Origin of the sequence: Nocardia sp. NPDC051833 (genome assembly GCF_040681225.1) — a bacterium.
GTDB lineage: Bacteria > Actinomycetota > Actinomycetes > Mycobacteriales > Mycobacteriaceae > Nocardia.
The window spans coordinates 113,739-226,051 of the sequence record NZ_JBFAYK010000002.1; the positions used below are offsets into that span (position 1 = coordinate 113,739).

The following is a 112,313-nucleotide window of genomic DNA, read 5'->3' on the forward strand; positions in this document are numbered from 1 at the left end:
AATCGAATCGGGATGTTCCTTTTCCAGCTGCCCGGCCTGTTCCAGCACCCGCAGACAGGTCGCCAACTCGTCCGGATCGATCATGTTCGCGGTCATCGGGGAGTGCGGCATTCCTTCGTGCGGGAGCGGGGGACGACACTCATTGTCGCATTGGCCGCTCGACGGACCCGCTGGGTATCGTGGTGCACCGTCACCGCAACAGCGCGGCGACCCTCGAACCCGACGGAGCAGCCCGATTTCCCCGCTCGACACCGATACCGCAGACGCGCCGCGCAGGCGCAGGCTCGAACCCGACGAGCGACGCGCGCAGATCCTGGCCTGTGCCATCGACATGTTCGGCGAGCGGCCCTACGCGGCGGTGTCCACCGCGGAACTCGCGCAACGCGCCGGTGTCGCCCGCGGGTTGATCAACCACTACTTCGGCAACAAGCGTGACCTGTACCTGGCCGTCGTGCGCCGCATGGTGACCTTGCCACGGCTGGAGAAGGTGTCCATTCCCGACGGCACCCAGGTCGAGCGGGTCGCCGCGATCGTCAGCTGGCTGCTCGACACCATCGCCGAGCACGGCACGACCTGGGTGAAGGTCACCAGTCACGAGGGCGTCGGCGACGACCCCGAGGTGCAGCAGATCCTCGACCAGGCCGACGACGCGGCCGCCGAGCGGATGCTGGTGATGATGGGCCGTTCCGATCTGGCAGGCAGTGCGACATCGCGCGCACTGGTGCTCGCCTACGCCGGACTGGTGAAGGTGGCGGGCCGGGAGTGGATCACCCGCGGCACGCTCACCCGCGACCAGGTGCACCGGCTGCTCGTCGACACCCTGCTCACGGTGATCACCCAGACCATCCCGAGCGTGGAACCGCGACCGGGCGTGCCCGGCTAGGACGTCAGCCTGCGCTGGCCGGGGTTCGGCAGCGGGATGTCGCGGGCGCTGTAGCGCTGCGGGCCCACATGACCCGGCGCGTGCCCGCTGCGGCCGTAGGCGAGTTCGATCTGCTGTTCTCTGCGGTGTTCGAACAGCAGGGCGCCCAAGCCGCCGACGAGGAATACCGCCGTCGCCACCCCGGCGACCACCGCCCAGCCGTAGTGCTCCGTCCCCGCCGCCACCAGTGTGCAGGCGAGGCCGACGACGCCGATCGCGCACGCGATGATGCCGGGAACGTTGTAGTCGTCGGCGAGCAGATCGCCGGCCTGGGCATGCCAGGGCTGCTTGTCTGCCGGAGTGGTGCTGCCGGGCATAGGGTCCTCCTCGCGGGCCGATGCTGCGCGCTGTGGTTCACCTCATGACCAGCATGGACCCGTCGATGGTGGGGAGGCAAAGGTGTTTGCCGGTTCGTTACCCGTGTCCATGCCCCTGGATTCGGGGGCGAACCGCAGGTACACGCATTTGTCGTTTGCGCTGACCGACCGCCCCGGAGTCCCTATTCTCGTCGCGTAACCCGGCGCCGCAAGTGGTTCGATTCCGCGCCGGGGGGATCGAGAGGGACCCGGGGTTGATGGCACGGTACGACGAATGGGACGACGACCCCGAGGAGGAAGCCGACGATCGGCGCTGGAACGGCCAGCGCTGGCCGCACGCGACCCAGGAAGAGGGCATGGCGGGTGGCGCACGCGCCGACCAACCGCGGGTGAACCCGTACGCGATGGTCGCGCTCGCCGCCGCGCTGGTGCTGCTGTTCCCGATCGCGATCGTGTTCGGCCTGCTCGCGTTCGGGCATCCGCGGGGGCGGGGGATCGCGGTGTTCGCGCTGCTGCTCGGCATCGCCGAGGTGGCCGCCCTGGCCACGGTGGGACTGGTGATGTTCGGCGGGCTGGACGTCGAGGTGCCGACGCTGGCCAAGGAGACGACGGTGACCTCGGTGTCGACCACGGTGCCGTCGCAGGGCGCGCCGACGGCCACCGCGACCGGGACGGTCCCGGTGCTGGGCACCGTCGTCGAGAAGGGCACGCCGTGCTCGGCGGACCGGGCCGGGCTGCTCGGCGTCGCGGCCGACGGCGCGACCCTGCTGTGCCTGCGCGCCGACGGCGCCTACACCTGGTCGGGCCCGTTCCGGGTGTCCGGGTCGTACTACACCGAGGGCACGCGCTGCGATCCCACGGTCGACAAGTCGGGGCGCACCTCCGACAACCACGCCCTGGTGTGCGAGGGCAAGGCGGGGGCGGGCACCTGGGTGCCCTGGACCGAATAGGTCCTCAGTCGGCCTTCTTGGCCCGGCTCGGCTGCACCCGCGGTGGCTCGTTCGGCATCTTCGGGTACTGCGGTGGCCACGGCGCGTCCATCAGGCCGGCCGCCATATCGCGCTCCGACATGGCCAGAAGCGGTTCGATCGACTGGGGCGCGCGGTCGGCCCACGGGTCGCCGAACTCGGCCAGCCGGGCGGGAACGGTGGCGAGGGTGAGCTCGTCGGGGACGACGGCGTCGAGATCGGCCCAGGCGATCGGTGTCGACACCTGACCGCCCACCTTCGGCCGCACGGACCACGCGCCGAACACGGTCTTGTGCGGTGCGTTCTGGTTGAAGTCGACGAACACCCGGGACCCGCGCTCCTCCTTCCACCAGTGCGCGGTGATCTCCTCGGGATGGCGGCGCTCCAGCTCCCTGGCCAGCGCGACGGCGGCCGCGCGCACCTCGTAGCCGTCCCACCGGGGTTCGAGCACGGCGTAGATGTGCAGTCCGCGGGAGCCGGAGGTCTTGATCCAGCTCTCGATGCCCAGTTCGGTCAGCAGGTCCCTGGTGCGCACCGCGGCCCGGCGCAGATCGTCGAAACCGATCCCGGGCGAGGGATCGAGATCGATCCGCAGTTCGTCGGTGATCCGCAGATCGGGCACGTGATTGGGCCAGACGTGGAACCCGAGGCAGCCCTGGTTCACCGCCCACAGGACGTGGGCGAGGTCATGGGCCACGAGGGCGTCGCTGGTGGTGCCGTTCGGGGTCGACACCTCGACGGTCCGCAACCAGTCCGGCGCCGACTTCGGCACCCGCTTCTGGAACCACGACTTGCCGGACGCGCCGTCGGGATAGCGCTCGAGCAGCAGCGGCCTGCCGCCGATGACGCCGAGCAGCGGCTCGGCCACGGCCTGGTAGTAGCGCACCAGGTCGAGTTTGGTGTCGCCGCGCTTGCTGAAGTAGACCTTGTCCGGATTGCTGATCGACAGCGCGCGCCCGTCGACCTCGAGCTCCACGGCGGCGCTCATCGCGCACCGCCGAAGATCGCGTCGAGCTCGGCCGGGGCGACCTCGTCGAGCTGGGCGTAGGTGCACGAGTCCGGGGTCCGGTCGGCGCGGAAGCGGACCAGCCGTCCGCCGTGCCGGAACCGTCCCGATTGCACGTGCTCGTAGCGGACCTCGGCGACCAGTTCCGGCCGCAGCGGTTCCCAGGACAGATCCTTGCCGCCGGTCCATCGGCTCACCCCGCCGGGCATCTTGCCGTCGGCGGTGGCCTGGGCGGCCGCGTCGGCCCAGGTGCGCCACGGGTGGTCGTCGAGCGCGTTCTCCCGCAGCGGTGCCAGCTCGCCGAGCAGTTCGCGGCGCCGGGCCGCGGTGAAACTGGACGCGACTCCGACATGATGCAGGTTCCGGTCGTCGTCGAAGAGGCCGAGCAGCAGCGAGCCGACCCCCTCGCCGTCCTTGTGCATCCGGTAGCCCGCGACCACACAGTCGGCGGTGCGCTCGTGCTTGATCTTGAGCATCACGCGTTTGTCCTGCAGATAGGCCAGATCGTCGGCCTTGGCCATCACGCCGTCGAAACCCGCGCCCTCGAACCTGGTGAACCAGTCCTGGGCGACATCGGGGTCCTGGGTGATCGGGGTCAGGTGGATGCGGCCCGGCGCGGCCTCGAGCAGCGATTCCAGCGCACGCCTGCGCTCGGTGAACGGTTCGGCGGTCAGATCGCGATCATCGAGGGCGAGCAGATCGAAGGCGACGAAGCTGGCCGGTGTCTCGGCGGCCAGCTTGTTCACCCGCGACGCCGCCGGGTGCAGCCGCTGCTGCAGCGTGTCGAAATCCAGGCCCTGATCGGTGACGACGACGATCTCCCCGTCCACCACACAGCGCTGCGGCAGCGCGGCTTTCAGCAGTTCGGCCAGTTCGGGGAAGTACCGGGTCAGCGGGCGGTCGTTGCGGGAACCGAGCTCGATCTCGTCACCGTCGCGGAACACGATGCAGCGGAACCCGTCCCATTTGGGTTCGTAGCTGAGCCCGGGCTCACGGGGTAACGACGGGGTCGATTTGGCCAGCATGGGGCGCACTGGCGGCATCACCGGTAGATCCATCCGATCCTCCTCGCGGGTGGGTTCACCCGTGTCGACGGCGCGAGCGTGCCCGATTCATCGGTGCGGGTTCGATCGTAGGTCGGCCCACCGACACCGGCGCGGACATCGCGCGCGGTGGTGTCACGCTCAGCTGTCGACGTGCACGTGCGGCCGCCGCGCCGGGTCCGGCTCGGCCCGCCGGATGATCTCCCTGGTCACCGGCGCGACCTCGCCTTCGCCGACGAACAGGAACTTCAGCAGGTTGACCAGCGGATTGCCTTCGGTCCATTCGAAGTACACGTGCGGTTCGAGCCCGGTGCGATCGCGGATCGCGAACAGGATCGCCGCGATCGAGTTGGGCACCGCGGTGGCCTGCACGCTCAGGACGTGGTGGCGCCCGACCTCGATCGCGGTCACCCGCAGATCGGTGCTGAACTCCGAGGCGTCGCCGACGATCACCTCGAGGAACAGGATCGAGTCGGCGTCCGGGATGTGGCTCTCGCGCCGCTGGTCGGCTTCCTTCTCGTCGTACTCGGCGGGCACACGCTGATCGATGGCGTGGGTGACGATCCGGATGACGCCCGTCGCGGCGGCCCCGTCGATCAACGCGGCCGCCGCGTCGTCGAAGCTCACCTCGATGGCCCGCAGCTCGAACGCGCGGTGCGCCCGCGAGGCCAGCGACACCACGATGATCGCGAGGATGAACAGCGAGGCCAGGTGCACGCCCTCGGGCCGTTCGAAGACATTGGCGATGGTGGTGTAGACGAACACCGCGCTGACGACCCCGAAGCCGATCACCTTGCGCCGCTCGCCCTTTCGATGCGCCGAGAGCGTCACCGCGATCGCGGCCGAGGTGATGAGCACCAGCACGCCGGTGGCGTAGGCCGCGCCTTGGGCGTCGACATCGGCGTCGAAGTACCAGGTGATCCCGAAGGCCACCGCCGCGAACACCAGCACCAGCGGCCGCACCGCCCGCGCCCACTCCGGCGCCATGCCGTAGCGGGGCAGATACCGGGGCACCAGATTGAGCAGCCCGGCCAGCGCGGACGCGCCGGCAAACCAGAGGATCGCGATGGTGGCGATGTCGTAGACGGTGCCGAAGCCGTTGCCCAGGTACTCGTGGGCCAGGTACGCCAGCGCGCGCCCGTTCGCCTGGCCGCCGGGCTCGAACTCCTGCTCCGGGATCAGCACGACCGTGATGAAGCTCGACACCAGCAGGAACGCGCTCATGATCAGCGCGGCGGTGGTGAGCAGTTTGCGCGCGCCGATGATCCGTCCGCGCGGGTACTCGGGGGTGTCGCCGGGTTCGCCCTTGATCAGCGGCATCACCGCCACGCCGGTCTCGAATCCGGACAGGCCGAGCGCGAGTTTGGGGAAGACCAGCAGCGAGACCGCGATCATCATCCAGACGCTGCCGTGCTCGGTGGTCATCGCGTGGGTCCAGTCGATCACCCGGTGCTCGCTGGTGAACACGTGCCACAGCCCGACCGCGCCGACGATCGCGTTGAGCGACAGATACACCCCGACCAGGCCGACGGCGATCCCGATGGCCTCACCGAAACCCCTGAGGAACACCGCGGCCAGCAGCCCGAGCAGGATCAGCGTGATGATCAGGCGCGAGTCCTGCCAGGCGGCGGGGGCGAACGGGTTCTCGATGATGTGCGCGGCGCCGTCGGCGGCCGAGAGCGTCATGGTGATGACGAAGTCGGTGCACGCGAACCCGAGCAGCACCAGGATGAACAGCTTGCCCGACCAGCGCGGCAGGATGTCGGTGAACATCGCCAACGACCCACCGCCGTCCGGGCTTTCGCGCGCGACCCGGCGATACACCGGCAGCGCGCCGAACAGGGTGAGCGAGACCAGCACCAGCGTGGCCAGCGGGGAGAGCGCGCCCGCGGCGATGGCCGCGATGCCCGGTTGATAGCCGAGGGTGGAGAAGTAGTCGACGCCGGTCAGGCACATCACCCGCCACCACGACCGCTGATGTGGTTCGGCGTGCGCGACCGCGCGCATCGGTCCGGAATGCTGGGCGTGCTTCGGGTCCGCCACGCCGTCGAGCAACCAGGCGGTGAAGCGTGACTGATCGGTGGTCGTCGTCACCGTGACTCCCTGGGCGGTCGGTCCGGCAGCACCGCAGCTACCGGATCAGTCGGGAGTCTAGGTGGCCCGGCGGCGGTGACCGCGCAGGCGCGAGGTCAGCTGTCGAGCCAGCCGTGCTCGTCGGCGAAGGCGGTGAACCGCTCGCGAATGGTGATGATCTCGGCCGCGGTGAGCGCGGGGGAGGCTTCCAGCAGCAGTTCGGTGATCTGTCGGCGCAGATCCTCGGCGCCGAGGCGGTCGCCGCCCGCGCGCTCCTTGCGCGACTTCGGCGCGGGCGCGGTGTGCCCCGCGGCGGTCAGGTTGATCGCCTTGGGTCCGCGATCGCCTTCGGTCACATCGAATTCGAAGAGCCGGCCCTGGCGCAATTCGTCCTCGTCGAGGCCGATGTCGTTGACGTGGACGAAGACATCGGGCCCGCCGTCGTCGGGCCGGATGAACCCGAATCCCCGTGACCCGTCGAACGACACCAATTTCCCGATGGACACCGACCAGCTCCTCGCTCCGCTTCCCGACGCCACTGTAACGCGGCTTTTGGGCGTTTTTCCGGGAAAGCGGACAGACAGCGACATCGCGGGGTCGCGGTCCGGTCGGCCCGACCGGACGTGGTCACAATCCGGTAACTGTTAGTTCACATCCGCTCGTTAGCGTTCCGAATCTGTTGGTTCGTGCGTGGAGGTTGTCGCGAGTGTTCGACCCCGGTCGGGGAATCAGGTCGGGGGGCCACGAGGACGGTCGCGGCGTGCTGACGGCGCCGCGGGACGGGTCGGCGGCGGTGTGTTTCCGGCCGCCGGTACCGCCGGTCGTCCTGCTCGGGCCGCAGCCGCGTCCGGCGTATGTGCCGCTGGCGCCCGCCCAGGAGCGCATGTGGCACGCCGCCCGGCTCGGCCGCTCCGCGGACTGGAATGTCGCGCGGGCGCTGCGGCTGCGCGGTGCCGACGTGGACCGGGCCGCGCTGCGGTCGGCGCTGGAATGCCTTGTCGCCCGGCACGAACCGCTGCGCACGATCTATCCGGTGACCGAGTACGGCCCGGCCCAGCACGTCGTCGACCCGGCGGACCTGCACCTCGACATCGCCGAATGCGCCGTCCCCGAGGCGGAACTCCCGGCGGCCGTCGCCGCGCTGTCGGCGCGGGCCTTCGATCTCACCCGCGAGCCGCCGGTGCGGGCGCGGGTGTTCGTCGTCGGTCCCGACGACGTCGTGCTGGCCCTGGTCGTGCACCACATCTCGGTCGACGGCCGCTCGCTGGGCCCGCTGATCCGGGACCTGGTCACCGCGTATCTCGCGTGCCGCGGCGGTACCGCGCCCGAGTGGTCGCCGCTGCCGGTCAGCTATACCGACTACACCCTGTGGAAGCACGCCCAGCTCGGTGAGTTCACCGACGAGTGGAGCCGCGCGACCCATCAGCTGCGCTACTGGGCCAACGCACTGGCCGGGCGGCCGGCCCTGCTGGATCTGCCCGCGCGCGAACCCCAGTCGCCACCGGTCGACCCGGTCGCCGGTGCGCTGCTGCCGATCTCGTTCGACGCGCGCACCCATGCCGGTCTGCTGCGCGTGGCCCAGGACCGGCGGGCGAGCCTGTTCATGGTCCTGCAGGCCGCGTTCGCGGTGTCGGTCGGCGCGTTCGCACGCAGCGCCGACGTCACCGTGGCCACCGCGGTCTCCGGGCGTGATCACCGTCTGCTCGACGACCTGGTCGGCAACTTCTCCGACGACGTGCTCATGCGGGTGCGCCTGGACCGGGCCGGCGACGTCGACGAGCTCGTCGATCAGGTGCGCCGGGTCGCGCTCGCCGCCTACGCCCACCCGGACACACCCAATCCCCGGCTCAAGCGCTGCCTGCTCCAGGACGCGGCGCTGCCGCTGTTCCAGGCGACGTTGATCCTGCAGCGGGCCGAGGCGCCGCGCACCGCCACCGAACCCGCTCCAGCCCAAGGGTTCTCGATCACCGAGATGCCGACCGGTGTGATCAGGGCCAAGCACGATCTCGAGTTCGGGCTGACCGATCACTACGATCCGGTCGGCGCCCCGGCCGGTATCGACGGCTCGTTCCTGTACCCGGTCGCCCGGTTCGACGAGGAGACCGCCGACCGGTTCGTCGCCCGGTTCCGGGCCGTCGTCGGGCTCCTCGCCGACGGCTATCGCGGCCCGCTCGGCGCGCTGCTCGCGGCCACGGGCACCCGCCGGTCCCTCGCCGGCGTCCGCCGGGCGGCGCGGGTGCTGGTCTGATCAGCCGCCGCGTTCGAGCGGATGACCCGCGTCGCGCCAGGCGACGATGCCACCGGCCAGGCTGTAGGCGTCGTAGCCCGCGCGGTGGGCCAGGGCGGCGAAGCGCAGCGAGGTCTCGCCGACCGGGCACACGAACACGACCGGCCGGGAGCGCGGGAACGGCATGCCCTGGGCGAGCATCTCGTCGAGCTGATCGTCGCGGATATTGAGCGCGCCGGGTACGTGCCCCACCCGATAGGCCATCGCGCCGCGGGTGTCGACGACGGTCGGCCTGCCGGTGCGGTCCAGCTCGGCCAGCGCCGCCGGGGTGAGCGTGGGCGCGGCGGCGGTGTCGTCGGGGCCGGGCGCGGCCGGGCCCGGCGTCTTCCCGAACAGATCCGGCCTGCGCTTGGCGATATAGGACAGGTACGGCTCGAGCCGGTCGCACACGATGAGGACCGCGACCAGCGGCCGGTCGTCCGGGCGCGGCGCCGCGGCCAGCGCGCGCAGGGCCGCGGCGTAGCCCGCGCCACTGGTCGGCCCGGCGAGCACCCCGTAGCCGTGAATCAGCGCGAGGGTGGCATCGATGGCGGCGGCCGAATCGACGGTGACGATCTCGTCGTAGAAGTCGGGCCGGAACAACCCGACATCCCACATCTCGCGTTCGGAGCGGATGCCGGGAATGAAGTCGAACCGGTCCGAGACCACCCCGATGGTGCGCAGCCCAGGATGATGGGCGAGCAGCGCGGTCGCGGTGCCGCGGGTGGAGCCGGTGGTGCCGAGCCCGCCGATGAGGTAGTCGAGATGCGCGATGCCCGCCGCGGCGAGGTCGGCGGCGATCTCGGTGCCGGTGCCGTCGTGGTGGGCGTCGATATTGCGCTCGTTGGTGTACTGCGACGGATGGAACCACCGCTCGGGGGCCTGGCCGGTGGTCTGCGCGATCACCGCCGAGACATCGTCGGCCGCGTGCGGATCCGGGCATTCGGACAGGCCAGGCAGCTCCACGATCTCGGTGCCGAGCAGTTGCAGCAGCTGTCTGACCTCGCCCACCCTGATCCGATTGGTGACCGCCCGCAGCGGGATGCCGTGCAGCGCGCCGAGGACCCGCAGTGCCTTGGCGGTGTTGCCGCTGGAGGCCTCGATGAACGACTGCCCGTCGGCGGCGATGCGGTCCACGTCGGCGCGGATCATCGCCCAGGCGACCCGGTCCTTGACCGAGCCGAACGGATTGTGCGACTCCAGTTTCGCGTACAGCTCGACCCCGGCCAGCCCGTGCACCGCCGGGTCAAGGCGCAGCAGGGGAGTGTTGCCGATGAGCTCGGTGATGTGGGTGTAGACCATCACGGCACCCGGAAGTCCGCGTCGGCGCACAGCGTGAAGCCGCTGTCATCGTGCAGCACAGCGACTTTCGCCACCTCCGGATGCATACTGGCCTGCGCGGCGGACAGATCCATGTGATAGGCGCCGGTATTGGCGAACAGCACGGGATCACCCGGCGCGGGCACCCCGGCCACCCGCACCTTCCGCTGGGTGACCAGATCCCGCTCCAGACACAGCTGCCCGGCGAAGAACACCCCGCAGGGGTCGGCGAGCGCGGGTTCGGCGAGCACCACGGGGTCGATGAGTACCTCCTGATCGGCGGCGGTGACCGTGTCGCGGCTCAGGTCCAGATGCACCAGGGTCGCGCCGTTGCCCGCCTGCTTCACGAATTCGACACTGGCCAGGGTGATTCCGGCCTGATCGACCAGTGCCTTGCCGGGTTCGAGCCACAGCTCGAGCAGATTGTCGGCGAGGACCTGTCCGAGCCCGCGACCGCCGTGCCCGGGCAGCGGCGTCGCGAGCAGGTCGGCGAGGATATCGGCGGCCGACTCGGTATTGGCGTACTTGTGGAACACCGGTCCGCCGTGGATCGCACCGCCGGACACGTGATAACCGAAGGAGGCACTGCCCCAGTGCAGCGCCTCGCCCCGGCCGAGCAGGCCCGCGCGCAGGGCGTGATCGTAGGCGTCGTAGCCCGCGGCGTCGGCGGTGAACACCTGACGCAACCCGCCGCCGATATCGAGCACGGTCGGCGTCAGATCGTGCCCGTAGGCGCGCTCGACCAGATCCAGGCAGGCGGCGACCGCCCGCACGCGTTCCGCGGTGGCGGCGGTGTCGAGGTGAAACGCGAAACCCCGCAGCCGCAACCGATCGCGGTGCCGGGTCAGCACGTCGAACGCGGCGTCCACGGCCGTCAGATCGATACCGAAGCGGCTCGGCGCGCTCCCGGGAAAGCCCGAGATGCGCAGCAGGACAGGGACTGTCGTCCGCGCCAGGTCGGCCAGCGTCGACAGCTCCCACAGATTGTCGACATTGACCGTCACGCCCGCCGCGAGCGCCGCGCGCACCATGGCCACGCCCTTGGGACCGGTCGCCTCGATCCGCTCGGCCGGGAACCCGGCGGCCAGGGCGGCCGACAGCTCCCGCGCCGACGCGACATCGACGGAGATCCCCGCGGCCGCCGCGGTCCGCGCGAAGGCGGCCGAACGGTTCACCTTGTGCGCGTAGCAGATCCGGTACCGGCTGGCCCCCGCGTCGAGCACCCCGCGCAGTCCGGCCAGGTTCGCCACGAAGACCTGGGGGAACAGCAGGTGCAGCGGCGAACCGTAGCGGTCCAGCGCGGCCCGCACGGCGGTCCGATCGGCCAGGAACTCGGCGACCAGCGGGGGGAGCGCGGCGGGAACGGCGGGCGGCGTCATCCCACCGCCGCGCCCGGCGCCTGCGCCGGCACGTCGTCGACCGGGTTGTAGCCGCCGTCGCGCAGCGCCTCGAACACCCGGAACCGATGGCGTGGACTGCGGATCCGCGCGCTCACCCGCTTGGACTCCAGATCGACCTCGGCCACCGGGATGTCCATCGATTCGAGCAGCGCGGTGATCGTGCGGACGCAGTGTTTGCAGCTCATGTCGGGCACGTAGAACACGCCGTCGTCGGCCAGCGCACCGTCGGGGACGTGCTCGGCGGTGTCCTCTTCGACCACCACCGCGGCCGCCAGCGCGGCGAAGGTCTCGACGAACCGGTCGACCACGGTGGCCAGCACATGCACCGCCGCCCCACCGACCGCCTGCGGCGCCGCCGCCAGGCAGGCGGGCCGCGCGCCCGCGGGCAGCAGGGCGTACTGCCGGGAGACGAGATCCAGCTCGTCGTGGTACTTGGCCACCGCCGCCTCGGTGTCGAGACCCTCCTCGGTGACCGCCCGGCGCATCACCGTGTGCGCGTCGGCGATGGTGGCGTCCTTCATGGCACGCAGCACCGCGATCGAGTCGGCCGTGTAGCGCACGCTCCCGTCCGGCTGGGCGACCAGTCGCACCGGGATCATCCCGCGCCGGAAGGTGGAGGCCTGCAGCTCCCAGAACCAGCGCGTCGCGACGGCGGCGAAGATGCCGGAATCGCGCAGCCCCCTGGCGAAGTCGACGATCTCGCGGTACGGGGTGTCCGCCGCCACGAGGCCGTGCTGGGTCAGCGCGCGTCCGGTGGCCTCCACCCCGACGCGGAAGATCTCGTGCGGATCGTGATCGGTGGTCGTGCCCGCCAGCACCGCGAGATCGGGTGCGGGCAGTGTCGCCGCGCGCGCCACCAGACCCGAGGCGGCCAGCTCCCGCCACAGCGTCAGCACCGTCTCCCTGGCCACCACGGCCAGCTCGGGACCGGCGCCCCCGGTGTGGAAATACCCGGTGTTGGGCACGCCCGTGCTGTCGGTCCAGGTGATGCGATGGGTCGCGCTGGTGACCTGGTCGGGGCGGCACGGCCGCATGAACCGTTCCAGATACATCCGCTGCGACTGGGTCAGCGCGCTGCCGGGCTCGGGGCGTAACGCGGTGGCGCGGACAGTGATCCGAATCGGCGACGGCGGCTCGGCGGCCACGAACAGTCCCGGTGCGGCCAGCTCGGCCAGTACCCGGGACGCGGCCCGCCGATCGTAGTGCTGCGTGGGGTGCGTGCCCATGGGTTCCTCCTCGGCTCGGGACAGGAAATGGTCAGCGCCCGTGCCCGGCGAGGCCGGCCACGCAGGCGACGAAACGATCGATCTCGTCCAGGGTGTTGTAGAGGTGGGTGCTCACCCGCACCGAATCCGCGCCGGGTTCGGTGCCCGGCACGCAGTGCGCTCCGGTGCGGACCAGGAAACCGGCGTCGGCCAGCACGAAACCGAGATCGGTGGCGCTGATCCCGTCGAGGGTGAACGAGACGATCCCGTACCCCACCGCGCACCCCGCATAGGCGGGCCCCGGCAGGAACTCCAGACCGGGCAGCGGCCGCAATCCGTCGATCAGCCGCAGCGTGAGCTCCCGGTTGTGCGCGGCGATCGCGATCGGATCCAGCTCGTCGAGCAGGTCGAAAGCCGGTGCGAGAGAGAGTATTCCGGGAATGTTGTAGGTGCCGCCCTCGAGCATTTCCGGCATCCCGGTGGTGATCAGCCCGGCGTCGCCGACCCGCACCCCGGAATGGCCACCGGGCAGGAACGGCCGCAGCCGATCGTGCACCCGCCGCCGGCAGTACAGCAGGCCGATCCCGGGCGCGCCGAACATCTTGTGCCCGGCGAACACCGCGAAGTCGGCGCCGAGGTCGAGCACGTCGACCGGCAGGTGCCCGCCGCTCTGCGAGCAGTCGAAGCACAGCAGGATCTCCGGATCGATCCGGCCGCGCAGTTCCTCGAGCGTGGTCAGCCCGCCGTAGACATGGTGCAGATGACTGGTGGTGATCAGCCGGGTGCGCGGACCCACCTGGGCCGCGATGTCGTCGATGTCGGCCTCGCCCGCCGCGGTGCTGCGATAGGGGCGCAGCACGATCCGGCGCCCGAACCGGGCCAGGGTGTCGCGCAGGTGATGCCAGGGCAGCACGTTGGACGCGTGATCGGCGGGGTTGTAGAGGATCTCGTCACCGTCGTCGAGGACGGCCAACCCCCAGCTGTAGGCGACGGCGCCGAGCGCCGCGGTCGCGCCGGCGGTGAACACGATCTCGTCGGGATGCGCCGCCCCGACGAACGCGGCGGCCCTGGACCGGACGGCGGCGATCCGCGCGGACAGCGCCGTCGCCCAGCTGTAGGTGCCGCGCCCGGCGTTGGCCGTGTGCTCGGCGTGATAGCCGGTGACGGCGGCGATCACGGTGTCCGGCTTCTGGGTGGTCGCGGCGCTGTCGAGATACACCACGGCCGGATCGGCCAGTGCGGGGAAGCGGTCACGGATCGTGGCGGGCACCGGGGTCGGCGCGTGCCGCAGCGCCGGAACGGCGGTCAGCTCGGGCCGGAGGGGGTGCACCAGATCAACGATACGCACGTTTCTGGTACGGCCGACGAAGAATTCTCGCGGGCAACGCTTTTCGGGCCCCGGCTCAGTACCTGCCCTGCAGGTAGTCGACCAGGTGCCCGCGTTCGGCGGCCAGTTCGGTGATCTCGCTCTTCACCACGTCGCCGATGCTGACGATGCCGACCAGCCGGCCCGCCTCGACCACGGGCATGTGCCGGACGCGATGCTCGGTCATGATCTCGCGCAACGAGGAGACGTGATCCTCGGGCCCGCAGGTGCGGACCCGGTCGGTCATGATCTCGGCGACCGGCCGGTCGAGCACGGCGGCGTCGAGCCGGGCGAGGTGGCGGACCACGTCGCGCTCGGAGACGATCCCGCTGATGGCCGCGCCGTCGGGGGAGACCACCACCGCGCCGATATTGTGCTCGGCCAGCACGGTGAGCAGGACACGCACCGTGGTCTGCGGCGGCACCGTGGTCACCGTCGTGCCTTTGTTGCGCAGGATCTCCGCTATACGCATATGCCGCTCACCCGTGTCGAGCCCGATTCTTCATCTCCAGGATGCCCCGGGTGACACGGCCGTGACCAGCACGAAGACGTTACAACCGGCTATTCGTCGTCCAGGCCCGCGGACAGATAAGCCGCGGCGGCCAGCCACTGCCTGCACTGTGGTCCGTGCACGTCGTGCTGACGCAGCATCTCGCGTGCCTGCCGGTAGGTGAGCCCGAGCGGCTCGTCGCTACACGATCCGGTGGCCGCGCCTGCCGTGCCGAGGTATCGCGGGACCTCCAGGCCGGCGGTTCCGGCCGAGACCCTGCGGGGTGTTCGAAACGGCGTACTCATCCGAGTCCCCTCGCATCCGGCAGCGGAGGGCCCGTCCGGCTGGTGCTGCCGACGTCCCTTCCGGTGATCTTGTGGGCTGAGTCTACGGGGGTGTTGTTTGCAGATGCAAGAACATCTGCACTGTCAATTCGGACGTGTCGGGCATCTGATCGGGTTGTGGCGCTTGCGAATTCAGGGGACTGGACGTCACCGATCGAGCGGCCGCCCAGGTCGTGTCGTCGGGTAAGTACCGACCGGTGCGACCGCATGTGAACCGTGTTAATGTCCCGATCGCGACGTGCAGATGCAAGAACGTTTGTACGTGCATCTGCAACTTTCGTACTGATGGCATCAATCGAGAACGAGGAGTGTGACGTGTCCGGTATGCACCATGATCAGCGGGAACGCCCCGGCGTCGGCGACTGGCGCAAGAGCACCTTCAGCAACCCCAGCGGCAACTGTGTCGAGGTGGCCGAAGCGACGGACGGTTCGGTCGCCGTACGCAACTCGCGCGACCCGCACGGCTCGGTGATCTTCTACACCCGGCCCGAGATCGACGCTTTCATCCGCGGCGCGAAGGCCGGAGAGTTCGACTACTTGACCCGGTGATCGGTAATATCGGCAGCCATGACGGCTGAACCCGACGAGATCGGTCGCGTGCAACCCGTTGTCGATCGCGGCCCCACCGTGCTGCGCATCGCCCTCGGTGGTCAGTTGCGCAAACTGCGCGAGAGCAAAGGCATCACCCGCGAAGCGGCTGGTGACGCGATCCGTGGCTCACACGCCAAGATCAGCCGGCTCGAACTGGGACGCACCGGATTCAAGGAACGCGATATCAGGGACCTGCTCACGCTCTACGGTGTCCACGACACCCGCGAGCGTGAGTCCTTCTTCGAACTGGCCCGGCAGGCAAGTGAACCCGGCTGGTGGCATCGCTACAGCGATCTGCTGCCCTCGTGGTTCAGTACCTATCTCGGGCTCGAGCAGGCGGCCAGCCAGATCCGCACCTACGAAGCCCAGCTGGTGCCCGGCCTGCTGCAGACCCCGGAGTACACGCGGGCGATCGTGACCCTCGGGTTCGACGACGCCGATACCGAGCGCCGGGTGCAGGTCCGCCAGCTCCGCCAGGACGTGCTGCGCCGGGTGGACCCGCCGGTGGTGTGGGCGGTGATCGACGAGGCCGTGCTGCACCGCCCGATCGGTGGGCGCGAGGTGCATCGCGCGCAGCTGCGCTACCTGGCCCAGCTGTCGACGTTGCCGAACGTGACCGTGCAGGTGCTGCCGTACTCGGCCGGCGGGCACGCCGCCGCGGGCAGTTCCTTCAGTATTCTGCGCTTCGCCGAGCCCGAACTGCCCGACATCGTCTACCTCGAGCAGCTCACCAGCGCGCTGTACCTCGAGCGCAGGCAGGACCTGGCGCTGTACCTGTCGGTGATGGACCAGCTCAGTGTCCAGGCCGCGCGACCGGATCGCTCGCGCGAGATCCTGCTCGACTACGCCGAGCGGGCCTGAGGCGAGACACCGCTACCGGGCGCCGAGGACGGCGCCCGGTCCGGGTCGGTGATTCAGTAGCGGATGCAGCCCGCGGCGATCCGCCAGAAGGTGTCGGGGGTCAGCGTCTGCAGATCCCAGTCGTCGGCCAATTCGTGCGCGGTGGTCACGATCCGGTCGATATCGAAATCGTTGCGCGTCGCCGCGCCGGTGGATTCCACCGCGTCGATGACATAGGCGACCGCTGTTTCCCTGGAGCACCCTGCGGTGACGGGGTGGGTCGTCGCTGCGCGATCAGCGAGGCCGAAACGGCCGTTGGTGTTGTTCATGGTGAACGCCCCTGTGTTTAGGCAGTGGCAAACCCAAGGCAAACCTAGCCCCAGGTGTGCCGCTCGCGGCCTCCCCTGACTATCCCCTGAATTGTGTTGCGGCCCTGAGTTTAGGACGGGGCAAGTTTCAAATGCAAGCACATCTGCACGATCGATTCCGTCTCGATGCAGCGCTTTTCCCGGCTTCTGAGCGGCGAATCCGGGGTGACGCCACCGTGTTCACGGCGGGCGGTGGACAGATAACGCCGTGACCGGCGGCTGGCCTGTTCCGCGGGGTGGTGAAAAGGGTGCCGCCGGTCACCGGGAATCGGCGCCCTGGCCGAATGCTGTTGGGATAGTTAATTTTCGGCTATCGAATTGCCGACACGGCCGCCGCAATCGGCTCCGGACCGGAAACCACTTCCAGCGTGTGCCGAAAAGTGTTGTCCGCGACCAAGATCGACGCGAGCGTCGCGGCGACGTCGGCGCGGGGAATCGGACCGCGCCCGATCGGCGGCGGTCCGAGCGTGACCAGACCGTTGCCTGCGTCGTCGGTGAGAATGCCCGGCCGCAGGATCGTCCAGTCCAGCGCGCGGGAGCGCAGGTCGTCCTCCGCGCGGGTCTTGGCATCGATATAGGCGGCCCAGACCTCGTCGGTCCCCGGGGCCGGTGGCGCGCCCGCGCCCATGGTGGAGATCTGCACGAAACGCCGGACGCCGGTCCGCTCGGCGGCGTCGGCGAGCTGCACCGAGCCGCCGAGGTCGACGGTGTACTTGCGCTCGACGCCGCTGCCGGGGCCCGCGCCCGCGGCGAAGACCACCGCGTCCGAGCCGGCGACCGCGGCGGCGAGGTCGGCGGGAGTGTCGCGCTCCATGTCGAAGATGACCGGGACGCCGCCGGTCGCGGCGATGTCGGCGGCCTGATCGGGGCGGCGGATGAGCGCGTGGACCTGATCACCGCGGCGAGTGAGCGACGATGCCAGCAGCAGGGCGATCTTGCCGTGTCCACCGGCGACGACGATGCGCATGCGAGTGCTCCTTTCGAACGGATCGACGGCCCTCAGCGCTCCGGGCCACCGGGATTGCAGTTCGCCGACACCGTGGCCGAATAGCCGACGGCGGGCCGCCACGGTTCGAGATTCCAGCTCGGCTTGTCCGGCGCCACCATCCTCGCCCACACCCAGTGGCACACGAACTGGTCCCGCATCCCCGGCGCGTCGGCGTCGGCGTCCAAGGCCAGGACCTCCTGCCAGGCGAGTTCATCGGTGCCCGGCGCGTCGGTGCGTCGGCCCGCGACGGTCGGCACGACGAGCAGGCGGGCGCCGTCGACGGTGTCGGTCCAGGTGACATGGTCGATCAACGGCAGTCCGGCGTACGGGTCGACCGTCGGGGTGGGCGGTGCGAGGGTGACCGGCGGCTTGCTGGTCGAGCGGGGCGGCGTCGTTGTTGTCGATGGTGTGGCCGTGGTCGACTCGTCGGCGGCGGTCGTGGCACAGGCGGTGAGGCCGAGTGCCGCGACAACGGCGAGCGTGGCCGGGAACTGCCACCGAATCACGCGACGCCCCTCCTTGTCGTCCTGGCGCGCGGCCGGGACGCGGCCGCCTGGTCCAGCCTAGTGCGGCAGGTGCGGCGGCGCCGACGGGCTCAGTGCCACAGCGATCGGCAGGGGAGCCGGCGCAGTTCGGGCCCGACCTGCCCGTCGACGGTCACCAGCAGGCCGGCGTGCACCGCCGCGGTGGTGAACTCCCACGCCTCGGCGGGGGTCGCCGCGTACTCCAGCACCAGCGCGTCCTGCGGGGTCGCGCCGTCGAAGTAGACCGTGATCCGCCGGGTCGGTATCTCGGTGCGGTCGGCGCGATGGGCGGTGGCGGCGATGTTCTCGTCGATGGGAATCATGGCGTGCTCCTTCTACCCCGGCGCTGGTGGGCGCCTTCCTACTCGACGGTAGGGCCCGGGCCGTCGAGTGGAACATGTTCTGGAATTCACTGGAGATCTCACAGCCCTCCGGTGCCGTGGCGGGGCGGTGGCCGACAAGAATCGCCGTCGACTTGAATCCGGTCACAACCCGCATTCGCGCCGGTTGTGAGCTCCGCCGATCTAGGTCCGAAGGGGTACCGACGAGCCACGCTACCGGCAAGTATCGGTCTCGACGGCAGCGACACGGGAGGAGCGCCGGATGATCTGGGTTGCTGCGGCACGACGAGCTCGGCCACGCCGCACGATGTCGGCGGTGGGGGTGGCGCTGGTGCTGGCCGTGGTCGGTGTGGCCCCCGCGCACAGCGCACCGCTCTACCCGAGCGCCGATCCCGACCCCTTCTACGCCCAGCCAGCGGACCTGTCGGCGGCGCAGCCGGGCGACGTGCTGGCTGTGCGGCCGATGCCGCCACTGGCGATGTTCCCCGACACCAGGGTCACCCTGGTGAAATTCCGCTCGACCAACTCCGCCGGCGAACCGATCGCGGCGACCACGACCGTGCTGCAGCCGGCGGGCCACCGCAGGGACGAGCCGGTGCTGTCCTACCAGCACATCATCAACGGCCTCGGCGTGCGCTGCTCGGTCTCCAAGGTGCTCTACACCAACGACCCGAATCTCATGGTGCGCGAAGCGGTCTTTTGGAACCTCGCCCTGCGGCGCGGCTGGACGATGGCGCTACCCGACCACCTCGGTCCCGATTTCGCCTACGGCGCGGCCAGATTGGGCGGTCAGGTGACCCTCGACGGGATCAGGGCGATCCGCAAGGTCGACGAACTCCAGGTCGCGGGGAGCCGGGTCGCGATGGCGGGCTACTCCGGTGGCGGGATGGCGACGGCCTGGGCGGCGGCATTGCAGCCCAGCTACGCGCCCGACGTCGAGATCGCGGGCGCCGCGATGGGTGGGGTTCCGATGAACCTGGTGTCGATGCTCGAGGGCCTCGGCTTCGGCTCGCACCCGGTGTTCGGTCTGGCGCTGGCGGCCGGCATCGGCCTGGAACGGGAGTATCCGCAACGGTTTCCGATCAGCGAGCAGATGAACGCGCGCGGTCTGGCCGCCCGGGCCGCGATCGCCGACGCGTGCACCAACGACATCCTCGGCGCGGGCGCGGGCCGGGGCATCCTCGATTTCGCCGCGACGACCTCGATGGTCGACGACCCGGACGCGCGCGCCGTGGTGGAGGAGAACAGCCTCGAGCTCTACCCCGGCACGCCGACGATGCCTGTCTTCGAATGGCATTCGCCCATCGACGGCCTGATCCCGGTCGACGCGATCACCACCACCACGCACCGCTGGTGCGCGGCGGGCACCCCGGTGGTGACCGAATCGACGCCCACCCCGGACCACCTGACCGCAGCTGTGCTCGGACTGCCTTCCGCGCTGAGATGGCTCGACGCGCGGCTGCAGGGGGAACCGGCGCCCAGCACCTGCTGAGCCCGGTGGCGATCGGCCCGGATCCGCACACCCCGACACGGGTCCGGGCCGATTGTTGTTGCGATCGAGCCGCATTGCGTCACGACTCGGGCACGACGCCGATCCGGCCGGGGGGTTCCGGCGTACCGTCAGTGGACTGACGATGGCGCGCTTGGGGAGGTTCGGCGGGAGACGAAGCACCGCATCGCCGCACGTCAGCGACGATTCCGATGTTGCCACCCGAAGGCGTGTGTGCCATGCGATCTGTCCGTGTGCTGTTCTGCTCGATCCTGCTGCTCTGTTCGTTCGCCGTCGGCACCGCCGCCGCCGAACCCACCCCGGAATTCCCGGTGCCGCACCCGGGTACGCCGGGCTTCCTGCCCGATCTGCAACGCTGGATCGATCAGGTGCTGCCGTCACCGATCCAGCCCTCGGGCGGGGCGGCCACCGACCCGGAGGCCGAACTCGCTGCGCTGCGAGCGGCGGTCCTGCCCGCGGCGGTCGGTGACGCCATGTTCGACCACTGGCCCGACGGGCTGGCCGATCTCGCGCCGGGCGAGATCATCGCGACCCGCGACATCCTCGCCACCGCGGGCCCGTTGACGCTGGTGCCGCTGCGGTCGGCCACCCTGCTCAAGTACCGGACCGACGATTCACAAGGCCGTCCGTCCTTCGCCACCGCGACGCTGCTCGTGCCCGCCACCGACTGGACCGGTCCCGGCGACCGGCCGGTCCTGGTCAACAATCTGCCGATCGATGCGCTCGGCCGCGACTGCACCCCGGGCTACACCCTCTCGCACGGCCTCAACCTGCACTCCAGCATGACCGAGTTCTTCCCGCCGACCACCCAATTGGCGGCACTGCGCGGGTACGCGGTCCTGGTCCCGGACCACGAGGGTCCGTGGATGGCCTACGCGGAACCGTATGTCGCCGGGCACGCGGTGCTCGACGGGATCCGGGCGGTGCGCGGCGTCGACCCGGCGGTGTTCGGCGCGAGCCGATTCGCGATGACCGGCTACTCGGGCGGCGCCATCGCCACCCACGGCGCGGCCAAGCTGATCGGTTCCTACGCACCGGAACTCGCGGACGTGATCGTCGGCGCGGCACTGGGCGGCGTGCCCGCCGATTTCGAGATCCTCTCGCGCAGCATGAACGCCAACCTCGCCTCCGGGATCTTCATGGCGGCAACCTTCGCGATCGGCCGGGAGCGCCCCGAGATCCTGGCCGCGATGAACAACCTCGCGCGCTGGGTGGCCACCTCGGTGATGAAGGACCAGTGCGTCAGCGTGTTCGCCGTTCCGGGCATCCTGCACCTGCCGATCGATGTCGGCGCGAACATCCCCGACCCGCTGCGGTCGGACCTGGCCGAGCGGATCTACGAGATCACCCGGATGGCCGGGATGCGCTCGGCCACACCGCTCTACATCTACAACGGGGAACAGGAGTTCTGGATCCCCGCCGCGGGCGCCCGCAATCTGTACAACGAACAGTGCGCACTCGGCGCGAACGCGGTGTACCGGAGCGTCTTCGGTGAGCACGTGATCGGCGCGGTCACCGGATATCCGGAGGCGATGCTCTGGCTCGACGAGCGATTGCAGGGAGTAGCCGCTCGCACGGAATGCTGACTCGGCGGAACTGGGAACCCTCTGCGTTTTTCGCGGGAAGTGCTGTGAACGTTCAGCAGGCCCGGGGAATACCCGGGTTGGGTGCGATGACAGCCGGTCGGTGCTGGTGAAACGCGCCAGAGGGTGACCCGGGCCGCCTCGCGGTCCGGGTAGCCGAAGAATTCCTGTGCCCCCTCATGGGGGTTTTCGACAACCGGTGGTGACCTGTCCAGAAACCCGTAAACGGCGGAAAGGCCGGGATTTTCGGGCCTTATGTTCGTGGCGGTTTCGACAAAAGCCATTCGTATTTCTCGAATCGCACAGGAAGATACGCCAACGATGAAATCTCCCAGTCGCAGACGGACGCTACAGACGGCGGTGCTCACCGGCGTCGGCGCGCTCGCCGTCGCGCTCACGGGTCCGGGGGCGGCGGCGTCCCCCGACCCGGCGCCCTCCGAGCAGGCCCTCGCCGACATCATCACCGCAGGCCGCGAAGTGGCCGGGCCCGGTAGCGGTTCGGCCTGCACCTCCGGCAGCGGCGCCGGGTCCGGGAACGGTTCGGGCAACTGCTACGGCGGTTCCGGGTCCAGTTCGGGCTCCTCCGGTGGAAAGTCCACCGACACCATCGGTTACGGCCCGGCACAGACGTCCTGGCTGGCCGCGTTCGCCTACGGACTCGGCAACGGCGACGCCGCGCCGCCCGGGGCCAATGATTGGAACTGCAAGCCCACCGCCGAACATCCGCGTCCGGTGGTGCTGCTGCACGGCACCTGGATGAACGCCTACAACGGCTACGCCTACATGGGGCAGCCGATCAAGGACGCCGGCTACTGCACCTTCACCTTCAACTACGGCCGTTCCGGCCTGGTCGAAGGCGGCGGTCTCGGATCGCTGCTGCCCGGCGTCATGGGCACCGGCTACATCCAGGACTCGTCCAAGCAGGTCGCCACCTTCGTCGATCGCGTGCTCGCGGCCACCGGTGCCGGCGAGGTCGACATCATCGCCCACTCCCAGGGCGGTGCCCTGGCCAACTGGTACACCAAGTTCGACGGCGGCGCGGCCAAGGTGAAGAACCTGGTCACCTACGGTGCCACCCACCACGGCACCAGCCTGGACGGCATCGGCGCCCTGGGCCGCATGATCAACAACGCCGGCATCGACATCCTGGGCCTGATCGAGATCTTCGTCGGGCACGCCGGTATCCAGCAGACGATCGGCTCGGACTTCGTCAACCAGCTCAACGCCAACGGTGACACCGTCGCCGGGGTCGACTACACCGTCGTCGGCACCCGCTACGACGAGATCACCAACCCCTACGACCTGACGTTCCTGAAGCCGGGGCCGGGCGCCACCGTCACCAACATCACCCTGCAGGAGGGCTGTGAGCAGGACGTCTCCGATCATCTGACGATGATGTACTCCCCGCGGGCGCTGTCGATCGCGCTGCGGGCCCTCGATCCCGCGAGCAGCCCGAACCTGGTCTGCGAGTTCAACCCCTGGCTGGTCGGGGGTGGTGGCTCCCTGTGAGACGACACGAAGGCGCTGTCCGCGATCGCGGACAGCGCCTTCGGCGTTTCCGGGGTCGGTCAGACTGCCGAGCGGTAGCTGCGAGCCACCAGTGCCGAGCGCAGGTACCACAGGCCCGACGGCTGGGTCGGGTCGAAACCGGTGAGCTGGCCGATCCGCTTGAGGCGGTAGTCGACGGTGTTGGTGTGCACGTGCAGCACCCGGGCGGTGCGCTGGCGATTGAGATTGTTGGCGATGTGGCGCTGCAGGGTCTCCAGCAGCTCGGGGTACTGGTCCAGCGGGTCGAGCAGCGAACCGAGGAACTCCCGGCCGGGGCCGGGGCGGGTCAGCTGGTATTCGAGGGCCAGCTCGTCGAAGCGGTACAGCCCCGAGGTGACCTCGAGCCGCTGGACCATGTCGAGCAACTCGTGGGCCTGGTCGGCGGCATCGGGGACGCCGGTCGTGCTGGTCTCGACCAACGCCGCGGTGATGCCGACCTGCGCCGCCTGGGAGAGCTGGGCGACGAGGGCGGCCAGACCGTCGCGATCGAAGGTGCCCGCGGGGATGAGCACCGTGCCACCGTCGACGCTGAGCAGCGACAGCGCCGAATCGCCGCACCGCTTGGCCAGTTCGGCCTGCACCCGGCGCAGTTTGCGCCGCGCGACGACCTGCGCGTCGAGGGCCGGGTTGGCCTCTTCCCGATGCGGCGGGATCGCCAGGGCCAGAACGGCGTACGTCTCGGCGATCGCGATTCCGCACTCGCGGGCCATCGTCGAGGTGCTGTGACCGCCGAGCAGCGCCGAGGTGAGCGTGTGTACGGCGGTGTGGTGCTCGCTGACCACGCCGCGCAGCTCCCGCACGTAGGCCAGCGACACCTGGGCGGTGATGGTGTCGAGCATCTCCATCACCATCTTCACGCCGTCGACCAGGTTGTCGTAGTCCTTCACCGACGCATTGGCGACCACCAGATCGAGGCCGATCTTGAAGCCCTCGGCGATCGAGTGGTGGATGGTGTCGATCGGCACGCCCTCGCGGGCCCAGCCGCTGGCCGCGTCCTGCAGGCGCTGGAGCTTGTTGGGGATGTCGCGGCCGTCGAGCATGCTGACGGCGAATTCCAGGCAGATCCGCGTGATGGTGGTGACGTCGCCGGTGATCGCGTCGCCGGGCAGGGTGCCGCAGGGGACGACATTGGCGACGAAGTGGCCGACCATCTGCCGTGACAGGGCGCGCACGTCCTTCAGCGGCGACGACATCGGCTGACCGGAGATGGTCAGCGATTGCCGGGGTGGATTCTCAACGGACATCTGTGTTCCCTTCGCCCATCTTGCGGCTCTGCCCCCGCTGTCCAGCGACTTCACCCTAGCCAACCCGCGGCGATGCCGGAATGGAACGTCAGGTTATGGGTCGCGGACCCATGCTTGCTTGCCTGCTTGGTGAGCGGTCACAAGTCTGGTCCATCGCTATGAGTGGTTGTAGAGTTCTCCGCGCCGGAACGAACCGATAGGGGCACCATGCGACCTGCCGTCCGTTGTCTGGTCTGGGAACTGGACGAAACCCTGTGGGACGGCGTGGTCCACGACTCGACCAGCACCACGCTGCGCCCGCAGGCACTGCGTACGCTCACCAAGCTGAGCGAGCGCGGAGTGCTGCATGCCGTCGCGGCACGTGGTGATCGTTCCCGTACCCTGCGCACGCTCTACCGGCACGGCCTCTACGAGATGTTCTCGGCGGTCGAGGTGGGCTGGGGCCGCAAGTCGGCCTCGATCGTGCGGGTCGCCGACACCCTCGGCCTCGGGCTGGAGGGAATGGCGTTCGTCGACGCCGAGCCGGTGGAACGCGCCGAGGTATCGCGGGCGCTGCCGATGGTGCGCTGCTATGCCGCGCGCAATGTGGACATGCTGCCGCTGCTGCCCGATTTCCGGCACGACCTGCGCTCGGGCCCGGTCCCGACCCCGCCGCTGGGCTTCGCGCGCGTCCCGGCACTCTGACGACCCGAGTCCGCTTGCGCGCGCTGCGATCTCGCATGCCATGCGACTCCGCACGGCATGCCATCGTGCACTGTGTGCCGAAATCGGGCGCGGGGCAGTGGATCAGGACTTTTCCGGCAGCAGCGACACGGTGAGTCCGGCCAGCCGGGCCGGGTCGGCGACCACGTCGTAGGCGGCGATCCGCGCGTCGCGGACCGTGAAGGTGACCACGAACAGCGCCCGGCCCGCCCGCACCACGACGAGTCCGGGCCGTCCGTCGACGAGTACCACGACCGCCTCGCGCGAGCGCTGCCGCAGCACGACCGTTCCCTCGGCGACCGCGGCCGCGCCCCGCACCAGGGCGGCCATGCCGGGTGGCAGTGCCGCCGGATCGGCCGAGCGCACCACATCGGGCGCCAGCACGGCGAGCAGTTCGTCGAGGTCACCCTCGCGCGCCGCCTTCAGGAACGCGGTCACCACGGCCCGCTGCGCCGTGAGTTCCGCCGGGTCGATCCGGGCCGGTGCGTGGACGCGCTGCCTGGCCCGGCTGGCCAGCTTCTTGGTCGTCGCCGGTGTCCGCCCGAGAATCGGGGCGAGGTCGGCGAAGGGCACGGCGAACAGGTCGTGCAGCACGAACGCGACGCGTTCCTCCGGTCCGAGCACGTCGAGGACGACGAGCAGTGCGCGCCCGACCGCGTCGGCCAGCAGCGCGTCGTCCTCGGGGTCGGCCCCGGGACCGACGGCGGGTGCGTCGACGGCCGGCTCGGCGGTCTCCGCGCGCTGGGCCCGGACGCGCAGCTGATCCAGGCAGATCCGGGAGACGACGGTGGTCAGCCAGCCGTCGAGATTGCCGATCTCGGTCGCGGCGACGCGGTCCAGCCGCAGCCATGCCTCCTGTACCGCGTCCTCGGCCTCGGCTGCGGTGCCCAGCATCCGGTAGGCGACGCCGCGCAGCCGGTCACGGCGCTGTTCGAAGGCGAGCGCGAGCGCATCCGCGTGCATCGGTCACCTTTCGGCCGGCCCGTTCGTCATCGGATCGACGGCGGTCGCCGTCGCTCACCGTAGACCGGAGGAACCCACTCATGCACACGAGCTTCGTCATCGTCACCGTGCTCGCCGCCTTGGCCGCACTGATCGCCGCCGCGGTCGATGTCGTCCGCGCCGACTGGGTCCGCGAGAACATGCGCCGCTACGGCGTCGCACCGTGGACGCTGACCCCGCTGGCGGCGATCAAGGCGGTCGGCGGGCTGGCCTTGCTGGCCGGGTTGGCCTCGCGGCCGCTGGCGATCGCCGCGGCGGCCGGGCTGGTGCTGTATTTCCTCTGCGCCGAACTGACCGTCCTGCGCGCCCGCGCCTACACCGATCTCGGTTATCCGCTGCCGTACCTGCTGCTCGCCGCGGGCTCGCTGGCGCTGGCTCTCGCCTGAGGTGGTGGTGGCGCGCCCGGCCGGACGCGCCACCACGGCGGGTCAGGACTCGGCCAGGATGAAGTCCGCCGCCTGCTCACCGATGAAGACGGCCGGGGCGTTGGTGTGCCCGCGGATGATCAACGGCATCACCGACGCGTCGGCGACGCGCAGGCCCTCCACCCCTCGCACCTTCAGGTCCGGGGTGACGACGCTGGCCGCGTCGGTGCCCATCCGGCAGGTGCCGACCGGGTGGTACAGGGTGTGCGAGAACTGCTCGATGGTCAGCGCCATGGCCGCCTCGAGCTCGTCGGGCGCCTCCGGCGGGTAGATCAGCGCGCCCAGCGCGCTCTTGAGCGCGGGCTGCTCGACCAGGCTCGCGCACACCCGCAGGCCCGCGGTCAGCGCGGCGCGGTCGGCGCCGTCGGGATCGGACAGATACCGCGGGTCGATCACCGGCTTGGCCGTCGGATCGGCCGACGCGAGACCGATCCGGCCCCGGCTGCGCGGGCGCAGCAGGATCGCGCCGACGACGACACCGTGCTCGGTCGGCTCGACCAGACCCTCGTGATAGAACGGCGCGGGCGCGTAGATGAGCTCCAGGTCGGGGTGCTCGAGATCGGGCTCGCTGCGCACGAAGCCGTACGCCTCACCGACATTGGAGGTGAGCATGCCGCGATGCCGGACCAGGTAGTTGATCAGCTCGAGCGGCTTCTCCGCCGCGAACAGCGAGTCGCCGTCGACGCTGTAGCCCAGCGCCGCGATCAGGTGGTCCTGCAGGTTGGCGCCGACCTCGGGGGAGTGCGCGACGACCTCGATGTCGAACTTCTTGAGCTCCTCCTGGTCGCCGATGCCGGAGAGCTGCAGCAGCTGCGGGCTGTTCACCGCGCCACCACACAGGATGACCTCGCGCTGCGCGGTCACGGTGTGGGTCTGCCCGTCGTGCAGGTACTCGACCCCGGTGGCCTTGGTGCCGTCGAACAGCACCCGGGTGGCCAGCGCCTCGGCGCGCACGGTCAGGTTGGCCCGCTTCATCGCCGGGCGCAGGTACGCGTCGGCGGTGCTCCAGCGCCTGCCGTCGCGCTGGGTCACCATCGTCTGGGAGAAGCCCTGCGGTGCGGGCCGGTTCGGCGACTCGAGCTCGTGGCCCGCTTGGCGCGCGGCCTCCAGGAAGGCGTGCGTCGAGGCGCGCGGGCTGCGCTGACGCTGCACGTGCAGCGGGCCGCGCGACCCCTCGTCCGGGTACTGCGCGTCCTGGACGTTCTCGATCTTGCGGAACTGCTCGACCGCCGCCGCGAAGTTCCACTTCTCGCCGGCGAGGAGCCCCCACTCCTCGTAGTCGGCGCGGAACCCGCGCACCCACATCATCGCGTTCATCGACGACGAGCCGCCGAAGGTCTTGCCCCGCGGCCAGTAGATCTGCCGGTCGCCCAGGCCGGGCTGCGGCTCGGTCAGGTAGTCCCAGTCACGCTCGGTGCGGAACAGCTTCGAGAACGCCGCCGGGATATGGGCGAACTTGTCGTCGTCGGCCGGACCGGCCTCCAGCAGCACGACCGTGGTGCCCGGGTCGGCGCTGAGCCGATTCGCGAGCACCGCCCCCGCCGACCCCGAGCCGACGATCACGTAATCCGCGGACATCCCACCTGCTTGCACTGTCCAACTCCGATCCTGCACTGCATCTGTCGTAGCCAACTGGACGCGCCCGCTCGCGGGCCCGAAAAGCCCGCGAGCGCAGCCGGACTCGTCGTCCGGCGGCGGCGCTGCATGCAGCGTACTGACAGTGGCGGTCCGGTGGGTGCCGCCTGTCTCAGTCCGTGCCGGCCGCTGCCGCGGCCTGACCGGCGCGACGGCCGTAGAAGCTGCCGTCACCGAGCGAAGCACCGCTGACATAACCGTACGCGCACAGCCCTGACGTGCAACGACCCGCCGCGAAGAGTCCGGGAATCGGCTCCCCGCTGACGTGCAGCACCCGCGAGTCGAGGTCGGTGCGCAGCCCGCCGAGGGTGAATCCGGCGGTGAAACCACGCAGATCGAAACCGGCCAGCGGCGTCGAGATCGGGCGCACCCATTCGGGCTTCTTGCCCAGCAGCGGGTCGTTGCCGTTCTCGGCGTGGCGGTTGTAGGTGGCGATCGTGGTCTGCAGCGTCTGCTCCGGCAGCCCCATGTCCGCTTCGAGCTCGGCCACCGTCTCGGCGACCCACTTGGGCGGGAACCGGAAGAACGGGGTCGCGGATTCGGTCGCGAGCGCTTCCTCGAGCGAGGCCTCGTCGATCACGAGGAAGGCCTGGTTGTCGTTCTGCAGCAGGGTCGCCTGCCCGATCCGGCCGGGGTAGGTGTCCTCGGTGACGTAGCGCTGGCCGCGCCCGTTGACGAGGATGCCGCGCGCCATCATCTGCGGATCGCCGAAGATGGCCACCTCGCTGGCGTCCATGTGCGCCAGTTCGGCGCCCAGCGCCTGGGCCAGCCGGATGCCGATGCCGTCGTGCTCCTCGATCGCCGCGCCGGGCCTGCCGCTCAGCCGCGGGGTGTAGCGGTCGATCATCTCGGTGTCGTAGGCGAAGCTGCCGGTCGCCAGGACGACACCGCGGGCGGCCCGCACCGTGATCGGCTTGCCGTAGTTGGTCGCCAGGATGCCGACGACGCGATCGTCGTCGTCGACGATCAGCCTGCGGATGCGGGTGTCGTACTCGACGTCGATGTCGAGCGCGGCGACGGTGTCGGCCAGCGGCTTCATCAGCATGTAGCCGCCGCTGCGCTCGCCGATCTTCTTGTCGGCCAGCTCCGGCACGTGCCCGCGCGGAGCGGGCTTGGCGATGTCGAGGAACGGCGCGGAGTTCTCGCCACCGGAGTACATCAGGCCCTCGTCGTGCGGCGGCTCCCAGCCGGGCTCACCCCAGAACGACTCCTTGAACGGCACGCCGCAGTCGACGAGCCAGTTGTAGTGCTCCACACTGCCCGCGCAGTAGTCGTCGATCTTGGCCTCGTCGACGCCGGGGCCGAGCGCCGCCTTGAGGAAGGCGGCCATGTTCTCCGGCGTGTCGTCGAAGCCGAGCGCCTGCTGCAGCGGCGTGCCGCCACCGAGGTAGACGAAACCGCCCGCCAGCGCCGCCGCGCCGCCCCAGCCGCCGGTCCGTTCCAGGATGAGGACCTTCGCGCCCGCCCTGGCGGCCTCGATCGCCGCGCAGACGCCCGCGATGCCGAAACCGGCCACCACCACGTCGGCCTCGAAATCCCAGTGCTCCACGGCGTTCGCGCGCAGCGGGCGGACGGTGTCGATCCGATAGGGCTGTTCGGTCACGGGCTTCCTCCGCTGCTCGGGGTACGTACCGAAATGGTGCCGCCAACCGCGCGACAAAACAAGAACGTGTTACAAAAGCTCCCGCCCAGCGGGACGGTTGCGCCCCGATCGGGCTCCGGTACGGTGGCGATCGAACCGACGTAGACGAGATCTGGTGGTGTTGTGGTGAGCGCGAACATTCGAGACATTGCGGTGCAGACCCTGACCGGGGCCGACACCACGTTGGGTGAGCTGGCGGGCGACCGGGCGGTCCTGCTGGTCAACGTGGCCTCCAAGTGTGGGCTGACCCCGCAGTACACCGGCCTGGTGGAACTGCAGAAGACCTACGGCGAGCGTGGCTTCACCGTGGTCGGCGTGCCGTGCAACCAGTTCATGGGTCAGGAGCCCGGCACCGCCGAGGAGATCCAGGAATTCTGCTCGGTGACCTACGGCGTCGACTTCCCGCTGCTGGCCAAGACCGAGGTCAACGGCGACGACCGGCACCCGCTCTACACCGCCCTGGTCGAGACCCCCGCCGCCGACGGCAGCGCGGGCGACATCCAGTGGAACTTCGAGAAGTTCCTGATCGGCCGGGACGGCACGGTCGCAGGCCGCTTCCGCCCGACCGTCACCCCGGACGCTGGCGAGGTCGTCGCCGCGATCGAAGCCCAGCTCTGATTCTGGTCTCGCACCCGGGATAGCTTCCCCGCCAACGGAACCGATGCTCTAGGCTGATTTCGTACAGTCGGTCCGATGCCCGGAGGCTCCCGATGTCGCACAGCTCTGCCGCCTACCCCAGCGCCGTTCCGGTCGGGGTGGACACCACCCGCGCCAGCATCGCGCGCGTCTACGATGCCGCACTCAACGGCAAGGACAACTACGACGTGGACCGCGCGGTGCTGGAACAGGTCCGCACCGTCGCGCCGCAGGTCAACGATTTGGCCTGGGCCAACCGCGATTTCCTGATCCGCGCGTGCCGGTTCCTGGCCAGGGCCGGGATCGATCAGTTCCTCGATCTCGGGTCCGGCCTGCCCACCGCGGAGAACACCCATCAGGTCGTGCAGCGGGTCAATCCGCAGTCGCGGGTGGTCTACGTCGACAACGATCCATCGGTGCTCGTGCACGGTCAGGCGCTGCTGGCCAGCAACAGTCGTACTCGCATCGCCGAGGCCGACATCTTCCGCCCGCTCGAGGTGCTCGGCAACCAGACGATCCGGGGCGCGCTCGACTTCACCCGCCCGCTGGCGCTGTTCCACATCGGCACCCTGCATCACTACCTGGGGGAGGACGGCCCCGCGTTGATGCAGACCTACATCGATGCCCTGCCTGCGGGCTCGTTCGTCGCGATCGCCCACTTCCACGATCCGCAGACGCCCGAATACAGCGAACTGGCCCGCAAGATGGAAGAGAAATTCATCCACAGCCCGATGGGCAGCGGCCGCTTCCGCACCAGGGACGAGATCCAGGCCATGTTCGGCGACCTGGAGATGGTCGAACCCGGCCTCGTCCGCTGCGACGACTGGTGGCCCGACGGGCCCCACCTGACGCCGCTGAACGCCGTCCGCCACTGCATCGTCGGCGGTGTCGGCCGGAAGCGGTAGGCCGTCGTTTCTGGTTGAATGGACTCGTGTGCCGGTGGATGGCGTACTCGGGTGAGCCGATCCTCGCCGAGGATCTGCTGTTCCGCCCTGAACACTCCCTGATCGACCAGAGCCTGCATTCCCGCATGGGCGCGACCACCACCAACGGTGACGGCTTCGGCCTCGGCTGGTACGGCCTCGGCACCGAACCGGCGGTGTACAAGAGCATCGAACCCGCCTGGAACGATCGAAATCTGCGCGAGATCGCCGGTCAGGTGCGCACACCGATGATGCTCGCGCATGTTCGCGCCTCGACCGGGACGCCGGTGCAGCGCAGCAATTGTCATCCGTTCCGGCACGGGCGCTGGTTGTGGGTGCACAACGGCGCCCTGCGCGGCTTCCACGAGACCCGGCGCGACCTGCTGGCCGCCGTCGAACCGGGGCTGTTCGCCGATATCGAGGGCTCGACCGACAGCGAAACCCTGTTCTTTCTCGCGTTGACGTTCGGGCTCGTGGACGACCCCTTCGGTGCCGTCGCCCGCGCGGTGGGTTTCGTCGAGGACGTCGGGCACGCGTACGGCGTCGAACACCCGGTACAGTTGACCGTCGCGACCACCGACGGACAATTCCTGTGGATTTTCCGCTATTCCAGCGAGCGGGAATCGCGGTCGCTGTTCTTCTCGACCGGGATCGCCGCATTGCGGGCACTGCACCCCGAGGTCGAGATATTGCGCGAGCTCGGCTCCGAGACCCGATTCGTGGTCTCGGAGCCGCTGGGCGACCTGTCGGGCGCGTGGAACGAAGTGCCGGAATCCTCGGCCGGGGTGGTGGGTGCCGGTGCCGACTCGATCCGTTCCTTCGAGCCGATCGCACCCGGCTGAGCCCCGCCGAGGTTCGGTACCGTAGGCAATTAGCCGGCGGGATGTTTCCTGGCCCGCGTGCGGCGCGTGGCCTTGGCCGGTGTGGCGGCCTTGGTCCGCGCCGTGGTCTTCGCCGGTGTCGTGGTCTTGGCCGGTGCCGCGGCAGCCTTGGGTCGCGGGGGAGTAGCTGCCGCTGATTCGCCCGGGTCGTCCCGCCATTTTATTTCGATTTCGATCTCGGTCTCGGTGCCGTCGACCTCGATCTCGAATTCCCACCTGACCCGGTCGGCGACTTCGACCTCGATAGAATCGCCCTCCGAACCGAATTCCACCTCCGATTCGCCTGCCAGTGCCTTGCCTATCGCGATCAGCCGCTCGGAGGCCTCTTTCCGAGACAGTACGGACTTTCTCTTGATCTCCAACTTCGGCATGCTGACTCCAAGATGTCGGGTCTCGGTGAATTGGATAACTACACCGTAGCCGGAATGTCGGGGATTGCCGATCATCCGTTTCCGCCGTCGTCGGTACGGCACTTCGAACGACGTACAGCTCGCGGGCGCCTACTCACCGGTATGTCACGCCGGTCCGGGCGTTGTGCGGAGCGTGGCATCGTCGTGGCGTTGTGTCGACGGCGGTTGTGCGCCAGCGGAGTTCGCCGTGCCGTACGACCCTGCCGTCCGCTCGGGAAGGAGCACCAGCTGTGGAGGAGGTCCATGGAGGCCGGCCCGCGCCGCAGTCGTCGCCGTTGTCCGGTGGGGGAGCCGGCTGCCCGGTCCACGGGCGCGTCTACGAGCCGGATTTCGCCGCGGATCCGCACGGGAACTACCGCGCCATGCGGGAGCGATACGGGGCGATAGCGCCGATCGAGCTGTCCCCGGGCGTCCCGGCCAACCTGGTGCTCGGCTACCGGACCGCGGTGCGCATCCTGCACGACCCCGACAACTTTCCGGCGGATCCGCGGGTGTGGCAGGACAGCATCCCGGAGGACTGCCCGGTGCGGCCGATGATGCAGTGGTATCCGAACGCGCTGCGCAACTCCGGTCCGGTGCATGCCCGCTACCGGCAGGCCTACGTCACCGCGATCGACTACATCGACCACCATGCCCTGCACACCATCGTGGAACAGGTCGCTATCCCGCTGATCAACACGTTCTGCGGCGCCGGTTCCGCGGATGTGCTGACGCAGTACGCTTTTCCGCTGGTCTTCGAAACGCTCAACCAGATCGTCGGCTGCACCCCGGAGCTGGGGCGGCGGGTCGCCACCGGGATGGCCGCGCTGTTCGACACCGTCAACGCCGCCTGGGGCATGGAGTACCTGTCCGCGGCGCTGATGGAGTTGATCACCCTGCGCCGTGCGGCTCCCGGCGACGATCTGACTTCGCGGCTGGCGCACCACGCCGCCGGTCTCGACGACGAGGAGATGCTCTACAACCTGATCAGCTTCTACGGCGCCGGTATCGAGCCGATGCAGAACCTCATCAGCAACGCCCTGCTGCTCATCCTCACCGACTCCCGGTTCGGCGGCGGCGTGATCGCGGGCAGCCTGTCCACCCGCGACGCCCTCGACGAGGTGTTGTTCCTCGACCCGCCGATGGCGAACTTCTGCACCACCTATCCGCGGCAGCCGGTCATGGTCGACGACGTGTGGCTACCGGCCAACGAGCCGGTGGTGATCAGCTTGTCGGCCTGCAACAACGACCCCGCGATCGCCCAGGGCGACCGCAACGGCAACCGGTCCCACCTCGCCTGGGGCGCGGGCCCACACGCCTGCCCGGCGCGTTCGGTGGCCTATCAGATCGCGCAGGACGCGCTCGACCAACTGCTCGACGCACTGCCGGACCTGACCCTGGCCGTGCCCGCGGACGAGATCGCCTGGCGGCCGGGGCCGTTCCACCGCGCGATGACCGCGCTACCGATCAGCTTCCCGCCCTCGGCGCCGCTGTTCGTCCCCTGAGCGGCCCGGTCGCGGGGTAAGTTTGCCCACCACGTGGCCGAAACCGGCTGCGGCACTATCGATCACGGGCCGAGGTCCCTGGTATGGAGGAGAACATCATGGAACCGATCGTGCTGGATTCGACCGGTGCCGACATCCAAGGGGAGTCGGCGCGCATTCAGCAGCGCGGGCCGGTGGCGCTGGTCGAACTCCCCGGCGGCGTGCCCGCCTGGTCGGTCACCGATCAGGCCGTGCTCCGCGGCCTGCTCGCCGACCCCCGGGTGTCGAAAGATCCACGACAGCACTGGATGGCGTTCATCAACGGCGAGATCACCGAGGCCTGGCCGCTGCTGCCGTGGGTCGCCGTGGACAACATGTTCACCGCCTACGGCGCCGATCACCGCAGGCTACGCCGGCTGGTGTCCCCGGCGTTCAGTCATCGCCGCAGCACCGCGCTCCGTCCACGGATCGCCGAGATCACCGAGAGCCTGCTCGACGCGCTGGCGGCCGCCCCGGCCGGTGAGCCGGTCGACCTGCGCACCGGTTTCGCCTACCCGGTGCCGATCCGGGTCATCACCGAACTCCTCGGTGTGCCGGAGGAACTGGGTCCCGCGCTGCACAAGTGCGTCGACGGCTTCTTCGACGGCTCGTTCACGGCCGAACAAGCACAGGCCAACTACCTCGAGATGTACCGGTTGGTCAGCGAACTCGTCGCCTACCGGCGCGCGCATCCCGGCGACGACGTCACCAGCGTGCTGATCACCACCCGCGACGAGGACAACGACTCCCCGCTGTCGGAGAAGGAACTCGTCGACACGCTGATGCTGGTCATCAACGCCGGGCACGAGACCACGGTCAACCTGCTCGACCAGGCGATCGTCGCCCTGCTGAGCCATCCCGAACAGCGGGCCGCCGTCGACGCGGGTGAGGTGTCGTGGGCGGACGTGGTGGAGGAGACACTGCGTTTCCAGGCGCCGGTGGCGCACCTGCCCCTGCGGTACGCGGTGGAGGACATCGAGATCGAGGGCGGGTACCGGATCGCCAAGGGCGAGGCCATCCTCGCCTCGTACGCTGCCGCGAGCCGCGACCCGAAGATCCACGGCGCCGACACCGCCACGTTCGACCCCGCCCGCGCCACCCGCGAGCAGCACCTCGCCTTCGGCCACGGGGCACACCACTGCATCGGCGCCTCGCTGGCCCGCCTGGAAGCGGCCGTGGCGCTGCCCGCGCTGTTCGACCGGTTCCCGCGGATGCGATTGGCCGCGAGCCCGGCCGAACTCACCCCGGTGCAGAGCTTCATCTCCAACGGGCACACCAGCGTTCCGGTGTACCTGGACGCCGAATAGGGGAGGCCGTGCCGCCTCGGCGCCGCCCGCCGAGTCGGTGAAGTCGCGCTGCGCTGACCAGCCCCGGTGACGTTCGTCTACCGCCTGGTCCGCGCAGGCGCACACCGGGGCTTCATCGCAAGGAGCCCGTCTATCCCGGTACCATATTGGTACATATATATGCGCATTATTGCATGCACTTTGAGGGCGGTCCTCACTGAGAACTTCCCGCCGGACCACAAACCTTCTTGGGAGGAGGGGTCCACGTGGTCGTCTGACCTGGGAAAACAATCGAGTCAACCCCGCTGAACGCAATCGAAAACCTCAGTGCGCGCTTGCAAGTCGCAATCTGCGAACCTCGGGTACTATCGCCGTCGGGGGAGCGCGAGATGTCCGATGGTCTGCTTAGTATGTCGCAGGCACCGGCAGCTTCGGCTGCCTCACCAACGCCAGACACGACATCTCCAGGGGATGAAACTTGATCGACACCACACCGAACCCCACCCCCCGGAGCCGCTTCGCGCGGCGCTCCGGCATCACCTCGATCGTCGCGGCCGCCGCTCTCTGCGCCGCGCTCGTGACCGGCTGCACCAAGGACGACGCCACCACCACCGCGGCGCCGCCGACCGGTCAGCTGCCCGATGGCGCGCAGATCGTGAAGGAGTCGGCGAAGACCACGCAGACCCTGCACACCGTGCACCTGAAGATCAACGTGAAGAACCTGCCGAACCTGCCCGTGGAGACGGTCTCGGCCGACGTCACCAACGAGACCCAGGGTTCCGGCGCCGCGATGGGCGAGGCGAAGGTCAAGCTCAAGCCGGAGGCCGACTTCACCGAGTCGAAGTTCCTCGTGGTGGACAAGGTTCTCTACACCCAGGCCGGCGGCCGCTACGTGCCCGCGGGCCCGGCGGAGAAGGTCTACGATCCGGGCGTCATCCTGGACAAGGACAAGGGCATCGCGAACGTGATCGCCAACGTCCAGAACCCGAAGACCGAGGGCCGCGAGGTCATCGACGGCATCAACACCGTCAAGGTCACCGGCACCATCGACGCCGCCGTGATCGACCCGATCGTGCCCCGCGTCGGCGAGAACGCCGGCACCATGCCGATCACCCTGTGGATCCAGGACACCGCGCCGCCGGCCTCGGATTCGACCAAGCCGTCGGACGCCGCGTCCACCGGCGAGGGCCCGAATCTCGTTCGCGCCGTGGTGAAGAAGGACCAGGGCGAGGTCACCGTCGGCCTGTCCAACTGGGCCAAGCCGGTCAACATCGTCAAGCCGGCCGGCTGATCCGAGCCGACCGAACCGGATCACGACACACCGGTCCGGGGATCGCGGAGCCTGGCACGCAGTGCCGTCCGCGGCCCCGGGCCGGTGTGTCGTCTGGGTGTCGCCTGCGATGACCAGAGCTTCGGGCCGTGGACGCGGCACCAATAAGAGAATGTTCAGCGAGATGCAAGGCGCCACAAGGACTATACGTGTCGGGACGCTGGTCGGCAGGCAGCACGCATCGAACGCCGATCGACACGGAGGAAGAACAAATGACGATCGATGATCGACCTGATGAAGAGGAGCGCGAGCTCCCGCCACCGCCCGGCCCTGGGGGTCGGCCTCCCGTCAACAACGTGTGGGTCTATAACGGCAGAGCCTACGACCTGAGTGACTGGATCTCCAAGCATCCAGGCGGTGAATTCTTCATCGGCCGGACGAAGAACCGCGACATCACCTCGATCATCGGTTCCTACCACCGTGATCCGGAAAAAATCGCGCGGATGATCGAGCGTTACAGCCTCGGTCGCGATGCCACTCCGGAAGACATCCACCCGAAGAACAACGCGCCCGACTTCCTGTTCAAGGAAGGCTTCAACAGCTGGGACGACACCCCGAAGTACAAGTTCGACAACAAGAACGACCTCCTGCATCAGATCAAGGCCCGGATCAAGGAGCCCGAGCTGGCGGCCCGCCTGAAGCGGATGGACCGGGCGTTCGACGTCGTCGTCGCGGTGCTGATCTTCCTGTACTTCGCCGTGCAGGGCCTGCGTCTGTGGGACACCAGCTGGATGCCGTTGCCGGTCTTCGTGATCGCGATGGTGCTGCTGCGCAGCTCCCTGGCCGGGTTCGGTCACTACGCCATCCACCGGGCGCAGAAGGGGCTCAACAAGTACGCGGTGAACGCGTTCGACATGAACTATGTCGCACTGTCTTTCGTCACCGCCGACGGCCACGCCCTGCTGCACCACCCGCACACGCAGAGTGAAGTCGACATCAAGAAGAACGTCTTCACGATGATGATGCAGGTGCCGCGCCTGTACCGGGTCCCCGTGCACACCGTGCACAAGTTCGGACATCTGTTGACGGGCATGATCATTCGCCTGCTCGATGTCTGCCGGCTCACCCGCAAGGTGGGCATCAAGGACATGTACGGCACCTGGGGCGGCGCGCTGCCGCACTTCATCGGATCGTTCGGTGTTCGCTTCCTGCTGGTGGCCGAGGTGGTGGTCTTCACCCTGGCGGGCGACTTCTGGGCCTGGGCACTGCAATTCGTGATCACGCTGTGGATCAGCACCTTCATGGTGGTGGCCAGCCACGACTTCGAGGTGCCGACCGAGGAACTGCACACCGAGACCGAGGACTGGGCGGTCAACCAGCTCGAGCAGGCCTACGACCTGACCGTCGTTGGCAACAAGTATGTCGACTGCTTCCTCTCCGCCGGTCTGAGCTCGCACCGGGTGCACCACGTGCTTCCGTTCCAGCGCAGCGGTTTCGCCAATATCGCCACCGAGGACGTGGTGCGCGAGGAGGCCGCGAAGTTCGGCGTGGAGTGGCTGCCCGCGAAGAGTTTCTTCGGAGATCGTTTCCCCAAGCTGTGCCGGACCTACCTGCTCGCGCCCTCGCGTGACGCCGAGGAGAACCGGTGGGGATTCGTGCGCGAACACTGCGCACCGACAGCGCTGAAGACCTGTGTGACCTACACGGTGCAGGGCTTCACCGGCATCGGAACCGTCTGAGCCGACTCCGCTGCCACGTTCATTTCTGTTTCGAAAGGATTTGTGCCCGTGTCTGTTTCCTTTGATCTGCTCCGCACGGCCGACGTCGAGCGCGGGCACGACCTGCTACCGCCCGCCCCGCCGACCACCGTCGGCGTGATCGAAGCGGTCGCCACCGGATCGCCCGAACTCGTGGTCGACCAGACCGTGAACGCGGGCCGGGTCGCCGAGCTGTTCTCCGATCCCGCGCAGCGGCAGCGTATTCCGCGGATCTACCAGAAGACCCGGATCGACACCCGGCACCTGGCGATCGACCCGCTCGACCCGGAGTTCCTCGAGTTCAGCCGTCGCCCCGGCACCATCCGGGAGCGGATGAACCTGTTCTTCGAGCACGCGGCGCCGCTCGCGGTCGACGTGGCCCGTCGCGCCGTCGCCGGCCTGGCGAACCCGGCCGACGACATCGGCCAGCTGATCTTCGTGACCAGCACCGGCTTCATCGCTCCCGGCGTCGACGTCGCGGTGGTCAAGCAGCTGGGGCTGTCGCCGACGGTGGGCCGGATGGTCGTCAACTTCATGGGCTGCGCCGCCGCGATGAACGGCATCCGAGCCGCCACCGACTACGTCCGGGCGCACCCGGACAAGAAGGCGATGGTGCTGTGCATCGAGCTGAGCTCGGTGAACGCGGTGTTCGACGACGACGTCAACGATGTCATCACCCACAGCCTCTTCGGTGACGGGTGCGGCGCGGTGGTGATCGGCGCCAACCAGGTGCACCAGCCGCTGGCCCCGGGCAGCATCGTCATCCGCGACAGCTTCAGTCACCTGTTCGACGACGCGGAGGACGGCATCGTGCTCGGCGTGAAGGACGCGGGCATCACCTGCGAGCTGGCGACCAGCCTGCCCGACTACATCTACCGCGGGGTGGATCCGGTGGTGACCGGGGTGCTCGCGCGCAACGGCCTGGGCAAGGACGACATCGAGCTGTGGGCGATCCACCCCGGTGGTCCCCGCATCATCGAGGAGTCGGCGCGCTCGCTGGGGATCCCGGCCGAGGCGGCGGCGCCGAGCTGGGCGGTGCTCGCCGAGCACGGCAACATGCTGAGTGTCTCGCTGATCTTCGTGCTGGAGCGGATGATCCGCGACGCGCGTTCGGCGGCACCGATTTCCACCGGGGTGGCGTTCTCGTTCGCGCCCGGAGTCACCCTCGAGGGCATCGTGTTCGATGTCATCCGCAGCTGAGAGCGCACGTCATGCATCTACTCCGTTTTCTCGCCGCGCTCTCGCCGGCCAGGATCGCCGCCGTGGTGGCCGCCGGCCTGATCTGCGGTGTGGCCAACACCTACCTGGTGACCCTGATCAACGCGGTCGTCTCGCCGAAGCCGCAGCCTGATCAGCTGCTGCTGCGGTTCGGGCTGACCGGTCTGGTGATCCTGGTCAGTGGGGTGGCGTCGCAGGTACTGCTGATCCGGTTGTCGCAGGACGCGATCTTCCGGTTGCGCAGCGACCTGAGCTCGGGCATCGTCTCCGCGCCGCTCGAGCATCTGGAACGGCTCGGTATGCACCGCCTGATGGCGACGCTCACCGAGGACGTGCGTTCGCTGTCGCAGGCGGTGACCGCCATCCCGTCGATCTGCGTCGACGTGGCGACCATCATCGGCTGCTTCGTGTTCCTGTTCATCGTGTCGGGTCCGATCTTCGCGGTGACGGTGGCGGGCACGCTGGTCGGCATCGCGTGTGTCGAGCTGGTGCTCAAGCGGGTGCGCGGGATCTACCGCGAGGCCCGTGAGAACGAGGACGCGCTGCTGCGTTCGTTCCAGGCCGTCACGCTCGGCATCAAGGAACTGAAGCTGCACCGTGGCCGGCGCCGGGACTTCATGGATCGGCATCTGCTCGGCTCCGCGGGCACGCTGCGCGATCAGAACACCGACGCGGGCTCGAAGTTCTCCTACGCGCAGGGTTTCGGCCAGGCGTTGCAGCTGGCGACGATGGCGCTGATCCTGTTCGTCATCGCGGCGGCCCTGGATCTGCCGCGGGACACGATGGTCGGCTACGTGCTGGTCACCACGTTCCTGGCGATGCCGATGCAGAACTTCATGCACCGCATCCCGGACCTGCTGCGCGGCGACGTCGCGCTGGCCAAGATCCGGGCGATGAACCTGTCGATGGAGACCCTGCACAACGAGGAGCTCCTGCCGTACACCGAGCGTCCAGTGGCAGGGGAGGCCAAGCTGGAACTGACGAATGTCAGCTATGTGTACCGCGCCGAGGCTCCGTCGCTCGTGCCGCCGCCGCCCGGCGCGCATCCGGCCGGACCGGGTGGTCCGCCCGAGCGGGGTGGACATCCGCCGCGTCCGGGCATGCCACCGCGCAACGGCAACGGCAGGCCGGGGCACGGGCCGCATCCCGCGCATCCCGGTGCGCATCCGGGTGGCGCGCAGCCGGATGTCAACGGTAAGAACTGGATCGACCACGGTGGCACCGATGTGCGCCCGCTGGCACCGCCGCCCGGACTCGACGAGTCCGAGGACGCCGGCTTCCGGCTCGGTCCGATCGACCTGGTTTTCGAACCGGGGCAGATCACGTTCATCGTCGGTGGCAACGGCAGCGGGAAGTCGACGCTGGCCAAGCTCATCACCGGTCTGTACGTGCCACGCTCGGGGTCGTTGTCGCTCAACGGGGAGAGGATCGACCACGACAACATCGAGTGGTACCGGCAGAATTCGTCGGCGGTGTTCACCGATTTCCATCTGTTCGAGGACTACCTGGGCTTCGACCGTCCCGGTATCGACGCCGAAGTCCAGCGGTACCTCGAGGAGTTGCAGATCGCGCACAAGGTGAGCGTGCGGGACGGGCGCCTGTCGACCGTGGATCTGTCGCAGGGGCAGCGCAAGCGGCTGGCACTGCTCACCGCGCTGCTCGAGGATCGGCAGATCTACGTCTTCGACGAATGGGCCGCCGATCAGGAGCCACGCTTCCGCGAGGTCTTCTATCGCGAGATCCTCACCGATCTGAAGCGGCGCGGCAAGACGGTCATCGTGATCACCCACGACGACCGGTACTTCGACTGCGCCGACCAGCTGGTGAAGCTGGACTTCGGACTGGTCGCGGTGTAATCCGGTGCGGCGGACGCCGGTTCGGTCCCTGGGGCCGGGCCGGCGTTCGTCGCGTCAGGCGATCTCGCGCTGGGTCGCGATCAGCTGTGTCATCGGGGGCCGGTCGGCCAGGCTGACCTCGGACGGCATCCGCTGCCAGCCCGATTCGCCGGGCAGGAACTGCACGAGGCCGATCCCGGAGTCCCGGATGCCGAGGCGGTCGAGCAGGGTCGCCACGACCTGCCTGCTCATCACCGCCAGTTCGTGCGTCGGCCGGTTGCGGTGCCGCCGGACGCCGAGGTCGACCTGGGCGATCGCCGACAGACCGTGCCGCTGCCAGCAGTCGATGAGGATCCCGATCTCCGCTCCGTAGCCGCCGGCGACGGAGATGCCGCCGAGAAACGTTCGGGTGGCGGCGTATTCGCCGCCCAGCGGCTGCACGATCTCGGCCAGGGCGGGCGCGAGCGCGGTGAGCAGTGGGCGGGCGACGAGCTGGGTCACCCGCCCGCCGCCGTCGGCGTCCCCGCTCGGCAGCGGCCGTCGGTAGAAGCCTTTCACCAGCGCGAGCCCCGGATCGTCGAGCAGCGGGGCGACCAGCGTCGGGACGAAATCCGGGTCCGGCTCGACCAGATCGCCGTCGAGGAAGACGAGTAGATCGCCGGTGCTCACCGCCAGCGACCGCCACAGCACCTCGCCTTTGCCCGGCCGGGGCGTCACCCCCGGCAGCGCCTCCTCCCGGGTGTACACCGCGGCGCCCGCCGCGCGGGCCCGCGCGATGGTGCGATCGGTCGAGCCCGCGTCGATGACGAGCAGTTCGTCGACCAGCCCGCCGAGCCAGGGCCGGACGGCGGCGATCACCCCGGCGACGGTGTCCTCGTCGTCGAGCGCGGGCACCACCACCGAGACCCGGCGACCCAGCTTGCGGTCGATCAGTGCACGGACGTCCATGGCGACCAGTGAACGACACCGGTCCCCGCGGGCGCCACCGATCCGGGTGAATCCTGTGAACGACGCCAACGGTCCGGGTGGCCCGCTATCGGCACCGACAGTCCGGGCACCCGCTGCGCGGGCTCGCGCGATGCCAGGCCCCCACGGCCGTGACCCGGGTACCGTGGGCTGATCGCGGGTAGCGACGAGGGCAACGACCGTGGAGGGCGGCGTCATGACGGGAAGCGCGACGGTGGTCGAGGTGTCCAAGGGGTCCAAGACCGATCTGGTCGACGGGCGCTACACGGTGCGCATCGATCTGGACGGTCCGACCGGCGCGGTCGACGTGTCGGCGGTGCTGGTGACCGCGGCGGGCCGGGTCCGCTCCGACGCCGATTTCGTGTTCTTCAACAATCCGTCGGCGCCCGGCGTGCGCCTGGAATCCGATGCCGTGGTGTCGGTGGATCTCGCGGCCGTCCCGCCCGAGATCGAGCGGGTGGTGATCGCCGCGAGCACCGAGGCCCAGGGCTTGCGGTTCGGGGAGGTCAGTGGGCTGCGGGTGGCGGTCGCCGGAACCGGGCAGGCGCTGAATTTCGTTCCGCCGGGACTGGATTCGGAGACGGTGCTGCAAGCGGTGGCGCTGTATCGGCGGGGGAGCGGGTGGCGCCTCGACGCGATCGGGCAGGGGTACAGCGCCGGGCTGGCGGCGTTCGCGACCGAGCACGGGATCGTGGTGGACGACGAGGAACCGGCCGAGGCCGTCGCGCCCGCCGGCGCCCCGGCCCAGCTCGCTGGTGCACCGAAGCCCGCCGTGCCGCAACCGCGTCCGGCGCCGCCGAGCCCTCCGGCGCCGCCGAGCCCTCCGGCGATCGACCTTCGCAAGGTCGACGTCGTGCTCACCAAGGACTCGCCCGATCGGCGCGCCAGCATCGATCTGCGCAAGGGCGACCCGGGCTACGTCCTCACGGTCGGCCTCGAATGGGACGGCCGCGGTGCGCAGTACGACCCGAGCGGCCGCGTGACGAAGTTCGGCAAAGGCGACCTGGACGTGTACTTCTTCTGCCGCAACGAGATCACCGGCGACTACGTCGTGATCAGCGGCGAGAAGGGCCACCAGGGCGACCTGGCCGTGTGGCCGTTCATCCACCATCAGGGCGACAGCCGCGGTCCCGGCGCGAAGAACCTGCCCGCCACCGAGCAGGTGATCGTGCGGCCCACCGAGAACGGCGACCTGCTGCTCAACGTGTACCAATCCGTCGACAACGGCGCCGGCGCGATCGACACCTTCGGCAAGCCACGCGTGCGCGTCCGCTACGGCCGTGCCGGTCGCGACGGGCTACCCGGCCCCGACGCCGATCAGATCACCGTCGTCATCGGCAACGGCAAGAACTCGTTCTGGGCCACCGTCGCCCACATCGATGTCCGCGACGGCATCCTCACCGTCGACGGCACCACCCGCTACAGCCGCGCGTTCAGCGAACGGATGCCCGTCCTCGACACCAGGGGCACCTGGCTGCGGTCGGCCAAGAACGGCCCGGTCGGGCGCAGCAAGAGCAGCAACGGCCTCGGCCTCACCCACTACGCGGGCCGCTGCCCCGACCCACGCTGAGCACCGAGGAGTTCCGCGCGCCGTTCCTCGACGGTGGCACGCAGCGCGTCGACGACGGCGGCCACCTCGGGCCGCCGCAGCGTTTCGGAGCGGATGACGAGCCAGTAGGTGAGCTGCACCCGCACGTGCGCTCCGAGCACCCGGACGAGATCGTCGTGCCGGTCGGCCATGAAGCACGGCAGCAGGCCGATCCCGGCCGCGGCCCTGGTGGCCTCGACGTGCACGAAAACGTTGGTGGACGACACGGATCGGCGCATGTCGGGCGCGAAATCGGTGGCCAGGTCGAGATCGTCGACCTGCAGGATCGACTCGATGAAGTACACCAGCGGATAGTGGCGCAGCTCCGCGACGGCTGCCGGGGTGCCGTGTTCGGCGAGGTAGTCGCGCGCGGCGTAGAGACCGAGGCTGTAGTCGCCCAGCCGGATCGCCTCGGCGCGATGGACCTGGGGCTGCCCGACCACCACTTCGATGTCGAGTCCGCTGCGCTGGGTGGACGCGCGCCGGGTGGTGGCGACGATGTCGACCGCCACCCTCGGATGCGTGCGCTGTACCCGTGCGGCGGCGGGGGCGGCGAGATAGGCGCTGAATCCGTCGGTGGCCGAGAGCCGCACCACCCCTTCGAGTTCCCGCTCCCCGTCCGCCGTGCCCAGTGAGCGCACCGCGGTCTCGATGGTCTCCGCGGCGGCCAGCGCCGAGCGCCCGAGCTCGGTCAGCTCCCACCCGCCGGTGACCCGGGTCAGCACCCGGCCGCCGACCGCGCGCTCGAGCGCCGCGATCCGCCGCGAGATCGTCGTGTGGTTGATGCCGAGTTCCTCGGCGGCGGTGACATAGCGGCCCGATCGGCCGACCGCCAGCAGAACCAGCAGGTCATCGGCGCTCGGACGCCGACCCGGATCAGACGAGGTAGCGCTCATTTCTGCATCTTCGCAGATTACGGGTGCGAACTTGGCCATTGCGACCGGATTCGATCTGCACGAATACTCTTCGCATTGCTAGTGGGCCACATCACATTCCTGGCGTGAGGTGGTCTCGATCACCAAGGAGCAGTGATGAGCGTCCGCAATGCGACCCCGGTGGCCGGTGAGAACCGCGCCCCGAGCGGTCTGCGCCGAGTCGTAGCCGCCTCGATGGCAGGCACCGTCGTCGAATGGTACGAATTCTTCCTCTACGGCACCGCCGCCACCCTCGTCTTCAGCAAGGTGTTCTTCGCCAAGGGCACCAGTGATCTGGACGCGATTCTGGCCGCCTTCGTCACCTACGCGGTCGGCTTCGCCGCGCGCCCGCTCGGCGGCATCGTCTTCGGCTACTTCGGTGACCGCTACGGCCGCAAGCAGCTGCTGCAGCTGAGCCTGGTCCTGGTCGGCGGCGCGACCTTCCTGATGGGCTGTCTGCCCACCTTCACCCAGATCGGCTACTGGGCACCGGCGCTGCTGGTGACCCTGCGCTTCATCCAGGGCTTCGCGATCGGCGGGGAATGGGGTGGCGCGGTCCTGCTGGTGGCCGAACACAGCCCCAGCCGCAGCCGGGCGTTCTGGTCGAGCTGGCCGCAGGCCGGTGTGCCCGCGGGCAATCTGCTCGCCACGGTCGTGCTCCTCGTGCTGACCTCGACGCTGTCCGATGCCGCCTTCCTGAGCTGGGGCTGGCGCGTGGCCTTCTGGCTGTCGGCGGTGGTCGTGCTGGTCGGCTACTACGTGCGCACCAAGGTCACCGACGCCCCGATCTTCGTCGAGGCGCAGCGGCAGATGGAGCACGCCAAGGCCACCTCGTTCAGTGTGTTCGAGGTGCTGCGGCGGTACCCGCGCGGCGTCTTCACGGCCATGGGCCTGCGGTTCGGCGAGAACATCATGTACTACCTGGTCGTCACCTTCTCGATCACCTACCTGAAGGTGCACGTGCACGCCGACACGACGACGATCCTGTGGTGGTTGCTGGCCGCGCACGCCGTGCACATGATGGTGATCCCGCTGGCGGGCCACCTCGGTGACCGGTTCGGCCGTCGGCCCGTGTATCTGGTCGGCGCCCTCGCCGCCGCGACGTGGGGCTTCTTCGCCTTCCCGCTGATGGACTCCGGTCACAGCCTGCTGATCCTGACCGCGATCATCATCGGACTGGTCTTCCACGGCCTCATGTACGCCGGTCAGCCCGCCATCATGGCGGAGATGTTCCCGACCCGGATGCGCTATTCCGGTGTGTCCCTGGGCTATCAGGTCACCTCGATCGTGGCGGGTTCGCTCGCGCCGATCATCGCGGTCAAGCTGCTCGACTCCTACGGCTCGTCGGTCCCGATCGCGGTGTACCTGGCGGTGGCGGCGGCGATCACGGTGATCGCGGTGCTGTGCGCCAGGGAGACCAAGGGCATCGACCTCGAGTCCCTCGACGTCGCGGATGCCGCCGAGACGGTGACCGCGCCGGCGCCGGTGCCGACCAAGGTCGTTCCGGCATGAGCGACCTGATCGGACGCAAGGCCCTGGTCACCGGCGCGGCGGGCGGGATCGGCGTGGCGTGCGCGCACGAGCTGGCCGCGCGCGGCGCCGAGGTGACCGTCGCCGACGTGAACGAGCTGGGTGCCAAGACCGTGGCCGCCGAGATCGGTGGCCACGCCTGGGCGGTCGATCTGCTCGACGTCGACGCGCTCGCGGAACTGTCGCTGTCGGTGGACATCCTGGTCAACAACGCCGGTGTGCAGACCGTCAGCCCGCTCGAGGATTTCCCGCCCGCCCGGTTCCGGCTGATCCAGACACTCATGGTGGAGGCGCCGTTCCTGCTGATCCGGGCCGCGCTGCCGCACATGTACGCCCAGGGTTTCGGCCGCGTGATCAATGTGTCCTCGGTGCACGGCCTGCGGGCCTCGCCGTTCAAGGTGGCCTATGTGACGGCCAAGCACGCGCTGGAAGGACTGTCGAAGGTGACCGCCCTCGAGGGCGGCCCGCACGGCGTCACCAGCAATTGCGTGAACCCTGGCTATGTGCGAACACCGCTGGTGGACAAGCAGATCGCGGAACAGGCCGTAGCGCACGGCATTCCCGAGCAGGAGGTGGTGGAGAAGGTGCTGCTGACCGAGAGCGCGATCAAGCGGCTGATCGAGCCCGAGGAGGTGGCGGCGCTGGTCGGGTGGCTGGCCTCCGACCACGCGGGCATGGTCACCGGCTCGTCGTATGTGATGGACGGCGGGTGGAGCGCGCGATGACGAGTGTGACGGTGGCGCCGCAGTGGGTGCCGGGCTCTCCGGATATCGAACAGGCGCGGATCACCGACTTCGCGCGCTTCGTGGCCGCCCGGCACCGGGTCGAGGTCTCGGACTATCGGTCCCTGTGGCAGTGGTCGGTCGACGACCTGGCGGGGTTCTGGGGCGCGATCTGGGACTACTTCGACCTGGGGGAGCGGGCGACGGAGATCCTGGCCGACACCGGAATGCCCGGGGCGCAGTGGTTTCCGGGTACCCGAGTGAACTACGTCGATCAGGTGGTCCGGCAGGCGCGCACGGATCGGCCCGCGATCGTCTCGGTCGACGAGACCGGGGCGGTGACCGAGCTGTCCTGGGCCGAGATGCTCAGCCGGACAGCCGGATTCACGGCTACTCTACGCGAACTCGGCGTAGGGCCCGGCGATCGAGTAGTCGGCTACCTGCCGAACATCGCCGAGGCGGTGATCGCGTTCCTGGCGACCGCGAGCATCGGCGCCATCTGGAGTGCGTGCGGGCAGGACTACACGGCGACGGCGGCCCTGGACCGGCTGGGGCAGCTCGACCCAGCAGTGCTGGTGACCTGCGACGGATACCGCTTCGGCGGCAAGGAACACCGGAAACTCGCGGAGATCTCGGCACTGCGTGCCGCGCTGCCGGGTCTGCGGGCGACCGTGCTGGTGTCCCGGCTCGGTGACACGGTCGACGGTGCGCTCGACTGGGACGTGGTGACCGCAGCGGCGGACAGCGTGCCTGCCACCGAGCAGGTCGCCTTCGACCACCCCCTGTGGGTGCTGTACTCCTCCGGTACCACGGGGCTGCCCAAAGGCATCGTGCACGGCCACGGCGGGGTGCTGCTCGAACATCTCAAAGCGCTGGCGCTGCAGTCCGATCTCGGCCGCGACGACACCTTCTTCTGGTACACCAGCCCGAGCTGGATGATGTGGAACTACCAGGTCGCCGGTCTGCTGGTCGGCGCGACCATCGTCTGCTACCCGGGCAGCCCGACCGCGCCCGCACCGGATGCGCTGTGGGCCATCGCCGCTCGGGTTCGGGCCACCGTGCTCGGAACCAGCCCCGGGTATGTCCTGGCGTGCGCCAAGGCGGAGTCGGTGCCTCGGCGCGACCACGACCTGTCCGCGTTGCGGCTCGTCGGCGTCACCGGTTCGGCACTGCCCGCGTCGTCGTCGCTGTGGTTGCGGGACAACGTGGGCGACCACGTTCCGGTGTCCTCGATCAGCGGAGGCACCGACATCGTGTCGGCCTTCGCCGGTGGTGCCCGCACGGTGCCGGTGTGGCCGGGCGAGCTGTCCGCCCCCTACCTCGGTGTCGCGCTGGCGGCGTGGGACGGGGCAGGCCGATCCGTGCGCGCCGCCGTCGGTGAGCTCGTCGTCACCGTGCCGATGCCGTCGATGCCGATCCGGTTCTGGAACGATCCCGACGGATCCCGGTACCGCGCCGCGTATTTCGACACCTATCCCGGTGTCTGGCGGCACGGTGACTGGATCACCGTGACCGAGCGCGACAGCGTCGTCGTGCACGGCCGCTCGGACTCCACCCTGAACCGGCACGGCATCCGGATGGGCAGTGCCGACATCTACCAGGCCGTCGAGCGGCTGCCCGAGATCGTCGACTCCCTGGTCATCGGTGCCGAACAACCCGACGGCGGCTACTGGATGCCCCTGTTCGTCGTGCTCCCGCACGGTGCGGTCCTCTCCGAGGCGTTGCGGACCCGGATCGCCGGCATTATCCGGACCGACGTCTCGCCCCGGCACGTCCCCGACGACATCATCGCCGCCCCTGGCGTCCCGCGCACCAGAACCGGCAAGAAGCTGGAGGTCCCCGTCAAACGCATCCTGCAGGGGGCTGATCCCGCGCAGGTCCTCGACCCGAGCACCGTCGACCACCCGGCCCTCCTCGACTGGTACGCCCAGATCCGGCACTGAGCCCGGTGGCGGGCTCGCCGCCGATCCGTGCGACGATCGGCGGGAGCCCGCGCGAACAACCGGCGCGTCGGATCAGGCCTGGTCCGAGGGCGTGCGCCACGGCCCTCCGGGCCATGGTGGCGAGGCGGGAAGTAACGTGCGGGTAGCTGGCGCCGACCGCAATGGTGTGGGGTTGGACCAGCGAGGACAGGACGGCAGGCGCGTGACGGTCGGTCGGATGAGACGAACAGTCGTGGTGGCGGGGACCGCGGGAGTCCTCGGCCTGCTCGGATACGGCGGGGTCGCGGGCGCTGAACCGGCCCTCGCCACCCGCGGTGGGATCAGCATCGCGGGGGTTCCCGGCGCGGAGCGACCCGCGCGAAGCGACGGTGCCTGGCTGGTTGCCGGTCCGGGCGACCACGGCAACGGCGGTGGCAACAAAGGCGGCAACGGGAATTCCAACCCGGGTAGTGGCAACGGTAATCAAGGCAACGGGAACGGCAACCAGGGCAACAACGGTAATCAGGGCAACAACGGCAATCAGAACCCCGGCAGCGGCAACGGCAACCAGGGCAACGGGAACGGAAACCAGGGCAACGGGAACGGAAACCAGGGCAACGGGAACGGAAACCAGGGCAACGGGAACGGAAACCAGGGCAACAACGGGAACCAGGGCAACAACGGCAATCAGAACCCCGGCAGCGGCAACGGCAATCAAGGCAACGGCGGCGGCAACCAGGGCAACACCCCGAACCCGGGCAACGAACCCCCGCCGGAAGCTCCCGCCGAAGAGCCCGCCCCCGCGAACCCGGCCCCCGATGCACCACCTCCACCGGCACCACCCGCACCGGACGCCTCCGACCCGGGGCCTGCCGAACCGGGAGGCACGGCACCGGGAAGCCCACCCGGCGGCGGACCAGGATCTGCCCCTGGCGCCGAGGCACCCGCCGGATCTGCCCCCGGCGCGGAGTCACCCGCAGCCCCGGCGCCCAGCGGACCGGGTACCCCACCCGCCGCACAGGCACCGGGCGGCGGGCCTATTCCCGCGCACGACGTCAGACCAACCAGCGACACCGACACCCTCCCCGAGCCGGACCTACTCTCCGTGATCGGCGGCCTCCTCGCACTGGGCCTCGCCGGCGGCGGATCCGCTGCGGTGAGCTTCCAAGGCGCCGCCCAAGCCCAAGCCCGCATCGACGCCGCCCGCGCCGAATTCTTCGGCCCGCGCACGTAGGGGAGCGCTTACTGGCTGACCGGCGACCAGCTGACCGGCTGAGCGGTGATCGGCTGAGCGGGAACCCGGTGCCGACCGCCCTGCGCGTGGTGCTCACAAAGCAAGGAGACATCGTGTGGCACAGCCGGAGTCGAGTTCTACTGCAACATTTCCGAACTCGGCTACGATGCGATGCTCATGCAGGGGATGACACAGGTCGGTGTGCACCAGCAGGCAGCGGGATTCGGCGAGTTCACCGTGGTCGACGTCGAGACCTCGGGCCTCCAACCGAGCAGGCACCGGGTCCTGTCCGTCGCCGCGCTGACCTTGGACAGCGCCGGACAGGTAACGCGCGAGTTCCACACGCTGCTCGATCCCGAGTGCGACCCCGGTCCGGTGCACGTGCACGGGCTCACCGCCGAAGTCCTGCGTGGCTCACCGCGGTTCGCGCATGTGCGCGAGCAACTGTCGTCGCTGCTGACCGGACGGGTCCTGGTGGCACACAACGCGCTGTTCGACTTCGGATTCCTGGCGAGTGAGTTCGACCGGGCAGGCGGAGTGCTTCCAGTCCGCCGTCGGTTGTGCACCCTGGCACTGGCGCGCCGCGTCGCGGTCCCGACACCGGACTACAAGTTGGCGACCTTGGCCGGCTATTACGGTGTACCGCAACAGAACGCGCACGACGCGCTCGACGACACCCGGGTTCTGGTGAACGTTCTGCGAGCATTGGTGGCCGACGCGGCCCGCCTCGGCATCGCGCCGCCCCTGCTGTCCTGCGAGCCGACCGCAGATGATCGCGCCGCGAACTGGCCGATCGAGCGGAGCGGCCCGAAGCCGCAGTGTGCCTACGCCTACCCGGGGCGGTGGGAGCCCGACGCGCCACTGCGACAGGGCATGAAGGTCGCGTTCAGCGGCGACACCCGGATCGACCGTGAAGAACTGGTGACGCGCGCCGAGGCGGCCGGGCTCGACGTGACCGGTGCGGTGAGCGGACGCACGAGCGTGCTCGTCACCAACGCGCCGGAATCTGGGACGGGCAAGGCGCGCAAAGCGATCCAGCACGCGACCCCGGTCATGGACGAGCCGCGCTTCGTCGCGATGCTGGCGACGATCGAACCAGGGCAACCCAGGACCACCCCGGCAGATCAGCCCCCGTCGCGGCGGCGAACCTCGGTGCCGACGGGGCCGCTGTCCGGGCACCGCGTACTGGTTCTCGGCGGTACCCACGAGCAAGCGGCGCACACCAGGGCCCGGGTCGTGGGGCTCGGGGGATCCGCGGCTGTCAATCTATCGGCGACCGTGACGGATCTGCTGCTTCTGCCGGGAGGCGACGCGGATCGCCGGGTGCGGAAAGCCACCGACCTCGGGCTGGCCCTGCACGGACCGGAATTGCTCACGCGGTCGCCTACGGCGGAATCCGAGCATCCGCCCGAAGTCCCGACGGCACCCGAGCCGACCGTCCTGGCCCGGGGCCAGGTGATCGATCTGCCGATCGAATCGGACTCCTGGACGTTGCGTGCCACCTGGAACCAGCTCGGTACCGCCGCCGTGGACCTCGTGGCCTTTCTCGTCGACGCAGAGGAGAAGGTCGGCAGTTCCGACGATTTCGTGTTCTACAACCAGCCGACCACCGAGAGCGCCAGGCTCGCGCAGGAGGGCCCGACCGAGCAATCGATCGCCGTTTCACTGGACGACCTCCCCGAGCACTGCGTGCGCGTCGTCTTCGCGGCCGCTCTCGACGCACCCGGGGTGACCTTCGGCGATGTCGGCGCCATCGAGATCGAACTCGCCGCAGGCCTCGAAGCAAGCGCGGTGATCCGTTCGACCCTGGACGCGGCCACGGTCGAACGGACCCTGCTGCTCGCCGAGTTGTATCTACGGGGCGAGACCTGGCGGTTTCGCGCCGTCGGGCAGGGCTATGAGTCCGACCTCGCCACGATGGCCCGAGGGTACGGGGTCGAGGTCGGGTAGCTCATCGGTGATCTCGCTCAGCTGCCGAAGCGTTCGGCGACCATGTCCTCGGTGAGGCCGTAGTCGGCGAGGGAGTAGTGGTGGGTGGGTTTGCGGTCGCCGGTGCGGCTCTCGGTGTCGAGGGCGGTGATGGCGGTGCGGGCCTCCTCGGTGAAATCGGTGCCGATCCGGGTGTAGATGCGGTCGACGACGCCGAACGGGTCGGCGCGCAGATCGTCGAAGTCGACGTCGATGAAGGTGGCGTCGGTGTGGCGGGCGCGGGCGGCGGTGAATTCGGCGAGGCCGCGCGCCCACAGATCGAGCTGGGTGCGCCCGATGGTCTCCCCGGTGAAGACGGTCGACCAGCCGCGGGTGGCGTGTTCGTTGAGGCTGCACACCGACGGGATGATGGTGGCCGGGTCGCGGTGGGTCTGGATGACGATCGCGTCCGGGTAGACGGCAAGCAGCGCGTCCAGACAGAACAGGTGACTGGGGTTCTTGAGTACCCAGCGCCTGCTGTCGTTCATGCCGATCAGCTGCAGATTACGGCGATGCCGCGCGTAGGCGGGGGTCCAGTCCTGCCCCGCCAGCCACTGCGCGTAGCTCGGCACATAGGCCAGGCATTCGTAGGAATGCGAGGTGCCCGACTGTCGCAGCAGCTGCCAGCATTCCTCCACATCCGAGGCACTCATGTAGTGCAGACCCATGAACTCCGGGTTCTGCACCTGATGCTGACGCAGGCCCGCGTCGATCTGCTGGTAGGCCGGATTCTGCGACCAGGTCTCCCGCGGCGGACGCGGCTGCGGGAAGTCGGTCAGCCACATCTCCAGCCCCTGATTGGCCGGATCGGCCGCCAGCAGCCGGTGCAGCGCGGTGGTGCCGGTGCGGGGCAGGCCGGTGACGAAGATCGGCCGGGTGACCGGAGTGTCGACATAGCCGGGGTTGGCCGCCCAGGCGGCCTCGCTCAGCGCGCGGGCGACCAGGGTGCCGCGCAGGAAGAACCGCGACATCTTGCTGCCGAGTTCGGTGAGCCCGGCCTCGTCACGGTACGAGTCGAGCAGCACCTGCAACGCCTCGGTGTAGTCGTCGGCCCCGAAATCGGTGAGACCGGTGAGTTTGGTGGCTGAGGCGTGCAGGTCGGCCACGGTGCCGACATCGGTGCGCACGGTCATCGAAGGGAACTCCTTGCTCAGTTGTGGTATTCGCCGCAGTTGACGTCGAGGGTCTGGCCGGTGATCGCCGAGGACCAGTCGGACGCGAGAAACACCACGGCGCGGGCGATCTCCTCGGGTTCGGGCAGTCGCTTCAGGTCGGACTTCGACGCGGTCTGCTCGTACACCTGCTCGACGGTGATGCCGTACTTCTCGGCGACCTGCCCGAAGTACCACTTCAGCTGGTCGGTCCAGATGTAGCCGGGCAGCACGCTGTTGACCCGCACGCCCTTGCCGCCGAGTTCGGTGGCCAGGGTCTGCGACATGGCCAGCAGGGCCGCCTTGGTCAGCTTGTAGCTGCCGTAGCGCGGTTCGGAATGCCGCACCACCATCGAATTGATCATCACCACAGCGCCTTTGGCCTCGGCGAGGGCGGGTGCGAACGCCTGCGTCATCCGCAGGCCGCCCAGCACCGTCATGTCGAGACTGGAGCGAATGTGATCGAAATCGGTGCGGTCGAGCGGTTTCATCGACGGCACCGAGAACGCGTTGTTCACCAGCGCGTCGACCCGGCCGAACGTCTCGACGGTGCGCGAGACCAGGTTCGCGACCGCGGCCTCGTCGGTGATGTCGGTCGGCACGCTGAGCGTGGCGCCGCCCGCGGCCTCGATCTCCGCGGCCACCTCCAGCAGCCGCGATTCGGTGCGCGCCGCCAGCACCACCGTGGCGCCCGCGGCCGCCGCCTCCAGGCAGATCGAGCGTCCGAGTCCGGGACCGACCCCGGAGACGACGACGACCTTTCCATCCAACAGTGCCCCGCTCATCCGAGCATCCTCTCTGCGAACGCCCGCTGCCGGGCGGCGATCCGGTCGCGCCGGCCGGCGGCGTCGATCGTGTTGTGGTCGAAATGGGGAAGGTGCTCGGCGATCTCGGCGACGGGGACGACGGTGACCGTCGGGCCGTCGGCCTCGGTCATCGGCCGATCGGTGCGCTGCCAGCGGAACTGCAGAATGCCCCTGGTGCGGCCGGTGGTCTCGATCCAGTTGGTGATGCCGGGATCCCGCTTGCTCACCACCATCCGGATCATGCCGTCCGGATCCACCTGGGCCTGGGCGTGATTGAGGCTGGTCTGGTGGTTGACGTAGTCGAGCGAGATGTACCAGAGGCTGCCCAGCTGGAAACCCTGATACGGCGCATCGGATTTCGGCACGGTGATCACCAGCGCCTGATCGTCGGCCAGATCGAAATGGCCGACCGAGGAGTACTGGGTGCTCAGACCGCCCGGGGTGAGCCGGGGCGCGGTGAGCGTGTTCACCGGCAGGTCGAGGTAGAACCACTTCGGGAAGTTGAACCAGGTGTGCACCCGGGTCAGCAGCATCTTGGCCGCGGCGCCGTAGCGCTTGCGCATCCGGGCCAGATCCGGCTCGACGGGCGCGGTGCCGATGGTGTCGACGCGCTCGATCCGGATCGAGCCCTTGCGCTCGGTCCAGTCGCTGTAGACCTCGCGCACCGCCAGCATCGACGCGCCGTCACCGAGCGCGAAGTAGCCCGGTCCGGCGTCCGGCTTGGCGGGGCCGAAGCGGATCGAGAAGCTGCCGTCGTCGGCGATCGGGATCCGGCGGTCGTCGAAGGCGTCCTCGCCGCCGGGCACCTCGGTCGCGGTGTAATCGCCCTTGAGCACTTGGAAACTGAGGTCGACGGTGCTGCCGCGCACACCGCTCACCACATACTCGGCGTCCGGCTCGATGTTCGCGTGGTAGTAGAGGGTGTCCGGATTGTCCAGGCCCATCTTGGCGTAGGGCCCGGTCGAGGACACGAAGTACGGATGGCTGGTGCCGTGCGCCCCGGACAGGCGCAGGCAGGCGGCGACGCTCGCCGCGAGATAGTCGTAGCCCTCGGCCAGGTCGGCGTCACTGCGCACGAATTCGGCGCCGGCGATGAGCTTCTCGGCCTGGGCGACCGCGGCGGTGAACGGCGCGGTCAACGGCTCCGGTGGCGCGGTGCTCCCGGCTTCGGTGGCGGTGCTGGAATGGGTCAACGGTCTGCGATTCCTAGCTCTCGGAGGATATGGGCGGCGATCTCGGCGGGGGTGCCGAGATCGGGGGTGATGACGAGATCGGCGTCGGTGGGTCGCTCGTAGGGGGAGCTGATGCCGGTGAAACCGGGCAGCTCACCCGCGCGGGCCTTCGCATAGAGGCCCTTGGGGTCGCGGCGCTCGCATTCCGGCAGTGGCGTGTCGACGAACACCTCGTGGAACGGCAGCTCGCGCTCGTCGTGGGTGGTGCGCGCCCTGGCCCGCTGCGCGGCGAACGGGCTGATCACCGACACGATCGCGATCGCGCCGGAGTCGGCGAACAGGGCGGCGACCTCGGCGACTCGGCGCACGTTCTCGTCCCGGTCGGCCGCGGAGAAGCCGAGGCCCGCGTTGAGTCCGTGCCGCAGATTGTCGCCGTCGAGCAGATAGGCGGCCCGCCCGGCGTCGACCAGTTGACGCTCCACCTCGACGGCGATGGTCGACTTCCCGGAACCGGACAGCCCGGTCAGCCAGACCGTGGCACCGGCGTGTGCGCGATCGTCCCGGCCGACCGCCGAGCGATGCCAGACCACCGTCGCAGGCGCGGCATGCGCACCGGTGTCGCGTCCGGTGACCATGCCCGCGGCGACCGTCTGATCGGTGACGGGGTCGATCAGGATGAAACTGCCGGTGCGGCGGTTCTCCCGGTACGGATCGAACAGCAGCGGCTGACGGCTGCGCAGTCGCACCCGGGCGATGTCGTTGAGCGACAACGCGTCCACGTCTTCGAGCCGGTGCAAGGTGTTGACATCGAGCTGGTAGTCGATGGCGGTCACCTCGGCGGGGGAAGTCTGCGCGGCGGTGCGCACCAGATACCGGCCACCCGCGCGCAGCTGCGTGGTCTCGGAGAACCAGCACACCATCGCGTCCAGGTCGGCGCCCTGCTGCGGGCGATTGCCCGGCCTGGCCAGGAGATCGCCACGGCCGATGTCGATCTCGTCGTCGAGGGTCAGCGAGATCGCCATGCCGGTGAACGCTTCGTCGACCTTGCTGCCGCCGGGGCCCCAGATCTCGCGTACCCGGGAGGTGTGCCCGGCGGGCAGCACCACCACTTCGTCGCCCGGCTTGAAGATGCCGCCCGCGACGGTGCCCGCGTAGCTGCGGTGATCGAGACCCTGCTGGGCCCGGATGACGTACTGGATCGGCAACCGCGCGTCGATGAGATTGCGGTCCGAGGCGATGTGCACGTCCTCGAGGTGGCGCAGCAGCGGCGGACCCGGGTACCAGTCCATGTGCTCGGAACCCTCGACGACATTGTCCCCGAGCAGCGCCGAGACCGGCACGAAGCTGAGGTCGCCGACCGTCAATTTCGCAGCGAACGCGGCGAATTCGGCCCGGATCTCCTCGAACCGGTCCTGCGACCAGTCGACCAGATCCATCTTGTTCACACACACCACCAGGTGCGGAACCCCGAGCAGCGTGGCCAGAAAGGCATGCCTGCGGGTCTGCTCGGACACCCCGGCGCGGGCGTCGACCAGGATCAGCGCCAGATCGGCGGTGGACGCGCCGGTCACCATGTTGCGGGTGTACTGGACGTGGCCGGGGGTGTCGGCGATGACGAATTTGCGCCGCGGCGTCGTCACGTAGCGGTAGGCGACGTCGATGGTGATGCCCTGCTCGCGCTCGGCGCGCAGCCCGTCGGTCACCAGGGCGAGATCGGCCGCGTCGCCGCCACGTTCGGTGCTGACCCGTTCGATCGCGGCCAACTGGTCGTCGAACAGCGACTTGGAGTCGTAGAGCAGCCTGCCGATGAGGGTCGACTTGCCGTCGTCGACGCTGCCCGCGGTCGCCAGGCGTAACAGGTTGCGACTCATCAGAAGTAGCCCTCTCGCTTGCGGTCTTCCATGCCGGTCTCGGAGATCCGGTCGTCGGCGCGGGTGGCGCCGCGCTCGGTGAGCCGGGTGGCGGCGGTCTCGGCGATCACCTTCGCCGCGGTGTCGGCCTCGCTCTCGACACAGCCGGTGCAGGTGGCGTCGCCCACGGTCCGGAAGCGGACGGTGGCGTCGAAGGTGCGCTCACCCGGTTGCGGGGTGATGAATCGGCCCGCCGACAGCAGCATTCCGTCGCGCTCGACGACACGGCGCCGGTGCGCGTAGTACAGCGTGGGCAGCTCGACCTCTTCGCGATCGATGTACTCCCAGATATCGAGCTCGGTCCAGTTCGACAGCGGGAACACCCGGATGTGTTCGCCCTGCTGGTGCCGCCCGTTGTAGAGGTTCCACACCTCGGGCCGCTGTGCGCGCGGGTCCCATTCCCCGAAGCGGTTGCGGAAGCTGAACACCCGCTCCTTGGCCCGCGCCTTCTCCTCGTCGCGGCGCGCCCCGCCGAACACGGCGTCGAAGCGATGTTCGCCGATCGCCCGCAGCAGGGTGGTGGTCTGCAGCGGATTGCGGGTGCCGCCGGGGCGCTCGACCGCGCGGCCCGCGTCGATGTCGTCCTGCACCGACGCCACCAGCAGGCGCGCCCCAGTGCGCTCGGCGGTCCGGTCGCGGAACTCGATGACCTCGTCGAAATTGTGCCCGGTGTCGACATGCAACAGCGGGAACGGCAGCGGCGCCGGCCAGAAGGCACGACGCGCCAGGTGCAACAGCACCGCCGAGTCCTTGCCACCGGAGAACAGCAGCCCCGGTCGCTCGAAGGTCGCCGCCACCTCCCGGAAGATATGCACCGACTCGGCCTCCAAGGCCGCCAGATGCGACAGCTCGTACCCCGTCTGCACTCGTTCACCCACTTCGTTGTGTGCTCCGCCGGGGGAATCTCCCCGCCGGGTTGCGTTGTCGAATACTCGACGCTATTGTTCGATATTGTGACACCGACGATAAGCCGGGCCGAGCGCGCCGGTCAAGAGGTGACCCCGGAATCCGTGCGTGAGGTGGCGGAGCCAGGCGTGGCCTCGCCTCCGACGCAACGCGTCGTGAAGGTGCTCGAGCTGCTGTCCCGGCATCCGGCGGACCGGTTGTCGCTCGCGCGCATCGTCCGGGAGGCCGGGCTGTCCAGGGCCACCGCGCACGCCGTGCTCACCCAGCTCACCGCCGACGGCTGGACCGTCCGCGACGACGACGGGTGCTACGGCATCGGCCTGCGTCTGCTCACCGTCGCCCGGCGCGCCGAAGCGGCGTTTCCCCTACGCCGGACCGCGGCGCCGCACCTGCGCGCGCTGTGCGAACACACCGGCGACCCGGTGTTCCTGGCCGAACGCGACGGCGAGAGCATCGTGGTCACCGAGGTGGTGGGCGACCCGTCCGCCGGGTGGATCCGCGCGGGCCGCAGGCTCCCGCTCGCGCCGCCGGTCTGCCGGGAGTTCGTCGCCTGGGCGCCCGAACCCGTCCGGCGGGCGTGGCTCGCGGCCGCCGACCCGGCCCATCGCGACCGCCTGACGCGCGTGCTCGCCGAGATCCGGCAGCGCGGCTACTCCGTCGAACGCCTGGTCGACGACTCGACGCCGATGCTCGAGGTGCTCGCCGGCCTGCGCGATACGCCGATCACCGCCGCGCTGCGCGCCCAGCTCGGCTCGGTCATCACCGAACTGATCACCATCGACTACCTGCCCGACGAACTCGGCCGGGAGAACGCGGTCGTCACCCTTGCCGCGCCCGTGCGCGACGCGAGCGGCGCGGTGGTGGCGGCGGTGGTCAGCTGTCCCGACGCCCGCCTGTCGGCCGCTGCCGTGAGCGCGCTCGGCGCGGCCACTGTCGCTGCGGCGGAACAGATCAGCGCGCACGCGATCCACCCCGCCTGACCCGCCGTCCGGACCACCGCGGCCGACCGTTCGCCATTAGGCTGGCGGGGAGAACCCGGCCGTACCAGCGGGATGGTCGCGGCAGGTGTGAGAGAGGACTCGACGTGGCGGACGACAGCGATCGCTGGTGGGAAGCACCGGGACTGGGGCAGCCGCCACAGACCGGTCCGGAACCGTACGCGCAGCCCGCGCCACCGCAGCCCTACGGCTACCCGCAACCGCAGCAGGGCGCGTATCCGCCGCCCCAGTACGGCGCGCCGCAGCCGGGGTACGGGCAGGCGCCGTACGGTCAGCAGCCGTACGGCTATGCGCCACAGCCCGCTCCGGGCCCGCCGCGGCGCGGTGGCGGTGGTGGCGCGGGCGTGATCATCGCCGTGGTGGTCGTGGCGGTGCTGATTGTGGCCGTCGGCATCGTGGCCGTCGTGCTCGGCACCCGTTCCTCCGACGACACCACCACCGCGTCCTCGTCGTCGGTCACCTCGGCGCCGGTGCCCACCGGATCGCTGTCGGGCACGACCACCGCCCCGGTGACGCCGGGAGCGAAGGGCGTGCTCATCCCCACCTACCGCGTCGCCTACGACGTGCCGTCGGCCTGGGCGGTCGCCCCCTCCTACGACACGATGAGCTTCAGCACGGCGAACGGCTCCATCGACGGTCGTGGCCAGTCGACCGAGGGCGAGAAGTACTGCCCGGGCTCGGCGTATCGCGCCATGGCCGCCGTCACCGCGACCACCGAGTCCGATCCGGCCGCCGCCGCGAAGACGGTCGCGAAAATCGCCGCGGCGGGCGGCTATTCGGATCCCAGTGGTGGCAAGCTCACCACGCCGACCTCGCTGACCACGCAGAGCGGAGTCGCGGGCCAGTTCGTGGAGAGCACGGGACCATGGAAGCCCCAGCTGTCCGGTTGCACCGCCAACGCCTACTCGGTCTACACCTTCGCCTTCCGCAACGCGGCGGGCACCCTGCTCGTGCTGACCATCCTCGTCGACCGCAATACCAGCGGGGAGATGAGCGCCGAGGAGGCCAAGAAGCTGATCACCAGCCTGCGCCTGGTCTAGCGGCCGGGGCCGTCCGGCCGCGGTGTTCGTAGACTCGAGCTATGACGGCAGCGGCATCCGATTCGACTGTGCTACCGGCGAGTCTGGTGGAGATGACGGCGCGGCACGTGCGGGCCGAGGTGCTCAGTGGCGCGCTGGCCCCGGGCGTGCGGGTGGGGGAGGAGGCGCTGTGCGCGCGGCTGGGCATCAGCCGCGCGCCGGTCCGCGAGGCCCTGCGGCGCCTGGCCGAGCAGGGCTTGATCGAGCACCTGCCGCGGCGGGGCTACCGGGTGATGGTGTGGTCGGCGGCCGACATCGTCCAATTGTTCGAGGTGCGAAGGGCATTGGAGCGCCACGCGCTGTCCACCGCGCTGCCCCACCCCGATCTGGACCGCGGGCTCGGGGGCGTGCGCTCCGCACTCGACGAGCTGACCGACGCCGACCGGCGCGGCGACTGGGTCGCCCGCGACGACGCGCATCGCCGCTTCCACGCCGAGATCGTGGCGCTGGCGGGCAATCGGCAGCTCGATCTGGTGTACGGCCAGATCCTGGTGAAACTGCAACTGGCGATGGCGCGCAACCTGCGCGAGGAGACCGAGGTCGCCGCCCGCCGCGACGGTGTGCGCAGACACCGCGAGCTCTTGGCCGCGGTCGCCTCGAACGACCCGGCCGTCGCCGAGGCCGCCCTGCGGCAGCACGGCGAGCAAACATACCTGAAACTCGGTATCTGCTAACACATCCGATACAGACGGCGCCTCCGGCCGTCACACATTTTGTCGACAATCGACAACATGATCGGTTCGGCAGGCCCCACGGTCGCGGAAATCCTCGCCCAGCACCAGGACGGCAACGGTTCGCCGGCCAGAACCGCCGCGCGGGTCGCCGACGCGATCACGGCCCGCGGCGACGACGGCACCTGGATCACCCCGGTGCCGCGGGCCGCGTTGCTCGCCGCCGCGGCGGAGATCGAGCGTAGGCCGGGGGCGCGGGCGCTGCCGTTGTACGGCGTCCCGTTCGGGGTGAAGGACAGCATCGATGTCGCCGGGTACCCGACCACGCTGGCCTGCCCGGACTACGCCTACACCGCGACCAGGACCGCCCCCGCCGTGCAGCGGCTGCTCGACGCGGGCGCGCTGTTCGTCGGCAAGACCAATCTCGACCAATTCGCGACCGGCCTCAACGGCACCAGGACGCCGTATCCGATGCCGCGCAGCGTCTTCGGCGGCGACCTGATCTCCGGCGGCTCGAGCTCCGGATCGGCGCTGGCGGTCGCGCTCGGGCAGGTGCCGTTCTGTGTCGCCACCGACACCGCGGGCTCGGGCCGGGTGCCCGCCGCCCTCAACGGGATCGTCGGCTGGAAGCCGTCGCGCGGGCTGATCAGCACCGTGGGGTTGGTGCCCGCCTGCAAGTCGCTGGACTGCCTGACCCTGATGGGCACCACGATCGAGGACCTCGACCTGGTCTTCGACATCATCGCCGGGGTCGACCACGACGACCCGTGGACCCGGGCCCGTGGACCGCGCTATCGCGGCACGCCGATCCGGGTCGGCCTGCCCGCCGAGACCGACCTCGACTTCTTCGGCGACGACGCCATGCGCGTCGCCCACCTCGCGGCCCGGGATCGCCTGCCGCGCTCCGGTTTCGACTGCGTGGCGACCACGCTCACGCCGTTCCTGGACGCCGGGTCCCTGCTCTACCAGGGCCCGTGGGTCGCCGAACGGCTCGTCGAGTTCGAGAGCTTCCTCGCCGAGCGGCCCGACTCGCTGCTGCCGGTGATCCGCGAGATCCTCACCGGCGGACAGCGCTTCACCGCGGTCGACGTGTTCCGCGCCCAGCAGCGATTGCAGGAGCTGCGCGCCCGGGTCGGCCTGCTGTGGGCGGACTTCGACGTGATGGTCGTCCCGACCATCGGCACCACCTTCACCGTCGACGAGGTCCTGGCCGACCCGATCGCGACCAACACCGTCCTCGGGCACTACACCCACTTCGGCAACCTGCTCGACCTCACCGCGGTCGCCGTGCCCGCGGGCACCACCCGCGACGGCAGGCCCGTCTCGCTCATGGTGTTCGGGCCCGCCCTCGCCGACGACACCGTCCTCGCGGCCGCCGCCCGCCTGCTCGACGAACCGCGCGCCGTCACCCCGTCCCGCTCCACCGTTCTCGAGGACCACCGATGACCGAGATCCCCGCCACCCCGGCGCCGTTCCCCTTCGACCCGGCCACGACCGCGCTGCTCGTGATCGACATGCAGCGCGACTTCCTGCTCCCCGGCGGCTTCGGCGAGAGCCTGGGCAACGATGTCTCGCTGTTACGAGCGGTCATCGACCCGCTGGCCGGGCTGATCGCCGCCGCGCGTGCGTCGGGCGTGCCGGTGATCCACACCAGGGAAGGTCATCTGCCGGATCTCTCGGACTGTCCACCCGCGAAACTGCGACGGGGCAACCCCGCCCAGCGCATCGGCGATCCCGGCGCGTTCGGCCGCATCCTGATCCGCGGCGAGTACGGGCACGACATCGTCGACGAGCTCGCGCCCATCGAGGGGGAGGTGGTGATCGACAAGCCGGGCAAGGGCGCGTTCTACGCGACCGAGCTCGGCGCGGTGCTGGACCGGCTCGCGATCACCTCGCTGCTGGTCACCGGGGTCACCACGGAGGTGTGCGTGCACACCACCGTCCGCGAGGCCAACGACCGCGGCTACGAGTGCCTGGTCGTCGCCGACTGTGTCGGCTCCTATTTCCCCGAGTTCCAGCGCGTCGGGCTGGCGATGATCGCCGCCCAGGGCGGGATCTTCGGATGGGTCGCCGACTCGGCCGCCGTGGTCGGCGCGCTGACAACCACCACCGCTTCCCCCGTCACGGCCTAGCGAACAGGAACACCCATGTCCGTCGACACGACCACCACCAGCAAAGCTCCCGAACCCCCTGCGCCCCTGGTCCTTCCGTGGTGGACGCGCGGTGACACCAACGCCTTCTTCGGCCTGGCGTTCAACATCCTCGTCAACGTCTTGACCCTCACCACGCTCACCATCGCCGTGGTGCGGATCCCGAGTGGCGACGTGCTCGGCACCGTGTTGCCGGCGCTCGGGGTCGCGCTGGTCCTCGGCAACCTCTACTACATGGTCCTCGCGCGGCGGCTGGCCCGGCGGGAGAATCGCAGCGATGTCACCGCGCTGCCGTACGGGCCGAGCGTGCCGCACATGTTCATCGTCGTGTTCGTGGTGATGCTGCCGATCTATCTGAAGACCGGAGATCCCTTGCAGGCGTGGGCCGCCGGGCTGGCCTGGGCCTTCATGATCGGCGTCATCGTGATGATCGGCGCCTTCGTCGGGCCCTACATCCGCCGCGTCACCCCGCGCGCCGCCATGCTCGGCACGCTGGCCGGTATCTCGATCACCTTCATCGCCATGCGGCCCGCCGCGCAGATGTGGGAGGCGGCCTGGATCGGCCTGCCGGTGCTGGCCATCATCCTGATCGGCTTCTTCACCGATGTGAAACTGCCGGGCAATATCCCCGTCGGACTGGTGGCGCTGCTGGTGGGTACGGCGATCGGCTGGATCGGCGGCTATCTGTCCGCACCGGACGTGGCGCAGGCGGCGAGCGATATCGCGCTGGGCCTGCCGGATCTGCGCCTGGATCTGCTGTTCGACGGACTCGGCAATCTGGCACCGCTGCTGGCCACCGCCATTCCCCTCGGCATCTACAACTTCACCGAGGCGATGAGCAATGTCGAGAGTGCCGCGGCCGCGGGGGACAACTACAACCTGCGCAGCGTCCTGCTCGCCGACGGGTTCGGCGCGGTCATCGGGGCCGGTTTCGGCTCACCGTTCCCGCCCGCGGTCTACATCGGCCATCCCGGCTGGAAGGACGCCGGTGGGCGCACCGGGTACTCGCTGGCCAGTGGGCTGACCATCGGCGTCATGTGTCTGCTCGGCCTGTTCGGCGTGCTGGCGACGGTGCTGCCGATTCCGGCGATCGTGCCGATCCTGCTCTACATCGGCCTACTGATCGGCGCTCAAGCGTTCCAGGCCGTCCCACGGCTGCACGCGGTGGCGGTGGTCGCGGCCCTGCTGCCCAACCTCGCGGAGTGGGCGGTGACCCAGATCGACAACGCGCTGTCGGCGGCGGGCACCTCGGCCGACAAGGTCGGGTCGGCGGCGCTGGGCCAGGCCGGCGTGGTGTACGACGGGCTGAAGACGTTCGGCTCCGGCGCGGTGCTGGCCGGTCTCGTCCTCGGCGCGATCGTCACGTTCATCCTCGACAAACGGTTCCGCGCAGCGGGACTCGCCGCGCTCATCGGCGCGGCACTGAGCTGGATCGGGTTGATCCACGCGCACGCGGTCGAGTGGGCGGCCGCGCCGCAGGTGGCTCTCGGGTACGCCTTCTTCGCGATCGTCTGCCTGGCCTATTCGGTACTGCCCTCGACCTCGGCGGCGGCCGAGCCGACGGTCGACGAGACCTGATCGACGCGTCCGCGGTGCCGGTCTATCCGGGTTCGGGCAGGTCGGCGTAGAACTCGCGCAGCGCGGCCGTCACCCCGACCAGCACCCGGTGGGCGGCCGCCAGATCGCTGTCGGGCAGGTCCGCGAGCGCCGAACGGGTCCGGGCGCTGAGCGGTCCGAAGAAGCCGGCCGCCACGGCCATGCCGTCCTCGGTGTAGCCGAGGTGCACGCGCCGCCGGTCCGTGGCATCGGGCACCCGCTCGAGGTGGCCGGACTCGATCATCCGCTCCACCAGATAGGTGACCGCGGGCGCGGAGACGCCCATCAGCTTGCTGAGCTGACCCGCGGTCACCGGCGCGCCCTCGGCCTCGGCGGTCGCCACATGCATCAGGGCGCGGAAATCATTCGGGCGCAAGTTGTTCGAGCGTGCGAAGACGTGCCCGATCTGCTCGGAGATCGCGGTCAGCGCTCGCAGATCCCGGGCGATCTCGGTCTGGAGCCCCGCCCGGTCGACGGCCGGATCCGTGTTCACGCTGTCCTCGCCCACGCGTTGTCTCCTCTCGCTATCCGGCTGCGAGCTTAGCGCCCGGACGGCCCGCCATTGCCCATTAGTTAAGTTTCTGAAATAGTCTCCCCCGTGATGCGAGGGAGCGACGGACAGGGCTGGGACCGGTTTGCCGGGTTGGTGACCGGTCGGCGATCGTGGGCGGTGCTGCTGGCCGTGCTCGTGGCCGCGATAGCGGTGATGGGCTGGGCAGGCGGCAACGACAGCGCGGGCCAGGCGCCGGTGTCGCTGCCCGCGTCGGCGGAATCGGCACGGGCGGCCGAGGCGGCTGCGCAGTTCCCCGATGCGGGCAACGCCGCCGCGATCATGGTGGCGACGCGGGTCGACGACGGAGTGCTGACCCCGCCGGATCTCGCGGCGCTGGAGGCCGCCCTCACGCGGGCGGGCGTGCCCGCGTCCGACGGACCGCGCGTCGTGCCCGCGCCGGACGGCCGGGCCGTCCTCGCGCAGATCGCGGTGTCCGCCGAGCTCAACGGATTCGCGCTCACCGACCGGATCGAGGAGCTGCGCGGCGCGCTCGCCACCGACCTGCCCGAATCGCTGCGCGTGCAGGTGACCGGCGGACCGGCCTTCGGCGCGGACATCGCCGACTCGTTCTCCGGGGCGAACGCACTGTTGCTGCTCGTCACCGCGCTCGTGGTGATGGTCCTGCTGATCGTCACCTACCGGTCACCGGTTCTCTGGCTGGTCCCGTTGACGGTCGTCGGACTGGCGGACCGGGTCGCCACCAGCGTCGGCACCGCGCTGGCCCAGCTCACCGGACTTACCTTCGACGGGTCGACCTCGGGCATCACCAGCGTGCTTGTCTTCGGCGCGGGCACCAATTACGCCCTGCTGCTGGTGTCGCGCTACCGCGACGAACTGCACCGGCACACCGACCATCGGGTGGCCCTGCGTGCGGCGGTGCGGCACGCCGCGCCCGCCATCGTCGCCAGCAACATCACCGTCGTGCTCGCCCTGCTGACCCTGCTGCTCGCCCTGCTGCCCAACACGCGCAGCCTGGGCGCGTTCGCCGCGGCGGGACTCGTCGTCGCGCTGGTCTTCGTCCTCGCCGCGCTGCCCCCGGCCCTCGCGCTGTGCGGGCGACGGGTGTTCTGGCCGTTCGTGCCGCGCGCGGACGGTCGCGACACGGCCGCGCACGGCGTCTGGTCGGCCGTGGCGAACCGCGTCGTACGCCGGCCCGCGCTGGTGGCAGGTGTCGCGTCGGCGGTCCTGGTGGTGCTCGCCACCGGGCTGGCGACCACGGATATCGGACTCGCGCGCACCGAGCAGTTCCGGGTCGAGGCGGAATCGGTCGATGGGCTCGAGACCCTCGCACGGCACTTCCCGTCCGGCTCCTCGGATCCGGCCGTGGTGATCGCCCGCACCACCGCGGACGCGGACGTGCGACGGGAGATCGAAGGCGTGCACGGTGTTTCGCGTGCCACGGCCACCGGCGTCACCGACGCGGGCAGCACCCGCTGGTCGGTCGTGCTGGATGCCGCGCCCGGCTCGGGGGAGGCCTTCACCACCATCGCCGCGATCCGGTCGGCGGTCGGCGCGGTACCCGGCGCCGAGGCGCTCGTCGGCGGGTCCGATGCCGAGGCGCTCGATATCCGCGACGCCGCCCGCCGGGACCAGGCGCTGGTCATCCCGCTGATCCTCGCCGTCGTCCTGCTGGTCCTGCTCGTGCTGTTGCGGGCCGTCCCGGCGGCCCTGCTGCTCGTCGGGGTGACGGTGCTCAGCGCGCTCGCGGCGCTCGGTGCTGGGAGCTGGATCAGCGACACAGTGTTCGGGTTCCCCGCCCTGGACACCAATGTTCCGCTGTTCGGCTTCCTGTTCCTCGTTGCCCTGGGGGTGGACTACACGATCTTCCTGGTGACCAGGGCCCGCGAGGAGGCCGCGGCGCACGGCACCACGCGCGGCATGGTGCGGGCCGTCGCGTCGACGGGGGCTGTCATCACCAGCGCGGGTGTCGTTCTGGCCGCGGTGTTCTGCGTGCTCGGCGTGCTGCCGCTGATCACGCTGACCCAGCTGGGCATCGTCGTCGGAATCGGCATCCTGCTGGATACCTTCGTGGTGCGGACCCTGGTCGTGCCCGCGCTGTTCGCGTTGCTCGGCGACCGCGTGTGGTGGCCGACGTCGCCCACGACAACCGCTGTGGGACAGGCCGAGCCGATCCACGCGACATGACCCGCGTCGCCGCGATCAGGGCGTGGGCGGCAAGGTGGCCAGGTAGTCGCGGAAGTCGGTGGCCTGGCGACCGGTGAGGGTGGCCACCGCGTCGGAGACCTGGGCGAGATCGCCCTGCGCGATGGCGGTGTAGGTGCTCACCCACCCGTCGACCTCCCACCGCGGCGCGTCGTAGCTGGCTCGCGTGGCATACGCCTCGTCGACGGTCTGATCGACGAAACGATAAGGGCGACCGAGGATTGCGGTCATCTCGGCGGCGGCCTCCGGCAGCGTGAAGGCCCGCGGACCGGTGAGGTCGAAGGTCTCGCCGGTATAGGTGGTCGTGGTGAGCACGGCGGCGGCGCAGTCGGCCACGTCGGCGCGGGTCACCGCGGCCACGGCGCCGTCACCGGCGGGCCCCGCGATCACGCCGTCGGCGTCGGCGAAGTGCGGGATGATGTCCTGATACTGGTTGTCGCGCAGGAACGTGAAGTCCAGGCCCGACTGCCGGATGGCCTGCTCGGTGAACCAGTGATCGCGGCCGAAGGTGAAGGTGCAGTCCGGCGCGGCACCGACGAACGACAGGTACACAATGCGCCGCACACCCGCGCCGCGGGCCGCGTTGACCACCGTCGACTGCTGCGCGGCGCGATCGGCGCTCTCGGTGGCCGAGACGAAGAAGAACGTCTGCACGCCCGCCAGCGCGGCGGCCACCGTGTCCGGCTCGGCGTAGTCGATGACCGCCGTACTCGCCCCCGCGATCGACGGCAGGCGATCGAGACGCCGGCCGAGCAACCGCAAGGGCGCGCTCGAGTCCGCGAGCAGCCGGGCGACCCGCCCGCCGATCTGTCCACTGGCCCCTGAAATCGCAATGGTTTCCGGCATCCGCCCAGGCTATTGCACCCGGGGTGCCCGGAGGGACGCGCCGGTCGCCGTGTCGCGTTCTGCGGTTCGGCCGCGCGGATGGTGGAATCTGCGGGTGCGTGTATCGAGCGGGATCGCCGCTGTCACTGCGGCCGTGATCATGACCCTGCCCGCGCTCGTCGCGGCACCGGCGAGCGGCGCGGTCCGCCACACGGCCTGCGGGTCGACACTGTCGGGCGGGGACATCGCCGAGATCGCGCGACTGTCGGACACATCGACGATCTCCGGCGCCGATGCGCTGGCCCGGCTCGAGGACGCCGTCGCCCGCCATCACCGGATCACCGAGATCCTCGTCGAGCACCGAGACCTGCGCGGCCTGTTCGCGATCGGGCTCGACGCTGTCGAATACGCCGCCGTCATGCCGCTGCAGCGCGATCCCGGCGCCTTCGTGAATCGCGAGTACGCGCACGCGATCAGCACCGAACTGCTGCGCCGTTTCCTCGACAATCTGCACGCCGAATTCACCGGCGGTGTCACCGAGCCGCAGTGGGCGCACTATTTCGCCCTCGCGCAGGACTGCGGCGCCTCCCGCGCGCGCACCGCGATGGCGGGCTACAACGCCCACCTGACCGTGGATCTGACGTATTCGGTGGCGGCCGTGGGCAGCCGACCGGAGAACGCGCAGGACTACTTCGAGATCGTCGCCACCATCGCCGCCGCGGGCGACCTCATCGTCGACCGCACCAAGGCGGCCTACGGCGCCGACCTCGGCCCGCTGTGGCGCTTCTACTTCGTCGGCGAGGGCCTCGACCAGCTCTTCGGCGCGGGCGTGGCCACCGAACAGCTGCTCATCGCCGCCGATCTCGGCGCCAACACCGTCATCTTCACCAATGGTCTGGCCCTCCAGGACCCCGCCCTCGCCCCGACGGTCCGCGCGGAGGTCACCGCGCTATGGCAGGCAGCCGACCTCGCCTTCGAAGCCCTCGCCCGGATCAACGCCCTCTGAGTCTCCTGGCACCTGGGCACCGGACGCCATCGAGGTCACGCGATTCACGGAAAGCCCGAGAACGGGAAAGGCCCCGGACAGCGGTGTGAACCGTTGTCCGGGGCCGGATTTCGCGGCGGGGGTCAGCCCGCGGTCTGCTCCTTGCTGCGGATCTCCACGATCGGCAGCACCAGGGCGGCGGGCGCGCCCGCGGGGACGGCGGGCTGCTGCGGAGCGACGGGGGCGATCCGGCTGTAGCCGGCGCTCTGCTCGGGGCGGGTGTCGACCTCGCCCTTGTTCGGCCAGTAGGCGGCGGCGCGCTCGGCCTGGGCGGTGATGGTCAGCGACGGGTTCACGCCCAGGTTGGCCGAGACGGCGGCGCCGTCGACGACGCTGAGGGTGGGGTAGCCGAAGACACGGTGGTAGGCGTCGATCACGCCGTGCTCGCGGTCGGCGCCGATCGCGGCACCACCCAGGAAGTGCGCGGTGAGCGGGACATTGAACACCTCACCCCAGGTGCCGCCCGCGACACCGCCGATCTTCTCCGCGACCCGGCGGGTGACATCGTTGCCCGCCGGAATCCAGGTCGGATTCGGTTCGCCGTGGCCCTGCTTGGAGGTGAGCTTGCGCCCGCCGAACAGGCCACGCTTGGTGTAGGTGGTGATCGAGTTGTCCAGGTGCTGCATCACCAGCGAGATGATGGTGCGCTCGCTCCAGTTCTTCACGCTCAGGAAGCGCAGCAGCAACAGCGGATGCAGCAGCGCGATACCGAGGAAGCGCAGCCAGCGCGGGACCTTGCCGCCACCGTCGACCATGAGGGTCTGCAGCAGGCCCATCGAGTTCGAGCCCTTGCCGTAGCGGACGGGCTCGACGTGGGTGTCGGGCGTCGGATGGATCGAGGAGGTGATCGCGACACCCTTGGTGAAGTCCTGGCCGGGCGCGAGGGTCTTGGTCGCGGCGCCGACGATGGACTCGGAGTTGGTGCGGGTCAGCAGGCCCAGCTTGTCCGAGAGGTTCGGCAGCACACCCTGATCGCGCATCGAGTGCAGCAGCTTCTGCGTGCCGAGCGTGCCCGCGGCCAGCACGACCTGTCCGGCCGTGAAGGTCTTGGGGTCCTTGCGCACCCACGCGCCGGTGCGCTCGGTCGCGACGTCCCAGGTGCCGTCGGGCAGCGGGCGCAGGGCAGTGACCGTCGTCATCGGAATGATCTGCGCCCCGGCCTTTTCCGCCAGGTAGAGGTAGTTCTTGACGAGGGTGTTCTTGGCGCCGAACTTGCAGCCGACCATGCAGTCGCCGCACTCCACACAGCCGGTGCGCTCGGGCCCGGCACCACCGAAGTACGGGTCGGCCACGGTCTGGCCCGGCTCACCGAAGAACACGCCGACCGGGGTCTGCACGAAGGTGTCGCCGACGCCCATGTCCTCGGCGACCGCCTTGAAGATCTCGTCGGCGGGGGTCATGTGCGGGTTGCGCACCACACCGAGCATCTTCTGGGCCCGCTCGTAGTACGGGGTGAGCTCGGAGCGCCAGTCGGTGATGTCGCGCCACTGGGCGTCCTGGAAGAACGGCTCCGGCGGCACGTAGAGGGTGTTGGCGTAGTTCAGCGAACCGCCGCCGACACCGGCGCCGCCGAGGATCAGCACGTCGCGCAGGGGGTGGATGCGCTGGATGCCGAAGCAGCCGAGCTTGGGCGCCCACAGGAACTTGCGCAGGTCCCAGCTGGTCTTGGGCAGTTCGTCGTCGGCGAACCGGCGACCCGCCTCGAGAATGCCGACCTTGTAGCCCTTCTCGACCAGGCGCAGCGCGGTGACACTGCCACCGAAGCCGGAGCCGACGATCAAGACGTCGAAGTCGGTGGTGCGATCGGACATACGAGGGCTCCTCGATCGGTGTCGACAGTGACGTCGGTAACGCTAACGTCGACAGCCAGAGCTGTCAAAGTCCGGCGCGGGCGGCCCTATGCTGGTCGGGTGCCCCGATACACCCGAGCGGAACTCGCCGACGTCAGCGGCGTCGCGGCGCGCACCATCCGCTACTACCACTCGCTCGGCGTGCTGCCGAAACCCGGCCGCGCGGGCAAGGAGGTCGTCTACTCCGACGCGCACCTGGACCGGCTCCGCGACATCGTCGCCATGCAGGCCCGCGGCCTGCGCCTGGACGCCATCCGCGAGGTGTTCGACGCCGAGCCGTCGCCCGGTGCGGGCGACTGGCGCACGCTGTTCGATCCGCGCGCCGTGCAGGCGGGGGAGCGGACGGTGATCGTCGACGACGCCGAGCTGACCGAACTGCTCGGCGATCGCGGCACCGATGTCCTCGCCGAGCTCATCGCGGCGGGCTACCTCGAGCGTCGTGACGACACCTGGTTCGTGCCCGACCGCCCGATGCTGAAGGGCGCGCTTGTGCTCTACGACGTCGGCACCGACATCACCCTCAGCGGTGTCCTGCGCACCTTGATCCGGGAACGGATCGCCGACCTGGCCGACGACGTGGTGCGCACGGTGCGCGCCGCCGCGGGCACGGGGTACGGCGGCGAGGACGTGGGCGTCGACCTGAGCCGGTTCCGCGAACAGTTCCTGGCCATGGCCTGGGAGGTGGGCGGCGCGACCTTCGCCGCCGAGATCGAACGCGCGGCCGGTGTCGTCGAGCCGGTCGCCGACACAGCCGACCGGCGGCGGCTGGACCGTGCCGCGGGTGCGCGATGATCGGGAGATGAGTACCGACCGACCGGGGCCGCGGGCGCTGGCGCGCGCCCAGACCCTCGCCGACATCAAACGGATCGGCCGCGAGCACCTCGCCTCGCAGGGCGCGGCCGCGTTGTCGCTGCGCGCCGTCGCCCGCGACCTGGGCGTCGTGTCGTCGGCGGTCTACCGGTATGTGCGCAGCCGCGACGAGTTGCTGACGCTGCTCGTGGTGGACGGCTACAACGCGCTCGGCGACGCCGTCGACGCGGCCCTGGCCGAAGCGCCCGACGACCCGGCGACGCGCTTCCGCGTAGTCGCCCGGACCGTGCGCACCTGGGCGCTGGCCGAGCCGGCCTGGTACGGACTGCTGTTCGGTACCCCCGTGCCCGGCTACGCCGCCCCCGCCGAGGACACCGAGACGCCCGGAATCCGGGTGATCGCGACCCTGCTCGGCATCATCGACAGTGCCTTCCGGGCGGGACAGCTCAGCGCTCCCGCCGTCGAGCCGGTGGTGTCACCGGCGGCGTCGGCCGATTTCACCGCAATTCGCGGGCAATTCGGCATGGCCGCCCCGGACTGGCTGATCGTGGCCGGCCTCACCACCTGGACGACCCTGTTCGGCGCGGTGAACTTCGACGTCTTCGACATGTACGGCCGCGATACCTTCGCCGACCGGGCCGAAGTTTTCGAACTCCAGATCGACCAGATGCTCCGGATGCTCGGGTTCGCGAACGTTGCCGTGAACTAGCTGTTCGGTTCGGTGTGGCGGACCGCCTAGTGTGGACCGGTCGGTACCGTAGCGATCGAGCTGATTCCCACGGTATGTGGAAAGAGAGATGTGTATCCGGCGACGCCCACCGGTGTCGCCAACGAACGGGAGTGCCCGAGTGAATTCACGCGAGGAGATGTTGCGCCGCGTCCGTGACGGGCTGCTGGACCTTCCCGACGACGAGCGTCGGGTGCCCATGCGGCGGTCGTCGCGGAACGGCGAGGACGTCGATCCCGCCGAGCGGGCCGCCGTCCTCGCCGAGTTCGCCGGGCGGTTGCGCGAGCACGGCTCGCTCGTCCGCTCCGTCGACCTCGCCGGCCTGCCCGCGGCGGTCGCCGACGTCCTCTACGGCATGAGCGTGCGCTCGGTCCTGGCCGCGGTCGAACCGGGCCCGGCCTGGCTCGACCACTGGGCGAGCGCTCCCGGCCACGAGGTCGTGCACCGCGGCTCGGGTGCCTCGGAGTCCGGCGACGCCGTGGTCCGCGACGCGGTGGCCGGCGACGCCTCGACCGGCTCCCTCGCCCTCGACGTCGACGGCGGCCCCGACGTCTCCGAGGTGGTCCCGCAGGTCTGTGTCGTGCGCGCCGACCGCGTCTTCGGCTCCCTGCCCGACGCCCTCGACCGCCTGGACCCCCGGCGCCCCCTGGTCTGGCTGGGCGGCCCGGGCGACGCCGACCTGGCCCGGCAACTGATCGTCCTCCTCGTCGAATAGCGCTCGACCGGCGGTCACAAACCGGTGTGGCGGGTTGTGTGGGACCGTAAGTCTCAGTTATTCTCGGATCAACCGGTGTGACGGCGCTTACAGTGCCGCCGACCGGACGCGAACCGAGGAGGCACCGATGACGCTGACCGAATCGAGCCGTGGCGGACTCATCACCGAGGAGTACCGAGATGCGCTGGCGACCCTTTCGCAGGGGTCCGTCGACCGGCATTTCGATCCCTACCTCGATATCGACTGGGATTCGCCGGAGCTCGCCCTTGACCCGAACGACGTGCGCTGGGTTCTCTCACCCGACGTCGACCCGCTGGGCGCCACGCAGTGGTACCGCGATCAGCCGCTGGACCGGCAGATCGCCATCGGGAAGTGGCGGATCTCGAACACCATCAAGGTCGGCGCGGCCTTCGAGAGCATCCTGATCCGCGGAATGATGCAATACATCATGAAGCTGCCGAACGGCTCGCCCGAGTTCCGGTACTGCCTGCACGAGATGACCGAAGAGTGCAACCACATCCAGATGTTCCAGGAACTGGTGAACCGCATCGGGGTGGACGTGCCGGGGATGCGGCCCATGTTCAAGGTGCTCTCACCGCTGATCGGGGTCGCGGGCGGCTACGCCCACACGATCCTGTTCATCGGCATCCTCGGTGGCGAGGAACCGATCGACCACTATCAGAAGGCGGTCATCCGCGAGGGCGCGTCCATGCCGCCGATGGTGTTGCGCACCATGGAGATCCACATCGCCGAGGAAGCGCGCCACATCTCCTTCGCCGGCGAGTTCCTGGCCGCGCACGTCGGCCGGATGGGCAAGTTCAATCGCGGCGCGTGTTCGGTCGCGTTCCCGATCGCCATGCGCTGGCTGGCCGGGGAGATCATGGCGCCGCCGCGCTCGTTCGAGCGCGAGTTCGACATTCCCCGCGAGGTGATCGAGCAGGCGTTCTGGAAGTCGGAGCACTCGCAGAAGATTCTGTCGGGCTACTTCGGTGACATGCGCAAGCTGGCCGACGACCTCGGTCTGATGAACCCGATCGCCCGGCGGTTGTGGCGCACGCTCGGTGTGGACGGTCCGGCCTCGCGCTATCGCAGCGAGCCCGAACGCGGACATCGCCGGGTCGCCTGAGCGGCGTTCAGCCCGTGGCGAGCTGGGTGATGATCTCGACCAGCTGCTGGTCGGGGTCCAGGGTCAGGCCGTGGCGGCGGGCGACACCGTCGACCACGTGCCAGGCGTAGGAGGCGACCTCCTCGATCAGCTGGTCCCTGGTCAGTACCGGGTTCGGGTCGTTGGCCCAGCGCGTGACGGTGGCCTCGGTCATGGACACGATGGCGAAGGTCATCGTGTCGGCCGAGCCGTCGTCGCTCACGCCGACCACACCGGCGAGACCGGTGACCAAGGCTCTGGTCGACGCCGCGATGGTCCCGATCAGCGCGCTCATCGCGTCGATCTCGGAATCGTCGTCCGAGGGGCCGGTGCGCAGGAAGTCGTGCAGCCGGGGATGGTCCTCGATCCAGGTCACCACGGCGCCGACCGTGCGCACGAGAATGCTGTTGATGGACCCGTCGGCGATATCGAGCGCGTCCTCGATATCGGCGACGAAACGGTCGGCGATATCGCTGCGGATCCGCCGATCGAGCTCGTCCCGCCCCGCGAACTGCCGGTACACCACGGATTTCGCCAGGCCGGCGTTCTCGGCGATCTGGACGATCGGCACCTCGACGCCGGCGGGCGCCTGCTCGATCAACTCGACCGCCGACAGCACGATCCGCTCCCGGCGGCTGTCGTTGTGCGGCTGCCATCGGGCTTGTCTGCCGCTCACGGCGCTGGAGGGGCGTGACGTTGCGCTCGACACCCGCCCGAGTGTAGAGCACCCGGCACGCGCGGAAACCGCTACCGAGGGACCGACACGGGATCGGTGCAGCTCGTCGCCGCGTCGACCAGCGAGCACGGGACCGGCGCCCTGGTCGGGCGGTAGTCGGCCGGGACCCCACCGCCCGCGGTGATCGCGCGGTAGGCCGCGACGGCATCGGTCGGGGTCCGGGTCAGTGTCGGGTCGGTCAGCACGTCGACCGTGTACAGGCCGAATCGTGGTGTGTAGGAACCCCATTCGTAGTTGTCGGTCAGGCTCCAGTAGTTGTAGCCGATGAGCGGAATGCCGTCGGCGACCGCGCGCTGTAGCCAGTAGACGGTGTCGCGCAGCGAGTCGGCGCGGGTGTAGCCGTCGGCGCGCGGGCGGCCGTTCTCCGTGGGGATGCCGTTCTCGACGATGTAGAGCGGCTTGCCGGGGAAGCGGCGGGCGTAGTGGTCGAGTGCGTAGTAGATGCCCTCGGATTGCAGTGGCAGCGTCCAGAGCCGGTCGAAGTCGGGAACGGTGAGCTGCGTGGGGGAGACGCCGTAGTAGTAGTCGATGCCGATGTAGTCGAGGCGGGCGGCGATCCGGTCGAGCAAAGGCCCGCTGACCGCGTCGTCGACGCCGGGGATGAAGGCGATATTGCTGGTGACCTGGGCGCCGGGCTGCACCGAGTGGATGTAGTCGTAGATGCTGTTGTGCGCCTGGGCGATCCGGTCACCCATGGCCGGGACGTCGGCCACGCCGATCCCGCCCTTGCGTACCTCGTTGACGAGGTAGAACGTGGGCTCGTTGAAGGTCACCCACAGTGGGTCCGCGCCGGCGAAACGGTCGACCACCACTCGCGCGCTCGCCAGCCAGTTCGACACGATCTCGGGATCGCGCCAGCCACCACGATCGGCGGCCCAGCCCGGATACACCCAGTGGTCGAGGGTGAGCATCGGGCGCATGCCCGCGTCGGTGATCGTGCGGACCACGTCGTCGTAGAAGGCGAGGGCGCTGTCGTCCCAGACCCCGGGCCCTGGTTGCACCCGCGCCCACTCGATGCCGATGCGGTACACGCGCACACCGAGATCCGCGGCGAGTGCGATGTCGGAGCGGTACCTGGTGTGGAAGTCCACCGAGTTCAGGTAGGGGTCCTGGGTGGCACCGGACGCGGCGTAGCGACGCCAATTGCTGTCCGGCGCATCGCCTTCGGCCTGGAATCCGGAAGCGGCCACGCCCCAGAGGAATTCGGGCCCGAGGGGTGCGAGGTGGGCCGGTGCCTGCGGGCGGGCGAGAGCGGGGGAGGGGCTGGTCGTCAGGAGTGTCGCGGCGGCCAAGGCGACCGTGGCGAGGAATCGGCGACCGCTGGGGGAGGGCATGGCACTCACTCCTGAAGGGAAGGTGGGGGAGTTGTCCAGTGTGCGTCATCCAGACGGCGGATTCCGGGAATCCCGCCGGTGCGGCGTCGCACCAACCCGAACCTCGACTACAACATATTGTTACGTAGATATGCGCATCTAAATATGTAACCTCACCTCGATATCCCAGCCGCCCACAGGTTCTCTACATGTCCGAACGTCAACACCGCTCCACTGCATAGACGGGGAAGGGCCCTCTCGCCCGCATGTCGCGGCGGCGCTCCGGGTGGGCGAGTGAGTTGTCTCTCAGCAGGCCGTTCCGAGTCGAGGTATCCGTTTCGCTCGAGACAGGATTTCAAGATGCCGCGGAACCCCTTACCTGCCCTCGCACGTGAATTCGCCGCACAGCCCTGGGTCATGCGCGGTGCGGGCATCGTGCTGCCGACCGAACGACTGCTGCGCAGGCTCAGCGGTGGCCGGTGGGGAGTTCTGGATCTGGCCGGCCTGCCGTCGATCGAGGTCACCGTGGTCGGCCGCAAGTCCGGCCAGCCGCGGACGACTTCGCTGCTGTGCGTCCCCGACGGCGACGGCTTCTATCTCGTCGGCTCGAACTGGGGCAAGCCGGAACATCCCGCGTGGTCGGCGAATCTGCGCGCGGCCCGGACCGCCTCGGTGCGCTACAACAGCAGTTCCGCCTTCCCGGTGACGGTCGCCGAGATCACCGGCGTCGAGCGCAAGCGCGTCTGGGATCTGGCCGTCGAATTCTGGCCCGGTTACGAGATGGAGTTCGAACGCTCCGGCGGCCGCGAGTTCCGCATCTTCCGGCTGGACCGCATCGCCGACTGACCCGAGGTCGTACCGGGTTCCCTTCCACTGCCGGTCCCGGTTCGGGCCGCGCTCGGCACCGTTGCGCTGTCCGAGCTGGTGCGCGCTACGGTGTCCGGAAGCCGCCGATCCTCTGTTCGAGCAGTTCGGCCAGCCGCAACGGGGTGCGGTCCTCGAACATGGGACCGATGAGCTGTACGCCCACTGGCAGGCCCTCGGGTGAGCGGCCCGCCGGTATGGCGGTGGCGGGGAGGCCGGGCGTGGTCGCCACACCGGCCCAGACGAGCTGGTCGAAGTACGGGTACGTGGTGCCGTCGATATCGACCCGGCGTTCCAGGGGATGGGGGTGATGGTCGTGCGGGAACGCGGGCGTGGGCGTGATCGGGCACACCACGGCGTCGTACTCGGTGAAGAGCTGCCGCCAGCGGTGCCGATGGAGTTCGCGAAGGTTGTTCGCCGCCAGCCAGTCACGGTGGCTGAACACCATCGCGCGGAGCCGGGTCGCGTCCAGGCTCTGGTCGTCCGCGTCCAGTTCGGCGGCGCGGCGGCGGAGCTGTTCGTACTCGTCGACGGGGAAGTAGGCGACGGAGCCCGAGAACAGCAACTGCATGTACAGCGTCGCGGCTTCGGTGGGATCGGGCAGCAGCGGACTGTGCCGGTCGACGTGGGCGCCGCCGTCGACGAGCGCGTCGGCCACCCGGTTCACCCCCGCTCGCACCGCGGACCCGGTGGGAATGAGTGGATGGTCGTCGAGGACCAGGACGCGGAAGTCGCCGAGCTGTCGGTGACGGGCGGGCGGGAGGGCGAGATCGAACCCGACGCCGAGGGTCAGGGGATCGGGCCCGGCCATGACGTCGAGGAGCAGCGTGAGGTCGCGGGCAGTGCGCGCCATCGGGCCGACGACGGCGAGGTCGAGGTCGACCGGCCAGGCGGGCGTGGTCGGAGGAACCATTCCGCGCGGTGCCGCCAGCCCGCGGGATGGCTTGTGCGCGTAGATGCCGCAGAAATGCGCGGGGGTACGCAGCGAACCGGCCTGGTCTGAGCCGATCGACAGCGCGCCGAATCCGGACGCCAGAGCCGCCGCCGATCCACCGGAGGAGCCGCCCGACGTGCGTGTGTGATCCCACGGGTTGTTGGTGGTGCCGTAGATCGCGTTGAAACTCTGGATGTCCTGCAGTCCGAGCGGCACATTGGTCTTGCCGAGCACGATCGCGCCCGCGGCCTCGAGGCGGGTCACCTGGACCGCGTCCTCGGCGGGTACATGATTCGCGTGCTGCGGCATTCCCCAGGTCGTGGGCAGCCCGGCGATGTTGTAGCTCTCTTTGACCGTCACCGGGATACCGAGCAGGGGGCGGTCTTCGCCGCGGGCGCGTGCTCGGTCGGCCCGCTGCGCGGCGGCTCGGGCGCGGTCGAAGGTCCGCACGCAGATCGCGTTGATCGAGGTGTCGTCGCGTTCGATACCGGCGATCGCTGCTTCGGTCAGTTCCGCTGAGGTCACCTCACCGGCACGCAGGGCGGTGGCGAGTTCTTCGGCTGATCGGAAATTCCACTCCATGCAGCGGACGGTATCGGCGTGCTTCTGCAGCCATAAAGAATCTCCCGGCGCAACGGGACAGTCGAATTCGGGCCTCGATTTCACCGATCGACGCAGCGATTTCGTCATTTCGCAGGTCACGGTGTCGACTCGGGTTGATCCGACTTTTTCGGGCCATGAAATGCTTTTTCGGACAACGGGATAGATGTCACAGCGACTACGGTGTTCGGCGGCGGGCACTCGCGTGGATCTCGCCGGAGTTACCCCATCAGAGCCCGAGTTTGGTGACGGCGTTGTCTTCGAGCGGATTCGCGGTACGGATGTAGCCGTGCACCGTGCGGGGGTTCGCCCAGCGGCCCTGGCGCATGATCTCGCGGTCGCTGGCGCCGCCGAGGGCGGCCTGGGTGGCGAAGCCCGCGCGCAGTGAGTGGCCGGAGAACAGGTCGGGGTCCAGGCCGGCGCGGGCGGCATAGCGTTTGACGAGTTCGGCGACCGCGCGACCGGACAGCGGGGCCGCGCCGACGGAGCCGTGCCGGTTGATCGTGGGGAACAGCGGGCGGTCGACGTCGGCGGCGAGCGGGGTGCCGGTGAAGCCGTGGCAGCGGTGGATCGTGGTGTCGGGCACGGGGTGGTCGGCCGTCCAGGTTCGGGTGCCGTGGTCACCCGCCGCCGCGTGCACCTCCAGGAGCTGGATCCAGTCGGCGAAGGCGCAGATGGGGCAGGTACGGGGATGTTTGCCGCGCGGTAGGGCGATGCGCTGCTCGGCGACGCCGGTGGGGTCGGTCTTGGTGGTCGGCAGGTGCACGACGAGCAGTGGTTCGCCGGTGGTGTGATCGGTCCGCACGTTGACGTCGCTGACGCGCAGGCCCGCGAGTTCGCTGCGGCGCAGGGCGCCGGCGAAGCCGACCAGCAGGGCGAGCGCGTCGCGGCGCCGGGCGGGCTCGGTGGGCCACCCGGGGTCGGGGAGCTCGGCGAGCAACTGGTCGAGGGTGTGCAGCAGGACGGGGCGTTTGCGGGTCGGCGGGGTGCGGCGGGTGCGCCGGATACCGCGCAGTGTCAGCCGCACGACGTCGGAGCGGGTCGGCGAGGGTAGTCCGTTGGCCGCGTGCACGGCGGCGATGGCGGCCGACTTGCGGTCGAGGGTGGCGGGGCTGAATGCCCAGGTGCCGTTGTCGCGGCGGGCATCGGCGGCCGCGGCGAGGTACACGGCGACGTCGAGCGGGTCGGCGGGCAGGGCCTGCCGGTGCTCGGCGGCGCACCAGCCCGCCCAGGCGATCCAGTCGGTGCGGTAGGCGCGCAGGGTGTTCGCCGACTGGGAGGCTTCGAGGTAGCGGCGCAGGGCGTCGGCCTGGCCGTCGTCGAATCGTTCGCGGACCAGGCGCAGCGCGGCGGTGTCGACGAGGACGCTGCGCACGCCGCGGCGCAGTTCGGTCCGTACCTGTTCGGGAAGGACGACCGCTGCGTCGCTGCCGCTCACGTCGCCGCTCCTCGCGTGAATCAGTCTGTCGCCGATGACTCCTGGCGTTCGAGCCTAGGTCATCGGCGGACCGCTATGGCATCTCGGCCAGTTCGGCGAGCTTGGTGTGGATGTAGGCGGCGAGCCGATGCCGGGCCGCGGTGGTGAGGAAGCTGGTGTCGCCGAGTCGCGGAAAATGGTCGTCGACGTGGTCCGATGCGGTTTCGGGGGCGCCGGCGGGTTCGTCGACGGGTGCGAGACGGGCCGGATGTTGCTGGGGGAGAGGAACATTCGGCACATCCGGGTCGGTGTGCGCTGCTCCGTGACGAACCATGCCTGAACCTTAACGTTTTGATTACGGCCGCCGCCAACAAGGCGGGCCCGGTAGTGATAACCGACACGTTTTCACAGTGGGTGGATGATCGGGGCGTGGGTAGCTGGCCGTACCGTCGGGGCATGGTTTCGTTGCGTGGCTGGGCCTCCTTTCCCGACGAGCTCCCGGCGTTCGACCCGGACTCGGCACCGCCGACACCCCACGAGCTGTTCCTGGACTGGCTGACCGAGGCCGGGGAGCACGTGCTGGCACCGCACGCGGTGACACTGTCGACCGTGGACGCCGACGGCACTCCCGACGCGCGCGTGGTGATCCTGAAGGATGTCGGTCCGTCGGGGTGGGCGATCGCCACCAGCTCGGAGAGCCCGAAGGGCCGGCAATTGGCGAAGACTCCGCACGCGGCGCTGACGTTCTTCTGGCCGGGGCGCGGTCGGCAGGTCCGCCTGCGCGGCCCGGTGACTCCCGCGGCGCCGGACGTCTCCGCCGCGGACTTCCTCGCCCGGCCACCGGCCTCGCGGGTCGAGGCGTTGATCGGACGGCAGTCCCAGGTGCTCGACGATCCGGCGGAGCTGACGGCGGCGGCCCGGGAGGCTGAACACTGGGTCGACGAGAACCCCGGCACGGCACCGGACACCTGGACGCGCTACCTGATCGCGCCCGTCGAGGTCGAGTTCTGGCAGGCGAGCCACGACCGACGGCATCTCCGGCTGCGATACCGCGACTCGGACGACACCTGGGTCCGCGAACGCCTGTGGCCGTGAGGCTCGTCGTCAGGACGCGCGCGCGGTGGGGTTCTCGGCGAGGGCGGCTTCGCTGACGTAGCCGGCGACCGGGCTCAGCTGGAGGACACCGGGCATGCGGCGGGTCAGCGCGGCCGGGCCGGCGAAGGTCACCCGTCCGGTGCGCTGGGCGTGGGTCAGCGGCATGCGGCCGAGCCAGACCTCGTAGAGGGCAGCCACGTCGGCGACGATGGCGACATCGACCGGGTAGCCGGGGTCGGCCTCGCACACCGAGGGGGTGCCCGCCTCGACGACGATCCAGAATCGGCGGACGTCGTCGGTGAACCGGACCTGCAGGACGTGCCGCCTGCCCGGGAATCCGGAGGTGTCGACGCGGGTGTGCATCCACCACACGAGCAGGGCGGGGTCGAGTTCCTCGTGCTGTGGCGCGCTGAAGGTCCAGCGGGCACCCCATTCGCCCAGGCCGAACAGGATCGGCTGGAGCTGGGTACCCGCTTCGGTGAGCAGGTGGTCGGCACCGATCTTGTCGAGCAGCCCGGCGCGTTCGAACTGGCGCAGTCGTTTGGCGAGCAGGCTGCGGGACAGGCCGGGCAGACCGCGCGCGAGGTCGTTGAAGCGGGTGGTGCCCAGGTAGAGGTCGCGCAGGATGAGCAGCGACCAGCGTTCGCCGAGCACGTCGAGCGCGCGGGAGATCGGGCAGTACTGGCCGTAGCCTGCGGTCGTATCAGTCATGGTCACCTCGCCGACGGGGTCCATTTCCTGGACCGGGAGAGTCCACTTTCTGGACTATCTGGTTATCGCGGCGCTTCCTACCTTCGAAACATGACTTCCACATTTTCCGACACCACGTCCCGTACCGACCGCGTCGCCCTGGCCCGCGCGATCGGTGAATCCCTGCGTTCGGAGGTCCCCGAGCGGGACCGCACCGGCGAGATCTCCGTCGCCGCGTTCGACCGGCTCCGCGCCGACGGACTCTCGGCCGCGCTCGTGCCGGTCGAGTTCGGCGGCGGTGGCGCCACCCATCGGGAGATGGGGGAGATCCTGCGGGAGCTCGGTCGCCATGATCCGTCGACCGCCGTCGCCTTCGCCATGCATTCGCATCTGGTGGCCGCGCAGGTCTGGCGGCACAAGCACGGCGTCGACGCGTCCGCGGTGTTCGCCAAGGTGGCGGCGGGCGCGATCCTGGTCAGCACCGGGGCGTCGGACTGGGTCGATTCCAACGGCACGGCCGCGCGCGTCGACGGCGGCTACTCGGTCAGTGCCAGGAAGGCGCCCGCGAGCGGCTGCGAGGTCGGCGACGTCCTGGTGACCAGCGTCCGCTTCGAGGATCAGGTCCTGCACTTCGCCGTGCCGATGACGGCGCCTGGTGTGAGCATCGACAAGACCTGGGATTCGTTCGGCCTGCGTGCGAGCGGTTCGCACACCGTCGTGCTCGACGAGGTGTTCGTCCCGGACGCCGCGATCTCGCTGATCCGTCCCGCCGGTCCGTGGCCGCCGGTGCTGAACGTGGTGATCGGCGCGGCGCTGCCGTTGGTGCTGGCGGCCTATCTCGGTGTCGCCGACACCGCCGTCGACCTGACCGCCCACATGCTCGAAGGTCGCAGCGAAGCGCACACGGTGCAGTCGGCGGGCGAGATGCTCAACGCCTACACGACCGCCTCGGACCTGATCACCGCCATGTTCGCCGACTCCGAGGACCTGACCTTCGCCAACACCGACGCCTACGCGGCCCGCACCCTCAGCCGCAAGACCGTCGCGGCGGACGCGCTCATCACCACGGTCCGCCTGGCCATCGAAACCACCGGCGGCGCAGGCTATTCCCGCGCCTGCGAGCTCGAGCGCCTCTACCGCGACATCCACGGCTGTCAGTTCCATCCCCTGCCCCGCGCCAAGCAGACCCGCTTCAGCGGTCGGGTGCTGCTGGGCCACAGCCCGATCGACTGATCGCGCCGTGCCCGCCGGTGGTCCTCAGTGTTGGATCAACCCGCTGACCGGCACGGGATCGACGTGCCCGGAGGCGGGAAGGGTCCGGGCCAGGCGGAGTCCGATGTCGACGAGGGATGACCGGCGCAGGCCCGCGACGTCGGTCATCGGAGTCCAGACCGACTCGGCGGTGTCGCCGTCGGGTTCGGGCCGGAGGTGACCGCCGGTGATGCGGACTCGATAGAAGATCCCGACATTCTGATGTTCGGTTCCGGCGCGCGCCACGGCAGCGGGAATGACCCGCGAGTCCACCCCGAGCAAGCGTTCGACCACCCCGTGGCAGCCGGTTTCCTCGGCGAGTTCCCTGGTCACCGCATCGAACGGATCCTCGGCGTGCTCGACCCCGCCGCCCGGCAGGGTCCAGGTGGATTCGCCGGTCCGCGATACATGACGGGCGAGCAGCACCCGACCGTCCTCGATGCACACGGCGTAGGCGGCCAGCCGGAAACTCATTCCCGCAAACCTACTCCCGCACAACACCTAAGCGATTCGACGGTGCCGCTCGACATCGCCGCGCTCGCTGTAGTGCGGCGATGTCGAGCAGTGGGATCAGATCTCGGCCAGCTGGTGGTCGGCGACGTGGGCGGCGAGGTAGCGCAGGTGGTCACCGGAATCGCCGAGGGTGTGGTCGATGGCGGTGAGGCGGGCGGTGTAGTGGCCGACCGGGTATTCGGCGGTCATGCCGATTCCGCCGTGCATCTGGATGGCTTCCTGCCCGATGTGCTTGCCGGAGTGTCCGATGCGCAGCTTGGCGCGGGCCGCGACGGCGGGGTCGGCGATGCCGTCGGCCAGTGACATCGACGCGTACAGGCTCATGCTCCGGGCGAGTTCGAGCGACACGTACATGTCGGCGGCGCGCTGGGTGAGTGTCTGGAAGCTGCGCAGCGGGACACCGAACTGCTTGCGGGTCGACAGGTAGTCGGTGGTGAGCCGCAGCGCTTCCGACATCGCGCCGACCGCTTCGGCGCAGAGCGCGGCCTGCGCGGTGACGAGGATGTCGGCGATGACATCGGTCGCGTCGACCGGCGTGCCCAGCGGCACCGCGGTCGCGCCGGCGAAGGTGAGGTCGGCCCCGCGCCTGCCGTCGTGGGTGCGGAATCCGGCGACGGTCACGCCCGGATCGGTGGGTTCGATCAGGAACAGTCCGGTACCGCCGTCGGGTAGCGCTGCGCTGACGATGAACTGGTCGGCGTCATCGCCGTAGGCCACCGGGTGTTTACGTCCGGTCACCTGCCAGCCGTCGCCCACCGGCGTCGCCTGGGTGGTGGCGCGCGCCGTCACCGGGCGCACACCGGGCTCGCTGTGCGCGAACACGATGCGGCGTTCTCCCGCGGCGACTTCGGGCAGGATCTCCTTGCGCTGGATCGCCGATCCGGCCCTGGAGATGAGCGCGCCGGGCAGCAACGCGCAGTCCAGTACCGGCTCCGGCGCCAGGACGCGGCCGAGTTCCTCGAGCACGAGCATCGTTTCGATGGGACCGGCGCCCATGCCACCGTCGTCGGTGGCGATGGTGAGTCCGAGCAGTCCGATCTCGGCGAAGGTCGACCACACCTGTGGGTCCCAGCCCGGGTCGGTGCCGATGACCTCGGTGCGGCGTTCATGGGTGTAATGGCGGGTCAGCACGCTGCGCACGGTGTCGCGCAGCATGTTCTGTTCGGTGGTGAGTTCGAAATCCATGACGGTGTCTCACAATCCGAGGATCGTCGAAGCGATGATGCCGCGCTGCACCTCGTTGGATCCTCCGTAGATCGATGTTTTGCGGTAGTTGAGGTAGGTGGCGGTGCTGCGGCGGGCCCAGTCGCCGCTGTCGCCTTCGCGGGGGAGGGAGTCGGGTCCGGCGATGTCGACGAGCAGTTCGGTGACCGCCTGCTGGAGTTCGGTGCCGCGCAGCTTGAGAATCGAGGACACCGGGTTGGGGGCGCCGTCGGCCGAGCCGGCCACGACCCGCATCTGCACGAGTTCCAGTGCGAGCAGCTCGTTCTCTAGCTCGGCGATGCGGGCGGCGAAGACCGGGTCGTCGAGCAGGGTGCCCTCGTCGAGGCGGGTCTGTTTGGCGTATTCCTTGGCCAGCCACAGCCGCACCTTGGTCTGGCCGACGGCGGCGATGCCTGTGCGCTCGTTGCCGAGCAGGAACTTCGCATAGGTCCAGCCCTGGTTCTCGGCGCCGACGAGCTGGTCGGCAGGCACCCGCACGTTCTCCAGAAACACCTCGTTGACCTCGAATCCGCCGTCGATGAGTTCGATCGGGCGGACCGTCACGCCGGGGGAGTCCAGCGGGAACAGCAGCATCGAGATGCCTGCCTGCTTCTTGGGGGCGTCCGGGTCGGTGCGGGCCAGGCAGAACATCCAGTCGGCGCTCTGGGCGGCGGTGGTCCAGGTCTTCTGGCCGTTGATCACGTAGTGGTCGCCGTCGCGGACGGCGACGGTGCGCAGCGAGGCGAGGTCGGAGCCCGCGTCGGGTTCGGAGAAGCCCTGGCACCACCAGATGTCGAGGTTCGCTGTGGCCGGGAGGAAGCGGGCCTTGAGTTCTTCGGAGCCGAACTGGGCGATGACCGGACCGATCATGTTGGTGTTGAAGGTCAGCGGTTCGGGCACCGAGGCCAGCTGCATCTCGTCGTGCCAGAGGTGGCGCTGGATGGGGGTCCAGTCGCGGCCGCCCCAGGCGACCGGCCAGTGCGGCACCGCGAGTCCGTGGGCGTTGAGGATGCGCTGGGTGGTGACGAAATCGTCTTTGGAGAGTTCGGCCATGTGCCTGGCCCGGTTGCGGATGTCGGCGGGGATTTCGCGCCGGAAGAAAGCACGTAGCTCGTCGCGGAAGGCGAGCTCGTCCTCGGTGAGTGCCAATTGCATGGTCGAGTATGTTACACAGAGATCGATATGTTTCAAATGGTGGTCGCGAGGGAGCCCTTATGCTGTGCGATGTGACGCGAGCCGAGGGGACACGAGCGCCGGGACGCCCCGCCGCCGCCAGCCGTGACGATGTGCTGCGCACCGCGGTCGAGGTGTTCCTGTCCGGCAACCGCATCGACGTCAACGCCATCGCCGCCCACCTCGGCCTCGGCCGGACCAGCATCTACCGCTGGTTCGGCTCCCGCGACGGCCTCCTCGGCGCCGCGATCGCCAGCCAGCTCGAGCGGATGGTCGCCTACGCCGACCGCACCAGCGAGGCCACCGGCGCCGAACGCCTCAACGAGATCCTCGATCGCTGCATCCACTGGCTGGTCGAAGACGATTCGCTGCGTACCTACTTCGACAACGAATCCACCGCCGCCCTGCGGCTGGTCACCCGCAGCGACGGCCCCGTCCACCAGGCTGCGGTCGCCGTCGTCGAAGGGTTGATCGCCCGCGCCGAAGACCAGGGCTACGTGCCGCCGATCGACCGTGGCACCCTGGCCTACGCCCTGGTGCGGCTCTGGGAAGCCTTCCTGTACAACGACGCCGTCGCCGGCTTCCGCGGCGATGTCGAGCGCCTGCGCCAGGTACAGGCGGCGCTCCTGCGCGCCTGACTCCACGACCCGACCGCGCAACTTCGGGTCGATGGTCACGACGCACCGGGACCTTCGCCCCTAAGCACGGGCATGCCGCAGTGGTGCTATTGCTCGAAGCCCTTGTGCGGGGGAGTGAGCAGCAGCGGAAGCGAGGTCGGAGTACGTGAGTTCTCCTGAACTACGGTGGGCCGGTCCGGAGATCGGGGTGACGACCGGCGGCGCTGTCGACACGGCGGACGTCTCCCGGACAGCGCGCGCGGTCGCCGCGGTCCTGCGATCCCAGCGCATCGACGGTCCGGCCCGAATCCGCTTGTCCACCACACCGTCCCGCGACGGATCGGTGCTCGCGCAGGTCAACGCGGGCCGCGCGGGCGCGGCGGTCCGGGTGCAGGTGGAAGGCCCGACCGGTTTCGTGGCCACGATCGTCGCCGAACGACTCGACCGGGCCATCACCCGATCGCGGCCGGCGGGACCGGTGCGGCGGTGGCCGGATCCGGCGCGACCGCCGCTGACCTCGATCACCGGCGACCGGCCGATCGTGCGGCGCAAGCGCTGCGTGTTGCGCAGCGCGGATCCCACCACCGCGACCCGGTCGATGGACGCCCTGGACTACGACGCGCACCTGTTCGTCGACGCGGAATCCGGCGAGGACGCCCTCGTCTACTGGGCCGGTCCGCTGGGCGTGCGGCTGGCGCGGCAGCACCTCACACGACTACCCGACGGGCCCGCGCTCACGGTGAATCCGCATCCGGCACCGTGGCTGACCGAGTCCGACGCCGCGAGCCGGGTGTGCCGATTCGGGTTGCCGTACATGTTCTTCACCGACGCGGACAGCGGTCGCGGCCACCTCCTCTACCGCCGCTACGACGGCGACCTGGCCATCGTGCAGCCCGTCCACGACCCGGAGGACCGGTCGTGAGGGCGTCGGCCGGGGACGAGATGGGCGGCCGGGAGGTCGTCGACCTGGACCGCGCCGAAGCCATGCGGCTGGTGGCGGAGGCGCCGTTCGGGCGGGTGGTGTTCACCCGCAACGCGCTGCCCGCGATCCGCCCGGTCAACCACCTCGTCGACGAGGACGGCGTGATCATCGTCCGGACGCGGCTCACCGCGCGGCTGACCGGTGCGGTGGCCGGCAATTCGCCGGTCGTCGTGGCCTACGAAGTCGACGACATCGATCCGGTGCGGCGCATCGGCTGGTCGGTCACGGTCACCGGGTTGGCGCGCACCGTCACCGACCCCGTGCGGGTCGCGCACTACGAACGGTTGTTGCGGCCGTGGGTCGGCCGGGTGATGGATACCGTCGTCGCCATCGAACCCGAGATCGTCGCGGGCGTGCGGCTGCTCGCGCGGCATCGTCGTTGACCCGCGGGACGGGTGTCTCAGCGGCGGTCGAGGATGATGAGCGGGATCTCGGTGGCGTGCAGGACGGTTCGGCTGACGGACCCGAAGCCGTCGCGCCCGCCCCGCCGGTGACTACCCAGCACGAGCAGCTGCGCGCGAGCCGACTCGCGGAGCAACCGCTGTGCCGGATCGTCGCCGGTGACGATCCTGGTGATCGGCACGCCCGGATACTTCTCGCCGTACCCGACCAAGGTGTCCCCGAGGAGCCGATGCGTGTGCTCGGTCATCTGGGATTCCCGCAATCCGGGGGCGGGTTCCCCCCACGCGCGCAGCGCGACGAGGCCGACACCCCGGCGGGCCGCCTCCTCGATCGCGACATCGAGCGCGCGCTCGCTGCCCGGCGAACCGTCGAGCCCCACCAGCACGGGCAGCCGGTCGGACGCGGGACATCCGGGATGGGGAACGACCGCGAGCGGACAGAGTGGTCGTCGCGCGAGGGCGGTGCTGACCGAACCGAGGAGCGTGCGCTCGAAGGTGCCGAGACCGCGAGTGCCGACAGCGAGCAGCTGGGCGTGGCGGGCACGGCGGCGCAGGGCCGCGACCGGGCCCGGGCTGACCACCGACGTCTCCACGTCGAGGTGATGCGGTGCGGCTTCGGCGACGGCGATCGATGCGGCCCGGGCGACCGCGGCGTCACCCGCGTCACGGAAACTCTGCTGGTCGATCGACACGATGCCCGCCCGACCCAGATCCCACCCCGAACTCATCGCGGACACCACCTGCAACGGCGCACCCCGCAGCACCGCGGTCCTGGCCGCCCACCGCACCGCGGCGAGCGCGCAGTCGGAGCCGTCGACGCCGACGACGACGGGATCGCTGTTCGATGCTGACATCGGATCTGCCTCACTGCTCGGCCAGGGATAGCGCAGCCGATTCTCGCGCGCCCGATCACCGACCGGAGAGGGCCGAAATACCCTCCTCGCGAGGACTTCGGTGGACTGATCGGAGCCACAGGGCCTCTCGGCTGAACGGTCCGGGGGTCTCGACGGCTACCGGTCACCGGCGCCACCAGTATCGGCCGACCTGTCGCGACGCTCATTCGGCAGGTCCAGGGTGTCGAATCGGTGAGTAGCCCAGATACGGCGTGAGAGTTCCTCGGGGTAGGGCTGGGTGACCGGTTCGCTGTCGTAGACGCGAGTGGTTCGGGACTGTGGATCGTAGGGTGCCCAGCCTGGTTCGCCCGTGGTCGCGAACCTCACCCAGTCGCCGCGCATGTGCTGGGCCACGAGTGGGAACTCGTTTGCGGCGTTCGGGTGGGCCGAGCGGTGGGCGCGGATTTCTTCGGGGGTGAGGGTGCCGAAGAGAAGCAGGAAGTCCAGGCAGTGCGAGGCGCCTTGGTCGGCGTTGAAGCTCCACGCCAGTTCATAGAGCCACACGGGGCCTCCGCCGGTGTGGGCGGCGTCCGCCAGGTGGAGGCTGGGCATTCGGAACAGCCAATCGGTGTGGAGGACTTCGAATCGTCGGCTGGGTGTGGCGTCCGGGTAGGCGGCGCGGTAGCAGCGGTCGCCGTCGGTACCCGGGGCCAGGTAGTCGAAGGCCGCGGTCACGGCCGCCGGGGTCGGCTCGCTGCCGGGCCGGGACGAGTAGAGCCGGAACTCGTCGCGGGTGTGGCCGATGAGCAGGTCCACCTCACGCGCGGCACCGCCGGCGACTCCACTCCACGGTGCGCACGGCAGCACGTCACCGTCGACGACGGGCGAGAACGGGGTGGGCGTGAGCGCCATCGGGCCCCAGATATCCACGAACTCCGGCATTTTCGCGATCACCGCGCTGGTCGCTTCGGTCAGGGCGCGTGGTTGTAACCGGACGAGGTCGGAGCGGGTGGCTCGGACACTCACCTCGGCGGCGATCGTGGCCGAGATCGCGGCGGCGAGCTGTGGCGTGAAATAGGTGCCGGGCATGCTCTGGCTGATCGCCCGGCGGAACAGCCCGGCCGCCCTCGGCATGACGAGCAACGCCGCGATGGACGCGGCACCGGCGGATTGGCCGAAGACGGTGACAGCGGCAGGGTTACCGCCGAACGCGGCGATATTGTTCTGAACCCAGGCCAAGGCGGCGATCTGGTCGAGGAGTCCGCGATTGTCCGGGGCACCGGCGAGATGGGCGAACCCGTCCACACCGACGCGATAGTTCATGCTGACCACCACCACACCGGCCGCGGCCAGCACCGCGCCGTCGTAGTGCGGGTTGGCGGTGTTGTTCTCCAGATAGGTGCCGCCCTGGATCCAGACCATCACCGGCAGTTTCGCGGCACCGAGGTCGGGTGACCAGACATTGAGGGTCAAACAGTCTTCGGATCCATCGTCCGTCCGGCCGGACACCGACGACATCACCGCGTCGACGTTCCGCACCTGCGGAACCGGCGGACCGAACCGCCCCGCATCGCGAACTCCGTCCCACGACCGGGCGGGCACCGGGGCGGCGAACCGTCGTGCGCCGACCGGTGGTTCGGCATACGGGATTCCCCGGAAGATCGCGACAACACCGTCCCATCTCCCGCGCACGACGCCCGCTGCCGTACGGATCGCAGGTCCGACGTCCACGCAGTGCTCACCTTCCCTAGGCCAGCGCCCCTCGATGCACTGAAACTATCAGCCCCGCAACGGAAGTCGAGGAACGCAAACGCGCCGATCGGTCGGTGCGCGAGCGCACAACCGGTCCTGCCCGACGGTCGGCTGCGCCCAGAGGACGCCGATCGTTGTCGACGATCGGCGTCCCGGGCGATCGCTCCTATCCTCGGTGGTCGACCCGGCTCACCTCAGGTGACGGGCGAAGAACCGGTTCCCCGCGTCTCCCTCGAACCGCGGGACTCCGGTGTGCCCGCCCATGTTCGCGTGCAGTGTCTTCTCCTTCGAACCGAAGGCGTCGAACAGGTCCAGGGCCTGTTGCCGGTCGTTTCCTTCGTCGTCCCACTGGAGCAGGACCTGCAGCGGAATGGTGACCTGCCGGGCCTCCTCGACGATGGCGCGGGGCACGAAACTACCCGCGAAGAGGAGGGCGGCGGCAATCCGGGGTTCGACCACCGCGAGGCGCACGCCGATCGAGATCACCCCGCCCGAGAACCCGACCGGGCCACCGATGCCGGGTAGCGCGAGCAGGGCGTCGAGGGCAGTCCGCCATTCCGGGACCGCCTGTTCGACCAGCGGCAGGACGAGCCGGTCGACGATCTCGTCGTCGACCGCCCTGCCGGACTCGAGGGCTTCCCGCAGATCGGCGCGTGCCTGGTCCGCGGCGGCGGAGCGGGGACGCGCACCGGCACCGGGGAGTTCGATGGTCGCCGCGGCGAAGCCCGCCGTGACCGTTTCCCGGGCACGGGCCGCGAGCCGGGGATACAGGGCGGGCAGTCCGCCGGGGTGGCCGACGAGGATCAACGGCGCCGGTGCGACGGTGGATGCGGGCGTCCACAGGATGCCGGGGATCTCACCGAGGGTGAATTCGCGTTCGAGGACACCGTCGTCGAGGCGGCTTTCGGAAGTGAAGTGCATGGTCGTGCCTTTCGGGAGTGCTGTGCGGCGCTCCCGGACGACCTATCGCCCGACCGTGACCCCGGAGGGGAGCACCCATGTCGAAACTGCGTTCACGGGTACCACCTCCTCGTTCTCTCACACGGCTTCCGGAAAGGTAGCAGTGGCCACCGTCGTCCGCCAACAGGTTTTTCGACGGTGCCGTGCGGCTCAGTTCAGGTAGGCGGTGAGGTGGGGGACCGCGTCGGCGACGTGCTGGGCCGTGATCGGCTCGGCGACATAGGTGAAGGTCCAGTCGCGGTCCGCGCGGCGGAGGGTGCCGAGGACCAGGCCGGTGTGGGAGTGCGCGGTCGCCAGATCGATGCGGGCGAGTTCGGTGCCGGTGACGCTGTCGAGGACACGGCAGAAACCGTTCTCGATCCGGTCGAAGGGCTGGCCGGTGTAGCAGGTGATGAGGAAGACGATGGTGGTGACGGCGGCGTCGAGCCGGGTCAGGTCGGTGACGATGAGTTCGTCGTCGCCGTCACCGACGCCGTCGACGCTGTCACCGAGGTGCCGGATGGCGCCGTCGCGCGAGGTCAGTTGTTCGTGATAGGCGATGTCGACGAAGTCCTGTCCGCGGAACGACAGCGCGGCCGCGTTGAGATCGATGTCCTTCGCGCGGCGCCGGAACTTGCCCGAGCGCACGGGATCCCAGCCGAGACCGAGGGTGACATGGGTGAGAGTGGTGCGGGGGACTGCTCCGGGCATGTGCTGCTCCTGGTCGATCGGCTGCGGCCGGCTGCCGTTCGGATCCCCCGGCCCATGTCCCCGCAAACATCTCACACCTCGACCGGGAGCTGGGCCTCGGTGGACGGACGCCCGGCGCGCAGGCGGGTGATCTCCGAACGGGCGAATTCGACACGCGGCGTCTCGGCGCCCCGGTCCGCGGCCAGTGCGTCGGCCAGGTCGAAGATCGCGTCGAGTACCCGGTCGTTGCGGGTGCGGCCCGCCCGGCCCGCACCGGTCTTGCGGAAGGCCCTGCGGCCCTTGGCGTCGGCGCACGCGGCCGCGGCTTCGTTCTCGGTGATCGTGCCGTTCTCGACTTCGGGGGCCAGGATCTGGGCCAGGAACTCCCGCTCGCGGGGCACCGTCGTGCGGAAGACCGCGGCGGCGATCGACAGGGCGACGATCATGGTGCCCACGATGACCCCGATTCCGCCCAGCGCGCTGTTGCCGGCGAAGTTGGCCATCGAGTCCCAGAATCCGTGCAGCAGCATGGCGATCGCGATCAGGGCGGTGCCGCGGCCCACCCGGCGGGGTTCGGCCGGACGTCCCAGCAGGTACACCAGCCCGGCGCAGAACAGCGCGGTGTAGAGCAGGTGGCCGGTGGCGCCGGTGGCCACCCGCAGGACGACGGTGCTCATCGACGCGTCGACCTGATCGGCGCCGAACTGCGAAGCACCGGAGTTCATGCCGTAGGCGATGTCCTCGATGATCTCGAAGCCCAGACCGAGGAACGCGCCGACGATGAAGCCGTCGAACGCGGTCCGGATCAACCGGGGCGCCAGGGCGATGATCAGCAGCAGACCGAACCCCTTGGCGGTCTCCTCGGTGAATGGCGCGGCCAGGCTCGCGCCCCAGTCCTGCGCCCAGGCGTGGCCGAAAACCTTGGCGTAGATGCCGATCAGCGCGGCGTTGGCGTAGGAAGCCATGGCCCAGGTGGCGGCGAAACCGCCCCAGCAGAACGCGGCGACGAGCAGTTTCGTCGGCTGGCGGGCATAGCGGTCGATATGGGCGACGAACCACCAGAACAGCGCACCGTAGACGGCGAACACCGCGGCGGTGACCGCGATCGCGCGACCGTAGGCGGGGTAGCTGCTCGCGATCCGCGTCACGAACAGCAGTGCACCGGAACCGGTGATCAGCACATACACCCAGAACGCGAGATTGCGCGGTTGGTAGAAGGTGAAACCGCGACCCCAACCGGAGTTCTCGATGGCGAGGAACCTGGCCTGTGCCGAGTCGAAGGTGGTCATCGTGTGGCTCCGATGCGGTCGATGCTCGCGATCATGTCGGCGACCTCGCCGAGCAGATCCTGACCCGGCTGCGCCGGTCCGACGGCGACGACTTCGATGCCGGTGCCGTCGACGACGAAGGCGGCCAGCACACCGTCGACAGTGGCGGCCGCGTACCGGGTGATGACGCCGTCCACGCCGCTGCGCGTGGTGATGGCGGTCGGCTCGCCGGACGCGGTCAAGCCCGTGTCGAGAAGTTCGTCGGTGCGTTCGATCTGGGCGAGCAGGGCGCGGGGGTCGCCGTCGAACTTGCCGGTGCGGACCACGAATTGAGATCCGCCGCGGGCCAGCACCGCCTGTGGGGGATAGCCCTGACCGCTGGGCTCGACCTCTCGCCGTTCGCCGGCGATCAGCGACCAGTCGCCTGCGGCGGTGAACCCCACCTGTCCTTGCAGCGCGATCACCTCGCCCGTGGTGGTGACGTCCTTCTCCGGGATCGCCGCATCGATCTGTGGCAGCAGTACGCCCTGCACGAAGGCCAGGGCGAGCACGATGAGTGCGGGCAGGATGGTCCGCTTGTCCATGCCGAGCCGGCGGCGGTCGACGGGGACCCAGCGGTCGCCCGGGTCGAAATACCGCTCCGAGAAAGCCTGTTCGGATTCTCGCTGATGCGTACCCATGGGGACTCCGTGATCGTTCGGGGCGACACCGCGGCGGTGCGGGTCAGGACACCGGATTCGCGGTCGGCTCGATGCTGTGACGCTTGACGAGCAGCACGATCGCCAGCAACGGGTAGACCAGAATCGGCAGCAGCGTGCCCGGATACATGGCCTGGTCGGCGAGGATGACGGTCCCGGTGAGCAGGGTGAAGTCGAACAGGCCGTGCAGCACCGAGTTGACGGTGTTGCCGCGGCTGACCCGGCGGGTCAGGTAGAAGAAGTAGCCGGCCAGGCTGACGATGATCGCTTGCGGCAGTGCGCTGATGCCGTGCGTGACCCCGTTGGCCAAGTGCACCGCGCCGAACACGATGCTCGACCACAGCGCGACCCTGCCCTCGGTGAGCCCGTGATCGCGCAGCACCAGAACGCCGATGCCACGGAACATGCCTTCCTCGCCCCACCCCACGAACTGTGTGGCGATGAGCAACACCAGGACATACAGAAAGCCCTTGTCGGCCAACGCGCTGTAGTTGATCCCGAAGACGATCGCAACGATGAAGACGATCGGCACGGTCCGCACCCACGGCCGGGTCGGCCGATCGTCGTGCAGGACCGGCCGCAGCCAGCCCAGATAGCTGATCACGCCATAGGTGAAGGCCAGGGCCGCGCCCAGCGGGATGATCATGCCGAAGAACACCGCGCGGGTGGAGAGGAAGTCGTCCTCGCCGGTGAGCGCTGTCATCAGCAGTCCGCCGAGCTGGATGATCGCGAGATAGACGATCACGATCATGGCGAACATCGGATAGGACAGGCGGCGGCCGACCCTCGTCGCCGATGTCACGGTTTCTGAGGTGTCCATGCGGGAAACATAGCCGCTTCATGACGGGGCTCGCAGCGATCGCGGGATCTTCAGCAAACTCCCCACTCGGGTGCTGGCGACATATCGGCTAACTGCGTGGGTAGCTCGAGATAGCCAATCAAGCTGCGGCAGAAGCGTAACTCGGCTATCGAGAATCATCGATGGGCGGGAACTTCCGCTTCGTGGAGAACGATCAGCATCCGAGTTCGATATTCAACCGCAACGAGGCTCGGGCGGCCTACTGACCCCCGCCCCGCCTGGCTGGCCGGCGAGAGGGCCCGGCGGGGTCGACGCCGCTGGCGTCCACTATGGCGGGCGGTCGCGCTCCGCTCGATTCTTCCGCGGCTTCAGGAACGGTACGGTCGTACCACTGACTCCAGGTTTCCTGTAGTTCTGTAGCAGTTACGTTGCGTTGGCTCCAACCAAACGTAAACATAAATCGTTCGAGGTATTCGGGGTCCGACGGGCAGCCTGACCCCCGATAATGTTCACTTATCGGTGGTCAGAAGCTGGAGCGTCCGATCTGAGTCCCCAAGGGGCGACACGGTTTTCGTTTCGTCTAATTCGTAAGGAAATGACGAAACCAACGTTACGATTCTCCCGTGTCGAGCGTCTGCAACTATCCGGGCTGTGCCCGTCCCATCACCCGTGGCGGCGGCCCCGGTCGTCCCTCCGAATACTGCGATCACCCGGATCACACGCGATGGCGCGCGTGGCGGGAAAGGCAGCGCCTGCAACAGGAGTCGGAGGGTGGGGCCGAAACCGTCACTGTGACGACTCAGGGGCCGGTGACCGTGGCGCGGTTGCGGGCCGATGAGCTGCTCGGTCAGTTCCGCGGCCTGGCCGAGCAATTGGGCACGACGCTGAATGCGGCGGTGGCCGAACTGTCGACGCTCGGTGACCCGTCGGTGGCCGAGGCCCAGGTCCAGGCCGTGCAGGCCGATGCCGCACGGCGGATCGCGGAAGCCGATATGAAAGCGGTCGCCGCCGAACAGGCACGGCGGGACGCGGAGGAAGCGCGGGCCCTCGCCGAATCGGCGGCCGAGGACGCGGCCGGCGCGGCCGAGGATGCGGAGCAGTTGATCGCCGCGGCGCACGCGGCGCGCGACGAGGCGCTGGCCGAGGTGGAACGGTTGACGAAGCAGGCCGCCGACGAGGTGTTCGCGGCGCGCAGCGCGGCCGAGGCCGACGTACGCGCCGCGCGCCGCGACGCCGCCGAGGAGATCGAGCGGATCCGGCAGGAGGCCGCCGAGCACACCGCGCGGGCCGAGCAGCGAGCCGACACCGAGATCACGCAGGTCCGCCGCGAGTCGGAGGCGCGGGTCAACGCCGCCCAGGCCGAACGCGATCTGGCGGTGCAGCGGGCTGCCGACGCCGACCGGGCGACCGAGCGGGCCGAGGCGGCGGCCGCCGAACGGGTGGAAGCCGCGAGTGAGGCGCGGGAGGAATGGCGCAGGGCCAGAAGCGAACTCGAAACGACCCGGACCGAGCTCGATCGCACGCGCGCCGAACTCGCCGATCTGCGCCGCACCGCCGCCGCCGATGCCGAGACCTGGCGGACCGAGTCGGCAGCCGCGCTGGACCGGGTCAGGGCCGAGACCTCGCAACGGCTCGCCGCGCTCGACGACGCGCGCGCCCAGACCCTCGCCCGTGCCGAACGCGCCGAACGGCAACTCGACGAACTGCTGGCCGCGACCCGATCGCCGGTCGAGGCGAACGGGCTAACCGGCGCGGGGAGCGGCGCACTGGACTAGCGTCAGCGTAATGACCGAACAGCCGGGACCACTGGAGTCCACCCGCGAGTTCGCTGCCGTCGACCTCGCCGCGATGCTGAACGAGGACGAGGACACCTACACGGGTCCATCACCGCGGATCCGGATGATCGCGATCCTGGTGGTGGCGACCCTCGTCCTCGGTGCGGGCGCCACCACCCTCGCAATCCTGCTGTCCTGACCTACGCCGGGCGGGCCAGCGGAGTGTCGGGATCGCCGGAGTTGCGCAGGGCCACGATCTGGTCGGGAACCCAGTAGATGCGGCCGAATTCGAACTCCTGGTATTTGCCGTCGTCGTGGGTGATCTCGTCGGAGGCGGGCCAGCCCAGCTGACCGTTCTCGAACCCGGCCGCCGACCAGCGCGCGCCGATCGCGCCGTGCACGCGGTAGCCGGGCCGACCGGCCCGCCGATAGACGGCGCCGCCCTGGAACGCTTGCGCCAGTCCCGGCCCGGTGCCGCGTGGGTCGGGGAGTTCGGTGTGCTCGGCGATCGGGTAGCCCAGCGGTCCCGCCTCCCAGCCCAGTTCGGCGAACTTGGTCATGATCGCGGTGGGGACGGCGTGGGCTTCGGTGGCCGGGTGCCAGTAGATGTAGCCGTGCTCGAACTCGGCGAACCGGCCTACCCCGTCCGGGGTGGGGATCTCACCGACGGTGCGGCGCGCGCCCAGCCAGGGGGACGCGGCGGCGCGGTCGTCGATGGCGTTCGGGGCGGTGCCCGCGAACGCGGCGACGTGCGCGGTGAAGACGTCCCACGGGAAGTTCGGGCCGACGTCGGTGTGACTGCCGATGCCGAGTGCCCTGGTCACATAGTTGTGGTCGGTGATGCCGTCGGCGACGTGATAGTCGGGGGCGATCACCTCGGTCGGATACCCGTGCCGGTGGGCGCTGCGCACGGCGATGTAGGCGGCGATGCGCAGGTCGTCGTCGATGGCCAGCCAGTCCTGGCGGGACCAGGCGACCCGGCTGCCCGCGAAGCACAGGTTTACGGTGAACGGGTTGGCCGACAGCACCGACCAGGAGGCGCGTTCCTCGGGCACGACCCGCACCAGGATCGCGTCGCGCAGCGTGTAATGGTAGGAGACGCCGTTGGCCGGATTGTTCAGGTAGGCGGCCAGCGATTCCGCGGTGCCGTTGCCCTCCTGGGTATGCAGGATGAAGTTGGTGATCCGGGCACCGTCGCGGGAGGAGTGCGAGGGACCGAGCCGGTCGAGTTCGGTGAACTCGGGGATCGTGACGGAGCGGTCCAGGCTCCACTGCCCGAAATCGGGGGCGAGGATGTCGTCGACATCGACGTGCGTGCCGTCGATGATCGGGCCCGGATTGCTCGGGGTGTCGATCACGCGCTGGTAGAGCACCGCGCGTGGCTCGCGCTCGGTGCCCGACCAGGCGCGGGTCTGCCACACCCAGCTGAAACCGCCGCGGCCGCCGACCACGCCGTCCTCGATCGCCCAGGCGCACACCCGGGAATGCCCGTAGATGCCGGTCCATTCGGTGCCGAGGACGGCGTTGACGCCACGGAAGAACTCGACGGCGGTGCTGTTCCACTGCGACAGCGCGATGTCCTCGTCGACGGCGAAGAAGATCGGCGCCCGGCGCGGCGCGCCGAGGCTCAGATGGGTGGCCAGCGCCTGCTCGGCCATCCGCCTGCCGCCGTCGAAACCGGTGGTCCAGTCCGACGGGGTGGGATCGCCCGGTTTGCCGTACTGCCAGATCGACACGATGTCGAGCCCCGCGGCTTCCAGCGCGCGGGCGTAGTCGGCGGTGATCGGTTTGGCGCCGAAGTTCGCGCCGGGCCTGCTCGGCGCGACATAGGCGAGAACCGCCGAGTGGCCGGCCGCGGCGATGGCGGCCGGATCGATGAGACGGGCGGCGAAATCGACAGCTGTGGACATGGTTGACCCCCTGCATGACTGCATATCCGTTGGCATGGTTCACGCTCGCACCCCGCGCGACGGCGGCGGGGTTACGCTGGTACCCGAGAATCGGTACCGGGTGACCGAGGATCTCACCCTGCACCCATTCTAAGCGAAACACTCAGCAGCACACCGTGATTCGCCGACGATGGGCACCCTACCCGGCCGGGCCGACCGGCAGGAACGGCGAGAATCGGGCCGTACGCGGGGGCTGTGCGACACAGCGGTCGTCGTCGCGATTTCGGCGTCGCCGGTGCGTCGCGAAGATCGGGCACGGCGTGTCGCGAATCCGGTTGCGGCGCAATGGTGGCGGCCGGGCCGGGCGCCCTGTTGACTGGTATCCATGGCTCCCACCGCTCGACCCAGCAGGCAGCGACGACCAGGGGTTCCCGGCCCCGCGGTGTCGCCGGCGGAACTGGTCGTCGTCACCACGGCAACCGGTCCCGAGATCACGCCGATCGCGTTGCGGGAGAACCGCTCGGTGCGGGCCCGCGTCGACGAACTGCTGCCCGCCGACACCTACCTGGTGCCGATCTTCGGACCGGACAACCGGCTGGCGGCACGGCTGGCCGAGACGCCGCAGGCACCGGTCGCGGGGGAATACCTGAGCTACTACACCGTGCGCGGGCAGGTGGGTGATCTCGCCGAACTCGCGGATCGGCTCCGCCGAGACGACACGGTCGCGGCCGCCTATGTGAAGCCGGCCGCCGAACCGCCGCTGGCCCCGCTGGCCGAGAACACCCTCGCGCCGGACGCACCGGCGGCCACGCCCGACTTCCGCGACCGACAGGGTTACCTGGACCCGGCACCGACCGGGATCGACGCGGCCTGGGCGCACACCCGGCCCGGTGGACTCGGGACCGGGGTGCGGGTGATCGATGTCGAAGGCGCATGGCGGTTCACGCACGAGGACCTGCGGCAGAATCAGGGCGGGGTCATCGGCGGCACCGCGTCGGCCGATCTCGGCTGGCGCAATCACGGCACCGCCGTCGCCGGGGAGATCAGCGGCGACCGCAACGGCTTCGGCGTCACCGGCATCGCGCCCGAGGCGCACATCAGGGCGATCTCGATCTTCGGGATCGGCTCGGCCACCGCGATCCGCTCCGCCGCCGACGCGCTCGACCCCGGTGACGTCCTGCTCATCGAACTCCACCGTCCCGGACCCCGATTCGACTACGCGGGCCGACCCGATCAGCGCGGCTACATCGCCGTCGAATGGTGGCCCGACGACTTCGCCGCCATCCGCTACGCCGTCGGTCGCGGCATCGTCGTGGTCGAGGCCGCGGGTAACGGCAACGAGAACCTCGACGACCCCGTCTACGACGCGCGCCCCGGCGATTTCCCCGCCACCTGGCACAACCCGTTCCGTGGTGGCGACACCGACTCCGGTGCCGTCTTGGTCGGCGCGGGGGCACCGCCGCCCGGCCTGCACGGTCGCGACCATGGCCCCGCGCGGTCGCGGCTCCCGTTCTCCAACTACGGTGCCCGCCTCGACGTCCAGGGCTGGGGCCGCGAGGTCACCACCACCGGCTACGGCGACCTCCAGGGCGGCGCCGACGAAGACCTCTGGTACACCGACGAATTCAGTGGCACCTCCAGCGCGTCCCCGATCGTGGTCGGCGCGGTCGCCGCGTACCAAGGCATCCGCGCCACCGGTCCGGGGCGGGCGACCCCGGACCGGATCCGGGCGCTGCTGCGCGCCACCGGCTCACCGCAAACCGCGGCGCCGGGCCGTCCGATCACCCAGCGCATCGGCTCCCTGCCGGATCTGCGGGCGATGACCGACCACGGGTAGCCTTCGGCATGGCCGTCATCCACCGCACCACCCTGACTCCGAGCAAACTCGCGTTGATCGAGACACTGTTGCCCCGGCGACCGTGGTATCGAGGCCAGTCGCCGCGCCTGCGCAAGGTGGGCGGGTTCCGGCTCGACGATCCCGCGGGTGCGGTCGGTATCGAATTCGTGCTCGTCGTCGACGATTCCGCCGACGGCCCGGTGCTGTACAACGTGCCGCTGACATATCGCGGTGCCCCGCTGCTCGACGGCGACCGTGCGCTGGTGGGAACCACCGAGCACGGGGTGCTCGGCAGGCGGTGGATCTACGACGGCACCGCCGATCCGGTCGCCCTCGGGGTGGTGGTGGAACTGCTGAGCGGGCGAGCGGTGGCGCAGGCGCAGAATCACAGCGACACGCCTGACCCCTCGGTCCTGGTGACGCCGGCCGACATCCTGCCGAGCGGCATCGGCCTCGGTGCCGCGGTCGACAGTGACACGGCGACCGAGATACCGATCGGTTCCGCGGGCGCTGTCCTGCGGTTTCCGCGTCGCCCCTCGGGGCGGCCGTCCGGTGCGCCGGGGTCTGTCGCCGCGCCCTACGAGCTGGGCGGGGAACGGCGGGCCGCGGTCGAGGTGGTCGCTCTGCTGCCGCGAAAATGAGATGTGCCGTGCCGGGTCGGCATGGGAGGGTACGGGGATGGCATCGGCGAATAGCATCACCGTGCGATCGGCTACCAGTGCGGACGCGGACGCGATCATCGGATTGCAAGAGACCGGGTTCGGGATGCGGTACGGGGCCGATGAGCTCCCGTATCGGTGGGAGTTGTTCCCGATCGAACGGTCGCTGGTCGCGGTCGACGGTGACCGGGTCGTCGGGCACACCGTCGACCGGACCATGACGGTGACGGTGCCGGGGGAGCGGCAGGTGCGGGCGTGCGGGGTCTCGGGCGTCGCGGTCGCGCCGACGCATCGGCGGCGGGGCATCCTGCGCGAGCTGTACACCGCCCAGCACGCCCGCACCGAGGCCGACGACCTGCCGTTGACGATCTTCACCGCCAGCGAGGCCACGATCTACGGCCGGTTCGGCTACGACCCGGCGATCTTGTCCACCACGATCTCCATCGACCGCCGCCGCGCCGAGTTCCGCTCGACCACGCCCGATCCCGGTGGCGTCGAGATGGCCACCCTGGTCGAGGCCGCGCCGCACATCCGGGCGATCTATGAGCGCTGGCAGGCGACGGTGCCGGGCGCCCAGGTGCGGCCCGACGCCAAGTGGGACCTGTTCTTCGCCGACGTGGAACGCCATCGCGACGGTGCCACCACCCTGTTCACCTTGGTCCACCCCGACGGGTACGCCCTGTATCGGCGGCGCTGGCGGGACGGCCGGGCCACCGCGTCGGTGTGGGAATACCGTGCGCTCACCCCGGACGCGCACGCCGCGCTGTGGCGGGTGCTGCTCGGACTGGACCTGGTCGAGACCATCGATGTCGAGATCGCCGACGACGACCCGCTGCCGTACCTGCTCGCCGATTCCCGCGCGGCGCGCGTGACCGATCGCGGTGACTCGCTGTGGGCGCGGCTGATGGATGTGCCCGCCGCCCTCACCGCCCGCCGCTACCGGCACGACCTGGACACGGTCCTGGCCGTGCACGACCCGTTCCGGTCGGCCGGTGGCACCTTCGCCCTGCGCGTGCGTGACGGTGTCGCCGAGTGCGAACCCACCACCCGCCCGGCCGCGCTCGGTCTCGACATCAATGTCCTCGGCGCGCTGTACTTCGGTGCGCATCGAGCCGCGAGCCTGACCGCCGCGCATCGTGTCCGGGTCGACGACGCGGCGGCGCTGCGGAATCTCGACGTGGCGTTCACCTCGGAGCGCGCGCCGGAGTTGGGCTGGTTCTTCTGACGAGCACGTGGATGCCCGGTCGGGGCGAGTGATCTGGGCAGCTCACCGAGGATCTCGGGGGATGGGTTTCCGGTAGTGACCGCCGAAGAACCAACGGATATGCGTAGCCGGTAACCGGTCGCTGGTGAGGTCCGGTTCGGCCTGCGGTGATGGCTGATTGCTGGTTGGTGTTGGCTCCCAACGCTATTGGTTGGTGTGGGAGGTCGGGTTCGTGGCGACGCGGGTGTTCGCGGTCGGTGTACTCGAGGCGGTGCTTGCCGATTGCTGCGGCGTGAGCAGGTAGGCGGCCGGGTCGGCGTAGCGGCGTGAGCCTGGCACGAAAACGTCCCCGCTGCGCATGGTGGTAGTCGATGAGCACCAGGTTGGCCGCGCGCAGGGTTTCCTCGCGCACATACCATTCGTCGGTCCAGGACAGGATGTCGTCGGAGATGCCGCAGGCCTCAGCCATCCTGGTCAGCCCGAGGTTGGTCGAATGCACGAGCAGCACCGCGATCAGGTTGCGCTTCAACTCCGGTGTGCGGGTGGCCTGTCCGCCAGCGTGGGTGAAGCAGTCCAGGTAGCCGGTGCGTTTCGGGGACTGCTGCATCCCGAGCAGGTCGAACAGCCCGAAATTCACCAGAGGACCGGTTCCCGCACGCGGGACCGTTGATGACCCGCAAGGCCAACCTGGATCTGATCGCCGAACACTGGGACGACCTGCTGCGCCTGGCGGGGTCGTTGAAGTTCGGGCACGCCACCGCCTCCTGCTCGTCGGCAAGCTCTCGGCCTCGAGCCGGCAGAACACCTTGGCCGCGGCGCTCGAGATCCTGTGAACAAACCGGTGGCGGGATTCTCTGCGGGGTTGCTATCGTGGTCAACGATTTGTTGATCACTCACGGGCTCCTGCCCCGAAAGAGGTGTTGATGTCCCGGCCTGCGCCGAGCGCGCCTCGCAGCGCCGCGTAGCAGCGCACCCGGTCGCCGTCGTCCGTACGGCACTCCCTGGGTCCGACTGCTCCGGTGCCCAGTCTCCGCCCGCGTAGTTCTCGCGTGGCCTCCCGAGGATCGCTCGGCCTACTCCTGCTGTCACTGCACGTCCATAGCAGAGGAGTACCCGGGTGTCTACCCACACCTCTCCCCGTCTCGGCATGCCCGCGCTCAGGGCCCGCGCTCCACCGCGCCAGGCCCTTGTGCGCCGAAATCCATTGAACGAGAAGGAGATCAAACAATCATGAAGATCAGGACCGAAACCCCCGCCGACTTCGACCGCGTCGCCGAGGTGATCACCGCCGCGTTCGGCGAACCCGACGAGGCCACACTCATCGATGCCCTGCGCGCCGACGAGTGCTGGATCCCCGAACTCGTTCTCGTCGCCGAGGACGGCAACGGCCGCGTCATCGCCCACTCGGTGATCACCCGCGCCACGATCGGCACCACCCAGTCGCTCACCCTGGCTGTCGTCTCGGTCGACCCCGCACACCAGGGTACCGGCACCGGCACCCGGATCATCCGCGCCGGCCTCGACACCGCTCGCGCCCGCGGCGAGCACACCATCACCGTGCTCGGCCACCCCGGCTACTACCCCCGCTTCGGCTTCGAACCCGCCGCTGACCACGGCGTCACCTGCACCCTGAGTGCGGGACCCGAGGCGGGCAAGATGGTGATGTCCCTCGACGGCGCTCCGATCCCGCAGGGAGACATGGGATTCGGGAAGCCGCTCGCCGAGGCCGTCGCGGCGTATCAGCCGGAATCGTAACCACTTCGCGGCGTCACCGCCATCTGTGCGGTGACGCCGCAACGCATCCCCGGAAGGGAGGAGCAAAGGCGTGAACAAGCATCCTGGGCTACCCGCCAAGACGCACAAGCTGTACAAAGCGATCCTCGCGCGTGGCCAGCGAACCATCACCGGCGTCGCGATCCTTGACGAACCCGACAAGCTGGCCGCCGAGGCAGGCATTACCGACTCGATCGGCTCGCACCTGCACAAACTCACCACGAGCGGCTACATCAAGCTCGGCCGTGATGCCACCACCGGGCATCGGATCTGCCGAATCCTGAAGTACTGACGATGGCTGCGCTGCCGTGCACACCCCATGTCACGGCAGCGCAGCACCCAGCATGAAGCGTCACTCATCTGCCGCATGCCGCGTGCTCGGCAGACCCGCCGCCGCGCCTATACGAAGCAGCCCCGTTATCCGGGGCAAGCCGCAACGGGAGGGATTCGACGGCCGCGACCGCGACGGGCTCATCGGACACAGGAGTGCCCTGGACTCCAGTCACCGACGACGAGATCGGCGCCGCGCTGGAATCGATGTGGGGTACCGCGGCGGTCAACACCTGGAACGCGCGCCGCGCTGCGATCGGCAAATGGCTGAGCTGGTGCGCCGAGCAGGGCTGGACCGCACCGGCGCTCCCGGCATCGGCCTGGCCGCCCGCAGCGCACCGGTGAAGTCCACGGGCACCAAACCCCGCACCCGCCGCAAGGGCGCCGCTCACCACGAGCACGTCCTCGAGAGCCTGTTGTTCTGGTCAGCAGGTGCTGGGTGCGGGGATTGCGGCGAATCGGTCGCGTAACCATTGGACGGCGCTGCCGAGGTTGAGGATGAAGGCGTTGGCGATGTGACCGGTGCCGGTGCCGGGCAGGGTGGTGGGGAACGGCGATTCGGCGAGTTGAACGGTGGCGCCGTGGGCGCACCAGTCGGCGGCGAGGCGGCGGACCTGGTCGGGTTCGACGATGTCGTCGCCGGAGCCGGTGGTGACGAGCACGGGTGCGTTCGGGGTGAGGGTGCCGAGGCGGAGTTGCGCGAGCGCGGCGGAGATGACGGGGTCGGCGACCGCGGCGTCGCCGAGGGGGCGGCCGCTGACGGTGAAGCCGTTGGTGGGGTGCAGCCCGTAGCGGGGGGCGAGTTCGGGGATGCATTCGTCGGCGACGGCGGCGAGCATGGCACGGCCGTTGTCGTTGACGATGGCGTCGATCGCGGGGCCGGTGTCGGGGAAGACTGCGCGTAGTCCGTTGAGGACCTGGCCGGTCAGCACTTTGAAGATGTTGTGTTCGAAGTAGGGCAGTTGGGCGAGCAGGTCGGCCGGAGGTGCGCCGACATAGCTGCCGCGGACCGGTAGTTCGGGGGCGTACCCGGCGACGTGTTCGGCGGCGGCCCCGGCGGCGTTGCCGCCTTGGGAGTAGCCCCAGAACGCGACCGGTGCGTCGGCGGGGATGCCGGTGCCGGGCAGACGTCGGGCGGCGCGGACGGCGTCGATGTCGGCGTGCGCTTCGGCGATCGGGTTGAGGTAGGTGTGCACGCCGGGGGTGCCCAGGCCCTGGTAGTCGGTCACTGCGACCGCGATGCCCTGTGCGAGCAGCAGGGTGAGGAAGGCGTACTCGTATTCGGCCATCACGTCGAGCGGCGGCGTGTAGTGCACGAGCTCGCCGAGCAGACGCGAGGGTGCGCATTGGTCGCCTTGTCCGTGCGTGCCGACGGTGAACCCGACGATCGGGCGCGGCCCGGGCCCGGTCCAGGGCGCGGCCGGGTCCAGCACCGTGCCGGTGACCGCGACCGCCGCGCCGTGGGTGTCGGTGCTGCGGTACATGATCCGGGTCGCGCGTGCAGGCAGCGGCAGAATCGGCGTCAGCGGTTCGGTGCGGATCAGGTCGCCGGGCTGTCCGTCGGGAAGAGGACCGGGCGGGGTGTAGAACTCGGTGGCCGGGGCAGGCTGTGCCAGCACGACGGGTGGACCCGCGAGCAGGACGGCGAGCGGGATCGCCGCGAGCAGAACAAGTGGCCGGAGACGCATCGTCGGGTCCTTCCGTAACCGGGAGCCCACCGGGTCCCGGGTTCTGATGATCTGGCTGTGCAAGGTTTGCCGATAGCGGTTGCCCGGCCCAGGTTCAGGCCTTCTCGGGTGGTGCGAAATCGGCCGTGGAGTCGGTGGATGTCGGTGCCGAGGTCGATAGTGCGTCTGCGCGAGCGCCGCGGACAGGGCGGTCCGGGGCCAGGGCGCTCACAAGTCGGCGCGCCCGGGCACGGCGTCGGGGAACTCGTGTTGGTTCACGGTGGGGGCCACGACGGCGAACACGAGGCGGTTCATCTCCTCGGCCAAATCAGGCAGGGTTGCTGCACTGTGATGCACGAGGTGATGCACGATCATCTCGTGCAGCCCGCCGACGAGGACGTGAACCGTTGTCCGGCTCAGTGGCGGCAGGTCGGGGGATAGTTGTGCGCGCAGCGCCTGCATGCCCGGGGTGGCCTCGTCGACGAATCGGGCGATGGCGGCATCGCGCCGACGGCGTACCTCCTCGCCCGCTCCGAGGACCTCGAGGAAGAACATCCTCGTCGCGGCGGGGGTGTGGGACAACAGCGTGAGCAACGCCAAGCAGACGCGCGCGAGGTCGGCCGGTGGGGCGACTTCTCCCGGGTTCCTCGGCACCATGCCTGCGTCGCGGAGCCATCGATCGAACGCGCGATAGGCCGCGACCACCACGTCCTGTTTGGAGTCGAACATCTCGTAGAAGGTCTTGCGGGACACGCCGGCGCCTTTGGCGATGTCCATCACCGTCGTCGCAGCGTAACCGCGTGTTCCGAACAGTTCGATCGCGGCGTTGATGATCCGCGCCGACTGGCTGTCTGCGACCTGTTCGCGACTGAGGTTGTGTCGGTGACGCGGAAGGCTGCCGTTGTACTCGTCCGGCACGATCTCGCCGCCGACCGCCTCGAGCATGGTAGTGCCTCCTCGTCGATCACGTCACCGCTGTGGTGAGCCTTCGCAGGTCCATGTTCCTTTGACAATCCAGAAACACACTGTACTTTAACTCATGGAACCAGGTACAGACCGATTCTGGTTCGGATGCAGGCCCCGCGCCGCCGCGGGTCTCGGTGAAAGGACACGGCAATGACCACGCGACGCGGACTCGACATCGGTTGGGATGGCACCTTGGGCAGCGACTGCCGGGACGTGGTCGAGTGCCCCGTGTCCGCAGCGGGTGAGCGTGTTCGGTCGATACAGTCGGCGGCATCGAGTGAGGTGGCGTTCGGATGATCGGCGCCACAGAGGTCCACGCCGTGATCATCGGTGCAGGAATGTCGGGCATCGCGATGGGTGTGGCATTGAAGAAGGCCGGTATCGACGATTTCGTCATCCTGGAAAAAGGCAGCGACGTCGGCGGTGTCTGGCATTGGAACCGGTATCCGGGCCTGACCTGCGATGTTCCGTCGCATCTGTACCAGTACTCGTTCGCGCCGAAGCCGAACTGGTCACGACTGTTCGCCCCTGGCACGGAGATCCAGGCATACCACCGCCAGGTGGCCGACGATCACGGCCTGGGTCCGCACATCGTGACCGGCACCGAGGTGGTCTCGGCTGTCTTCCGCGCGGGAGGATGGGATGTCGCGACCGCGGCAGGGGATCGCTATCGGTGCGACTTCCTCGTCGCTGCGACCGGTGTTCTGCACCATCCCGCCGTCCCCGAGATCGAAGGACTCGACAGCTTCGCCGGTCCGGTGGTGCACACCGCGCGGTGGGATGAGGGCCTGGACACCGACGGCAAACGGATAGCGGTGATCGGCACCGGTTCGACCGGTGTGCAGGTCGTCGGCGCACTGCAGCCCCGCGCGCGGACCGTCGCCCATTTCACGCGTACGCCGCAATGGATCCTGTGGGGGCCGATGGGCCTCACCCAGCCAAAGCTCGTCGGGGAACTGCTGGCGCGGGTGCCCTACGCCGAGCGCCTGTTGTACCGCGTGTTGTTGCAGGCGTCGGGAATCCTCGCCGATATCACCACCACGCCGAGTTGGCGGCGCAGCCTCGCCCAGTCGCTTGCCCGCATGCATCTACTGCGCGTGCGCGACCGTGCGTTGCGCCGCAAACTCACTCCCGACTACGAGCCGCTGTGCAAGCGGCAGGTGGTGTCCGGCAACTACTACTCGGTCGTGCAGAAGCACAACGTCGAGCTGGTGGACTCGGGGATCGCACGGATCACGCCGACGTCTGTCATCACGGCCGACGGCGTGGAGCGTGAGATCGACATCGTCGTCCTGGCCACCGGATTCGCGGCGCACAACTACATGCGTCCGATGACGCTGGTCGGGCGTGACGGCCTCACCATCGACGACGCATGGGCCAAGGGGCCGCGCGGCTACCGGATGACGGCTATCCCGCGTTTCCCGAACTTCTTCACGATGCTGGGCCCCAACTCGCCGATCGGATCGGTGTCGCTGCAGTTCACCGCCGAACTCACCGCTGCCTACATCGTCCAGATCATGCAGTGTTTCCGGCGCGGGGAGTTCACCGAGATCGAACCGACCCAGGCCGCCACCGACGAGTTCAACGAGCAGGTCCGCGAAGCCATCGAACCCACGATCTGGCACACCGGCGGCTGTAACTCCTGGTACCAAAACGAGGACGGCACCATCGACCTGTGGCCCTTCGACCGCAAAACCATGGCGACGATGCTCGCCACACCCGATGATCGCCATTTCCATTTCACCCGGTCCTGATACGGCACAGGCAATCCCTGCACCACTTGCCGAGCGAGGCATCGATGGTGCCCGACCCGTCGCTGAGCATCCGCGGCGGGTCGATCGCGTCCTGGCCCTGCGCCGAACCGTGCTGCTGTGCGCGCACACCGAGCCCAGCTGAATTCGCTCGTCGACGGCGGCGGATCCGGTCAGCCGGACGGCGCCCTCTCTGCGGCAGCGGCTGACGTGAACCGGCGGGCGCACGCGCGGCGCGCCGGGCAAATCTGCGGCTATCGGGTGTGGCGCGCCTATCGTGAGGGAATGCCCGTGAACGACGGGGAGGGAAATCCGGTACCGGACCGAACCCGGCAGGCGATGGTGATCGCTGGCGGGTGCTCGTTCGTCCTCGGCATCGCGACGCTGCTGTGGCCCGGCCGCAGCGAATCCACGCTGGCCCTGCTGTTCGGTGTCTCGCTGCTGCTCAGTGCCGGAATCCAGGCCTATCTCGCGGTGGTGGCGCGGATCGCGTTCGTGCTGCGGGCCCTGGTGCTGGTGAGTGCCGTGCTGACCGTCATCCTGGCGGCGCTGGCCTTCGGTGGCGGGAACATCGAGCTGCTGGCGCTGTGGATCGGGATCGGCTGGTCGGTGCGGGGCATCGTGCAGGCGCTGGTCGCGGCCTGGGACACCGGGGTGACCGACGGCTGGCTGCACGAGATCTGCGGACTGGGCACCACGGCGATCGGGATCACCATGATCGCGATGAAGTTCGAGACCGTCACGGGACTGGCCACGGTTGCCGGTAGTGCGCTGGTGGTGATCGGCGTGCTGGAACAGCTCGCGGGTGGGATGCTGCGTACGGCACTGCGCGGTGTGCGGCGTTCGCAGCCGGACGCCGGCACCGTCCCCGGGTCGGCCGCGGCCGGGCGATAGTAGTGAATCCCACACTCGCAGAGCGTGTTTCGATGTTTACGCGAACGTGCGGACAACGCGACATTGCGGGCAGCGGAGCGGGTGCTGAACACTGCGTGCCCGGCCGTTCACCGCTGGGGTAACTGTGCTGCGCGCCGGTAGCGTGGCCCGCGGCGTGCGCACGGGAGGGCCCGGTGGACGCGCGCCGTCGTCCGCAGCCCGAAGTGAGCCCAGGAGAAATGTGGTGTCGCGCGTAACCCCCGGCGAAGCCGCCGATACCGTCCAGCGTGAAGAGCTGGCAATGCGGCGCATGACCGAGAGTCTGGTCGAAGACCTGTCCGAGAACGTCCCCGCCGACCAGGTGACCTCGGCGGTGGGTGCCGCGCACCATCGTTTCGCGGGCAAGCCGATCCGGGAGTTCGTGCCGATTCTGGTCGAACGGATCGTGCGCAGCGAACTGGCCGATCCCGACCCGACCGTGCGGGTGCCCGCCCCGGCGGCCGGCGTCCGGGCCGCCGAACCCGAACCGGCGCCCGCCGCGCAGCCGGAGAGTTCGGCCGCCGACCGCGCCGGGCAGCTGGTGAGCAGGCGTGGCGTGCTGCCGCTGTCGATCGGTGCCGTCACCGTCGTCGCCGCCGTCGCGGCCGCGGTGATCCTGCTACCCGGCGGTGGCGACACCCCGGCCGCCGCGCCGACGGGCGCTCCGGTGACGGTCGTGCGCGGCGTCGTCGGGTCGGAGAAGATGTCGTTCTTCCAGGACGAGCAGGTGGTGAAGGTACTCGCCGACAACGGCATCCGGGTCGAGGTCGAGCCGGCCGGGTCGCGGCAGATCGCGACGACCGTCGACCTCGGCCGCTACGACTTCGCGTTCCCGTCGAGCAGCCCCGCCGCCGAACGGATCCAGCGGCAGCGCAATGTCACCACCAAATACACCCCGTTCGCCTCGCCGATCGCGATCGCCACCTATCGGCCGATCGCGGATCTGCTCACCGCGGCGGGCGTGATCGAGCCGGGCCCGGTCGCCACCTTCGACATGAACCGGTACCTGGAACTGGCGGGCGCCGGTGTGCAGTGGGACGACCTGCCCGACAACACCGTCTACCCGGTCGAGAAGAACATCCTCGTCTCGACCACCGATCCGCGCAGCTCCAACTCCGCGGCCATGTACCTGTCGATCGCGAGCTACGTCGCCAACGACCACACCATCGTGCGCGGCGCCACCGCCGAACAGCACGTGCTGCCCGCGCTGTCGAAACTGTTCCTCGCCCAGGGCTACACCGACAGCAGCAGCGAAGGCCCGTTCACCCAGTACCTGACCAACGGTATGGGCCCGACCCCGCTGGTGTGCATCTACGAGGCGCAGTTCGTCGAGGCGGCGGGCAAGGGCAAGATCAAGCCGGACATGGTGCTGACCTACCCGACCCCGACCGTGCTGTCGAGCCACACCCTGGTCCCGCTGACCGGCACCGGCGACAAGATCGGCAAGCTGCTCACCGAGAACCCGGAACTGCGTCGCCTCGCCGCCGTCCACGGTTTCCGTACCGGCGACAACGCCCAGTTCACGTCGATCGCCGCTGAGCGCAATGTCCCGGTGCCCGCCGACCTGATCGACGTCGTCGACGCCCCCGCCTACGACACCCTCGAGCACCTGCTCGACGGAGTGGCCAAGTCCTACAACTGATCTCCGCATCGCATCGGGTGCCGCACGGCCGTTCGCCGCGCGGCACCCGATGCGTTCGGTCCGCGAAATGATCGCCGTACTCCGTGCCGGTCCGACGGCCTTGACACCGCCACCGTCGCCGAGGAAGACGACGTCGGGCGCCAGCAGATCGAGGAGACCCTGCAGGTCTCCGGTGTCGACGGCCCGCTGGAACGCGCCGAGCGCGGCCCGGGTCTGATCCGGTGACACCACCCCGCGTGGCCGGCGCGCGGCCACGTGCACCCGGGCGCGGTGGGCGATCTGGCGGACCGCCGCCGGGCTCTTGTCCACCGCGGCGGCGATCTCGTCGTAGGCCAGGTCGAAGACCTCGCGCAGCACGAACACCGCGCGTTCGACGGGGGCGAGCGTCTCGAGAACCAGCAGCATCGCCATCGACACGCTGTCGGCCAGCGCGATGTCCTCCGCGATATCGGGAGCGGTCAGCAACGGTTCGGGCAGCCACCGCCCGACATAGGACTCGCGGCGCCTGCCGAGGACACGCAGGCGCCGGATCGCTTGGCGGGTGGTGATGGTGGCCAGGAACGCGCGCTCGTCGCGGACCTCGCCGAGGTCGACTGCGGCCCACTGAAACCAGGTCTCCTGCAGGACGTCCTCGGCATCGGCGG

Annotated in this window: 105 protein-coding genes and 2 pseudogenes (2 of these 107 cut by a window edge); 55 read left to right on the plus strand and 52 right to left on the minus strand. The window is 69.5% G+C overall.

What is annotated here, in order from left to right:
• Positions 1-96, minus strand: the 5' end (the start) of a protein-coding gene (locus AB0L91_RS18530) for an SDR family NAD(P)-dependent oxidoreductase (protein ID WP_365011542.1). The gene continues 1,335 nt to the left of window position 1, outside the view; only the first 96 of its 1,431 coding nucleotides appear in the window; its start codon is at positions 94-96; its stop codon lies off the left edge, out of view.
• A gap of 139 nt (positions 97-235) precedes the next feature.
• Between AB0L91_RS18530 and AB0L91_RS18535 the strand changes: the two genes are divergently transcribed.
• Positions 236-883, plus strand: a complete 648-nt coding sequence (locus tag AB0L91_RS18535) for a TetR/AcrR family transcriptional regulator (protein ID WP_357347568.1) — start codon at positions 236-238, stop codon at positions 881-883.
• Here AB0L91_RS18535 and AB0L91_RS18540 read toward each other — a convergent pair.
• A complete protein-coding gene (locus AB0L91_RS18540) occupies positions 880-1,239 on the minus strand; it encodes a hypothetical protein (RefSeq protein WP_365011544.1) in 360 nt (119 codons plus the stop codon). The two genes, AB0L91_RS18535 and AB0L91_RS18540, sit on opposite strands and share 4 nt — an antisense overlap.
• Before the next feature lie 257 nt (positions 1,240-1,496).
• Between AB0L91_RS18540 and AB0L91_RS18545 the strand changes: the two genes are divergently transcribed.
• Entirely contained in the window at positions 1,497-2,189 is a 693-nt protein-coding gene (locus AB0L91_RS18545) for a hypothetical protein (protein WP_365011545.1), read from the plus strand.
• A 4-nt stretch (positions 2,190-2,193) separates the two neighbouring features.
• Here AB0L91_RS18545 and ligD read toward each other — a convergent pair whose 3' ends face one another.
• The 4 genes from ligD to AB0L91_RS18565 form a co-directional block, all read right to left on the minus strand.
• Positions 2,194-3,195, minus strand: a complete 1,002-nt coding sequence (gene ligD, locus AB0L91_RS18550) for a non-homologous end-joining DNA ligase (RefSeq protein WP_365011547.1) — start codon at positions 3,193-3,195, stop codon at positions 2,194-2,196.
• Positions 3,192-4,271 carry an ATP-dependent DNA ligase gene (locus AB0L91_RS18555; RefSeq protein ID WP_355271854.1) on the minus strand — a complete coding sequence of 360 codons (1,080 nt, stop codon included), beginning with the start codon at positions 4,269-4,271 and terminating at the stop codon, positions 3,192-3,194. The genes ligD and AB0L91_RS18555 overlap by 4 nt, the downstream gene beginning before the upstream one ends.
• A gap of 126 nt (positions 4,272-4,397) precedes the next feature.
• Positions 4,398-6,263 (minus strand): amino acid transporter, encoded by a 1,866-nt coding sequence (locus AB0L91_RS18560; RefSeq protein ID WP_365013619.1) that lies wholly within the window; start codon positions 6,261-6,263, stop codon positions 4,398-4,400.
• Positions 6,264-6,445: 182 nt separating this feature from the next.
• On the minus strand, positions 6,446-6,835 hold the full coding sequence (locus AB0L91_RS18565) for a cold shock domain-containing protein (RefSeq protein WP_355271856.1): 390 nt from the start codon (positions 6,833-6,835) through the stop codon (positions 6,446-6,448).
• A gap of 254 nt (positions 6,836-7,089) precedes the next feature.
• Between AB0L91_RS18565 and AB0L91_RS18570 the strand changes: the two genes are divergently transcribed.
• The gene (locus tag AB0L91_RS18570) at positions 7,090-8,577 is read left to right on the plus strand and encodes a condensation domain-containing protein (RefSeq protein WP_365011548.1); all 1,488 of its coding nucleotides are present in this window, start codon (positions 7,090-7,092) and stop codon (positions 8,575-8,577) included.
• Here AB0L91_RS18570 and AB0L91_RS18575 read toward each other — a convergent pair whose 3' ends face one another.
• The 6 genes from AB0L91_RS18575 to AB0L91_RS18600 all read right to left on the minus strand — a co-directional run bounded on the left by AB0L91_RS18575 (position 8,578) and on the right by AB0L91_RS18600 (position 14,681).
• The gene (locus AB0L91_RS18575; protein WP_365011550.1) at positions 8,578-9,897 is read right to left on the minus strand and encodes a pyridoxal-phosphate dependent enzyme; all 1,320 of its coding nucleotides are present in this window, start codon (positions 9,895-9,897) and stop codon (positions 8,578-8,580) included.
• Entirely contained in the window at positions 9,897-11,294 is a 1,398-nt protein-coding gene (locus tag AB0L91_RS18580) for an alanine racemase (protein ID WP_365011552.1), read from the minus strand. The genes AB0L91_RS18575 and AB0L91_RS18580 overlap by 1 nt, the downstream gene beginning before the upstream one ends.
• Entirely contained in the window at positions 11,291-12,541 is a 1,251-nt protein-coding gene (locus tag AB0L91_RS18585) for a heavy-metal-associated domain-containing protein (RefSeq protein WP_365011554.1), read from the minus strand. The genes AB0L91_RS18580 and AB0L91_RS18585 overlap by 4 nt, the downstream gene beginning before the upstream one ends.
• Before the next feature lie 31 nt (positions 12,542-12,572).
• Positions 12,573-13,850 carry an aminotransferase class V-fold PLP-dependent enzyme gene (locus AB0L91_RS18590; RefSeq protein WP_365011556.1) on the minus strand — a complete coding sequence of 426 codons (1,278 nt, stop codon included), beginning with the start codon at positions 13,848-13,850 and terminating at the stop codon, positions 12,573-12,575.
• Positions 13,851-13,923: 73 nt separating this feature from the next.
• Positions 13,924-14,358 carry a CBS domain-containing protein gene (locus AB0L91_RS18595; RefSeq protein ID WP_355271866.1) on the minus strand — a complete coding sequence of 145 codons (435 nt, stop codon included), beginning with the start codon at positions 14,356-14,358 and terminating at the stop codon, positions 13,924-13,926.
• Between the two features lie 89 nt (positions 14,359-14,447).
• Positions 14,448-14,681: a hypothetical protein gene (locus AB0L91_RS18600; RefSeq protein WP_355271868.1), complete on the minus strand. Its 234-nt coding sequence runs from the start codon at positions 14,679-14,681 to the stop codon at positions 14,448-14,450.
• A 363-nt stretch (positions 14,682-15,044) separates the two neighbouring features.
• On the opposite strand from AB0L91_RS18600, the gene AB0L91_RS18605 reads away from it, so the two are divergent.
• Together AB0L91_RS18605 and AB0L91_RS18610 are read left to right on the plus strand one after the other, a co-directional pair.
• Positions 15,045-15,269 (plus strand): DUF397 domain-containing protein, encoded by a 225-nt coding sequence (locus AB0L91_RS18605; protein ID WP_218720531.1) that lies wholly within the window; start codon positions 15,045-15,047, stop codon positions 15,267-15,269.
• An 18-nt stretch (positions 15,270-15,287) separates the two neighbouring features.
• A complete protein-coding gene (locus AB0L91_RS18610) occupies positions 15,288-16,172 on the plus strand; it encodes a helix-turn-helix transcriptional regulator (RefSeq protein ID WP_365011559.1) in 885 nt (294 codons plus the stop codon).
• 53 nt (positions 16,173-16,225) lie between these two features.
• On the opposite strand, the gene AB0L91_RS18615 is transcribed toward AB0L91_RS18610, so the two are convergent.
• The 4 genes from AB0L91_RS18615 to AB0L91_RS18630 all read right to left on the minus strand — a co-directional run bounded on the left by AB0L91_RS18615 (position 16,226) and on the right by AB0L91_RS18630 (position 18,354).
• Positions 16,226-16,480: a hypothetical protein gene (locus AB0L91_RS18615; RefSeq protein ID WP_218720037.1), complete on the minus strand. Its 255-nt coding sequence runs from the start codon at positions 16,478-16,480 to the stop codon at positions 16,226-16,228.
• A 349-nt stretch (positions 16,481-16,829) separates the two neighbouring features.
• Positions 16,830-17,486, minus strand: a complete 657-nt coding sequence (locus tag AB0L91_RS18620; RefSeq protein ID WP_365011560.1) for an SDR family oxidoreductase — start codon at positions 17,484-17,486, stop codon at positions 16,830-16,832.
• A 32-nt stretch (positions 17,487-17,518) separates the two neighbouring features.
• On the minus strand, positions 17,519-18,013 hold the full coding sequence (locus tag AB0L91_RS18625; RefSeq protein ID WP_365011561.1) for a DUF2599 domain-containing protein: 495 nt from the start codon (positions 18,011-18,013) through the stop codon (positions 17,519-17,521).
• Between the two features lie 89 nt (positions 18,014-18,102).
• Positions 18,103-18,354 (minus strand): hypothetical protein, encoded by a 252-nt coding sequence (locus AB0L91_RS18630; RefSeq protein ID WP_355271875.1) that lies wholly within the window; start codon positions 18,352-18,354, stop codon positions 18,103-18,105.
• Positions 18,355-18,679: 325 nt separating this feature from the next.
• Here AB0L91_RS18630 and AB0L91_RS18635 point away from each other — a divergent pair, with 325 nt between their 5' ends.
• The 3 genes from AB0L91_RS18635 to AB0L91_RS18645 all read left to right on the plus strand — a co-directional run bounded on the left by AB0L91_RS18635 (position 18,680) and on the right by AB0L91_RS18645 (position 22,974).
• Positions 18,680-19,864, plus strand: a complete 1,185-nt coding sequence (locus AB0L91_RS18635; protein ID WP_365013622.1) for a lipase family protein — start codon at positions 18,680-18,682, stop codon at positions 19,862-19,864.
• A 236-nt stretch (positions 19,865-20,100) separates the two neighbouring features.
• A complete protein-coding gene (locus tag AB0L91_RS18640; RefSeq protein ID WP_365011563.1) occupies positions 20,101-21,468 on the plus strand; it encodes a lipase family protein in 1,368 nt (455 codons plus the stop codon).
• Positions 21,469-21,786: 318 nt separating this feature from the next.
• Complete coding sequence (locus AB0L91_RS18645) at positions 21,787-22,974, plus strand: alpha/beta fold hydrolase (RefSeq protein ID WP_355271880.1); 1,188 nt, start codon at positions 21,787-21,789, stop codon at positions 22,972-22,974.
• A 59-nt stretch (positions 22,975-23,033) separates the two neighbouring features.
• Here the strand turns inward: AB0L91_RS18645 and AB0L91_RS18650 are convergent, their stop codons facing one another.
• Positions 23,034-24,257 carry a helix-turn-helix domain-containing protein gene (locus AB0L91_RS18650; protein WP_365011566.1) on the minus strand — a complete coding sequence of 408 codons (1,224 nt, stop codon included), beginning with the start codon at positions 24,255-24,257 and terminating at the stop codon, positions 23,034-23,036.
• Positions 24,258-24,464: 207 nt separating this feature from the next.
• Between AB0L91_RS18650 and AB0L91_RS18655 the strand changes: the two genes are divergently transcribed.
• Complete coding sequence (locus tag AB0L91_RS18655; RefSeq protein ID WP_355271882.1) at positions 24,465-24,941, plus strand: HAD-IIIC family phosphatase; 477 nt, start codon at positions 24,465-24,467, stop codon at positions 24,939-24,941.
• Positions 24,942-25,043: 102 nt separating this feature from the next.
• On the opposite strand, the gene AB0L91_RS18660 is transcribed toward AB0L91_RS18655, so the two are convergent.
• Entirely contained in the window at positions 25,044-25,922 is an 879-nt protein-coding gene (locus AB0L91_RS18660) for a sigma-70 family RNA polymerase sigma factor (protein ID WP_365011568.1), read from the minus strand.
• Between the two features lie 80 nt (positions 25,923-26,002).
• Here AB0L91_RS18660 and AB0L91_RS18665 point away from each other — a divergent pair, with 80 nt between their 5' ends.
• Positions 26,003-26,347: a DoxX family protein gene (locus AB0L91_RS18665; RefSeq protein WP_355271886.1), complete on the plus strand. Its 345-nt coding sequence runs from the start codon at positions 26,003-26,005 to the stop codon at positions 26,345-26,347.
• A gap of 42 nt (positions 26,348-26,389) precedes the next feature.
• Here the strand turns inward: AB0L91_RS18665 and AB0L91_RS18670 are convergent, their stop codons facing one another.
• Together AB0L91_RS18670 and AB0L91_RS18675 are read right to left on the minus strand one after the other, a co-directional pair.
• On the minus strand, positions 26,390-27,964 hold the full coding sequence (locus AB0L91_RS18670) for a GMC family oxidoreductase N-terminal domain-containing protein (protein WP_365011570.1): 1,575 nt from the start codon (positions 27,962-27,964) through the stop codon (positions 26,390-26,392).
• A gap of 169 nt (positions 27,965-28,133) precedes the next feature.
• Positions 28,134-29,624 carry an FAD-dependent oxidoreductase gene (locus AB0L91_RS18675; RefSeq protein ID WP_355271889.1) on the minus strand — a complete coding sequence of 497 codons (1,491 nt, stop codon included), beginning with the start codon at positions 29,622-29,624 and terminating at the stop codon, positions 28,134-28,136.
• Positions 29,625-29,786: 162 nt separating this feature from the next.
• Here AB0L91_RS18675 and AB0L91_RS18680 point away from each other — a divergent pair, with 162 nt between their 5' ends.
• From AB0L91_RS18680 to AB0L91_RS18690, 3 genes are all read left to right on the plus strand, one after another.
• Positions 29,787-30,281: a glutathione peroxidase gene (locus AB0L91_RS18680; protein WP_355271891.1), complete on the plus strand. Its 495-nt coding sequence runs from the start codon at positions 29,787-29,789 to the stop codon at positions 30,279-30,281.
• A 92-nt stretch (positions 30,282-30,373) separates the two neighbouring features.
• The gene (locus tag AB0L91_RS18685) at positions 30,374-31,204 is read left to right on the plus strand and encodes an SAM-dependent methyltransferase (RefSeq protein WP_355271893.1); all 831 of its coding nucleotides are present in this window, start codon (positions 30,374-30,376) and stop codon (positions 31,202-31,204) included.
• Between the two features lie 38 nt (positions 31,205-31,242).
• Positions 31,243-32,064, plus strand: coding sequence for a class II glutamine amidotransferase (locus AB0L91_RS18690; protein ID WP_365011573.1), 822 nt, complete (start codon positions 31,243-31,245; stop codon positions 32,062-32,064).
• 29 nt (positions 32,065-32,093) lie between these two features.
• On the opposite strand, the gene AB0L91_RS18695 is transcribed toward AB0L91_RS18690, so the two are convergent.
• Complete coding sequence (locus AB0L91_RS18695) at positions 32,094-32,474, minus strand: amphi-Trp domain-containing protein (protein WP_365013624.1); 381 nt, start codon at positions 32,472-32,474, stop codon at positions 32,094-32,096.
• A gap of 314 nt (positions 32,475-32,788) precedes the next feature.
• Here AB0L91_RS18695 and AB0L91_RS18700 point away from each other — a divergent pair, with 314 nt between their 5' ends.
• From AB0L91_RS18700 to AB0L91_RS18725, 6 genes are all read left to right on the plus strand, one after another.
• Positions 32,789-33,997 carry a cytochrome P450 gene (locus AB0L91_RS18700; RefSeq protein ID WP_365013627.1) on the plus strand — a complete coding sequence of 403 codons (1,209 nt, stop codon included), beginning with the start codon at positions 32,789-32,791 and terminating at the stop codon, positions 33,995-33,997.
• Between the two features lie 98 nt (positions 33,998-34,095).
• On the plus strand, positions 34,096-35,322 hold the full coding sequence (locus tag AB0L91_RS18705) for a cytochrome P450 (RefSeq protein ID WP_365011575.1): 1,227 nt from the start codon (positions 34,096-34,098) through the stop codon (positions 35,320-35,322).
• A gap of 457 nt (positions 35,323-35,779) precedes the next feature.
• Positions 35,780-36,592, plus strand: coding sequence for an LppX_LprAFG lipoprotein (locus AB0L91_RS18710; protein ID WP_355271900.1), 813 nt, complete (start codon positions 35,780-35,782; stop codon positions 36,590-36,592).
• Positions 36,593-36,843: 251 nt separating this feature from the next.
• Positions 36,844-38,310: a fatty acid desaturase gene (locus AB0L91_RS18715; protein WP_365011577.1), complete on the plus strand. Its 1,467-nt coding sequence runs from the start codon at positions 36,844-36,846 to the stop codon at positions 38,308-38,310.
• A gap of 48 nt (positions 38,311-38,358) precedes the next feature.
• On the plus strand, positions 38,359-39,528 hold the full coding sequence (locus AB0L91_RS18720) for a 3-oxoacyl-[acyl-carrier-protein] synthase III C-terminal domain-containing protein (protein ID WP_365011579.1): 1,170 nt from the start codon (positions 38,359-38,361) through the stop codon (positions 39,526-39,528).
• A gap of 11 nt (positions 39,529-39,539) precedes the next feature.
• Positions 39,540-41,402, plus strand: a complete 1,863-nt coding sequence (locus AB0L91_RS18725; protein WP_365011581.1) for an ATP-binding cassette domain-containing protein — start codon at positions 39,540-39,542, stop codon at positions 41,400-41,402.
• A 54-nt stretch (positions 41,403-41,456) separates the two neighbouring features.
• On the opposite strand, the gene AB0L91_RS18730 is transcribed toward AB0L91_RS18725, so the two are convergent.
• Positions 41,457-42,329, minus strand: a complete 873-nt coding sequence (locus AB0L91_RS18730) for a glucosyl-3-phosphoglycerate synthase (RefSeq protein WP_365011583.1) — start codon at positions 42,327-42,329, stop codon at positions 41,457-41,459.
• A 214-nt stretch (positions 42,330-42,543) separates the two neighbouring features.
• Here AB0L91_RS18730 and AB0L91_RS18735 point away from each other — a divergent pair, with 214 nt between their 5' ends.
• On the plus strand, positions 42,544-43,917 hold the full coding sequence (locus tag AB0L91_RS18735) for a TerD family protein (protein ID WP_365011585.1): 1,374 nt from the start codon (positions 42,544-42,546) through the stop codon (positions 43,915-43,917).
• Here AB0L91_RS18735 and AB0L91_RS18740 read toward each other — a convergent pair.
• The gene (locus AB0L91_RS18740) at positions 43,887-44,831 is read right to left on the minus strand and encodes a LysR family transcriptional regulator (protein ID WP_365011586.1); all 945 of its coding nucleotides are present in this window, start codon (positions 44,829-44,831) and stop codon (positions 43,887-43,889) included. The genes AB0L91_RS18735 and AB0L91_RS18740 overlap by 31 nt on opposite strands.
• Before the next feature lie 135 nt (positions 44,832-44,966).
• Between AB0L91_RS18740 and AB0L91_RS18745 the strand changes: the two genes are divergently transcribed.
• From AB0L91_RS18745 to AB0L91_RS18765, 5 genes are all read left to right on the plus strand, one after another.
• Positions 44,967-46,361, plus strand: a complete 1,395-nt coding sequence (locus AB0L91_RS18745; protein ID WP_365011588.1) for an MFS transporter — start codon at positions 44,967-44,969, stop codon at positions 46,359-46,361.
• A complete protein-coding gene (locus AB0L91_RS18750; protein ID WP_365011590.1) occupies positions 46,358-47,104 on the plus strand; it encodes a 3-hydroxybutyrate dehydrogenase in 747 nt (248 codons plus the stop codon). Before AB0L91_RS18745 ends, AB0L91_RS18750 begins: the two co-directional genes overlap by 4 nt.
• On the plus strand, positions 47,101-49,044 hold the full coding sequence (locus AB0L91_RS18755; protein WP_365011592.1) for an acetoacetate--CoA ligase: 1,944 nt from the start codon (positions 47,101-47,103) through the stop codon (positions 49,042-49,044). Before AB0L91_RS18750 ends, AB0L91_RS18755 begins: the two co-directional genes overlap by 4 nt.
• A gap of 217 nt (positions 49,045-49,261) precedes the next feature.
• Positions 49,262-50,257: a hypothetical protein gene (locus AB0L91_RS18760; protein WP_365011593.1), complete on the plus strand. Its 996-nt coding sequence runs from the start codon at positions 49,262-49,264 to the stop codon at positions 50,255-50,257.
• Between the two features lie 177 nt (positions 50,258-50,434).
• The gene (locus tag AB0L91_RS18765) at positions 50,435-52,207 is read left to right on the plus strand and encodes a TerD family protein (RefSeq protein ID WP_365011595.1); all 1,773 of its coding nucleotides are present in this window, start codon (positions 50,435-50,437) and stop codon (positions 52,205-52,207) included.
• Between the two features lie 17 nt (positions 52,208-52,224).
• Here the strand turns inward: AB0L91_RS18765 and AB0L91_RS18770 are convergent, their stop codons facing one another.
• From AB0L91_RS18770 to cysD, 5 genes are read right to left on the minus strand one after another with little or no spacing between them, the layout of a single operon-like run.
• Positions 52,225-53,358 (minus strand): sulfotransferase, encoded by a 1,134-nt coding sequence (locus AB0L91_RS18770; protein ID WP_365011597.1) that lies wholly within the window; start codon positions 53,356-53,358, stop codon positions 52,225-52,227.
• Between the two features lie 17 nt (positions 53,359-53,375).
• Positions 53,376-54,161, minus strand: coding sequence for an SDR family oxidoreductase (locus AB0L91_RS18775; protein ID WP_365011599.1), 786 nt, complete (start codon positions 54,159-54,161; stop codon positions 53,376-53,378).
• Entirely contained in the window at positions 54,158-55,375 is a 1,218-nt protein-coding gene (locus AB0L91_RS18780; RefSeq protein WP_357347255.1) for a hypothetical protein, read from the minus strand. Before AB0L91_RS18780 ends, AB0L91_RS18775 begins: the two co-directional genes overlap by 4 nt.
• Positions 55,372-57,225, minus strand: a complete 1,854-nt coding sequence (gene cysC / locus AB0L91_RS18785; RefSeq protein ID WP_365011600.1) for an adenylyl-sulfate kinase — start codon at positions 57,223-57,225, stop codon at positions 55,372-55,374. The genes AB0L91_RS18780 and cysC overlap by 4 nt, the downstream gene beginning before the upstream one ends.
• Positions 57,225-58,130 (minus strand): sulfate adenylyltransferase subunit CysD, encoded by a 906-nt coding sequence (gene cysD, locus AB0L91_RS18790; RefSeq protein ID WP_357347253.1) that lies wholly within the window; start codon positions 58,128-58,130, stop codon positions 57,225-57,227. Before cysD ends, cysC begins: the two co-directional genes overlap by 1 nt.
• A gap of 168 nt (positions 58,131-58,298) precedes the next feature.
• Here cysD and AB0L91_RS18795 point away from each other — a divergent pair, with 168 nt between their 5' ends.
• The 6 genes from AB0L91_RS18795 to AB0L91_RS18820 all read left to right on the plus strand — a co-directional run bounded on the left by AB0L91_RS18795 (position 58,299) and on the right by AB0L91_RS18820 (position 64,646).
• Complete coding sequence (locus AB0L91_RS18795) at positions 58,299-59,150, plus strand: IclR family transcriptional regulator C-terminal domain-containing protein (protein WP_365011603.1); 852 nt, start codon at positions 58,299-58,301, stop codon at positions 59,148-59,150.
• A gap of 104 nt (positions 59,151-59,254) precedes the next feature.
• The gene (locus tag AB0L91_RS18800) at positions 59,255-60,208 is read left to right on the plus strand and encodes a hypothetical protein (protein ID WP_357347249.1); all 954 of its coding nucleotides are present in this window, start codon (positions 59,255-59,257) and stop codon (positions 60,206-60,208) included.
• Between the two features lie 41 nt (positions 60,209-60,249).
• Complete coding sequence (locus AB0L91_RS18805) at positions 60,250-60,921, plus strand: GntR family transcriptional regulator (RefSeq protein WP_365011605.1); 672 nt, start codon at positions 60,250-60,252, stop codon at positions 60,919-60,921.
• 57 nt (positions 60,922-60,978) lie between these two features.
• The gene (locus AB0L91_RS18810) at positions 60,979-62,364 is read left to right on the plus strand and encodes an allophanate hydrolase (protein ID WP_365011607.1); all 1,386 of its coding nucleotides are present in this window, start codon (positions 60,979-60,981) and stop codon (positions 62,362-62,364) included.
• Positions 62,361-63,050 carry an isochorismatase family cysteine hydrolase gene (locus tag AB0L91_RS18815; RefSeq protein ID WP_365011608.1) on the plus strand — a complete coding sequence of 230 codons (690 nt, stop codon included), beginning with the start codon at positions 62,361-62,363 and terminating at the stop codon, positions 63,048-63,050. The genes AB0L91_RS18810 and AB0L91_RS18815 overlap by 4 nt, the downstream gene beginning before the upstream one ends.
• A 15-nt stretch (positions 63,051-63,065) precedes the next feature.
• On the plus strand, positions 63,066-64,646 hold the full coding sequence (locus tag AB0L91_RS18820) for a regulator (RefSeq protein ID WP_365011609.1): 1,581 nt from the start codon (positions 63,066-63,068) through the stop codon (positions 64,644-64,646).
• A 22-nt stretch (positions 64,647-64,668) separates the two neighbouring features.
• Here AB0L91_RS18820 and AB0L91_RS18825 read toward each other — a convergent pair whose 3' ends face one another.
• Positions 64,669-65,172 carry a MarR family winged helix-turn-helix transcriptional regulator gene (locus AB0L91_RS18825; RefSeq protein ID WP_357347239.1) on the minus strand — a complete coding sequence of 168 codons (504 nt, stop codon included), beginning with the start codon at positions 65,170-65,172 and terminating at the stop codon, positions 64,669-64,671.
• Between the two features lie 93 nt (positions 65,173-65,265).
• Between AB0L91_RS18825 and AB0L91_RS18830 the strand changes: the two genes are divergently transcribed.
• Positions 65,266-67,362, plus strand: coding sequence for an MMPL family transporter (locus AB0L91_RS18830; protein WP_365011611.1), 2,097 nt, complete (start codon positions 65,266-65,268; stop codon positions 67,360-67,362).
• 15 nt (positions 67,363-67,377) lie between these two features.
• Here the strand turns inward: AB0L91_RS18830 and AB0L91_RS18835 are convergent, their stop codons facing one another.
• A complete protein-coding gene (locus AB0L91_RS18835) occupies positions 67,378-68,226 on the minus strand; it encodes an NAD(P)H-binding protein (protein WP_365011613.1) in 849 nt (282 codons plus the stop codon).
• A 94-nt stretch (positions 68,227-68,320) separates the two neighbouring features.
• Here AB0L91_RS18835 and AB0L91_RS18840 point away from each other — a divergent pair, with 94 nt between their 5' ends.
• Positions 68,321-69,211, plus strand: coding sequence for a DUF5995 family protein (locus AB0L91_RS18840; RefSeq protein ID WP_365011615.1), 891 nt, complete (start codon positions 68,321-68,323; stop codon positions 69,209-69,211).
• A gap of 122 nt (positions 69,212-69,333) precedes the next feature.
• On the opposite strand, the gene AB0L91_RS18845 is transcribed toward AB0L91_RS18840, so the two are convergent.
• The gene (locus AB0L91_RS18845) at positions 69,334-71,061 is read right to left on the minus strand and encodes a GMC family oxidoreductase (protein ID WP_365011617.1); all 1,728 of its coding nucleotides are present in this window, start codon (positions 71,059-71,061) and stop codon (positions 69,334-69,336) included.
• 99 nt (positions 71,062-71,160) lie between these two features.
• On the opposite strand from AB0L91_RS18845, the gene AB0L91_RS18850 reads away from it, so the two are divergent.
• The 4 genes from AB0L91_RS18850 to AB0L91_RS18865 all read left to right on the plus strand — a co-directional run bounded on the left by AB0L91_RS18850 (position 71,161) and on the right by AB0L91_RS18865 (position 74,478).
• Positions 71,161-71,892 (plus strand): MerR family transcriptional regulator, encoded by a 732-nt coding sequence (locus AB0L91_RS18850; protein WP_365011618.1) that lies wholly within the window; start codon positions 71,161-71,163, stop codon positions 71,890-71,892.
• A gap of 7 nt (positions 71,893-71,899) precedes the next feature.
• Positions 71,900-72,619 (plus strand): WHG domain-containing protein, encoded by a 720-nt coding sequence (locus AB0L91_RS18855; RefSeq protein WP_355271952.1) that lies wholly within the window; start codon positions 71,900-71,902, stop codon positions 72,617-72,619.
• Positions 72,620-72,758: 139 nt separating this feature from the next.
• Positions 72,759-73,352, plus strand: a complete 594-nt coding sequence (locus AB0L91_RS18860; RefSeq protein ID WP_365011620.1) for a hypothetical protein — start codon at positions 72,759-72,761, stop codon at positions 73,350-73,352.
• Positions 73,353-73,479: 127 nt separating this feature from the next.
• Positions 73,480-74,478: a diiron oxygenase gene (locus AB0L91_RS18865; RefSeq protein WP_355271956.1), complete on the plus strand. Its 999-nt coding sequence runs from the start codon at positions 73,480-73,482 to the stop codon at positions 74,476-74,478.
• Between the two features lie 7 nt (positions 74,479-74,485).
• Here AB0L91_RS18865 and AB0L91_RS18870 read toward each other — a convergent pair whose 3' ends face one another.
• Positions 74,486-75,205 (minus strand): TetR/AcrR family transcriptional regulator, encoded by a 720-nt coding sequence (locus AB0L91_RS18870; protein WP_357347218.1) that lies wholly within the window; start codon positions 75,203-75,205, stop codon positions 74,486-74,488.
• A gap of 38 nt (positions 75,206-75,243) precedes the next feature.
• The gene (locus AB0L91_RS18875; protein ID WP_357347216.1) at positions 75,244-76,566 is read right to left on the minus strand and encodes a family 1 glycosylhydrolase; all 1,323 of its coding nucleotides are present in this window, start codon (positions 76,564-76,566) and stop codon (positions 75,244-75,246) included.
• A 339-nt stretch (positions 76,567-76,905) separates the two neighbouring features.
• On the opposite strand from AB0L91_RS18875, the gene AB0L91_RS18880 reads away from it, so the two are divergent.
• On the plus strand, positions 76,906-77,391 hold the full coding sequence (locus AB0L91_RS18880) for a nitroreductase family deazaflavin-dependent oxidoreductase (RefSeq protein WP_357347214.1): 486 nt from the start codon (positions 76,906-76,908) through the stop codon (positions 77,389-77,391).
• 85 nt (positions 77,392-77,476) lie between these two features.
• On the opposite strand, the gene AB0L91_RS18885 is transcribed toward AB0L91_RS18880, so the two are convergent.
• The 3 genes from AB0L91_RS18885 to AB0L91_RS18895 form a co-directional block, all read right to left on the minus strand.
• Positions 77,477-79,033 carry an amidase gene (locus AB0L91_RS18885; protein WP_365011623.1) on the minus strand — a complete coding sequence of 519 codons (1,557 nt, stop codon included), beginning with the start codon at positions 79,031-79,033 and terminating at the stop codon, positions 77,477-77,479.
• 139 nt (positions 79,034-79,172) lie between these two features.
• Positions 79,173-80,381 carry a site-specific integrase gene (locus tag AB0L91_RS18890; protein ID WP_365011625.1) on the minus strand — a complete coding sequence of 403 codons (1,209 nt, stop codon included), beginning with the start codon at positions 80,379-80,381 and terminating at the stop codon, positions 79,173-79,175.
• A gap of 73 nt (positions 80,382-80,454) precedes the next feature.
• Positions 80,455-80,694: a hypothetical protein gene (locus tag AB0L91_RS18895; protein WP_365011627.1), complete on the minus strand. Its 240-nt coding sequence runs from the start codon at positions 80,692-80,694 to the stop codon at positions 80,455-80,457.
• A 122-nt stretch (positions 80,695-80,816) separates the two neighbouring features.
• On the opposite strand from AB0L91_RS18895, the gene AB0L91_RS18900 reads away from it, so the two are divergent.
• Positions 80,817-81,455, plus strand: a complete 639-nt coding sequence (locus AB0L91_RS18900) for a pyridoxal 5'-phosphate synthase (RefSeq protein WP_365011629.1) — start codon at positions 80,817-80,819, stop codon at positions 81,453-81,455.
• Between the two features lie 9 nt (positions 81,456-81,464).
• On the opposite strand, the gene AB0L91_RS18905 is transcribed toward AB0L91_RS18900, so the two are convergent.
• The gene (locus AB0L91_RS18905; protein ID WP_357347204.1) at positions 81,465-82,166 is read right to left on the minus strand and encodes a winged helix-turn-helix transcriptional regulator; all 702 of its coding nucleotides are present in this window, start codon (positions 82,164-82,166) and stop codon (positions 81,465-81,467) included.
• 90 nt (positions 82,167-82,256) lie between these two features.
• Here AB0L91_RS18905 and AB0L91_RS18910 point away from each other — a divergent pair, with 90 nt between their 5' ends.
• The gene (locus tag AB0L91_RS18910) at positions 82,257-83,378 is read left to right on the plus strand and encodes an acyl-CoA dehydrogenase family protein (protein WP_365011631.1); all 1,122 of its coding nucleotides are present in this window, start codon (positions 82,257-82,259) and stop codon (positions 83,376-83,378) included.
• A 24-nt stretch (positions 83,379-83,402) separates the two neighbouring features.
• On the opposite strand, the gene AB0L91_RS18915 is transcribed toward AB0L91_RS18910, so the two are convergent.
• From AB0L91_RS18915 to AB0L91_RS18925, 3 genes are all read right to left on the minus strand, one after another.
• Positions 83,403-83,870, minus strand: coding sequence for an NUDIX domain-containing protein (locus AB0L91_RS18915; protein WP_365011633.1), 468 nt, complete (start codon positions 83,868-83,870; stop codon positions 83,403-83,405).
• 96 nt (positions 83,871-83,966) lie between these two features.
• Positions 83,967-85,094, minus strand: coding sequence for an acyl-CoA dehydrogenase family protein (locus AB0L91_RS18920; RefSeq protein WP_365011635.1), 1,128 nt, complete (start codon positions 85,092-85,094; stop codon positions 83,967-83,969).
• 9 nt (positions 85,095-85,103) lie between these two features.
• Complete coding sequence (locus AB0L91_RS18925; RefSeq protein WP_365011638.1) at positions 85,104-86,267, minus strand: acyl-CoA dehydrogenase family protein; 1,164 nt, start codon at positions 86,265-86,267, stop codon at positions 85,104-85,106.
• A 71-nt stretch (positions 86,268-86,338) separates the two neighbouring features.
• Here AB0L91_RS18925 and AB0L91_RS18930 point away from each other — a divergent pair, with 71 nt between their 5' ends.
• The 3 genes from AB0L91_RS18930 (at position 86,339) to AB0L91_RS18940 (ending at position 88,267) form a co-directional block, all read left to right on the plus strand.
• A complete protein-coding gene (locus tag AB0L91_RS18930) occupies positions 86,339-86,923 on the plus strand; it encodes a QsdR family transcriptional regulator (protein ID WP_365011640.1) in 585 nt (194 codons plus the stop codon).
• Between the two features lie 145 nt (positions 86,924-87,068).
• Positions 87,069-87,824, plus strand: coding sequence for a sigma 54 modulation/S30EA ribosomal C-terminal domain-containing protein (locus AB0L91_RS18935; protein WP_365011642.1), 756 nt, complete (start codon positions 87,069-87,071; stop codon positions 87,822-87,824).
• A gap of 20 nt (positions 87,825-87,844) precedes the next feature.
• Positions 87,845-88,267, plus strand: a complete 423-nt coding sequence (locus AB0L91_RS18940; RefSeq protein ID WP_365013628.1) for a pyridoxamine 5'-phosphate oxidase family protein — start codon at positions 87,845-87,847, stop codon at positions 88,265-88,267.
• A 17-nt stretch (positions 88,268-88,284) separates the two neighbouring features.
• On the opposite strand, the gene AB0L91_RS18945 is transcribed toward AB0L91_RS18940, so the two are convergent.
• The 7 genes from AB0L91_RS18945 to AB0L91_RS18975 form a co-directional block, all read right to left on the minus strand.
• Positions 88,285-89,139 carry a universal stress protein gene (locus AB0L91_RS18945; RefSeq protein WP_365011644.1) on the minus strand — a complete coding sequence of 285 codons (855 nt, stop codon included), beginning with the start codon at positions 89,137-89,139 and terminating at the stop codon, positions 88,285-88,287.
• A gap of 156 nt (positions 89,140-89,295) precedes the next feature.
• Positions 89,296-90,849, minus strand: coding sequence for a carboxylesterase family protein (locus tag AB0L91_RS18950; protein ID WP_365011645.1), 1,554 nt, complete (start codon positions 90,847-90,849; stop codon positions 89,296-89,298).
• A 210-nt stretch (positions 90,850-91,059) separates the two neighbouring features.
• Positions 91,060-91,791 carry an alpha/beta hydrolase gene (locus tag AB0L91_RS18955; RefSeq protein ID WP_365011647.1) on the minus strand — a complete coding sequence of 244 codons (732 nt, stop codon included), beginning with the start codon at positions 91,789-91,791 and terminating at the stop codon, positions 91,060-91,062.
• Between the two features lie 189 nt (positions 91,792-91,980).
• Positions 91,981-92,520 carry a TerD family protein gene (locus AB0L91_RS18960; protein ID WP_365011649.1) on the minus strand — a complete coding sequence of 180 codons (540 nt, stop codon included), beginning with the start codon at positions 92,518-92,520 and terminating at the stop codon, positions 91,981-91,983.
• A 71-nt stretch (positions 92,521-92,591) separates the two neighbouring features.
• On the minus strand, positions 92,592-93,788 hold the full coding sequence (locus AB0L91_RS18965) for a PrsW family intramembrane metalloprotease (protein WP_365011651.1): 1,197 nt from the start codon (positions 93,786-93,788) through the stop codon (positions 92,592-92,594).
• The gene (locus tag AB0L91_RS18970) at positions 93,785-94,447 is read right to left on the minus strand and encodes a hypothetical protein (protein ID WP_365011652.1); all 663 of its coding nucleotides are present in this window, start codon (positions 94,445-94,447) and stop codon (positions 93,785-93,787) included. Before AB0L91_RS18970 ends, AB0L91_RS18965 begins: the two co-directional genes overlap by 4 nt.
• Positions 94,448-94,490: 43 nt before the next feature.
• Positions 94,491-95,285, minus strand: a complete 795-nt coding sequence (locus tag AB0L91_RS18975) for a CPBP family intramembrane glutamic endopeptidase (protein WP_365011654.1) — start codon at positions 95,283-95,285, stop codon at positions 94,491-94,493.
• A gap of 770 nt (positions 95,286-96,055) precedes the next feature.
• Here AB0L91_RS18975 and AB0L91_RS18980 point away from each other — a divergent pair.
• A complete protein-coding gene (locus AB0L91_RS18980) occupies positions 96,056-97,039 on the plus strand; it encodes a hypothetical protein (RefSeq protein ID WP_365011655.1) in 984 nt (327 codons plus the stop codon).
• A 10-nt stretch (positions 97,040-97,049) separates the two neighbouring features.
• On the plus strand, positions 97,050-97,238 hold the full coding sequence (locus tag AB0L91_RS18985) for a hypothetical protein (protein WP_355272000.1): 189 nt from the start codon (positions 97,050-97,052) through the stop codon (positions 97,236-97,238).
• Position 97,239: 1 nt separating this feature from the next.
• On the opposite strand, the gene AB0L91_RS18990 is transcribed toward AB0L91_RS18985, so the two are convergent.
• Positions 97,240-98,949 carry a glycoside hydrolase domain-containing protein gene (locus AB0L91_RS18990; RefSeq protein WP_365011657.1) on the minus strand — a complete coding sequence of 570 codons (1,710 nt, stop codon included), beginning with the start codon at positions 98,947-98,949 and terminating at the stop codon, positions 97,240-97,242.
• 364 nt (positions 98,950-99,313) lie between these two features.
• On the opposite strand from AB0L91_RS18990, the gene AB0L91_RS18995 reads away from it, so the two are divergent.
• The 3 genes from AB0L91_RS18995 to AB0L91_RS19005 are packed head-to-tail and all read left to right on the plus strand — an operon-like array spanning position 99,314 to position 102,649.
• Positions 99,314-100,765 (plus strand): S8 family peptidase, encoded by a 1,452-nt coding sequence (locus AB0L91_RS18995; protein ID WP_365011659.1) that lies wholly within the window; start codon positions 99,314-99,316, stop codon positions 100,763-100,765.
• An 8-nt stretch (positions 100,766-100,773) separates the two neighbouring features.
• A complete protein-coding gene (locus tag AB0L91_RS19000) occupies positions 100,774-101,406 on the plus strand; it encodes a 1,4-alpha-glucan branching protein (protein ID WP_365011661.1) in 633 nt (210 codons plus the stop codon).
• A 37-nt stretch (positions 101,407-101,443) separates the two neighbouring features.
• Positions 101,444-102,649 carry a GNAT family N-acetyltransferase gene (locus tag AB0L91_RS19005; protein ID WP_365011663.1) on the plus strand — a complete coding sequence of 402 codons (1,206 nt, stop codon included), beginning with the start codon at positions 101,444-101,446 and terminating at the stop codon, positions 102,647-102,649.
• Positions 102,650-102,989: 340 nt separating this feature from the next.
• Here the strand turns inward: AB0L91_RS19005 and AB0L91_RS19010 are convergent.
• Positions 102,990-103,220: pseudogene (locus AB0L91_RS19010) on the minus strand (Tn3 family transposase); the annotation flags it as partial.
• A 77-nt stretch (positions 103,221-103,297) separates the two neighbouring features.
• Between AB0L91_RS19010 and AB0L91_RS19015 the strand changes: the two are divergent.
• The 4 genes from AB0L91_RS19015 to AB0L91_RS19030 all read left to right on the plus strand — a co-directional run bounded on the left by AB0L91_RS19015 (position 103,298) and on the right by AB0L91_RS19030 (position 105,076).
• Positions 103,298-103,552, plus strand: a complete 255-nt coding sequence (locus AB0L91_RS19015) for a Tn3 family transposase (RefSeq protein ID WP_365011665.1) — start codon at positions 103,298-103,300, stop codon at positions 103,550-103,552.
• A 306-nt stretch (positions 103,553-103,858) separates the two neighbouring features.
• Complete coding sequence (locus AB0L91_RS19020) at positions 103,859-104,383, plus strand: N-acetyltransferase (protein ID WP_365011667.1); 525 nt, start codon at positions 103,859-103,861, stop codon at positions 104,381-104,383.
• 70 nt (positions 104,384-104,453) lie between these two features.
• The gene (locus tag AB0L91_RS19025) at positions 104,454-104,693 is read left to right on the plus strand and encodes a hypothetical protein (RefSeq protein ID WP_365011669.1); all 240 of its coding nucleotides are present in this window, start codon (positions 104,454-104,456) and stop codon (positions 104,691-104,693) included.
• A gap of 194 nt (positions 104,694-104,887) precedes the next feature.
• A complete protein-coding gene (locus tag AB0L91_RS19030; protein WP_365011671.1) occupies positions 104,888-105,076 on the plus strand; it encodes a hypothetical protein in 189 nt (62 codons plus the stop codon).
• 80 nt (positions 105,077-105,156) lie between these two features.
• Here AB0L91_RS19030 and AB0L91_RS19035 read toward each other — a convergent pair whose 3' ends face one another.
• Complete coding sequence (locus tag AB0L91_RS19035; RefSeq protein ID WP_365011673.1) at positions 105,157-106,419, minus strand: lipase family protein; 1,263 nt, start codon at positions 106,417-106,419, stop codon at positions 105,157-105,159.
• A gap of 207 nt (positions 106,420-106,626) precedes the next feature.
• Complete coding sequence (locus AB0L91_RS19040; RefSeq protein ID WP_365011675.1) at positions 106,627-107,343, minus strand: helix-turn-helix domain-containing protein; 717 nt, start codon at positions 107,341-107,343, stop codon at positions 106,627-106,629.
• Between the two features lie 314 nt (positions 107,344-107,657).
• Between AB0L91_RS19040 and AB0L91_RS19045 the strand changes: the two genes are divergently transcribed.
• From AB0L91_RS19045 to AB0L91_RS19055, 3 genes are all read left to right on the plus strand, one after another.
• Positions 107,658-109,118, plus strand: a complete 1,461-nt coding sequence (locus AB0L91_RS19045) for an NAD(P)/FAD-dependent oxidoreductase (protein WP_365011677.1) — start codon at positions 107,658-107,660, stop codon at positions 109,116-109,118.
• A gap of 282 nt (positions 109,119-109,400) precedes the next feature.
• Entirely contained in the window at positions 109,401-110,009 is a 609-nt protein-coding gene (locus AB0L91_RS19050) for a DUF308 domain-containing protein (RefSeq protein ID WP_365011679.1), read from the plus strand.
• 280 nt (positions 110,010-110,289) lie between these two features.
• Positions 110,290-111,669: a three-helix bundle dimerization domain-containing protein gene (locus tag AB0L91_RS19055; RefSeq protein WP_365013630.1), complete on the plus strand. Its 1,380-nt coding sequence runs from the start codon at positions 110,290-110,292 to the stop codon at positions 111,667-111,669.
• Between the two features lie 99 nt (positions 111,670-111,768).
• Here AB0L91_RS19055 and AB0L91_RS19060 read toward each other — a convergent pair.
• Positions 111,769-112,313 (minus strand): annotated as a pseudogene (locus AB0L91_RS19060) (sigma-70 family RNA polymerase sigma factor) (its annotated part continues 85 nt past the right edge of the window); the annotation flags it as partial.

Coding starts and splice junctions, on each gene's coding strand:
- AB0L91_RS18580 (WP_365011552.1), bottom strand. CDS start 11,294: ATGACGCCGCCCGCCGTTCCCGCCGCGCTCCCCCCGCTGGTCGCCGAG.
- AB0L91_RS18905 (WP_357347204.1), bottom strand. CDS start 82,166: ATGACTGATACGACCGCAGGCTACGGCCAGTACTGCCCGATCTCCCGC.
- AB0L91_RS18605 (WP_218720531.1), top strand. CDS start 15,045: ATGCACCATGATCAGCGGGAACGCCCCGGCGTCGGCGACTGGCGCAAG.
- AB0L91_RS18815 (WP_365011608.1), top strand. CDS start 62,361: ATGACCGAGATCCCCGCCACCCCGGCGCCGTTCCCCTTCGACCCGGCC.
- AB0L91_RS18830 (WP_365011611.1), top strand. CDS start 65,266: ATGCGAGGGAGCGACGGACAGGGCTGGGACCGGTTTGCCGGGTTGGTG.
- AB0L91_RS19020 (WP_365011667.1), top strand. CDS start 103,859: ATGAAGATCAGGACCGAAACCCCCGCCGACTTCGACCGCGTCGCCGAG.
- AB0L91_RS19040 (WP_365011675.1), bottom strand. CDS start 107,343: ATGCTCGAGGCGGTCGGCGGCGAGATCGTGCCGGACGAGTACAACGGC.
- AB0L91_RS18715 (WP_365011577.1), top strand. CDS start 36,844: ATGACGATCGATGATCGACCTGATGAAGAGGAGCGCGAGCTCCCGCCA.
- AB0L91_RS18865 (WP_355271956.1), top strand. CDS start 73,480: ATGACGCTGACCGAATCGAGCCGTGGCGGACTCATCACCGAGGAGTAC.
- AB0L91_RS18985 (WP_355272000.1), top strand. CDS start 97,050: ATGACCGAACAGCCGGGACCACTGGAGTCCACCCGCGAGTTCGCTGCC.
- AB0L91_RS19035 (WP_365011673.1), bottom strand. CDS start 106,419: ATGCGTCTCCGGCCACTTGTTCTGCTCGCGGCGATCCCGCTCGCCGTC.
- AB0L91_RS18765 (WP_365011595.1), top strand. CDS start 50,435: ATGCAGGGGATGACACAGGTCGGTGTGCACCAGCAGGCAGCGGGATTC.
- AB0L91_RS18620 (WP_365011560.1), bottom strand. CDS start 17,486: ATGCGCATCGTCGTCGCCGGTGGACACGGCAAGATCGCCCTGCTGCTG.
- AB0L91_RS18835 (WP_365011613.1), bottom strand. CDS start 68,226: ATGCCGGAAACCATTGCGATTTCAGGGGCCAGTGGACAGATCGGCGGG.
- AB0L91_RS18945 (WP_365011644.1), bottom strand. CDS start 89,139: ATGTCAGCATCGAACAGCGATCCCGTCGTCGTCGGCGTCGACGGCTCC.
- AB0L91_RS19000 (WP_365011661.1), top strand. CDS start 100,774: ATGGCCGTCATCCACCGCACCACCCTGACTCCGAGCAAACTCGCGTTG.
- AB0L91_RS18820 (WP_365011609.1), top strand. CDS start 63,066: ATGTCCGTCGACACGACCACCACCAGCAAAGCTCCCGAACCCCCTGCG.
- ligD (WP_365011547.1), bottom strand. CDS start 3,195: ATGAGCGCCGCCGTGGAGCTCGAGGTCGACGGGCGCGCGCTGTCGATC.
- AB0L91_RS18975 (WP_365011654.1), bottom strand. CDS start 95,285: ATGGACACCTCAGAAACCGTGACATCGGCGACGAGGGTCGGCCGCCGC.
- AB0L91_RS18920 (WP_365011635.1), bottom strand. CDS start 85,094: ATGGATTTCGAACTCACCACCGAACAGAACATGCTGCGCGACACCGTG.
- AB0L91_RS18805 (WP_365011605.1), top strand. CDS start 60,250: ATGACGGCAGCGGCATCCGATTCGACTGTGCTACCGGCGAGTCTGGTG.
- AB0L91_RS18615 (WP_218720037.1), bottom strand. CDS start 16,480: ATGAACAACACCAACGGCCGTTTCGGCCTCGCTGATCGCGCAGCGACG.
- AB0L91_RS18995 (WP_365011659.1), top strand. CDS start 99,314: ATGGCTCCCACCGCTCGACCCAGCAGGCAGCGACGACCAGGGGTTCCC.
- AB0L91_RS18885 (WP_365011623.1), bottom strand. CDS start 79,033: ATGACGAAATCGCTGCGTCGATCGGTGAAATCGAGGCCCGAATTCGAC.
- AB0L91_RS18770 (WP_365011597.1), bottom strand. CDS start 53,358: ATGACCGTGCGCACCGATGTCGGCACCGTGGCCGACCTGCACGCCTCA.
- AB0L91_RS18585 (WP_365011554.1), bottom strand. CDS start 12,541: ATGGGCACGCACCCCACGCAGCACTACGATCGGCGGGCCGCGTCCCGG.
- cysC (WP_365011600.1), bottom strand. CDS start 57,225: ATGAGTCGCAACCTGTTACGCCTGGCGACCGCGGGCAGCGTCGACGAC.
- AB0L91_RS18555 (WP_355271854.1), bottom strand. CDS start 4,271: ATGGATCTACCGGTGATGCCGCCAGTGCGCCCCATGCTGGCCAAATCG.
- AB0L91_RS18595 (WP_355271866.1), bottom strand. CDS start 14,358: ATGCGTATAGCGGAGATCCTGCGCAACAAAGGCACGACGGTGACCACG.
- AB0L91_RS18685 (WP_355271893.1), top strand. CDS start 30,374: ATGTCGCACAGCTCTGCCGCCTACCCCAGCGCCGTTCCGGTCGGGGTG.
- AB0L91_RS18990 (WP_365011657.1), bottom strand. CDS start 98,949: ATGTCCACAGCTGTCGATTTCGCCGCCCGTCTCATCGATCCGGCCGCC.
- AB0L91_RS18855 (WP_355271952.1), top strand. CDS start 71,900: ATGAGTACCGACCGACCGGGGCCGCGGGCGCTGGCGCGCGCCCAGACC.
- AB0L91_RS18575 (WP_365011550.1), bottom strand. CDS start 9,897: ATGGTCTACACCCACATCACCGAGCTCATCGGCAACACTCCCCTGCTG.
- AB0L91_RS18655 (WP_355271882.1), top strand. CDS start 24,465: ATGCGACCTGCCGTCCGTTGTCTGGTCTGGGAACTGGACGAAACCCTG.
- AB0L91_RS18955 (WP_365011647.1), bottom strand. CDS start 91,791: ATGCACTTCACTTCCGAAAGCCGCCTCGACGACGGTGTCCTCGAACGC.
- AB0L91_RS19015 (WP_365011665.1), top strand. CDS start 103,298: ATGACCCGCAAGGCCAACCTGGATCTGATCGCCGAACACTGGGACGAC.
- AB0L91_RS18560 (WP_365013619.1), bottom strand. CDS start 6,263: ATGCGCGCGGTCGCGCACGCCGAACCACATCAGCGGTCGTGGTGGCGG.
- AB0L91_RS19055 (WP_365013630.1), top strand. CDS start 110,290: ATGCGGCGCATGACCGAGAGTCTGGTCGAAGACCTGTCCGAGAACGTC.
- AB0L91_RS19050 (WP_365011679.1), top strand. CDS start 109,401: ATGCCCGTGAACGACGGGGAGGGAAATCCGGTACCGGACCGAACCCGG.
- AB0L91_RS18775 (WP_365011599.1), bottom strand. CDS start 54,161: ATGAGCGGGGCACTGTTGGATGGAAAGGTCGTCGTCGTCTCCGGGGTC.
- AB0L91_RS18735 (WP_365011585.1), top strand. CDS start 42,544: ATGACGGGAAGCGCGACGGTGGTCGAGGTGTCCAAGGGGTCCAAGACC.
- AB0L91_RS18725 (WP_365011581.1), top strand. CDS start 39,540: ATGCATCTACTCCGTTTTCTCGCCGCGCTCTCGCCGGCCAGGATCGCC.
- AB0L91_RS18540 (WP_365011544.1), bottom strand. CDS start 1,239: ATGCCCGGCAGCACCACTCCGGCAGACAAGCAGCCCTGGCATGCCCAG.
- AB0L91_RS18640 (WP_365011563.1), top strand. CDS start 20,101: ATGCGATCTGTCCGTGTGCTGTTCTGCTCGATCCTGCTGCTCTGTTCG.
- AB0L91_RS18750 (WP_365011590.1), top strand. CDS start 46,358: ATGAGCGACCTGATCGGACGCAAGGCCCTGGTCACCGGCGCGGCGGGC.
- AB0L91_RS18965 (WP_365011651.1), bottom strand. CDS start 93,788: ATGACCACCTTCGACTCGGCACAGGCCAGGTTCCTCGCCATCGAGAAC.
- AB0L91_RS18970 (WP_365011652.1), bottom strand. CDS start 94,447: ATGGGTACGCATCAGCGAGAATCCGAACAGGCTTTCTCGGAGCGGTAT.
- AB0L91_RS18760 (WP_365011593.1), top strand. CDS start 49,262: ATGAGACGAACAGTCGTGGTGGCGGGGACCGCGGGAGTCCTCGGCCTG.
- AB0L91_RS18645 (WP_355271880.1), top strand. CDS start 21,787: ATGAAATCTCCCAGTCGCAGACGGACGCTACAGACGGCGGTGCTCACC.
- AB0L91_RS18895 (WP_365011627.1), bottom strand. CDS start 80,694: ATGGTTCGTCACGGAGCAGCGCACACCGACCCGGATGTGCCGAATGTT.
- AB0L91_RS18630 (WP_355271875.1), bottom strand. CDS start 18,354: ATGATTCCCATCGACGAGAACATCGCCGCCACCGCCCATCGCGCCGAC.
- AB0L91_RS18740 (WP_365011586.1), bottom strand. CDS start 44,831: ATGAGCGCTACCTCGTCTGATCCGGGTCGGCGTCCGAGCGCCGATGAC.
- AB0L91_RS19005 (WP_365011663.1), top strand. CDS start 101,444: ATGGCATCGGCGAATAGCATCACCGTGCGATCGGCTACCAGTGCGGAC.
- AB0L91_RS18730 (WP_365011583.1), bottom strand. CDS start 42,329: ATGGACGTCCGTGCACTGATCGACCGCAAGCTGGGTCGCCGGGTCTCG.
- AB0L91_RS18875 (WP_357347216.1), bottom strand. CDS start 76,566: ATGCCCTCCCCCAGCGGTCGCCGATTCCTCGCCACGGTCGCCTTGGCC.
- AB0L91_RS18695 (WP_365013624.1), bottom strand. CDS start 32,474: ATGCCGAAGTTGGAGATCAAGAGAAAGTCCGTACTGTCTCGGAAAGAG.
- AB0L91_RS19045 (WP_365011677.1), top strand. CDS start 107,658: ATGATCGGCGCCACAGAGGTCCACGCCGTGATCATCGGTGCAGGAATG.
- AB0L91_RS18705 (WP_365011575.1), top strand. CDS start 34,096: ATGGAACCGATCGTGCTGGATTCGACCGGTGCCGACATCCAAGGGGAG.
- AB0L91_RS18635 (WP_365013622.1), top strand. CDS start 18,680: ATGTCGGCGGTGGGGGTGGCGCTGGTGCTGGCCGTGGTCGGTGTGGCC.
- AB0L91_RS18690 (WP_365011573.1), top strand. CDS start 31,243: ATGGCGTACTCGGGTGAGCCGATCCTCGCCGAGGATCTGCTGTTCCGC.
- AB0L91_RS18650 (WP_365011566.1), bottom strand. CDS start 24,257: ATGTCCGTTGAGAATCCACCCCGGCAATCGCTGACCATCTCCGGTCAG.
- AB0L91_RS18900 (WP_365011629.1), top strand. CDS start 80,817: ATGGTTTCGTTGCGTGGCTGGGCCTCCTTTCCCGACGAGCTCCCGGCG.
- AB0L91_RS18660 (WP_365011568.1), bottom strand. CDS start 25,922: ATGCACGCGGATGCGCTCGCGCTCGCCTTCGAACAGCGCCGTGACCGG.
- AB0L91_RS18960 (WP_365011649.1), bottom strand. CDS start 92,520: ATGCCCGGAGCAGTCCCCCGCACCACTCTCACCCATGTCACCCTCGGT.
- AB0L91_RS18810 (WP_365011607.1), top strand. CDS start 60,979: ATGATCGGTTCGGCAGGCCCCACGGTCGCGGAAATCCTCGCCCAGCAC.
- AB0L91_RS18755 (WP_365011592.1), top strand. CDS start 47,101: ATGACGAGTGTGACGGTGGCGCCGCAGTGGGTGCCGGGCTCTCCGGAT.
- AB0L91_RS18915 (WP_365011633.1), bottom strand. CDS start 83,870: ATGAGTTTCCGGCTGGCCGCCTACGCCGTGTGCATCGAGGACGGTCGG.
- AB0L91_RS18670 (WP_365011570.1), bottom strand. CDS start 27,964: ATGTCCGCGGATTACGTGATCGTCGGCTCGGGGTCGGCGGGGGCGGTG.
- AB0L91_RS18910 (WP_365011631.1), top strand. CDS start 82,257: ATGACTTCCACATTTTCCGACACCACGTCCCGTACCGACCGCGTCGCC.
- AB0L91_RS18600 (WP_355271868.1), bottom strand. CDS start 14,681: ATGAGTACGCCGTTTCGAACACCCCGCAGGGTCTCGGCCGGAACCGCC.
- AB0L91_RS18880 (WP_357347214.1), top strand. CDS start 76,906: ATGCCGCGGAACCCCTTACCTGCCCTCGCACGTGAATTCGCCGCACAG.
- AB0L91_RS18940 (WP_365013628.1), top strand. CDS start 87,845: ATGGGCGGCCGGGAGGTCGTCGACCTGGACCGCGCCGAAGCCATGCGG.
- AB0L91_RS18745 (WP_365011588.1), top strand. CDS start 44,967: ATGAGCGTCCGCAATGCGACCCCGGTGGCCGGTGAGAACCGCGCCCCG.
- AB0L91_RS18925 (WP_365011638.1), bottom strand. CDS start 86,267: ATGCAATTGGCACTCACCGAGGACGAGCTCGCCTTCCGCGACGAGCTA.
- AB0L91_RS18665 (WP_355271886.1), top strand. CDS start 26,003: ATGCACACGAGCTTCGTCATCGTCACCGTGCTCGCCGCCTTGGCCGCA.
- AB0L91_RS18610 (WP_365011559.1), top strand. CDS start 15,288: ATGACGGCTGAACCCGACGAGATCGGTCGCGTGCAACCCGTTGTCGAT.
- AB0L91_RS18845 (WP_365011617.1), bottom strand. CDS start 71,061: ATGTCCGATCGCACCACCGACTTCGACGTCTTGATCGTCGGCTCCGGC.
- AB0L91_RS18545 (WP_365011545.1), top strand. CDS start 1,497: ATGGCACGGTACGACGAATGGGACGACGACCCCGAGGAGGAAGCCGAC.